Here is a 111403-nt window from a genome sequence, read left to right as displayed (position 1 = left end):
GTTGACGATCCCGTCCGAACCTTGCCGCCTGCGCGACTGCGGTGAGCTGCCTTTATTTTGCAATGCGGCAGAGTCAACCTGCGCGGGGCAGGCTCATCCACCGTTCAGGATGAGTCGTTCGCCTTCAGCGACGATCAGTTCGACTATCCACACATCGCTGTCCTGCCGCTTGCGACGGTCCAGATAGTCCTGAAATTCGCCTTTATTATCAGGATCTTGGACCTTTATTTGGGTCCATTTGCGCCGCCCGTCCAGTTGCGGCATGCGTTCATAAAGAACGCCAAGTCCTTGTTTGTCCTCGATAACTACAAGGATGGTTCCCGCGTCCGGCTCGCCCTTGTGAAGCACCGTGCCGAAGCCGCCGTGGGATTCGGTTGCGCGAATCATGCCGCTGACTTCCAGGCGCGCCGGAAGGCGGGTTTCGTCCATGCCGGCTATGGCCGGGGCGCGCCGGCGGCGTAGCCGGGAAGCGAGGAGAGCGGGATTCGCGACCGCTGGAACGTGCCTGTGCCCCGGCCCACTTCCTCGCCCTCTTCGTCGAGCAGCCGCGCTTCGGCGACCAGCACGCGGCGGCGGCCCGAAAGCCAGCGCCCTTCCGCGATCACCTTGCCGCCGTGGATCGGGCGGGTGAAGTGCAGGTTGAACGAGGTGGTCAGCAGGAAACGGTCGGTGACCAGCGTGTTCGCCGCATAGAACGCCGCATCGTCGAGCATCTTGAAATAGATCGTGCCGTGCGCGGCCCCGGCGGCGTGGAACACTTGCGGGGTGACGTCGAAAATGATGCGCGCGTGGCCTTCGGCCAGCACTTCGAGCCTGCTTTCGAACAGCTGGTTGACCGCCGCCGAGGCATAGAGTCCTTCGAGCGCGCGCCAGTGGAAGCTGGCACCATCGGCGCTTGCCGGCGTCGTTCCCGCCACCGGCCCCGTCACCGTGGAGTCAGGCTGCATCGCGATCGATGACGTTGACGAGCAGCGCATAGAGCGCATCGGCATCGGGGGCCGCGCTCAGCCGTTCGTGCATCCGTTCATCGCGCATCAGCCGCGAAATCGCCGCCAGCGCCTGGAGATGCGTGGCGCCGGCCTGTTCGGGCGAAAGCAGGCCGAACACGATGTCGACCGGCATGCCGTCGGCCGCCTCGAACGCCACTGGCTCTTCCAGACGGAAGAACGCCGCGACCGGGCGGACCAGCCCTTCGATGCGGGCATGGGGAATGGCGACCCCGCGACCGAAGCCGGTGCTGCCCAGCTTCTCGCGCTCCTCGATCCGTTCGAGCACATGATCGGAATCAAGCGCATAGACCCCGCCGAAACACTCGGCGAGCGCCCCCAGGATCTGAGGCTTGGACTCGGCGCGGATGATGCGCACTGCGAGGGGGTCGATCGAGAAAAGTGCCGTCATGGAGAACGAAATGCCGAATGGGGCGCATGCGCAGGTCCGCTGCCGCCCAGGTTGCGCGCGCCATGCTCTCGATTCCCCGGCGGCGCAAGGACCTAATCGCCTCCCGGTCTGCATGGGGACAGGCCGGGAGGCGGTCGGTTCAGCGAATCCGCGGATCAGCTGCGGGCAGGTTCGACCCAGCCGATCGATCCGTCGCCACGGCGATAGACCATGTTGTGCACGCCGGTGCCGGCGTTCTTGAACAGGAGCGCGTTGGTGTTGCGCAGATCGAGCATCATCACCGCGTCGGACACGGTCGCTTCGGGCACGTCGACGCGGGTTTCGGCGATCACCAGCGGCGCATCGGCGGGTTCGTCCTCGTGCTCGTCAACCTGGAACACGGTGTACGCTGCATCCTGCGAGAACGCCGCGTCCTCGGCCTTGCGGGCGTGATCGGCACCATCGGCGCGCGCCTTGATCCGACGCTTGTAGCGGCGCAGCTGCTTGTCGATCTTTTCGGCCGACTGGTCGAGCGCGATGTGCGCTTCCTGCGCCACGGCGCTGCCCTTCAGGATCAGGCCGTGGGTGACGTGGGTGACGATATCGCACCGGAAACCGCCGTGCGGCGCCTTGCCGAGAGTGACCTGGCTGGACAGGGCCCGGGAGAAATACTTGTCGACGATTCCCGAAAGGCGATCGGTGGCATGGGCCTCGAACGCGGCGCCGGTATCGACCTGGTGACCCGAAACGCGAATGTCCATCTTGTCTTCTCCTTCGACTGGGCGAGAACCGGCCGCGCTCAGCGCGACCAGATCGCCTCGCTGAAGCCCGCCATGAATTCGGCATGACGGGCCAGTTCCGCCGCGCTGGCCGCATGCGGCCGGGGCGAACGGAATGGCTTGGTGGAAACGGACAGGCTGGCCGCCACCGCGACGGTCTGCCCGTCGCGTTCGACCACCAGCGCTTCGGCCGCGAGTTCGAGGCCGATCTGCCGTCCCCCCATGAGTTCGACGTAGAGTTGCGCGAGAAGTTCGGCATCGAGCAGCGCGCCGTGCTTGGTGCGGTGGCTGCGATCGATGCCATAGCGCGTGCACAGCGCATCGAGGCTGAGCTTCGCGCCGGGATGCTTGCGCCGCGCGATCGCCACGGTATCGACCATCCGCGCGCGATCGACCGGCTCCATCCCCAGCTTGGCCAGCTCTGCATTGAGGAAGCCGAAATCGAACCCCGCGTTGTGCGCCACCAGCGGCGCATCGCCGAGGAAGGCGATCAGTTCGCCCGCCTTTTCGCCGAACAGCGGCTTGTCCGCCAGGAACGCCGCCGACAGCCCGTGCACCGCTTCGGCTTCGGCCGGCATGTCGCGTTCGGGGTTGAAATAGCAGTGATAGACCGCGCCCGTCGGCACCCGGTTGACCATCTCGACACAGCCAATTTCAACCAGCCGGTCGCCGCCCTGAGGGTCGAGCCCGGTCGTCTCTGTATCGAAAACGATCTCACGCATTGGAAGCAATCTGGACCCGCGCCCAAGGGCTGGCAAGGGGAGTCAGCGCCGCCCGTCCCGGTTTTTTTGCCGTATGGTCGCGACGAGTTTCTTAACCTCGGCCTCGGTCTCGGCCAGCGTGACGCCGGTGTCGATGACATGGTCGGCGCGCGCCCGCTTTTCGGCATCGGGCACTTGCAGGTTCAGGATCTGGGCGAACTTTTCGGGCGTCATGCCCGGCCTTGCCAGCACGCGCTGGCGCTGCATCTCGGCAGGGGCGGAAACCACCGCGACCGCGTCCAGCCCTTCCCCGTGGCCCTTTTCATAAAGCAGCGGGATGTCGAACACGACCAGCGGTTCGCCTGCATGTTCCAGCATGAACGCCTCGCGCAGGCGCGCCACCGCCGGATGGACGATGCCCTCCAGCGTCCTCAACGCTTCCGGATTGCCGAAGACGCGGGCGCCGAGTTCAGCCCGCTTGACCCCTTCCGGCCCCGTGGTGCCGGGAAAGGCGGCCTCGATCGCCGGCAAGAGCGGGCCGTTCGGACCCTGCAGCTGGTGCACGGCGGCATCGGCATCGAACACCGGTACGCCCTGTTCGCGCAGCATCAGCGCCACCGCCGACTTGCCCATGCCGATCGAGCCGGTCAGACCCAGAATGAACGGGCGCATAAAGGGGCGGCTCATTTGGTCAGTCTCTCCCGCAGTTCGATATCCGCCTCACCGCGCGGCGGCTGCGCACCGAAGAACCGGCGGAAGGCGTGGTCCGCCTGCCCGATCAGCATCGACAGGCCATCGACGGTGCGGAATCCGCCTGCGCGCGCGGCTTTCAGGAAATCGGTGTCGAGCGGGCTGGTCACGATGTCATAGAACACCGAGCCTGGCGGCGCATGGCTGATGTCGAACTTGAGCGGCGGCCGCCCTGTCATGCCCAGCGCCGAGGCATTGACCACCAGGTCTAGGCACCCCTCGCGATCGTCGAAGGCGAAGTCGGTCGCATCGGCGAAATGATCGAGCGGGGCGACGTGATGTTCGCCCGTGGGGTCAAGCTCGTCGAGCAAGGCGCGGGCCTTTTCCGGATTGCGCCCGGCCAGCACCAGCACCAGCTTTTCGGCGGCAAGGCCGACCACGATCGCGCGCGCCGCGCCGCCCGTGCCCAGCACGCGCGCCATGCGGAAATAGTGCGTTTCCGCGAGCAGCGGCTGCAGCGGTTCGAGGAAGCCCGGAACATCGGTGTTGTAGCCGACGAGCTGGCCGTGTTCGGGCACGATGGTGTTCACCGCGCCGACCCTGGCCGCCAGCGGATCGAGCCGGTCGATCAGCGCAATCACCGCCTGCTTGTGCGGCATGGTCACGTTGCACCCGCGCCAGTCTGGATCGTTGCGGCGACTTGCGATGAAATCAGCGAGGCCATCCCCGGTCACGTGGGTGGCGCGATACTCGGCATCGATCCCCAGCCGTTCGAGCCAGAAACCGTGGATCGCGGGCGACTTCGACTGCGCGATCGGATCGCCGATCACTTCGGCATAGGCCTGCCCTGAGCTCTGTCGAAGGGGTTCCGTCACGCGGCGAGCTCACCCTGTTCGCGCAAGCCCCCCAGCACGGCGAGCAGCGGCATGCCGAGGATGGTGAAGTGGTTGCCTTCCACGCTTTCGAACAGCTGCACCCCCAGCGCCTCCATCCGGAACACGCCGACGCAGCCCGAAACGGCGGGCCACTCCCTGTCGAGATAGCTGTCGATAAACTGGGGAGAAAGCGTGCGGACCCGCAGTTTTGCAAGCTCGCAGGTTTTCCACACGGTGGCCCCGTCGCGCATCAGCACGGCGGCCGAATGCAGGTGCATGTCCTTGCCGGAAAAGAATTCGAGATGTTCGACCGCCTGTTCGCGGGTCTTGGGCTTGTCGAACTGGCGGCCGCAGCATTCGACCAGCGAATCCCCGCCCAGCACCAGCCGTCCCGGCGCGCCGACCGAGACGCTGAGCGCCTTGGCCTCGGCCAGGATTCCGGCAATTTCGCACCCGCCCACGCCGATCAGCTCGCGCTTGATCTCGGCTTCGTCGACATCGCCGCTGATCGCTTCGAACGGAACGCCGGCCGCTTCGAGCATCGCCTTGCGCGATGCGCTCTGGCTGGCGAGGATCACGGTCATATCGGCTTGGCTCCCGGCGTGGTGTCGCCGCCCGCGGCGCGGCGTTCGTTGTAGAGGTTGATCACGGCGGCGGCGGTTTCCTCGATCGAACGGCGCGACACGTCGATCACCGGCCAGCCGTTGTCGGCGAACATGCGCCGGGCATACTGCACTTCGCGCGTCACGTGCTCGGTATCGACATAGGCAGTCTCCGGCGCCTGGTTCAAGGACAGCAGCCGGTTGCGGCGGACCTGGATCAGCCGTTCCGGGCTGGTGGTAAGCCCGACGACCAGCGGCCGGCGCAGCGAGAACAGCATCGCCGGGGGCGGGCTTTCCACCACGATCGGGATGTTCGCCACCTTGTACCCGCGATTGGCGAGGTAGATCGAGGTGGGCGTCTTGGAACTGCGCGACACCCCGGCGAGGACGATGTCGGCTTCCTCCCAGTTTTCCCAGCCGACGCCGTCGTCGTGGGCGATGGTGAACTGGATGGCATCGACCCGGCGGAAATAGGCCTCGTCCATGATGTGCTGGCGACCGGGGCGGCCCTTGGCTTCCTGCCCCAGCTGCTGTTCCAGCGCATCGGTCACGGTATCGAGCGCGGCGACGCTCGGCAGGCCGAGCGCGGCGCAGCGCTGTTCCAGCCGGTCGCGCGTGTCGGTGTTGACCAGTGTATAGAGGACGAGGCCCGGATTGTTGGCGATTTCGCCCATGATCCGGTCGAGATGCTGCATCGAGCGGACCATCGGCCAGAAATGGCGCACCACATCGGCATCATCGAACTGCGCGAGCGCCGCCTTGGCGATCATTTCGAGCGTTTCGCCGGTGGAATCCGACAGAAGATGCAGGTGCAGCCGCTTCACGCGTCCCCCGATGGACCGGCCCCGGGACAGGGCTGTGGATAGAGCGCCGATAAACCACGGGACTGCGGCGGGGACAAGTTGCGAGCCCGATTCCACCCGCATCACGAGTCATTTTGCGGGTCGGTTGTGGACATGTCGAAAGCGTTACCCACAGCCTGTGGGAATCCCTGAGAACTTTTTCTTGCGCCTGATTCCGCGCAGAGTCGCACACCCGAAGTTTTTGTGGAGAGCACGGCACAAATCGGGCAGAGCCGCGCCGTCCCCGCTATCCACAGCCCAACAGACTCCATCAACCAGATTCAAAAGAATCTATTATTGAAGATTGGACGAACGCATGCCCGGTCCCCTGCTCGAAACGCTGAAGGGTGCAAACCTTGCCCGGCGCCCGATCTGGCTGATGCGGCAAGCGGGACGCTATCTTCCCGAATATCGCGCGCTTCGGGCCGAAAAGGGCGGATTCCTGGCGCTCGTCTATGATTCCGAAGCCGCAGCGGAGATCACCGTGCAGCCGCTGCGCCGATTCCAGTTCGACGGCGCGATCCTGTTTTCCGACATCCTGATCGTGCCCTACGCGATGGGGCAGGACCTGCAGTTCCTGGCCGGCGAAGGCCCGCACTTGTCGCCCCGCCTGCTCGACAAGGGGCTGGAGAGCCTTGTCGCCGTCCCTGAGCGCCTGTCCGCGATCTATGCGACGGTGGCTCGGGTGAAGACCCTGATCAGCCCTGAAACGACGCTGCTGGGCTTTGCCGGTAGCCCGTGGACGGTGGCGACCTACATGGTGGCGGGCGAGGGCAGCCGCGACCATCACGATACCCGTGCGCTCGCCTATCGCGATTCCTCGGCGTTCCAGGCAATCATCGATGCGATCACCGATGTCACGATCGAATATCTTTCAGGGCAGGTCGAAGCCGGCGCCGAAGGGTTGCAGCTGTTCGATTCCTGGTCGGGCAGCCTGGCCCCTGCCGAATTCGAACGCTGGGTCATCGCCCCCAACGCGAAGATCGCCGCCGAGATGCAGCGCCGCTATCCCCACGTGCCGGTGATCGGCTTCCCCAAGGGCGCGGGCGAGAAGCTTGCCGCCTATGCCCGCGAAACCGGAGTCAACGCGGTGGGCGTCGATGAAACGATCGATCCGCTGTGGGCCGCGCGCGAACTTCCCGCAGGACTGCCGGTGCAGGGCAATCTCGATCCGCTGCTGCTGCTGGCGGGCGGGGCGGAGCTGGAGAAGCAGACGATCCGCGTACTGGAAGCCTTCGCCGACCGGCCGCACGTGTTCAACCTGGGCCACGGCATCGGCCAGCACACCCCGATCGAACATGTCGAGGCGCTGCTCGCCATCGTGCGCGGCTGGTCGCGGGGCTGAAGGCTCAGCGTTCCCCGAACAGGTCGCGCTGCGCCTTGTCCAGCTCTTCGGCATAGCGCCGGCGGACATAGCTTTCCGTCACCAGTCCGAGCACGTCGCCGGCATCGTCGATGACCGCGAGTTCGTCGCTGCCGATCTCGTCGAAGCGGGCGAGGACCTGCGCGATGTCTTGATCCGGGGACAGCGTGGCATCGCTGGCGCGGCAGATCGTGGCAACGCTTGCCGCTTCGTCGGCTCCTTCGGCAAAAGCCAGCGCCAGCGTTGCGATCCCGGCGTAGTGGCCGGCGGGATCGAGCACCACCACGCGGCTGGTCGAACCCAGCGGGAAGCGGCGACGCAGTTCGGCAATGGTGGCATCGCCGGCAATCGTGGCGGTGCCCTTGCGCATCATCCGCCCGGCGGTCAGCGTGCGCATCCAGCCAACGTCGCGCGCGCTGGTGATCGTTTCGCCGCGCAAGTGCAGGCGCCAGGTGGAGAAGGAATAGCCGAACAGTTCGCGCACCAGCGTCGATGACACCAGCGAGGCGGCAAGGACCGCGCCGGTGAGGCTGAAATTGCCCGTGGCTTCGAGCACCAGCATGGTCATCGTGAACGGTCCGCCGACCACCGCCACGGCCATCGCCGCCATGCCGACGAGCGAGGCGTTGCCCATGTTCAGCACCGGATGGCCGAAGCCGAGACCGAGCAAGCCCGCATAGATGTGGCCGATCAGCGTGCCCAGAAACAGCGAGGCGAAGAACAGGCCGCCGCGGAATCCGAACCCCAGCGAGACGATCGAGCCCGCGCTCTTGGCCAGCAGGATCAGCGCGATGAGCGCGAGCGGCACCGCTTCGGTCATGTCGATGTGCAGCGCGCTGTGCCCGGCCGAAAGCACTTGCGGGGTGAACAGCGCGAGCGGGATCATCAGCGCGCCCCCGACGATCGGCCGCACCGATCCCGCAAGCCAGCGGCGCGATGCGGTTTCGACCAGTGCGACGCTGCGCATCAGCACGATGCCGAGCATGGCGCAGATCGCCCCGAGCGTGCCGTAGGCCAGGTATCCGGTGGTGTGGATCGCGGGCCCCGGTTGCGCGCTGACGACATAGGGCACCACGCCAAGACGCTGGGCCACTTGCGCGCCGGCCAGTGCGGCGGCCACGACCGGGGCGATGGCGGCGGGGGTATAGGCGCCGATCACGATCTCGAAGGCATAGAAGGCGCCGGCCAGCGGGGCGCCGAACGCGGCGGCAATCGCGCTGCCTGCACCCGCGCCGACCAGCGTGCGGGCATCGGCGCGCCGCAGGTTGAGCAGCCGCGCGCCCCACGATCCGAACAATCCGCCGAACTGCGCATAGGCCGCTTCAAGCCCGACCGAAGCGCCAAAGCCGTTCGAGATCACCGTCTGCCCGACGACGACCGCGCTGTCGGGACCGGACATGCGCCCGCCGTGCAGCGCATTGGCCTCAACCGCGTCGACCAGCGCACGCTTGCGGGCGCGCACCGCCCAGTTGAACGCGACCAGGACGGCGCCGCCGACGGGAAGAGCGAACAGGATGGGCAGCGAAAGCCGCTCGGCGCCGCTCAGCCGCAATTCGGGGGGCAGGGCGAACAGGGTGTGCTGCAGCAGGCGCGCGGTCGCGCCGATCAGCACGGTGGCAAGGCCCCCGACCATCCCGACGACGATGGCAAGGGCCAGGAACAGCAGTTCGCTGGCGCGAACCTGGCGGCGCAGCCAGCGCAGCAGGGCAGGGAGCCGTTTCAACACGTCTGCTGTCCTAGAACGGCGCTGCGCGGGTGGGAATGTGGTTATCCCGCGCGCAGCGGCGTTTCGGGGACCGGGGTGACCGGCTGGCCCGTGGCGAACCAGCTTTGCAGGTTTTCGACCATCAGCGCGCCCATTGCCCGGCGCGTCACTTCGGACGCCGAGCCGAGGTGCGGCAGCAGCACGACGTTATCCATCGCGCGCAAGGCGTCGGGCACGTGGGGTTCGTTGTCGAACACGTCGAGTCCGGCGGCGAGGATCGTGCCCGTCTGCAAGGCGGCGACGAGTGCTTGCTGATCGACCACGCTGCCGCGCGCCACGTTGATCAGCACGCCCTGCGGCCCCAGCGCTTCGAGCACGGCGGCATCGACGATGTGCCGGGTGGCAGGCCCGCCGGGAAGGATCGCGATCAGCACGTCGCAGGCTTCGGCGAGCGCCTTGGGCGTGGGATACCAGGGATAGAGAACGTCAGCCTGTCGGTGGCGGCCGTGATAGGCGATGGGAACGGCAAAGCCTTCGAGCCGGCGTGCGATTGCCTTGCCGATGGCGCCGAGGCCGAGAATGCCGACGGTGCGGCCGCGCAGCGATGGCGAAAGCGGGAAGGGCCCTTGCGGCCAGCGCCCGGCGCGAACGAAGGCATCGGCCTGCGGCAAGCGGCGCAGCGTGGACAGCAGCAGGCCGAGCGCGAGGTCCGCCACTTCCTCGTCCAGCACGCCCGGGGTGTTGGTCACCACGATGCCGCGCGCGGCGGCGACGGCAACGTCGATGTTGTCATAGCCGACGCCGAAGTTGGCGACGATTTCCAGCGCGGGCAGCCTTTCGAACAGCGCCGCGCCGACCGGTCCGGCCAGCGTGCTGGCCGCCATGCCGCGCACGCGGGCAAGCGCTTCGGCCGGCGGATCGTGCCACAGGCGATGCACGATGAAGGCCTGGTCGAGCGCTGCCATCGCCGAGGCGAGCACCGGGGCGGGCAGGAGGATTTCGGGACGATCCACGCCGGGCGCTTTTCCCGGCGCGATCACGGATACTTCAGCGTGATCCGGGTCGACAGGTTGGTCTTGCCGATGTGCAGGCGGACCGACCGGAAGGCGGGCAGGCTGGCGATGGTCGGCGGATCATTGGAAAAGCCGAAGCCTTCGGTCGGGATGCCGAGCATGCCGCTGCGGTTGATCGTCTGCGAGGAATCCTCGTCGTGATAGACCGCGATCGCATAGACGCCGGGCTTTGGCACGAACAGGCACATCCGCGTTTCCGGCGCCGTCGCCGGCACGCGGCCGACGTACATCGAACCGTGCTTCACCAGGAAGCGCCGGGAATCGTCGGCATAGAGCGTGACCGCCATCAGCCCGTTGCCGTTGCGCACGTTGGTGACGGTGATGTTGATCCAGGTATCGCTGGCGGGACCGGCGCAATTGGGCGCAGCCTGCGCCGGCGCAGCGGCACACAGGGCGGAGGCGGCGGCAAGTCCGATGAAATGACCCCCGGTCAGGGCACGAATGGTCTTCGACATGGCCATCAATATTGCAGTCCGGAATATCTCTGTCGACCCGTGCGTTGCGGTAATGACGTCACAGCCGAAATTGCTGACAGACAAGGAAAAAACACGTTTCCGATGCCGACCGTCTCCCTGGCGCAAGGCCGTTGAACCCCTGCTGAACCTGTCGCGGCCGCGGAAGATCCCGCCAGCGGGGCGGATTTCGGCGATCGGGCGCGGCGCGGACCGGCCGCTCCGTGTGGAAAACCATCGCATTCGCGCTTGTCCCCCGGAGAGCGCACCGGTAACGCCGAAGCGGCTGCCGCCCTTCGCGGCAACCACAGGCCATGCCCGAAAAGCGCCAACGTTCCGACTGGACTTGCCGACGATGACTGCCCCGCTGATCTCGCCTTCGATCCTTTCCGCCGACTTCGCCCGCCTGGGCGAGGAAGTGCGCGCGATTGACGCTGCCGGTGCGGACTGGATCCACGTCGACGTGATGGACGGTCATTTCGTGCCCAACATCACCATCGGCCCGGCCGTGGTGAAGGCGCTGCGCCCGCACACGGCAAAGCCGTTCGACGTGCACCTGATGATCTCGCCGGTGGACACCTACCTCGAAGCGTTCGCGGCGGCGGGGGCGGACATCATCACCGTCCATCCCGAAGCGGGCCCGCACGTCCACCGCACGGTGCAGGCGATCAAGGGGCTGGGCAAGAAGGCGGGCATCTCGCTCAATCCGGCAACGCCCGCCAAGATGCTCGACTACCTGATCGACGAGATCGACCTGGTCCTGATCATGAGCGTGAATCCCGGTTTCGGCGGACAGAGCTTCATTTCCAGCCAGCTTCGCAAGATCGAAGCGGTGCGCAAGATGATCGACAAGACCGGCCGGCCGATCCACCTCGAAGTCGATGGCGGGGTCGACGTGACGACCGCCAGGCTGTGCACCGATGCCGGCGCCGACGTGCTGGTGGCCGGCACCGCCAGCTTCAAGGGCGGGCCCGATTGCTACGCTGCGAACATCGCGGCGCTGAAGGGCCACGGCTGACGCGATGGACCGGGCGGACCTCTCCGGAGATGGTGGTTCGCCTGCCGCCTTCGACGAGGGGGCGCAGGACCCGTCGCGCCGGGCCATTCCGCTCGACCGCCAGCGCGAAGCGAGCCCGACGCTGGTGAGCGACGACGAGGTCGAGACCCGGTTCGAGCCCGCCGTGATCGAACCCGGCCGCGCGCTGGCGCTTGCCGACTTCAGCCCGCCGGCGGTGGGCACGGGCGAACGTCTGGTCCGCTTTGCCTATCGCATGGGGTTGCCACCGGGCGCGCTCAATCCCTTTCGCAAGCGCGGGCGCATTCGGCTGACCGCCACGGTCGACAACCCGCTTCCCGGCGATCCCGCCATCGGCAAGGCATTGCGGGCAGGGCACTTCCTGCTGTTCGGCGTGCGCACCGCGATTGCCGACACCGAGTTTACCGGCGCGCATCTTTCGCCCCCGATGGAGCGGCTGATCCACGGCTTCACCTGGCTCTCCGATCTCGAGGCGGCGGGCCCGCGCGCGCAATCGACCGCCGTGGCCGAGCGCATCCTTTCGGCCTGGCTCACCGCCAATCCCAGGCCCGCCAGCGGCCCTGCGTGGAATGTCGGGCATGTCGGCCACCGGCTGCTGGCATGGATGGTTCACGCCCCGCTGATCCTTTCGGGCACCGACCGCAAGTTCCGCGCCCGCGCACTGGCCGCCATGGCGGAAACCGCGCGCTGGCTCGATCGCCACGCGACCAAGGCCGACGACAAGCTGGACGAGGTCTGCGCCTGGACCGCGATCACCGCCGCCGGCCTGCTGTTCGAGGATGGCCATGCCCGCCGCCTGTTCGGCGAAGCGGGGCTGATCCGCGCGCTGGGCGATCTGGTGGGCGATGACGGCGGCCTGCTGTCGCGCAGCCCGCTGGGCCAGATCGAGGCGATCGAGCGGATCGTGCTGCTCAAGGCGTGCTACGCCGCGGTCCGCGCCGATCCGCCCGCGCAGCTCGACACCATCCTGACGCTGCTCGTGCCGCCGCTGCTCGCCATGCTGCACGGCGATGGGGCGCTGGGATCGTGGCAGGGCGCCGGCGCGATCCCGGCGCCGCGCATCGAAACGCTGATCCGCGCGAGTGGCGTGCGCACCCGCCCGCTGCGCGATGCGCGCCAGTGGGGATACCAGCGCGTTTCGGCGATGAAGTCGATCCTGCAGTTCGACGCCGCGCCCCCGCCGCTGGCCCGCCACGCGCGCACCGGCTGCGCATCGACGCTGGCCTTCGAATTCAGCCATGCGGGCGAGCGGTTGATCGTCAACTGCGGCGGCGGTGCGATGGCGGGCGGGCTGATCCCGCTGCGCCTGGCCCAGGGCCTGCGCGCGAGCGCGGCGCATTCCACGCTCGTGCTGGACGACACCAATTCGACCGCGGTGCTGATCAACGGCACGCTGGGCGCGGGGGTCGGCACGGTCGAGGTCGACCGCCGCACGATGACCGCCGACAACGGGGCAGGGGCAACGCGGCTCGAAGCGAGCCACGATGGCTATGTCGCGCGCTATGGCCTGACGCACCGGCGCATCCTGATCCTGCGCGACGATGGCACCGAACTGCGCGGCGAGGACCTGCTGATCGCCTCGGGCCGCAAGGGCAAGCGCGGCACGGTGGGCGTTGCCTTGCGCTTTCACCTCGGCCCGCATATCGAGCTCGCCCAAGGCGCGGATGGCCTTGGCGTGACGCTGTCGCTGCCCGATGGCAGCCTGTGGCAGTTCCGTTCCGGGCGCGATCCGGTGACGATCGAGGAAAGCCTGTGGGCCGATGGGCAGGGCAGACCGGTCGGCACCCGGCAACTGGTCGTCCAGGCCAAGATTCCCCGCAGCGGGGAGACGTTCTCCTGGCTGCTCAAGAAGATGCGATAGGATTCATCGACGTGACTGACGTTACCATCAAGCGGGCGCTGCTTTCGGTGTCCGACAAGACCGGATTGGTCGATCTGGGCAAGGCGCTTGCCGCGCGCGGAGTCGAGCTGGTCTCGACCGGCGGCACCGCCAAGGCGCTGCGCGAAGCGGGGCTGGAGGTGAAGGACGTGTCCGACCTCACCGGCTTTCCCGAAATGATGGACGGCCGCGTCAAGACGCTGCACCCCAAGGTCCACGGCGGCCTGCTGGCCGTGCGCGACAATGCCGAACACGCCGCCGCGATGGCGGAACACGAAATCGGCGCGATCGACCTCGTGGTCGTCAATCTCTATCCGTTCGAGGCGACCGTCGCCAAGGGCGCCGAGCGCGACGAGGTGATCGAGAACATCGACATCGGCGGCCCGTCGATGGTGCGTTCGGCGGCCAAGAACCACCAGTACGTGACCATCCTGACCGATGCGGCGGACTATGACGCCTTCCTTGCCGAGCTGGAGCAGACCGGCGGCAAGAGCACGCTCACCTTCCGCCGCGCCATGGCGGCCAAGGCCTATGCCGCGACGGCCGCCTATGATGCGGCGATCTCGCAGTGGTTCGCCCGCGTGGACCAGCAGCACCACTTCCCGCCGGTGCTTGCCTCGGCCCACCGCCTCGTCACCACGCTGCGCTATGGCGAGAACCCGCACCAGTCGGCCGCGCTCTACGTCGCGCGCAATCCGGACACGCCGGGCCTGCCGCAGGCCGTGCAGGTGCAGGGCAAGGAGCTGTCCTACAACAACTATAACGATGCCAATGCGGCGCTCGAACTCGTGGCCGAATTCGCGACCGATAGCGCGAAGCCCACGGTGGTGATCGTCAAGCACGCCAATCCCTGCGGCGTCGCCAGCGCGGACACGCTGCTCGATGCGTGGAACGCGGCGCTCGCCTGCGATTCGGTGTCGGCCTTCGGCGGCATCGTTGCCACCAACGTGCCGCTCGACGGGCCGACCGCCAATGCGATCTGCGAGATCTTCACCGAAGTCGTCGTCGCGCCTTGCGCGGACGATGCGGCCAAGCAGGCCTTCGCGCGCAAGAAGAACCTGCGCCTGCTGCTGGTCGATGCGCTGCCCGATGCGAACCGCGCGGGGCTGAACACTTTGCCGATCGCCGGCGGCCTGCTGGTGCAGGATCGCGATACCGGCAAGATCGGCCTGGACGATCTCAAGGTCGTGACCAAGCGCGCGCCGACGGAGCAGGAACTGGCCGACGCGCTGTTCGCCTGGACCGTGGCCAAGCACGTCAAATCCAACGCCATCGTCTATGCCAAGGATGGCGTCACCGCCGGCATCGGCGCAGGCCAGATGAACCGCCGCGATTCCTCGCGCATCGCCGCGGCCAAGGCCAGGGAAGCCGCCGAGACGCACGGCTGGTCCGAGCCCCGCACCAACGGGTCGGCAGTCGCTTCGGACGCGTTCTTCCCCTTCGCCGACGGCCTGATGGCGGCAGTCGAAGCGGGCGCGACCTGCGTGATCCAGCCCGGCGGCTCGATCCGCGATGAAGACGTGATCAAGGCGGCGGACGAAGCGGGCCTCGCCATGGTCTTCACCGGCATGCGCCACTTCCGCCACTGACAAGCGCGCCGCCCCGTCCCACCCGGGATGGGGCGCGCCTCGCGTTCACAGAGGGATATCCGGCGGCGAGCCCGGACGATAACGCCGTTTGGAAAGCGGTACGGACCTGCGCGACCGGCGCGGGCGCCATGCGTGGCGCTTGCGCGTGGAGGGCAAGAGGAACGCTGTGGCGAGTGGCCGGCGGGGCGTTGGCTATCCCGGATCGGCTCAGCCTTTATTCGGACGGGGGCTCGAAACCCGGGCGGCGGCTCGCAAGGCGGCCCGGTCCGTAGCGATAAGTCCCACGAGGATAAGTTCCGGGATTAGTCGCGGCCGCATGAAGGGGCCGGACCGGACTGGAACCGGACTCGCAAGGGAGCGCTGCCACGCGGTTGAACCACCGCACCACATCCGCCCGTCCGTTGCAGTGGCGTTGGGTGTGCCCTGAGGGACTTGGGGCTTAACGCCCTCGCTGACCGCTTCCGAGGAAGCGGCCTCCCGCAGCGCCGACCCGCGCCGGTCGCGTCGGGCCTTTCCCAGCGTGGAGATTGGCCCGAAGGAGCGAAGAGCAAGCCGGCCATGCCGCTCCCGGTCCGTGGTGGGGCGTATAACCTATATGGTACGTTTTGTCAAGGTTGAGTTAGAACAAGGATGGATGCGAGGGGGGCACCCCCTCGCGTTCCCGGGACGTCTTCCGGCGCGAGGGTGGCGCTGTGGGGAGGTGTTGCGTTCGATCGCCCTGTTGCGCTTGGGAGAACAAGGGCAGCCCTTCGACAGGCTCAGGGCAGGCGGTTTGGGGGTAGAGGGTTCCTTTTTCCCTCATTCGTCATGCCAGCGTAGGCTGGCATCGCTCTCGGTTTGCGGAACGGTTGGCGCGCTTGGCGGCGAGCGATCCCAGCCTTCGCTGGGATGACGTTAAATGGTGAGGGCATGTGCTGCCTTCCCAACCCCCGTCTGTCCTGAGCTTGTCGAAGGACTGCCTTTTTCTTATTGGCCCGCGCCGCGCTCGCAACCCTTCACTACCCTGCGGATGCTCGATGGGCTGGGACCCTCCCCCGCCTTATTCCCCGCCCATTCCGGCGAAGCTTTGCGACAGGTGCCAGGGGGCGAGTTCCTCGGCGAGGGCGTGGGCGCGGGGGTCGTCGACGTCCATCCACCAGGCGTCGTCGATGTCCATGGTCGCGGCGCGGCCCTTGTCGGCGAGGATCTGCATGCCGTCGGACAGCGAGCCGGACTTGCCCGCGGCGATAGCTTCGCGGATCGCTTGGGCGAGTTCGGGCGTGGCGAGGAAGGCGCCGCAATCGACCGCATCGTAGGGGGCGATGGTCTTGCCGATGGCAAGGATGCGGCCCGCATCGTCCATGCGCACCCAGGTGGCGTCGTCGGGATCGACCAGCGGGTTGTCGACGCGGCGGTCGATGGCCAGGGTGACCCCGCGATCGGGCGCGCCTTCGGCGAGCAGGCGGGCGAGGATGTCGGCTTCGAACATGTGGTCGGCCATCATCAGCAGATAATCGCCATCGCAGCGGGTGGCGCCGGCCATGACCGAGTGGCCGTTGGGCGTGGACCAGTCGGCAAGGCGCACCGGCACGACTTCGATGCCGAGTCTGAGCGAAATGTCGGCGAGGGCGGCTTCGACCATGTCGGCGCGGTGGCCGGTGACGACGACGACGCGGGTGACGCCGGCGATCATCGCCTGGCGGATGCCGATTTCGATCAGCGGCACGCCGCAGACCGGGGTGAGCGGCTTGGAGGGGGAGATTTCGGCCAGGCGGCTGCCATAGCCGGCGGCGATGATCAGGGCGTCCATCGGGCTTCCTTCAACGCGAAGCGGCGCCGGTCGGGTGACCGGCGCCGCTTCTGATACCAGACGACTGGGCCGGTGTTACTCGGCGGCCAGCGCGGTGTCCGAGATGAATTCCTCGACCATCTGCGCGGCGGTGTCGTCGTTGAACTGCTGCGGCGGGTGCTTGCAGAAATAGGCCGACGGGCCGATCAGAGCACCGCCTTCGCCGCGATCGAGCGCGACCTTGCAGCAACGGATCGCATCCATCACGCAAGCGGCCGAGTTCGGGCTGTCTTCCACCGAGAGGCGGAGTTCGAGGTTCATCGGCACGTTGCCCCACTGCGAACCTTCGAGGCGAAGGAAGCACAGCTTGTTGTCCTTCTGCCAGGGAACGTAGTCCGACGGGCCGACGTGGATGTTCTCGTCCTCGAGACGCTGGGCGAGCATGGCCTGCACCGCCTCGGTCTTCGATTCCTTCTTGCTGCCCAGACGCTGGCGATCGAGCATGTTCATGAAGTCGGTGTTGCCGCCGGTGTTGAGCTGGTAGGTCTTTTCGACCTGCACGCCACGGGCGCCGAACAGGCTCGACAGCACGCGGTGGACGATCGTGGCGCCGACCTGCGCCTTGATGTCGTCACCCACGATCGGGATGCGCTTGGCGCGGAACTTCGATTCCCATTCCGGCGTGGAGGCGATGAACACCGGCATGCAGTTGACCACCGCGACGCCCGCTTCGAGCGCGCATTCCATGTAGAATTCGGTGGCGGTCTGCGAACCGACGGGCAGGAAGTTGAGGAGCACTTCGGCGCCCGATTCCTTGAGCGCGGCGACGATGCTTTCGTGGGTCGCTTCGGGCTGGTCGGCGACGATGAAGCCGCGCTCGCCCATGCCGGTCATGTGATCGGCGACGCCATCGAGAATCTTGCCCATGATGACCTTGCCGCCGGTGGCGGGAACATCGGCATGGAAAACGGCGGTGCAGTTCGGGGCAGCGAAGATCGCTTCCGAAATGTCCTTGCCGACCTTGCGTGCATCGACATCGACGCCCAGCACGAACTCGACGTCACCGGCGCCATAGCCGCCGATGCGGTCGTGGATCAGGCCGTTGGTCGAGTTGTTGTTGCGGTAGAAGTAGACGCCTTGGACGAGCGAGCTGGCGCAGTTGCCGACCCCGATCACCGCGACCTTTATTGGCTTCATGTACTCATGTCCCTTCACACAGGCGCTGCTTGCCCGGTTGAGCCCCGCGCGCTGTCACTAAATTGCCTCAATCCGGAAATTGGCCGGCTATTGCAAGAAAATTTCCCGTCTGTCACGCTTCCACGATTCACCCCCGCGTCTCGTCTCTCGCCAGGCAGCGCGCTGCAACTGCGAGAGCAAAGGGGGACCGGATCGCGATCCATCCATGGATAACGCGCGCATTAGCGCAAATCCTTTGCCACCGCCATGCCCCCGCGATTGCGCGTGTGCAGCATTCCCCGGGGCGCGTCCTTGTGAATTTTTGCACGCGGGACATCGCCCGGTTCGTCACGGCATGCGCAGATGCGGGGGCAGCAGCCGGCCGGTCCGATCGGTTGCGATAAGTGGCGCGCACCAGCAGATCGCCGCGATCCACACGGCAAGGCCCCCGACGATCACCGGTGGCAGCAGCGGGGCAAGACCGGCGAGGCAGGCAAGGCACCCGACCAGCACGTAGACATCGCGCTTGAACAGCCGTTCCACGCCGAGCACCAGCTTCTGCAGCCGCCGGTGGCGGTGCAGCCGCTCGGTCAGCGCGGCGCGCAACACGTCGAAGCTGCCCTTGCGCGGCCCCAGGCGGAGCAGCGAGAGCATCAGCACGATGCCCGAGGCCAGCAGCATGACGATGGCGACGGCAAAGCTGATGTGTTCGGGCCCTTCGCTGCGGATCAGCCCCGTCATCAGGCCGATGGCAAAGCCGAAATTGGCGATCATGTCGCATGCGGTGTCGAGCATTGCGCCGCGTGCGGAGAAGCGAAAGCTGGCCCGCGCGATTTCCCCATCGACGCCATCGATCACCGAGACCGCCTGGTACAGCAGCCCGCCGAGCGCGAAGGCGGTCCAGCCACCCTGCACGAGGATTGCGACCATCAGCGCCGATAGACCAAGGGTGAACCAGGTGACCGGCATCGGCCCAACGCCGAACCGCAGCAGGACCATCGAGATGCGGTTCGAGATCGGGCGGTTGAGCCGGCGGCAGACCCAGCCGTCGGTGGGCTTGACCGTATCGGCAAGGATCGCGCGGGTGAGCGCGGCGGGATCGCGGCCGACGTGGAAGTGGCGCCCGGCGACCAGCGAACGCGCGCCTTCGTCGCGCAGCCAGGCGATGCCTTCGGGCGTGAGCAGCACGTCCCCCGGCACGCGCACTTCGCGCGCCCCGGAAGCGCCGTCATCGTGTTGGCGCACGATCTCGATCCGGGGCAGTGGGCGTCCACGATCGGCAAAGCTGGTCTGCCAGTCGCGTTCGACCGGCGCATCGGCCACGATCACGATGCGGTCGGCACCGGCGAGATCGGCGAGGATCAGGGTGCGGGCAAGGCCGCTGAGGCCCGCGACCCGCTGGCGCAGGAAGGCTGTCGCCTCGATCACGAAGGAAAGCGTGGACATCGCCTCTCCCAGAGCACGCCAATTGCCGCCGTCCCTTGCGGTGCGGCGCGTTCGGGCTATTCGAAGGAAACTATAGGAACGGATCGGCCAGCGACAAGGCGGTTGGTCGAACACTCGTCAAGATGGACAGGGATTGCGAATGAACGGCGCGAGCAAGGCTGGAGACGGGCACGCTGCCGGGCCCAGGCCGGTGCCGCAGCGCCCGCGCCGTCCGCGCGAACTGCAGGACGCGCTCAACCACTATGTCTATCACCCGCTGGCCTGGCAGCTTGCGCGGCGGCTGGCGTCCACCCCGATCACCCCCAACATGGTCAGCGTGATCGGCGGGCTGTGCGTGGTGGCGGCAGGGTTCTGCTACTGGGGACTGGCCTGGCCGGCGGGCGCGTTCATCGGCATGGCGCTGCACATGACGTGGCACGTGGTCGATGGTGCCGACGGCGACCTTGCCCGGATCACCGGCAAGACCAGCCCACTGGGCGAGCTGGTCGACGGCATCTGCGACTACGCCAGCCACATCGTGCTCTACGTCCTGCTCGCCTTCGTGCTGACGCGCGCGATCGGCCCGGGCTGGGCGTGGTTCTGGACGCTGGCCGCCGGGGCCAGCCACGTGGTGCAGTCGAACTTCGTCGAGGTGCAGCGCCGGTTCTACCAGTACTGGACCTATGGCGTGCCGTGGCTGAACAATTCGGCCAAGGATGACGGCGCGTTGTTCAAGGACAAGCGCGGCGTTTCGTGGATCCTGCGGGGCTTCGTGCGCGGCTACCTGCGCCTTGCTTCGGGCATGAGCCCTTGGGCGCTGCAGGTCGATGCGGCGGTGACCGCGGCGATGAAGGATGATCCGGCGCGCTTGGCGCAGATCCGCGCCGAAGTGCAGAAGGAACAGCGCCCACTGCTGCTGCTGCTCAAGTTCCTGGGCCCCAACCCGCGCGCCATCGTGCTCGGGATCGGTATGATCGCGGGCAGCCCGCTGTACTACTTCATCTACCAGACGATCGTGCTCAACCTGCTGCTGGTCGTCGCGGTGCGGCTGCACAATGCCGCCGCGCGGCGCGTCGCCATGCGCATTGCCGCCGCCTGAGCGAAAGCTCAGCGCCGCCGTTCGGTTTCGGGGCTGTCCGGCTTGATCATGCCAAGGCCGATCACCAGCACGCCCACCGCCAGCGCTTCGACCAGCGCCCAGGCGAGCCAGGCGGAGTGGTTGTAGAGGAACACCCCGATCGCCGGCGTGACGATGTAGGCCGATCCGTTGACGGCGGCGACGATCCCGGCCGATTGCCCCTGTTCCGCCCGCGTGACGGCAAGGCTGGCGCCCGAGGTGAAGCCGGGGCGGAACAGGCCGAAGCCCAGCGAGCAGATGGCAAAGCCGGTGGCGATAGTGTGCAGATCGCGACCCAGCGCCATCGGGATCACGCCCGCGCAGCACAGCCCCATGCCCCACAGCGTGGACGTGCGCGGGCCGAGACCGAGCGTGGGAATCAGGCCCCATTGCGCGAGCAGAGTGGCGACCGCGCCGCACATCAGCACCAGCCCGATCGAGCCGGCGGCAACGTCGGGCTGGTGGCGCAGGCCGAGCCGGTCGAGCAGGAGGAAACCGATCAAGCCGAGCAGGATCGACTGCGCCTGCCCGCCGAGCGTGCCGATCAGCAGCCACGCGCGAATCCGGCGATCGCCCCAGCGCAGCCGGCTGGCATCGGTGTGCCGGGGTTCGGCCTCGGGCAGCGAATCCGGCGATCCGTCGGGATCATCATCGACCATGCGCGGGTTCGACGATGGGCTGAACGGCTCCTCCATGATCTCGCCCCGCCCGGCATAGCTCGGAGCATCGTCGGGCAGGCGCAGCCGCAGGGTGACCAGCACGCCGACCGCGAACAGCGCGAACAGCGCGAAAGGGCCGACCAGCCCCAGCCCCGGCAGGATCAGGAGCGGCGCAAGCGCCGGGCCGAGCACCGTGCCGAGGCCGAAGCTGGAGGAGACGAGGCTCAACGCCTTGGTCCGCTCTTCGCGGCTGGTGCGGCTGGCGACATAGGCCTGCACGGCCGGGGGTGCTGCCGAGCCGAAACCGCCGTAGAGCGAGCGGGCGAGCGCGAAGAGGAGGATCGTCGAAAGCCCGGTGAACATGCCACGCAGGCCGAAGAACAGCACCGTGCCGCACAGAGCGAACGACAGCGCGAAGGCGCCCATGCCAAGGCTCATCATCGCCTTGCGGCCGCGGCGGTCGGACCGGCGCGCCCAGAACGGGGCGAGCAGCATCCAAAGCAGCGCCGACCACGAATAGGCGAGGCTCACCCACACGTCGGCGATGCCAAGGTGCGTGCCGATCGAGGGCATGACCGATTGCATCGCGGTATTGCCCGCCGCCGTGGTCAGCATCACCGCGAAGAGCAGCGCCATGCGGCCGCGTGGTAGATGCTGGCTGGCGAGCGCGGCAGGGACGCCCGCTTCGGCGGCAGGGCCGCCCGCTTCGGCGGCAGGGCCGTGGATACCGGTCTGATTCACGCGGTTTGCTCTCCCTTCGAACGTGACGGACTTCGAGATCCTGTCACATCCGGTTCATTCCTTCCTCGGTAGGATCGTCGCAGCGCGCTTGCAATGCGAAGACAAATTTGCGACGCGCTCGTGTCACGTTGATTTGAAGGGTGTTCCGCCACGATGACTTCCACGCAAGCTGCGCGTCGTCCCATTCTGCACCGGGCGAAGCGCAAGGCGGAACAGATGCTCGGGCCCGCCGGCATCTTCTTCAAGGGCTTCGTCAAGCACCCGGTGATGGTGGGGGCGATCGTCCCTTCGTCGCGCCGCACGATCGAACGCGTGCTGTCGCGCGTCGATTGGGACCAGTGCCGCCTGTTCGTCGAATATGGCCCGGGCGTGGGCACCTTCTGCCGTCCCGTGCTGGAAAAGCTGCGCCGCGATGGCCGGCTGATCGTGATCGACACCAACCCCGATTTCATCGCCTACCTGTCGCGCACGATCGGTGACAGCCGCTTCATCGCGGTCAACGGTTCGGCGGCCGATGTCGAGGAAATCGTGCGTGCGCACGGTTTCGATCATGCCGACTACGTCCTGTCGGGCCTGCCGTTCTCGACCCTGCCCGAAGGCGTGGGGCCGGCGATCATGGCGGCAACGCACCGCGTGCTGCGGCCGGGTGGGGCCTTCCTCGTCTATCAGTACACTGCCCGTGCGCGGACGCTGATGGGCAAGTATTTCCGCCACATCGACAAGGGGTTCGAGCCGGTGAACGTGCCGCCCTGCGTGATCAGCTGGGGCTGGAAGGAATAGGCCTTCGCAAGGCTGGCCGAAAAGGTCAGCCGAAGGTCGAGGCGGGCGTCGTGTCCCGGCCGGCCAGCTGTTCGTGGATCGCGGCGAGGATCGCCACGAAGTAGGTATAGGCCGCGGCAATCAGCACGCCCGAGATCGCCTCGGCCAGCACGCGCTGCGGCTCTCCCCCGCTGACCAGCACCAGCACCACGCCCACGACCATCATCACCAGGCCATAGACGACCAGGAACAGGAACCCGGCGAGCCCGATGAAGGCGAGCATCCGGCCGCTGTTGCCCCGCGTCAGGCGCATGCTTTCGCGGATCGCGGCGATGGGCGAGCGTTCCCGCCCGCTCGCCAGGATCGGGCCGATCAGCATCGTGCGCATCACCGGCCACAGCAGCACGGCCATGGCGATCGCCACCGCCAGCGCCGCGGGCAGGACCGCGCCGAGCAGGCCGACGATCAGCAGCACCGCCGGCGTCAGCGCCAGCGCGACGAGCAGCTGCCCGGCGAAGTACGCGGGAAGGGCGCGGAAGCTGCGGCGGATGGCTTCGCCAATGGTCGGCCGGCTGGCATCGATCATCGCCACCAGCATCGTCAGCATCCCCGCCATGGGAATCAGCGACAGCAGGATCAGCAGCGGCAGCGAACCGGCGTAATAGGACTGCATCGCATCGATCATCTGCGCTTCGTTCATGCCGCTCTGCACCGCCGGGGCGGGCACGAAGATCGCGCCGATCAGGCCCGGCAGGAAGAAGAACACACCCGCGATCGGCGCGAGCACGTCGCGGTTGGCCGCGACCATGCGCGTGGCGCTGGACCAGGCGGTGCTGCTGTCGAGTGTGGTCACGGGGGCGTCATATCCTTGGAAGCAGCCCGGTTCTAGCAGGCTCGCAGGGGGAGCGCACCCCCTTGCACTTTTACGGACGAAGCACCATCGCAGGCGGCATGGATCTTCCTTCCGATCTCGAAGTGCGGCGCGAGGCGCAACCGGTGCCCTATCGCGTCGCGCTCGATGCCATGGCGACGCGCAATGCCGAAATCGCCGAAGGCCGCGCGGGCGAGCTGATCTGGCTGCTTGAACATCCGCCGGTCTACACCGCCGGCACCAGCGCGGCGGCGGACGAGCTGCTCGATCCGCGATTCGAGGTGGTCGAGGCCGGGCGCGGCGGGCGCTATACCTATCACGGACCCGGGCAGCGCGTGGGCTATGTCCTGATCGACCTGCGCAAGCGCGCGCGCGACGTGCGCGGCTTCGTCCATGCGCTGGAAGGCTGGGTGATCGATACGCTGGGCGATTTCGGCGTCGAAAGCTGGCGAGCCGAAGGGCGCGTGGGCATCTGGACCAACGGGCGCGACGGCCGCGAAGCCAAGATCGGCGCGATCGGTGTGCGCATCCGCCGCTGGGTCACCATGCACGGGTTTTCGGTCAACCTGTCGCCCGATCTTGCCCACTTCGGCGGGATCGTGCCGTGCGGGATCGAGGAATTCGGGGTTACCAGCCTTGCCGATCTTGGCCTGACGGTTGCGCCGGAGGCCTTCGATGCGGCATTGCTGGCCCGAGCCGGGGCGTTCCTGGCCAAGCTAGACGTCGCCTGCCCTCCGGCATCATGACAGGATTTCGCCCGATGCACCTGCCCGCCCGCCTTTTCCTATTCGCGCCGCTGGCGGTGCTGGCACTTTCGGCCTGTGGCAAGAAGGACGACGGCAATGCCGCGCAGGCGGCCGGTGGCGAAGTCCTGCCCGGCACGGTCAGCGATTCGATGATCAATCTCGACACTTCGACATCCGAGCCGCCGCTCCAGCCGGTGCAGCCGAGCGCCGGAGCAAAAACGGCCAAGGCGCCGGCAGACGATGCCAGCAGTGCCGCCGATGAACCCGAAGCGGAAGCGCCAGCGCCCGCCGCCGCTCCTGCTGCAGCATCGCCGCCGCCGCCCGCCAACTGAAGCCGCGCGTCAGTCGATCCCGAGCAGCGCCTTCGCCTGGCGCAGGTGCGGCTGGTCGATCATCCGCCCGTTGAGCTGCAGGGTTCCCGCGCCCGGATTGCCGGCAAAGGCTTCGACGATGGCGTGCGCTTCGTCCAGCTCCGCCTCGCTCGGCGCGAAGGCCGCGTTGATAATCGGCACTTGCGCGGGGTGGATCGCCAGCATGCCGGCAAACCCGTCGCCCTTGGCGGCCAGCGCGGCCTGGCGCAGGCCTTCCTCGTCGCGGAAATCGGCGTGCAGCGTGTCGATCGCCCAGACCCCGGCAGCGTGGGCCACCAACAGCGTCTGCGCCCGGACATAGCGGAAGGCATCGGTCCACAGGCCGGCGGCATCCCGCTTGCGCGAAGCACCCAGTTCCGCGCCGAGATCCTCTGCCCCCCAGGTCAGGCCAGCCAGGCGCGGCATCGGGCTGGTGGCATAATCGGCGATGGTGATCGCCGCGCGCGGCGTTTCGCTGACCAGCGGCAGCACCTTGGTCTGGCCGTTGGGAATGCCGTTGCGCTGTTCCAGCTCGTAGATTTCGGCCGCGATCATGCGCACCTGTTCGGGCCCGTCGGCCTTGGGCACCATGATTCCGGCGGGCGCACCGGGCATCACGGCGCCAAGGTCGTCGCGCCAGAGCCCGGTGTCGACCGCGTTGATCCGCACCCAGTGGACCTGCTTGCGCATGGTCACCTGCCGCTTGTGTGCTTCGAGCCAGTTGCGCGTGACGCGCCGCGCCTCGGCCTTGGCCGAAGGCGCGACGGCATCTTCAAGATCGACGATCAGCGCGTGCGCACCTGTTTCCGGGCCCTTGGCCAACTTCTTCTCGCTATCGCCGGGGACGAACAGCCAGGACCGTGGAATGCGCACGCGTGATCTCTCCCTCTCGCTCCGTCAGGCAGCAGCCCCCGCGGCTTCCTGTTCGAGCGTCGGGTAGTCCGTATACCCTTCCTCGCTGGGATAGTACCACGTTTTGGGCGCGCCCTTGTTGGGGTTGAGCGGCGCTCCCTTGCGGATGCGCGTGGCAAGGTCGGGGTTCGACAGGTAGAGCCGGCCCCAGCTCACCGCGTCGCAGCGGCCCGAGGCGACATCCTGCGCGGCAGCATCGGCGGTGTAGTCGCTGTTGAGCACAAGCGGGCCCTTGTAGATCGAACGGATCACCGCGTCCTGCTGCGGCACGGTGGTCGAACCATAAGTGCCGTCCGGCCCCGGCTGGCGCAGTTCGAGGAACGCGGCGCCCGCATCCTGCACGACCTGCGCCGCGTGCGCGAACAGCGTTGCCGGATCCGGATCGTCCGCGCCCTGGCTGTCGCCGTTGGGTGAAAGGCGGACCGAAACGTGCGGCGCATCCCACGCCGAAACGATGCCCTGCAGCACTTCGCGCAGCAGGCGCACGCGGTTTTCGGCCGGGCCGCCGTAATCGTCATCGCGCAGGTTGGTGCTCGAACGCAGGAACTGGTCGATCAGGTAGCCATTCGCGGCATGAAGCTGCACGCCATCGAAGCCGGCTTCGCGGGCGTTGCGCGTGGCAAGGGCATAGTCCTCGACGATCCGCGGCATTTCGTCGATGCGCAGCGGGCGCGCTGTTTCGTAGGGGAAGCGCCCCGCCGGGGTGTGCGCCATGCCTTCCTCCAGCCGGGTGGCCGAGGCCGAGACGGGCGGCTCGCCGCCAAGGAACCAGGGGTGGACGATGCGGCCCATGTGCCACAGCTGGCACACGATGCGGCCGCCCGCCTTGTGCACCGCTTCGGTGATCGGCTTCCACGCTTCGACCTGCGCCTGGTTCCAGATCCCCGGCGCACGGGCCGCGCCGAGCCCTTCGCGGCTGATGCCGGTCGCTTCGGTGATGATCAGCCCGGCATCGGCGCGCTGGGCGTAGTACGTCGCCATGATCTCGGTCGGCACGAAGTTGTCGTCGGCGCGCATGCGGGTGCAGGGCGCCATCAGGATGCGGTTTGGTGCGGCAATCGCGCCGAGCTGGATCGGCTGGAACAGGGAATCGTGCATGGACAAGACCTTCGCGGGATGAAATGACAAGGACGAGGACACGAGATTTCCCGTTTCCTTTTGCAACCTGTTTAGCGGGAAACCCGTCCCCCATGTCAACCCTCGGCAAGGGCCCTGGCGCCACTGCGATGTCTTCCGGTCAGCCGACCGCGCGCCATTTCCTGGCGCTGCTCGGTGGCAACGTGGCGCTGGCACTCGGCCCGTGGTCGGTGCGGCTGGCCGATACCGGGCCGGTTGCCTCGGGTTTCTGGCGTCTGGCGCTGGCCCTTCCCCTGCTCGCGCTTTTGGCCAACCGCAGCCGCCAGCCGCTGACCGGCATGGGCCGCGCGGCATGGATTGCGGTGGCGGCCGCCGGCGTGCTCTTCGCGCTCGACCTTGCAAGCTGGCACATCGGCATTGCTCGCACGCGCCTTGGCAACGCCTCGCTGTTCGGCAATTCGGGCAGCCTGATCCTGATGGCCTGGGGGGTGATCGCCGCGCGCCGGTCGCCCCGCCGCATGGAAGTGATCGCGATCGTTGCCGCGCTGGCCGGGTCGGCCATCCTGCTCGGCCGCTCGCTGGAGATCGACCATGCGACGCTGGTGGGCGACCTGTTCTGTATCCTGGCCGGGTTCTTCTACACCTTCTACATCCTGCTGCTGCAGCGCGGCCGCGAACGCTTCGGCAGCTGGGCGCTGCTGTTCCATTCTAGCCTTGCCGGGGCCCCCGTCCTGCTTGCCATCGCGCTGTCGCTGGGCGAGCGGGTCATGCCGCACAACTGGTGGCCGCTGATCGCGCTCACCCTTGGCAGCCAGATCGTGGGGCAGGGGCTGCTGGTCTATGCCCTGCGCCACTTCCCGCCGCTGGTCATCGGCCTGGCCCTGCTGACGCAACCTGCCGTTTCGGTGCTTGCCGGCTGGTTCGCGTTCGGCGAGACGCTGGGAGCGCTCGATGCGTTCGGCATGATGCTCGTGGCCGCGGCGCTGGTGCTGGCGCGGTTGGGCGACAGCCCCAAGAAAGCGGGCTAGCGGCAAGGGAGCCCGGCTGGTAGCAGGTGCAACCAGTTTGACTGCCGGAGAGTCCTGCCGATGAAGTTCGTCGTTCCTGCTGCTGCGCTGCTTGCCCTTGCTACGCCCGCGCTGGCGCAGACTCACCCGACGCACGCGGCCATGGCCCAGAGCAGCGAGGACACCGCGTTCCGCGCGATCGCCGACCGCTATGTCGAAACGCTCGTCCGGCTCGAACCCGTGACCGCCACTGCGCTGGGCGATCATCGCTACGATGGGCTGCTGTCCGACATCAGCGCCAAGGGCCGCGCCGCCGCCACCGCCGAATGGCGCGCCCTGCGGGAAGCGGCGCAGGCCACCGATCCGGCGCAGCTGTCGCGCGACAACCAGGTCGACCGGCTGCTGCTGATCAACGATCTCGACTATCGCCTGTGGCGGATCGAAAGCCTGCAAAGCTGGGCGTGGAACGCGCAGAACTACAACGAGGAGGCCGCCAACGCGCTCTACACGCTGGCTGCGCGCGACTTCGCGCCGTGGCCGCAGCGCCTCGCCTCGGCCACCGCGCGGATGGAGGCGCTGCCCGCCTATCTTGCCGAAAGCCGTCGCCAGCTGGTCGCAGGCCGCGTACCCGCGATTTATGCCGAGACCGTGTCGAAGCAGAACGCGGGCATCGTCGAGGTGGCCGAAACGATGCTTGCGCCCCATGCGGGCGAACTCGACCCCGCCGCCAAGGCCCGCTTCGACAAGGCGCTGGCAGCGCTCAAGACCGCGGTTGCCGAGCAGCAGACCTGGCTCGATACGGTGCTGGTACCGAAGGCCAAGGGCGACTTCCGCCTGGGGCCGGCGCTCTATGACCGCCAGATGGCGTTCGAGCTGCAGTCGAGCATGACGCGCCCCGAGCTGAAGGCCAAGGCGGAGAAGGCCAAGGCCGATATCCGCAACGAGATGTATGCCCTGGCGCGCCAGGTGCTGAAGGACCGCGCCCTGCCGGAAAAGCCGACGGCCGATCAGCAGCAGGCCGCGATCGAGGCGGCCCTGCAGCTGAGCTATGCCCAGCGTCCGCCGCGCAACGGGCTGGAGCAGGCGAGCCGCGATGCGCTGGCGCAGGCAACCGACTTCGTGCGCGAGAAGAGCTTCGTCGGCATGCCCGACGGCCCGGTGAAGGTGGTGACCATGCCCAAGTTCCGGCAGGGCAATTCGGTCGCCTATGACGATGCCCCCGGCCCGCTGGAGCGCGATGGCGCCAACTTCTTCGCGGTTTCGCCGATCCCCGACGACTGGACCGAGGCGCAGGCGACCTCGTTCCTGTCCGAATACAACCGCTACATGATCCACGACCTCGCCATTCACGAGGCGATGCCCGGCCACTACCTGCAGCTCGACCACGCGATCAAGGATCCGTCGGTGCTGCGCGCGGTGCTGGGATCGGGTCCGTTCGTCGAAGGCTGGGCGGTTTATGCCGAAGGGCTGATGAAGGAGCAGGGCTATCTGAGCGGTGATCCGCTGTTCCAGCTGACTGTGCTCAAGATGCGGCTGCGCTCGGTCACCAACACGCTGCTCGACATCGGCATCCATACCGAGGGGATGACCCGCGACCAGGCGATGGACCTGATGATGAAGGGCGCCTTCCAGCAGGAGCGCGAGGCCGCGGGCAAGTGGGTGCGCGCCAGCCTATCGTCGGTCCAGCTGCTGAGCTACTTCACCGGCTACGAGGAACATCGCGCCCTGCGCGAGGAGGCGAAGCAGCGGTTCGCGGAGAAGTTCGATCTGCGAACCTATAACGACAACGTGCTCGGGCACGGCATGCCGCCGGTAAAGTTCGTGCGCGAACTGATGTTCGGACTGCCGATCAAGTGACCGCCCTTTTGCAAGTCGCTAATATGAAATTGTTATAGGCATCCGGGAGGACCCGGTTATACCTCGTCGCTGGTTTCAGTTGAAATGAGTCTCCGGTCGCTGCGGGGAGTTTCGACCTTCGCACCGACTGGCGGCCAAGATGCTGGCCTGCCGCATGCCGCGTTGGCGTGCGGAATAACGAGTCCGGGGACCAAGATGCCAACCAACACCACCAGGGCGAGCAGCGTGCTGTCCGCCAACCGCGAAGCCGACGCTTTCGAGCTGCTCGGCACACCTGTCGAGCTGGGGCTCGCATCGCTGACCGTGGCGACTCCGAGCGGGTTCAATCTCGACGACTATGCCGGCTACACCTGGGCCGGGAAGCCCATCATCGGGCTCGACGGGGTCAAGGCGCACATCGATTCAGGCACCACGCTGAAGGCGCCCAGCGGGGTCATCACCTATTCCTTCACCGACCTGTCGCACCTGACCGGGCTGTACAACAACCCGACCGCCGGTTTCACCTCGGGCTATGGCTTCTCGCCGTTCAGCGCGCAGCAGCGCACCGAAGCGCGCGCCTCGATCCAGCTGTGGGATGACCTGATCCCGCAGAAGTTCGTCGAAAAGAACGGCATCGGCGCCGACATCCAGTTCGCCAATTCCTACGACCCGGCACAGGCCTATGCCTACTATCCCGGCACAAAGGGCTACAAGTTCCAGTCCGACGTGTTCGTGGCCGATCCCGCGATCAACTGGACCAACGGCTGGTTCGGCTTCGGCGGCTATGGCAAGACGACGCTGGTGCACGAACTTGGCCACACGCTGGGCCTGTCGCACCCGGGCAACTACAACTACGACCCGAGCCTGCCGCTGAGCTACGGCAACTACGCCGAATATGCGCAGGATAGCACGCAGTACACGATCATGTCGTACTGGGATTCGAGCGAGACCGGGGCGAACATCATCGACTGGTCGACGGTGTTCTATGGCAATGCGCAGACCCCGCTGCTGCACGACATCCTGACCATCCAGTCGAAGTACGGCGCCGACACCACGACCCGTTCCGGCAACACCACCTACGGCTTCAACAGCAACGCCGGGAACGTGGTCTACGATTTCTCGAAGAACGCCTATCCCTACCTGTCGATCTACGATGCGGGCGGGGTGGATACGCTTGACCTGTCTGGCTTCAACGCCTCGCAGCAGATCGACCTGCACGCCGGATCGTTCAGCTCGGTAGGGCAGGCCGTGGCCGATGTCGCCACGGTCAACGCCAACCGCGCGGCGCTCAACGCGCTGGCGGGCGAGACGGTCGCGGGCAACGCCACGCAGAACGGCATCAACAACGTCGCCAACACCTTCATGACCGCCAATGCCAGTAACATCTTCTACGATACCGGCGTGTCGGGCGTGCGCGCGACCGAATACATGAACCTGTCGATCGCCTATGGCACAACGATCGAGAACGCGACCGGCGGCTCGGCGCGCGACGTGATCTGGGGCAACGAGGTGGCCAACGTGCTGAAGGGCATGGGCGGCGACGACGTGCTGAACGGCTTCGAGGGCAAGGACACGCTCTATGGCGGGGCCGGTGCGGACGTGTTCCAGTTCCACATCGTGGAAAAGGGCGACACCATTGCCGACTTCGTTTCCGGCACGGACAAGATCGACCTGACGCACCTTGGCAGCACGGTCGATGGCACGGGCGCGGACCTGACGTGGATCGGCTCGGCCGCGTTCAGCGGCGTTGCCGGCCAGCTGCGCTTCGCCGGCGGCCACCTGATGGCCGACCTCAACGGCGACAAGGTTGCGGACTTCGACGTCACCGTCAGCAGCACCGTGCTGCAGAGCGACGTCCTGTTCATCTGACAGTCGCTAGCTAAACGAAAGGGGCGACCTCTCGCGAGGCCGCCCCTTTTTTGCGCGCTTCAGATTTGCGTCACCCCCCGAACGGCTTCGCGCCCAGATCGCCGAGGCCGACCGTGCCGCTTGCCATGTCGAGCATGCGGTCGAGGCTCTTCTTGGCGGCGAGGCGCAGGTCCTCGTCCATCTCGATGCGGGGCTGCAGGTCGCGCAGCGCGAGGTAGAGCTTCTCCATCGTGTTGAGCGCCATGTAGGGGCAGATGTTGCAGTTGCAGTTGCCGTCGGCTCCCGGCGCGCCGATGAACGTCTTCTCCGGCATCGCCAGCTCCATCTGGTGGATGATGTGCGGCTCGGTCGCGACGATCAGCGTGTCGCCGGGCATGGTCTTGGCATATTGCAGGATGCCGCTGGTCGATCCCACGTAATCGGCGTGATCGACGATGTGCGGCGGACATTCGGGGTGCGCGGCGATCGGCGCATCGGGGTGCTGCGCTTTGAGCTTGAGCAGCTCGGTTTCCGAAAACGCTTCGTGCACGATGCACACGCCCGGCCACAGCAGCATGTCGCGCCCGAACTTACGGTTGAGATAGCCGCCAAGGTGCCGGTCAGGGCCGAAGATGATCTTCTGGCTCTCAGGGATCTGGGCAAGGATCGTCTCGGCGCTCGACGACGTCACGATCACGTCGGACAGCGCCTTCACCTCGGTCGAGCAGTTGATGTAGGTGAGGGCGATGTGATCGGGATGCGCTTCGCGGAACGCCTTGAACTTGTCCGGCGGACACGAATCCTCAAGGCTGCACCCGGCGTCGAGATCGGGCAGCACCACGATCTTGTCGGGGCTGAGGATCTTGGCGGTATCGGCCATGAACTTCACGCCGCAGAACGCGATGACATCCGCGTCGGTCGCCGCCGCCTTGCGCGACAGCTCGAGCGAATCGCCGACGAAATCGGCCAGGTCCTGGATTTCCGGGCGCTGGTAATAATGGGCGAGGATGACCGCATTGCGTTCCTTGCGGAGGCGGTCGATCTCTGCCCGAAGGTCGAGCCCGGAAAGATTGGTCGGCTGCGCGGTCATCGAAGGTTCCCAGCCGGGACGGGCAAGACGGACAACGTACAAGCGTACACAACGTACAAGCGTACAAGGGGCCGCCCCGGACAGGGAGGGACTTAGGGGGCCTATCCGCCTGCGGCAATAGCTTCGACGTACGCGGTGAACGGGGCATAGGCGGCCAGCGCGAAGATCGCGGCCAGTTCTGCCACGATCACCGCCGGGCCGACCAGCGTTGCGGGGTGAACCCGGCCGATCGTGCGCAGGTCATGGCGCAGCGGGAAGGCAAACAGCGCGATCTGGCAGGCACGCTCGACCCAGGGGCCTGCCGCACCCAGCAGCGGCATCGGCACCAGTCGTCCGAAACCGGGCTCGAGCACCAGGATCACGGCGGCGAGCATGAGCCGCCGGTGCCAGGGTGCATTCTTGCGCATCAGCACGGCCGCGGCGAACACGCCCACGAACCCCGCGATGTCCACCCAGGTCAGCGCCACGAAATACGAATTGGTGAAGAACGGGGGCACGCGGCCCAGCTCCACCGCGCGATTTGCGGCGTTGATGGCGGCGAGTACGATCGCTGCGACGACGAGGCACGACAGCCATCCCAGCGTACGGTGCAAGGCCATCGAGCGGGCGCGTCCGAGCCGGGTCTGCACGATGAACAGGCCCATCCAGCCCAGCATCAGCAATCCGTGGGCATGGACCCACCACGGGGCGCCGATCGGATGGCTCAGCCCGCGCAGCGCGAACTGGCCGAAGGCGAAGACGGTAAAGATCGCAAGGCCGATCGCCATGCGCACGTGGAAGTCGCGCTCGCGAAGCGCGAAGGAAGACGGAATATCGGGCGGTAAAGGTGCGGCCGTGGCCATTGGTCATTCTCCCCAGCAGTCCCGCGGCGCGATTACGCTCGTCAGGCACCGGTTCCAATGACGCCCGTCACATCGGAGTCGGCTCTCCGTCGAATGCTACCACAACCTTGACCTCGCCAAAGCCCGCAACTTGCAGCGGGATGGCAAGATTCTGGCGGATCGCATCCTTGGCGGCCCCGCGCGCCAGGTTCATCAGCACGGGATTGGCCGCCTGCTCCACCGCGAGTCGCTCGGCGAGGCGCGTGTTGTCGCGGGTCAGCTTGTCCTGCGCATCGCGGCTGATCCACACGCCTTCACGCAGGTATTGCGCCCGCGCCTCGTCCAGGTTGGGACGGCCGACGACCAGCGCAGGCAGACGGACGGCCAGGGTCTTGGCCTGCGCGTTCCAGCGCATCCGGTCGCGGCCGATGCCGGAAAGATCGAGCGTGTAATCCACCCGCGCCGGGATCACTGCCACCTGCTTGGACTTGACCAGCCCGAACAGCCGCGCGTCGTCGCTCGACACCACCGGCGCCAGCTGGGCGCTGAACACCGTCAGCGTGTTCTGCTTTTCGAACGCGACGAGGCTGGTGGCGAGCGGATCACCGATGTCTGCCGGCCGCCACAGCTTCCACGCCAGGAACGCCGCAATCGCCAGCGCGGCGACAAACAACAGCCAGGGAAGGGCAGAGGCGCGCGCCGGTGATCGCGAGGCGGCGGTAGGCTGAACGGGGTGGGGCGGGGTCAGGTCAGGCTCCATGTCTCCCCCGTAACCGCAACGCGGCCCTGTCGTTCCAGATCGACCAGATGGGCCAGGACCGATCGGCCTGCGGCGCCGGTCAGCCGGGGGTCGAGCCCCTTGTACATCGCCGCGACCATCGCCGGGATCTGGTTCGGCGCTTCTTCCAGCAGGCGCACGATCTGCCGCTCGCGCTGGCGGCGGTGCCCGATCATCCCGCGCACCAGCTGGCGCGGATTGTCGATCTGTGGCCCGTGTGCGGGGTAATAGACCTTGTCCTCGCGCTCCTGCAGCTTGAGCAGGGACGCCATGTAGGCGCTCATGTCGCCATCGGGCGGGGAAACCACGCTGGTCGACCAGCCCATCACGTGGTCGCCGGTGAACAGTGCGCCTGATTCCACCACGCCATAGCACAAGTGGTTGCTGGTATGGCCGGGCGTCGCCACGGCTTCGATCGTCCAGCCCTGACCTTCGAGCCGCTCGCCGTCTGCCAGCACGCGGTCGGGCTGGTACGTCGGATCGAACGCAGCATCGGCGCGCGGGCCATCGTCGGCCAGCACCAGCGGCGCGCAGCCGATGATCGGCGCGCCCGTGGCGGCCTTGAGCGGCAGCGCGGCCGGGCTGTGGTCGCGGTGGGTGTGGGTGCACAGGATCGCCACGATCCGGGCATCGCCCACCGCCTTGAGGATCGCCGCGACATGCCCTTCGCCGTTGGTGTCGGCATGACCCGCCACCCCGGTGCCATCGGGGCCCGGATCGATCACCGCCACTTCCCCGCCGTTGCCGACGAGGTAGGTCTGCGTGCCGGTGTAGGTGTAGGGGGAGGGATTGGGCGCAAGCACGCGCCGCACCAGCGGTTCGAGCTCGACCGCCAACCCGGTGTTCCACGTGGAACTATCGTCCAGGGAGAAATCGCTAGCCATCCATAAGGGTATGGGGACGCAATCCCCCGGAAGCAATATTGCATGGTCGGCGATTGCAGCGCAGGATGCCCGCCATGGAGCCGCCCTTCCTCTATGACCTTGCCGTGATCGGGGGCGGGGTGAACGGTGCGGCGATCGCCCGCGATGCCGCCGGGCGTGGCCTGTCGGTGCTTTTGCTCGAACGTGGCGATCTAGCGCAGGGAACGTCCTCGGCCTCGACCAAGCTGATCCATGGCGGCCTGCGATATCTGGAGCATCGCGAATTCAGCCTGGTGCGAGAGGCGCTGCGCGAACGCGAGGTGCTGTGGCGCATTGCGCCCCACATCGTCTGGCCGATGCGCTTCGTGCTGCCGCTGGTGAACGACGGGCGCCCGGCGTGGATGCTGCGCGCCGGGCTCTGGCTCTACGACCATATCGGCGGGCGCGAGGCTCTGCCCCCCGCGACGCGCGTGGACCTGACCGGCGAGATGGGGCTGCGCGAAAGGATCCGCTCCGGGTTCGAATACTCCGATTGCTGGGTGGACGATGCGCGCCTTGTCGTCCTGCTGGCGCGCGATGCCGCCGATCGCGGCGCCGAAGTCGTCACGCGGTGCGAAGTGACCCGGCTGGCGCGCGAAGGCAGCGGCTGGCGGATCGAGACGGGCGGTCCGAATGGTGGCGAGCCGTTTCGCGCGGCCATGGTCGTCAATGCGGCCGGCCCGCAGGTCGGCGGCGTGCTCGACCGTGCGCACGAAGCGAAGCCGCGCCTGCTGCGCCGGGTGCGTGGTTCGCATATCGTGGTGCCGCGCCTGCATGACGATCCGCGCGCTCTGTTCCTGCAGCTGCCCGATGGCCGGATCTGCTTCGCCATCCCTTACGAACACCGCTTCACGCTTATCGGCACCACCGATTCCGAAGAGGGTGCAGATGCCGATCCCCCGCGCGCAAGCGATGCTGAAATCGCCTACCTGTGTGATGCCGCTGCGCGCTATTTCCGCTATGCGCCGACGCCGGCGGATGTCGTCTGGTCCTATGCCGGCGTACGCCTTCTGGCCGACGATGGCAGCGGCAAGCCCGAGGCGGCGACCCGCGGCTACCAGTTCGATCTCGATCGTGGCCCCGATGCGCATTCGGCGCCGCTGCTCACTGTGCTGGGCGGCAAGATCACCACGCACCGCACGCTGGCCGAAGCCGCGCTCGAACGGCTGGGGATCGAGGCGAATGCCGGCTGGACGGCGACCGCGCCGCTTCCGGGCGGCGATTTCAAGCCGGATGGCCTTGATGAAGCGGACAATGTCCTGCCGATCGAACAGGAAATCGCCGCCATCGTGCGCAACCTGCCCCCCGGGACCGCGCACCGGCTGGCGCGGGCCTATGGCACGGAGGCGCTGCGCTTTGCCCGGGCCGACATGGGCCGCGATCTGGGCCATGGGTTGTCCGAGGCGGAGCTCGACCACCTCGTGACGCGCGAATGGGCGATGACGGCGCAGGACGTGCTGTGGCGACGCTCGAAGCTCGGCCTGCGCTTCGATCGCCTCCAGGCCGACGAGCTGGCAGAGCGGCTGGGCGCGCTCGCCTGAATGCCTTCCCGAAAGTCGGGTCTTGCCAACCCTTCATCCAGCCCCGAAAGCCCCCATGTAACAGGGGCCAGCGGAACACCAACCGGACGGGTCCATATGCAGGTGCTGTCGATGCTCTATCTCTGGCTCAAGGCCGGCCATGTCATCTTCGTGATCTTCTGGATGGCGGGGCTGTTCATGCTGCCGCGATATTTCGTCTACCATCAGGAAGACGGTCTTGCCGGGGCGATGCACGCCACGTGGTCCGATCGCGAACGCAAGCTGCTCAAGATCATCCTCTGGCCCGCGCTGGTCGTGGTCTGGGTGTTGGGGCTCGCGCTCGCCATGACCATCGGTGCGTTTCAGCAACCGTGGTTCCACGCCAAGCTGGCGCTGGTCCTGCTGCTTACGGCCTACCACTTCTGGCTTGCGGGCTATGCCCGGGCGCTGTGGCAGGGCCAGGCCAAGCTCACCGGACGTCGCCTGCGCATGCTGAATGAGGTGCCGGGCGTGACCGCGGCCCTTATCGTGATCCTGGTGATCCTCAAGCCGTTCGGCTGACGGCGCGGGAGCGGGTCTCAGCCGCGCAAGCGGCGCAAGCCGTTCCGCATCGCGTCGCGCAGCAGGACGCGCGGGGAACGATGCAGGTACTTCCACTGCGATCCCCAGGCATGGGCGGGGGCGGGGCGCGCCTCAGGGCGAGGAAAGGCGGTCTTGCGCGGGGGCAGGTGAACGCTCATCGGGTATCTCTCTCTTGCTGCCGTGACGTGCTGGCGCGCCGCTCGACGCGCATTTCGTACCTGATGGCAACGCCGTGGCCGCAGGCGGCGTTCCGCGCGATCGCTGCGGATTGACCTCTCGCCGGGCCCGGCTTATGGCAAACGCGCTTTCCGGCAATGGCGCTCTTCCGTTTGCGCCCACGTACAGGTCCGCTTTCCCCAAGCCCCAAGACCTTGCCGGTTCGGCCCATCCTTTTTCGGAAACGACGAAAATGCACCTGAAAGAACTCAAGAAGAAGACTCCCGCCGAACTGGTCGAGATGGCCGAAGAACTCGGCGTCGAAGGCGCCAGCACGCTGCGCCGCCAGGACCTGATGTTCGCCATCCTCAAGGAAGTGGCCGAAGACGGGGAGGAAATCCTCGGCATCGGCACGATCGAGGTTCTGCCCGATGGCTTCGGCTTCCTGCGAAGCCCCGAGGCGAACTATCTCGCCGGCCCTGACGACATCTACGTCTCGCCCAACCAGGTCCGCAAATGGGGCCTGCGCACCGGCGATACCGTCGAAGGGGAAGTGCGCGCGCCCAAGGACGGCGAACGCTATTTCGCCATCACCCGCCTGATCAAGGTGAACTTCGATGAGCCGGAGGCCGTGCGCCACCGCGTCAACTTCGACAACCTCACCCCGCTCTATCCGAACGAGCGCCTGAAGCTCGATACGCTGGACCCCACGGTCAAAGACAAGTCGGCCCGCGTGATCGACCTCGTCTCGCCCCAGGGCAAGGGCCAGCGCGCGCTGATCGTCGCCCCGCCGCGCACCGGCAAGACCGTGCTGCTGCAGAACATGGCCAAGGCCATCACCGACAACCACCCCGAAGTGTTCCTGATCGTCCTGCTGGTCGACGAACGCCCGGAAGAAGTCACCGACATGCAGCGCAGCGTGAAGGGCGAGGTCATCTCCTCGACCTTCGACGAACCCGCCACGCGCCACGTGCAGGTGGCCGAAATGGTCATCGAGAAGGCCAAGCGCCTCGTCGAGCACAAGCGTGACGTGGTCATCCTGCTCGATTCGATCACGCGCCTTGGTCGCGCCTACAACACCGTCGTGCCAAGCTCGGGCAAGGTGCTGACCGGCGGTGTCGATGCCAACGCCCTGCAGCGCCCCAAGCGCTTCTTCGGCGCGGCCCGCAACATCGAGGAAGGCGGCTCGCTCTCGATCATCGCCACCGCGCTGATCGATACCGGCAGCCGCATGGACGAGGTGATCTTCGAAGAGTTCAAGGGCACCGGCAACAGCGAAATCGTGCTCGACCGCAAGGTGGCCGACAAGCGCATCTTCCCCGCGCTCGACGTGGGCAAGAGCGGCACCCGCAAGGAAGAGCTGCTGGTCGAGAAGAACAACCTCACCAAGATGTGGGTCCTGCGCCGTATTCTCATGCAGATGGGCACGGTCGATGCGATGGAATTCCTTCTCGACAAGATGAAGGATTCGAAGACCAACGAAGATTTCTTCGCCACGATGAACCAGTAAAGGAAAAGGGGGCCGATCGGCCCCCTTTTTTGTTGGTAGCGATCGCTTCACATCTTCTGAAGCTGCGCGCCCATCTGTTCCCATACCTTGTTGATCGCCTTCAGCGGGCGGACCATGACCTTGAAATCGATGATCCGGCCTTCCAGGTCGAAGCGGATCATGTCGATGCCGTTGATCTTGATCCCGTCGAGCTCGTTGACGAATTCGAGCACCACGTTCTCGCCATCGACGATCTCGCGCACATAGGCGAAGCTCTCGTTGCCGAGCACTTCACCGGCGGCGAGCAGATATTTCATCACGATCTCGCGCCCGGCCTGCGGCGTGTGCACCACCGGCGAATGGAACACCGCGTCGGGGTGGATCAGCTCTTCCAGCAGCGCCGGATCGCCGCTCTGCATGTAGCGGTGCCATGCACCCAGGCCCAGTTGCATCGTCTTTCTCCCTCTCCCTTGCATAAGCGACTGCGGTGACGCGTGCGCCCCCGCAGCCGTCCGTGTCGTCGTTACCTGAGATGCGCCGCCAGGAACGCCTCAGTGCGGCTGTCCGCCAGTTGCGCACCGGCTTCATCGCGGCGGTTGCCCAGCTCTGCGGCAAAGCCGTGGTCGAGTCCCTCGTAGTCGTGCAGCGTCACCTTCGGGTGCGCGTCCAACCCGTCGTGGATCGCCTTCTGCGCTTCCGGGCCGACGAAGTGGTCGGCGGTCGGGATGTGCAACAGGAGCGGGTTGGCGATCGCATGTGCTTCCCCCAGCATCTGGTCGATCATTACGCCATAGTAGCCGACCGAGGCGTCGATGTCGGTGCGCGCAGCCGCCATGTAGGCGAGCCGGCCGCCAAGGCAGAAGCCGACGAGGCCGACCTTGTCGACCGCTTGTTCATGGCGCAGCCAGCGGATCGCCGCCTCGATGTCCTTCACGCCATCGTCGGCGTCGTACTGCTGGAAATAACCGAACGCTTCCTGCATCTGCTCGGGCACATCCGGGCTCAGCTCCACGCCGGGGGCAAAGCGCCAGAAAATGTCCGGAGCGAGCGCGACATAGCCCTTCTTGGCCCAGTTTTCGCACTTCTGCCGGATACCTTCGTTCACCCCGAAGATTTCGGGCACCACGATGATCGCGGCTTCGCTCTGGCCCTCGGGCCGTGCGACGTAGACGGGAATCTCGCCCTCGCCGTGGAATTCGGGAATGGTCGTCTTCTCACCCATGGTCTTCATCCTGATTGCGTCATGCGTTGGTCGAACGCGAGCTTGGCCGCGCCGATGGACTTTGCCAAGCGCAAGTGACAGTCTTGCAAGGTCTTGAAACCCACTAGGGTTCCGAGGCGGTGATGGAGAGAAGCGCGCGATGAAAGTGAATGTCGAAATCGACTGCACCCCCGAAGAGGCGCGCCGCTTCCTCGGCCTGCCCGACGTGTCCAAGGCCAACGACGTCTATGTCGATGCCATCGCCAACGCGATGAAGGGGGTCACCTCGATGGACCAGCTTTCGGGCATGGCCAAGCAGCTGGCACCGATGGGCGAAATCGGGATGAACCTGTTCAGGCAGTTCATGGAGCAAGGCGCGGGCGCGGCGATGGCCGGGTTCAAGGCGGCCAACCCGAAGAAGGATTGAGCCCGGGCGCCCCCGCTCGTAGGACGGCGGGCGACATGGCCATCGACACGATCTTCGCGCTGTCCTCGGGCGCACCGCCGGCTGCCATCGCCGTCGTCCGCATTAGCGGGCCCGCCGCCGGTGACGCGCTCTTCGCGCTGGCCGGGCGCCTTCCACACCCACGCCGTGCCAGCCTTGCCGTGCTGACCGACCCACAAAGCGGCGAGCTGCTGGATAGCACGCTGGTGCTGTGGCTGCCTGGCCCCGCCACGGCGACCGGTGAGGACAGTGTCGAGCTTCACCTGCATGGCGGCCGCGCTGTGGTGGCGGCGGTGGAGGCCGCACTAGCCCGTATACCTGACTTGCGGCGCGCCGAGCCGGGCGAATTTACCCGCCGCGCCTTCGCCAACGGCCGCATTGATCTGGCCGAGGCGGAGGGCCTTGCCGACTTGCTCTCGGCCGAGACCGAACTGCAGCGTCGTGCGGCCCAGGCCATGGCGTCAGGCGTGCTGTCGCGTGCAGTAAACGATTGGCGAACAAGTCTTCTCTCGCTCTCGGCGCAGCTCGAGGCAGCGCTGGACTTCAGCGACGAGGACGATGTCGGCGATGGCATCGGGGCCCTGCCGGAAGGTTTTGCTGCAGGTTGCACCGCGCTGGCCAGCGAGATCGGCGCATGGCTTTCGCGCCCGCGCGCCGAACCCTTGCGCGAAGGCTTCCGCGTCGTACTCGCCGGGCCGCCCAATGCGGGCAAGTCCACCTTGTTCAACGCGCTCGTGGAAGCCGAGGCGGCGATCACCGCGCCCCAAGCGGGCACCACGCGCGATGTTCTGACCCGCAGCGTTGCACTCGATGGCGTCCCTTTCACTTTCGCCGACACCGCCGGCCTGCGCGACGATGGCGCAGGCGAGATCGAGCGGATCGGCATCGCGCGTGCGCTGGCCGAGGCGGCAAGCGCCGACCTGGTCTTGTGGCTGGGGCCCGAAGGCGAGGGGCCACAAGGTGCGGCGCTGTGGGAGATCGAGGCACAGGCCGACCGGGATGACACTTCGGCCAAGTCGGCGCCGGTGTGCCGCGTTTCGGCTTTGACCGGACAGGGCCTTGCCGCGTTGCGGAATGCTCTGGTTGCCCATGCGCGTTCCGCGCTGCCCAAGCCCGGCGAAGCGGCGCTCAATACGCGCCAGCATCGGCTGCTGTCCGATGTCGCCGCTTCGGTTTTGCTGGCGCCCGACGAGCGCGACCCGCTGCTTGCCGCCGAGCAGCTACGGCTCGGACGGCGGGCGCTCGACGCGCTTGTCGGCCGCACCGGCACCGAAGACATGCTCGACGCGCTGTTCGGGCGCTTCTGCATCGGCAAATGAAAGCGCCCCCCCGACAAGTCGGGAGGGCGCATCAGGATCGCAAACGATGTTCCACGTGGAACATCGCGACGATCTGGATCAGGGCTTCGGCTTCACTAGATCCGAATCGGCGTTCGGACTTGCCATGTACTTCACGCCCGCCTTGCCTTCAGGCGGCATCGTGCCCGATGGGATCGCGGCGATGGCCGCAGCGGGCTTGGCGCCCGGCGAGCTCACGCGCCAGATCACCCCGCCGGTATCGTCGCTGACCAGCAGCGCCCCGTCTTGGGCAAAGGCGACCCAGGTCGGTCGTCCCTTCGCCTTGCCGTCGGCCGTCAGGAAACCGGTCAGCACCGGTATCGGCTGGTTGGGCAGGACATTGCCGCGATCGTCGAAGCCCACGAAGATGACGTCATAACCCGACAGCGGCTTGCGGTTCCACGAGCCATGCCGTGCAATGAAGGCGCCGCTGGCGAACTGCGCTCCCATCACGTTGCCGCCGCGCGAGAACGCCAAGCCAAGCGGGGCAGTGTGGGCGCCCAGCGCGTAGTCGGGCTTGCGCACGTACTCCAACATGTAGTCGGGCATCGGCTCCTTCACGCGCCAATCGATGTTCTTCTTCCAATAGGCCCAGGGCCAACCGAACGTCGCGCCGAGCGGCACGCTGGCGAGATAATCGGGCACGAGGTCCGATCCGAGCATGTCGCGTTCGTTGACCACGGTCCACAGCTCGCCCGTGCGGGGATTGAAGTCGAGCCCGTTAGGGTTGCGCAAGCCAGAGGCGTATTCGCGCTCGCTCTTCTTGGCGAAGTCGTACTCGTGAATCGCGGCGCGGCCGCGCTCCTGGTCGACGCCATTCTCGGCAATGTTCGAAGACGATCCCACCGTAACGTAAAGCTTCTGGCCATCGGGCGTCAGCGCCATGTTGCGCACCCAGTGCATCCCGCCTGCGGGCAGGTCCATCAGCTTTTCAGGCTTGCCCTGCAGCGATGTCTGCCCGGCTACGAATGGCCAGGAAACTACCGCGTCGTTGTTGGCGACATAGAGGCGCCCTTCGCGAATGACCATGCCGAACGGCGAGTTGAGCGCCGGGTTCTCCATCACAATTTTCTGCTCAGCCTTGCCGTCGTGATTGGCATCGCGAAGGATCACGATCTTGTTGGGGGAGGGATCTCCCGCGCCGACCGTCTTGAACAGATAGTTCATCACCAGACCGGTCAGGCCGCCCGGACCGCGCGATGGCGGCGCATTGGTCTCGGCGACGAGCACGTCGCCGTTGGCCAGCACCACGACGCTGCGCGGATGGTCGAGCCCATCGGCAAAGCGCGTCACGACTAGCCCCTTGCCGGCCACCGGTGTTTCGTTGGCGCCCCAGCCGATCGGCTTGGCAAGGCCCAGCGTCGGGAAGGTCTGCGGGTCCGGCTCGGCAAGCTTGGGCTTGGGCCCGGTGGTGTCGGCCAGGGAATACTCTGCGGGACTGCCCCGAAGGACCCAGGCGACGAAAAGGCCCAGCGCCACGAGGATGACGAGAAGGCCGAGGATGATCTTGCGGAAACGTGTCATGGCATCGAACCTAGGAGCAGACGGGCAGCAATTCCACTGCGATCTCTGCTCCCGGTCCATTGCCCTTCTCGGGCAGCCAATGTTCCACGTGGAACATATCGCCGCTTTGACCTGCCGAGCGACTTCGCGTATTCGGCCGCCATGCACCAGTTCGACATCATTGTTGTCGGCGGCGGGCACGCCGGCGTCGAGGCTGCGGCTGTCGCCGCACGGATGGGCGCGCGCACCGCGCTGGTGAGCTTTGACCCGGACACAATTGGGGCCATGAGCTGCAATCCTGCAATTGGCGGTCTGGGCAAGGGCCACCTTGTGCGCGAGGTCGATGCCTTCGACGGTTTGATCGCGCGTGCGGCCGATGCCGCCGCGATCCATTACCGCATGCTCAACCGTAGCAAGGGCAGTGCAGTGCAGGGGCCGCGCGTCCAGGCGGACCGCAAGTTGTTCAAGGCTGCGATCCAGACGATGATCGCAGCGCAGGGCGGTCTGACCGTGGTCGCGGGCGAAGTGGCTGCATTGCGGCTAGAAGGCGGCCGTGTGGTCGGTGCCGATCTCGCCGATGGCACGGCGCTCGCGGCCCGCGCGGTGGTGCTGTGTACCGGAACGTTTCTTGGCGGGCGGCTGTTTCGTGGGCAAGAGCGCATGGAGGGAGGGCGCATCGGCGAAAGCGCGGCGCATAGCCTTGCCGTTCAGCTGCGCGGGGCAGACCTGCCGATGGCGCGCCTCAAGACGGGAACGCCGCCGCGACTCGATGGTCGCACCGTTGATTGGGCGCGCCTGCCCGAACAGGAGAGCGACGTCGATCCGTGGACGATGTCGCCGCTGACCCGGTCGCGAGCCGTGCCCCAGGTGTTCTGCGCGATTGCCCGCACCAACCACCGCACACACGACATCATTCGCGCTGGGCTCGATCGCTCGCCGCTGTTCACCGGCGCAATCGGCGCACAGGGGCCGCGCTACTGCCCGTCGATCGAGGACAAGATACATCGCTTCGGCGATCGCGACGGCCACCAGGTGTTTCTCGAGCCCGAAGGTCTGGATGACGCGACGATCTATCCAAACGGTGTTTCCACGTCGCTGCCCACCGATGTGCAATGGGCGATGATGCGCAGCATCGAAGGGCTTAAACGGGTCGAGATCACCGTGCCGGGCTACGCGGTCGAATACGATCACATTGACCCGCGAGCGCTCGATCGCGGGCTTCAGGTCAAGGCGATCCCGGGTCTCTATTGCGCCGGGCAGATCAACGGGACCACCGGCTATGAAGAGGCGGCGGCACAAGGGCTCGTCGCCGGGATGCATGCTGCGGCTGCCGCGCTGGGGCGCGAAGGGCCTGCGCTTGATCGCGCCAATTCCTACATGGCGGTGATGATCGATGATCTCACTCTGCATGGCGTCAGCGAACCGTACCGCATGCTGACGGCGCGTGCCGAATATCGCTTGCGGCTGCGGGCGAACAATGCCGCCACCCGGCTGACGCCGCTGGCGCTCAATCTCGGGTGCGTGGGGGCGGAGCGTCGGCAGTGGTGGCAGGCGCGCCAGCAGTCGCGCGACGAACTCGAAGTGCTGCTGGAGCAGGTGGTCAGTCCCAGCGAGATGGCGCGCGCAGGCATTTCGGTGCGCGCCGACGGTGCGCGCCGATCGCTGATGGAATGGCTGCGCTTTCCCGAGGTCTCGCTCGATGGCTTGCAGCCATGGTTGGGAGAGGGCGAGTTCGATTCGCTCCTCGTCGAAGAGGTGGAAGAGGACGCGGCCTATGCGCCTTATCTCGCGCGGCAGGATGCGGAACTGCGTGACTTACGCGCCAGCGATGCGGTGCCGCTTGGCACGGGCTTCCCCTATGGCGAAGTGCCCGGCCTATCGCGCGAGATGGTCGAACGGCTGGAGCGCGCGCAGCCGGACACGCTGGCGTCGGCCGGCAGGCTTGCCGGTATCACGCCGGCCGCGCTCGCCAGTCTTCTGGTTCACGCTCGGCGGCGGCAGGCGGCATGACGGTGATCGCGAACGAGGGCGAGGCGCAGGCGTGGTTGCGTGATGTGCTAGGCGTCGATGCTGCTGCGATGGAGCGGCTGGCGCGATTGGCAACCTTGCTGATCGAGGAAAACCAGCGCCAAAACTTGGTCGCCAAGGGAACACTGTCGCACGTCTGGCAACGGCATGTCGTTGATAGCGCGCAGCTGCTAGGCATTGTTCCACGTGGAACAATGCCGCAAGGGGCGTGGCTCGATCTGGGGACGGGTGCAGGTTTTCCAGGTCTGGCCATTGCGGCGCTGGAGCCGGCGCGCGCGGTGACGCTGGTGGATTCGCGCCGCTTACGCACGGAATGGCTTGCGCGTGCTGCATCCCAGCTCGGATTGCAGAATGTCACCGTCGTGCTGTCGCGCGTGGAGGATCTGCCCACGCAACTTTATTCAGTCATCTCGGCGCGCGCGTTCGCTCCGCTCGACAAGCTCCTGCACCTTTCCGCCCGCTTTTCCACACCGCAGACGCTTTGGCTGTTGCCGAAGGGGGCAAAGGCCGCGCATGAAGTTGAAGAGCTTCCCGCATCCTGGAATCACATGTTCCACGTGGAACAATCGCTCACTGACCCGCAAGCCGGCGTGATTGTCGGAACGCTCGTCGGACAGGATCGGGCCAAGACCAAATCTTCCATGCGTCACACGCGTGACCTTGGAGAAGTTCGAGGCGCCAAGCGATGATCACGATTGCCGTCGCCAACCAGAAAGGCGGAGTGGGCAAGACCACGACCGCGATCAACATCGCCACCGCGCTTGCCGCCACCGGGTGGAAGGTGCTGATGATCGACCTCGACCCGCAGGGCAATGCCTCGACCGGGATCGGCGTCGGCGCTGCGGAGCGCGAGTATTCGTCCTACGACTTGCTCATCGACCAGGCCAGCATCGCTTCCTGCGCGGTTCCCACGCGCATTCCGGGGCTCGACGTCGTTCCGGCAACGGTCGATCTGTCTGGCGCCGAAGTCGAGTTGGTCAGCGTGGACAACCGCACCGGGCGCCTGCGTTCGGCGATCGCTGCGGATGCAGGACATGACATTTGCCTGATCGATTGTCCGCCCTCGCTCGGTCTGCTGACGCTCAATGCTCTGACAGCGGCCGATGCGCTGCTGGTGCCGCTTCAGTGCGAGTTCTTCGCACTGGAAGGGCTCAGCCAGCTGCTTCAGACCGTCGAGCGCGTGCAAGAACGGTTCAATCCGGATCTTGGCATCTTGGGCATCGTGCTGACGATGTACGACCGTCGCAACCGCCTGACCGATCAGGTGGCCGAAGACGTCCGTTCGTGCCTTCATGATCTGGTGTTCGAATCGGTTATTCCTCGCAACGTCCGCCTTTCCGAAGCGCCGAGCCATGGCATGCCGGCGCTGATCTACGACCATGCCTGCGCCGGATCGCAGGCCTACATGAAGCTGGCGCGAGAGCTGATCGGTCGCCTGCCCGAACGGAGAAAGGCTGCATGAGCGGCGATGAAAGCACGGTGAAGGCCGCCGTCCCCAAGCGTGCGGCGCTGGGGCGCGGGCTTGGTGCCCTGCTTGGCGAGACTCGGCGCGAGGAGTCGCTGGTCCGCAGCGCGACCTCCGGACCTGTAATCGGAAGTGAAGGGGTAACCAACGGCATCGCTTTGCTGCCCATCGCCCAGATCGAGCCACATCCCGATCAGCCGCGTCGCCATTTCGATGAAGAGGCGCTCGAGGACCTGGCGCGCTCGATCGCCGCGCGGGGCGTGATCCAGCCTGTGATCGTGCGGCCACTCGGCGGCAACCGCTACCAACTGGTGGCGGGCGAGCGTCGTTGGCGGGCGTCGCAGCGGGCCCGGGTGCACGAAATCCCGGCCATTGTCCGCCAGCTGGACGAACGCGACGTGACCGCGCTGGCACTGATCGAAAACCTGCAGCGCGAGGACCTCAATCCGGTGGAGGAGGCGCGTGCATACCAGCGCCTGTCTGACAACGAGGGGCTGACGCAACAGGAGATCGCTACCTTCGTCGACAAGTCGCGCAGCCATGTCGCCAACCTGATGCGTCTGCTCGCTCTTCCTGACGAGGTGCTTGCGCTGGTGGAGCGAGACCAGCTGTCGATGGGACACGCCAAGGCACTTGCCGCGCTGCCCGATCCCCTGCCGATCGCGCGCGAAGTCGTTGCCAAGGGGCTGTCGGTGCGCGAGGCCGAGAAGCTGGCGAAGCGCGCTGGGCGCCCGGATTCGGCTCCGCGCAAGGCGCGCGCGACGCGGGATTCGTCTTTTTCTGCAGACATCGCCGCCGTCGAGCAGCACCTGCAGGAGATCCTGGGGCTTAAGGTCAGCATCCAGGCCGATGCCGATCCGAGTTCGGGTTTGGTCACGATCCGCTACAAGACGCTCGACCAGCTGGACCTCGTCTGCCAGCGGTTGTCGGGTGGGGTCATCTAATCGCATTCCCCAAGAGGCACTTAATCGAGTGATTAAATTGCGTTGACCCCGCGTTTTGCGGCGCGTATCCGACTATCAGAAGAGATAACCGGAGAGCCTGCGCCATGTCGCTCGATCTGATTCCGCGTACTGCCTACAACGAAGACCACGAAGCGTTCCGCCAGACCGTCCGGCGCTTCATGGAAACCGAGATCGCGCCCAATGCCAGCAAGTGGGCGGACGAAGGCCTTGTCCCAAAGTCCGTCTGGCCGAAGGCGGGCGAGCTTGGCCTGCTGTGCCCGACCGTGCCCGAGGCTTACGGCGGGCTGGGTCTCGATTTCGGCTACAACGCGATCATCGACGAAGAAGGCGCCTATTACGGCGGCGCATCGACCGGCTTTTCGCTGCAGTCGGATATCGTTGCCAACTATCTGATCTCCTACGGGTCCGAAGAGCAGAAGCAGAAGTGGCTGCCGAAGATGGTTTCGGGTGAGGTGGTCACTGCCATCGCCATGACCGAACCCGGCACCGGTTCTGACCTTCAGGGCATGCGCACGACCGCGAAGAAGGACGGTAACCATTACGTGATCAACGGGTCGAAGACCTACATCACCAATGGCCAGAATGCCGACCTGATCCTCGTTTGCTGCAAGACCGACACCGAGATCGAGCCCAAGTGGAAAGGCGTTTCGATCGTTCTGGTCGAATCCGATCGCGAAGGTTTCCAGCGTGGTCGCAACCTCGACAAGATCGGCCAGGACGAGGCCGATACCTCGGAGCTGTTCTTCAACGATGTGCGCGTTCCGATCACCAACTGCCTTGGTGAAGAGGGCAAGGGCTTCATCTATCTGATGAGCGAACTGCCGCAGGAGCGCCTGTCGATCGCCGTCAGCGCGCAGGCTGCCGCACAGAAGGCGTTCGACGATACCGTCGCCTTCACGCGTGATCGCAAGGCGTTCGGCAAGCCGATCCTCGACTTCCAGAACACCCGCTTCACTCTGGCTGACATCAAGGCGAAGCTGCAGGTGGGCTGGGCGCACCTCGACTGGGCGCTCGCCCGCCACCTCAAGAAGGAACTGACCCCAGAAGAGGGCGCTGCGGCCAAGCTGTGGCACACCGAACTGCAGTGGGAAGTCATGGACAAGTGCCTGCAGCTGCACGGCGGCGCCGGCTACATGAACGAATATGCCATCGCGCGCAGTTGGCGCGCCGCGCGTGTCACCCGCATCTTCGGCGGCACGAACGAAATCATGAAGGAACTCATCGGCCGCAAGCTGTAAGGCTTGCCCGATTGCAGATGGCAAAAAGGCCCCGCGGGTTATGCCTGCGGGGCCTTTTTCGTAGGTTGCCAGCTCATCTTGCAGTTCAGATGCGATCGGCGAGGATGGCTGCCAGCGCTTCGATCCCGGCCGCGTCGGCATCATCGAAGCGCGACGGCGAGGGGCTGTCGAGATCGATCACGGCAACCACAGCACCGTTGCGCAAGACCGGCACGACCAGTTCCGACCGGCTTGCGGCATCACAGGCGATATGGCCCGGGAAGGCGTGCACATCGGGCACCAGCTGTGTTTGGCCACTGGCCGCCGCCGCGCCGCAGACACCCTTGCCGACCGCGATGCGGATGCAGGCCGGCTTGCCGATGAAGGGGCCGAGCACCAGTTCGCCGCCGACCATGCGGTAGAAGCCGGCCCAGTTCAGATCGGGCAGGAATTCCGCCAGCAGAGCGGCGACGTTGGCCATGTTGGCAACCCCGTCGCCTTCACCTTCGGTGAGCGCCCGCGCGGCTGCGACAAGATCGTTGTAGAGATCGGCCTTCGGCTGACCGTCCACCGGTTTGAAATCGTACATGCCTGGTCCTGTAACGGGAATTGAAGTTGCGTGGCGCAACTTGGGAAATCAGATGGCGCGTCCGGCGCGTCCGGCGAGTTCGTTGACATATTGCCACGCAACACGGCCCGACCGCCCGCCGCGACGCTTGCACCATTCGAGGGCATCGCCTTCATTCCAGGCGAGATCGAGATGCGCGGCATACCCGGCGATGATCGCGAGATAATCGTCCTGAGAACAGGCGTGAAAGCCGAGACTGAGCCCGAACCGGTCAGCCAGCGCCAGCTTGTCGTCGACCACATCACGCGGATTGATCGGGTCGTCCTGTTCGGCGGCGTGGCGTTCGACGATCGCGCGGCGGTTCGACGTCACCGCGAGGCGAACATTGGCGGGGCGTGCTTCTACACCGCCTTCCAGCCACGAACGAAGCTTGCGCGACCCCTCGGTATCGCCGGAATCGAACCCAAGATCGTCGATGAAGACAAGGAACTGGCGGCCAACGCCGCGCAATTCGGCGAACAGGTGCGTCAGGCCGGCATCGGGTGCGGCCTGGACCAGCGCCACCGAACCGGGAGCGGCTTCCTGCGCCGCACGCACCGCAGCGCGCAGCAAGGCCGACTTGCCCATGCCCCGTGAACCCCACAGCAGCATGTCATGCGCGGCGTGGCCTTGGGCCAAGCGGCGGACGTTTTCGACCACCGCTGCCTTCTGCTTGTCGATGCCGCGCATGACATCGAGCGGCGGGGCCTCCAGAACCGCGACCGGACGCGCCTTTGCACCATCCCAGACGTAGGCCGGGTGGGCACACCAGTCGATCGGCGGTGGCGGGGAGGGGGCCATACGATCCAGCGCATCGGCAATGCGCTCGAGAAGTCGTTCCACAGCCATCAGCCGACGAGCGCTGCGCTATCGAGTTCGTAGAGCAGCTCCTCGCCCGCCATGGCCGCCGCGCCGAGGCCGCGTGCTTCGGGGGCAATGGTCCGGTTGAAGAACTTGGTCACTGCGGTCTTCGCGGGATTGTTGCTTTGGCGGGTCTGTCGCGCCAGTTGCCAGCCAGCGACGGCAACGGCGCACATGGTCAGGAAGGGGACCGATCCGCCAAGCTTGTCGTCGAGCGAAGCGGTGGTGGTCATCCACTGTCCGATTGCGGCAGCGTCCTTCGCCAGCGCGGCGACTTCAGGAACGTCCTCCATCTCGGCCGCGATGTCGCCGAGCAGTGCCTGAAGCACGCCGCCGTTCTCGAATCCGAGCTTGCGCGTCACCAGGTCGGCCGCCTGGATGCCGTTGGTGCCTTCGTAGATCGGCGCGATGCGCGCGTCGCGATAATGTTGCGCGGCGCCGGTTTCTTCCACGAAGCCCATGCCGCCGTGGACCTGCACGCCAAGGCTGGCGACTTCGCAGCCGACATCGGTGCCCCATGCCTTGAGCAGCGGCACGAGCAACTCCGCGCGCCTCGCCGCGGCTTCATCGCCCAGCGCGCCGCGATCGACCTGACCCGCCGTGTAGTAGAGCAGGGCGCGCGCGCCTTCGGTCAGCGCGCGCATGCGCAGGATCATGCGGCGCACGTCGGGATGCTCGATGATCGCCACCGGAGTCTTGTCGGTGCTGCTGGCCCGGGCAGACTGGATGCGATCGCGCGCGTACGCTGCTGCCTGCTGCAGCGCGCGCTCCGCGATCTGTACGCCCTGACTGCCGACATTGATGCGCGCCGAGTTCATCATCGTGAACATTGCCGCGAGTCCGCCGTTTTCGCGGCCGACCATCTCGCCGATGCATTCGCCGTTGTCGCCATAGGACATGACGCAAGTGGGCGAGACATTGATGCCGAGCTTGTGCTCAATCGATACGCAGCGCACGTCATTGGCTTCGCCGAGCGAGCCATCTTCGTTCACATGGATCTTCGGCACGATGAACAACGAAATGCCGCGCGAACCCGCAGGAGCGCCGGGGGTGCGCGCCAGCACCAGGTGGATGATGTTCTCGGCTGCATCATGCTCGCCGAACGTGATGTAGATCTTGGTGCCGGCGATGCGATACTTTCCGGCGTGCGGGCCATCGGTGATCGGCGTGGCGGTGGTGCGCAGCGCGCCGACATCGGAGCCGGCCTGCGGTTCAGTCAGGTTCATCGTACCCGACCATTCGCCCGAAACGAGCTTGGGCAGATACAGCGCCTTCTGCGCGTCGCTGCCGTGATGGTGGAGCGCCTCGATGGCGCCGACCGTCAACATAGGCAGGAGCGTGAAACCCATGTTGGCAGCGCCCAGCGTTTCAAGGACGCAGGTTGCAAGAGTGAAGGGCAACCCCTGGCCACCGAATTCTTCGGGGCCGGCGATCGAATTCCAGCCCTGTTCGACAAATGCCTGATAGGCCGCGCGATAGCCATCCGGGAGGGTGACGACGCCGTCCGCCCATTTCGCGCCGGCGGTATCCCCGATTCGATTGAGCGGTGCCCATTCGCCCGCGGCAAACGCGCCGATGCCCTCGACGATGGCCTCGACCGTGTCGGATGTAGCGGCGCCGTAGCGTTCGTGAGCGGCAAGCTCCTCGATCCCGGCACTTACCTTGATGGCCAGAAGCTGATCGGCGGTGGGCGGCGTGAAATCCATGCTTGTTTTCCTTGGCAGCGCTGCAGGGGCGCTATAGCGCCAAGCCATGGTTGCGACAAAGCCTCCCGTTCGGGTTCGGGCCGACGAATCCGGCATCGCCGCTGCGGCCGAGGTGATCGCGCGTGGCGGCACCGTCGCCGTTCCGACGGAAACGGTCTACGGACTTGCCGCGCGTGCCGACAGCGCCGACGCGGTGGCCGGCATCTACCGGGCCAAGGGGCGGCCAGACTTCAATCCCCTGATCGTCCACGTGCCCGACGTGGCGGCGGCCGAGCAACTGGCGACGTTCGATGCGCGGGCGCGCCTGCTTGCCGAAGCATTCTGGCCCGGCGCCCTGACGATGGTGCTGCCCCGCCGGGGCGATGCCGTGCTGGCTGCGGCGGTCAGTGCCGGCCTGCCGACGGTCGCACTGCGCTGCCCGGCGCATGGCGCGATGCAGGCCTTGCTTCGTGTCACCGGCCTTGCTCTGGCGGCGCCGTCCGCCAATCGCAGCGGTGGCGTCAGTCCGACGACCGCCGATCATGTCGCGGCCTCGCTCGGCGGGCGCGTCGATCTGATCATCGACGGCGGAGCGACCGAGCAGGGGCTCGAATCGACCATCGTCGGCCTGCGGGATGACGGGACCTGGGCGGTTCTGCGCCCCGGCCCGATCACCGCCGATGCCATCGCCAGGGTTCTGGGCGACGCTGTTGAGGCAATGACGTCAGACGCGCGCGGGATCGAGGCGCCGGGGCAACTCGCCAGCCACTATGCGCCGGGAAAGCCCGTGCGGCTCGGTGCGCAAGTGGCGGAGCCGGGTGAATTTCACATCGGGTTCGGAGCTGTGGCCGGCGACATTTCGCTATCAACTAGTGGTGATCTCGCCGAAGCGGCGGCGCGGCTCTATGCCTGTTTGCATGCTGCGGCCGATGCGGAAGACGCGCGGATTGCCGTGGCGCCGATCCCCGAGCAGGGCATCGGCATCGCGATCAACGACCGCCTGCGCCGCGCCGCGGCCTGAGGCTAACGACCTTCGTAGGGGATGGAAGCGCGCATGGCGTCCATCCGGCCATAGATCGACCGCGCAGCCTTGCAGGCATCCTCATTGCCGCGTTCGCAATCATGGCGGGCACGATCGTAATCGCGTGAAAGCCTGCCGTACTGCTCTTCCCGACGGCGAATCTCGCGGCCGCGCTTCTCGTCACGCTCGGATTGGCTGACGGTGAGCTTGTCGTAGACGTCAGCTGTCGTGTCGACCGCGCGCGCGCCAGCGCGGACCGGCATCGTGGCCAGATCGAAGGCGCTCTTGGCCACGCAACCGGACAACATTGCGGCGCTTGAAACGAGGATGGGGCCGAAGAAGTGTTTGATCGACATGGGTTGTCTCCCTGGCATCAGGGTCCCATGGCCGCCCGGCCATTGCAAGGATGACCGGGCTCGAAACGGCGCGGATATGACGGTTCAGGGTTCGCAGACGAGCCGGCCCGAGCCCATGGACGATACTTTGCAGGTGGCTCGGCCTTTCACGCGGACTTCGCCCGATCCCATGATGTTGGCCTTGACCTCACCATCCGAGGCGAAGCGGGTGCTGCCCGAGCCTGCTACGTCGATCTTGGCCGATTGCACGACCAGACCATCGAGTTCGGCATTACCGCTGCCGGCGATGGTCATCTCGAGCTTCCCGGTGTTGCCCGCGCCGCGAAGCTTGCCTGAGCCCACCACATCCACCTTGAGTTCCTTTGCGGTGATGCCCGCAGCGGCGATCGTGCCCGATCCCGCGATCGTCAGCTTCGCCGTTTCGCCTTCCAGCCCATCTATGTCGATCTGGCCGGAGCCCGCGAGGACCAGTTCCCGGGCGGCGGGGACGGTGACGTTGACGGTGGCGATGCCTTCGTCGCTGTCGCTGCTCTTCCACGAATCGCGCGCGATGCCGAGCTTGCCGTCCTTGAGGGTGAAGCGCAGCTTGTCCTTGATCGGCTGTTCCCCGTCGACAGTGATGGCGAGGCGATCGCCACGCGTGACGTGGACCTTGTCGGGGCCAAGCAGGGTGATTTCATCGGGAGCCTTGCCCGAAAGATCGAGCTGGGCAAGGGGCACACCCTTCGCACCATCGATGGTGACGCTGGCTGCGTCGCAACCCGAAAGCGCGGCGGCGAGCCCGACGAAGGCGACGCCCGCAAGCGTCTTGGCGAAGTCCTTGAGCATGACGATACTCTCCCACTTGGTGTGTTGCTGATCTAACGCACCTTGGCAGGACATGCCATGTCGTTCGCCGTTGCAGTTCAGCCGTCGGTGGAACGAGAAAGGCCGCCGGTTCGCACCGGCGGCCTTTGCTTTCGCACCTGGCGGAAACAGTCAGACTGCTTCGTAGTACTTCGGTGCGTGCTCGTTGAGGATCGCGAGGATCTTCTTGAGCGCGGCCGGCTCGTCGGTCTTTTCCATCGCCGCGAGTTCGCGGGCGAGGCGCGACGAAGCCGCTTCGAAGATCTGGCGTTCCGAGTAGGACTGTTCCGGCTGATCGTCGGCGCGGAACAGGTCACGTGTGACTTCGGCAATCGACACGAGATCGCCCGAGTTGATCTTCGCTTCATATTCCTGGGCGCGGCGCGACCACATGGTGCGCTTGACCTTCGGCTTGCCCTTGAGCGTGTCGAGCGCTTCGCGCAGCGTCTTGTCCGACGACAGCTTTCGCATGCCGATCGCTTCGACCTTGTTCACGGGCACGCGGAGCGTCATGCGCTCCTTTTCGAACCGGAGCACATAGAGCTCCAGCTTCATTCCAGCGATTTCTTCTTGCTGCAGTTCGACCACCCGGCCGACACCATGCTTCGGATAGACGACGTAATCCCCAACATCGAAGGCAAGAGCCTTGGCTGCCATTGCTTATCCTTTCGACGCAGGCAGAAGACAAGGCGACGTCGGATGGATCACCCATCCTCCAGCACAAGGTCCGGGCCCTTTGGGGAAGAGGTCCGGCAAACGACCGTCAACTTTTTCGGTCGGCGATCCCTTTGCGATACGTTTGCCGCCTGTCCTGCCTTTTCGTGGTGAAAAGGCGCTGGAACGAGCATTGCCCCGCCCAGCGCGTGCACCGTATATAGCACCGCTGTAATAAAATTGCCAGACCCAGACGCGTTAAATCGCCGTCATCCTGCGGGAAAGGCCGCGGGATCCCGCCAATACGACTGGCAGACGCGCGATGCGAGCATCACGATGCCGTTGAACCGCCGACACAAGCGATCAGCGAATCACCGATCGCGTGCGGTTCAATGGCGCAGGCGGTCAGTCGCCTTCGCCGGGTTCGGCCGAGAAGTACTTGTCGAACTTGCCTTCTTCGCCCTTGTGGTCGTCGGCGTCCGCCGGCGCGTCCTTCTTGGCGGTGATGTTGGGCCATTCGGCCGAGTACTTGGCGTTCAGCTCAAGCCACTGCTCCAGGCCGGATTCGGTATCGGGCAGGATGGCTTCGGCCGGGCATTCAGGTTCGCACACGCCGCAGTCGATACATTCGCTGGGATTGATCACCAGCATGTTCTCGCCCTCGTAGAAGCAATCGACGGGGCAAACTTCGACGCAATCCATGAACTTGCAGCGGATGCAGGCGTCGGTGACGACATAGGTCATGGCGGTGATTTTCCCTCAGGCGTTGATCGTTTGCCGTCGTGCTAGAGGCGTTTGGCGGCGGGCGTCAAGCGTCCGTTGGGACTGTCGCGGGTATGGCCGGTTCGATTTGGCGATAACATGCTTGTGCTTCGGGCGCGGGGCCGCGCCGGGTAGGCAGGGCCACGACCTCGATCACCCGCACGCCGGTGACCGTGGGAAGCACCAGAACGTCGCCGGGGCGGACGGCCGCACTCGGCCGCTCGATCCGCCGACCGTTCAGACGAATGTGCCCTTCGAGAGCCCAGTCGTGGGCGTGGGTGCGCGTCGATGCAAGCCGCAGGAACCAGAGCAGCTTGTCGATCCGCATCAGCGGATCAGCTCGGCAAGCGCGGCAAATGCGCCATTGCCGGCCACTACGGACGGTCTGGCTGTCTCTGCTGGCCGTGGACGCGGGGGCCGCCAGTCCCACAAAGGGGGCGAGGGGGGGCCGAAAGCACCTTCCCCCAAGGGCCGCCCAATGGCTACACGGAAACCCGCTTGACGCAGCAGCAAGGCGTAACTCGCTGTCGAGAGGCCCATGGAGCGTGCGAGCGCCGGATCGAGATAGTAGCGCTTTGCGCGCGCGCCCATGCGCGATCCGTGCGCCGCCTGGAGGAGCTTTTCCACCAGATCGACGCGTAGGGCCTGAACCCCGAAGCGGCGATATCCAAGCGGCGCACGCTTCCCGGCGATTACTGGCGGCATGTCGGAAGGCACAGGCGGATGCGGCAGGCCGCGAACGTCTGCGGCCATCGCCCAGAGCGCTAGCGCGCGTGGTTTCAGGAAGGCAGGAACGAACAGGTCGAAGGTGCCAACGCGAATGCCGAGCTTTCGCAGGCTCTCACGCTGCGCGGCATCGAGCCGCTCCAGCTTTGCTTCATCGCGTGGCAGGACTCCGCCTGCCTCGATCAGATGGAGCAGCAATGCCCTTAGGGCGGGCCCCGATTCGCTGGCTGATCCTACCGCTTCCAGCTTGCGCAGCGGAGCGAGCGGGCTCGCGAGTTTACGGACGAGCCAATCGGAAAGAGCCCTCTCCACTTTGTCACGTGCGAGCGGAGGGAGCGCCGCGAGCGCAGGCTCCAGCGACAGCCTGGGGGTGAGCAGCGTCTTGCCGCGATCGAGCCGTGCCACCGTCTCCTCGTGCCAGCGGATGCGCCCGGCATCGAGATGGAGGGCTTTCGCCTGTTCCGCAGCGTCCAACCTTGCATCGCCAGCCAGAGCTTCGGCGCGCCGATCGAGGAGGGCCGGCAGGTGTCGTTCCGCCGCAGCGAGCAACAGCTTGCGATCGCTGGCGCGCGCAAGCGGATCGACGATAAACCGGAAGCCTTCGAGATGGCCGATCGGCTCGTCATCGACGAGCACGGTGCCTGCATCGGACAGTCGCACGGGCAGCAATCCCGCATCGCCGCCCACCTTGCGCATCAGCACCGTGGTTCGGCGATTGACAAAGCGTTCGGTCAAGCGACCATGCAGCGCGTCCGACAGGCGGGTTTCGACGGCGCGGGCCCGTGCGGCCATTTCGTCTCGCGCCAGCACCCAGTCCGGACGCTGCGCGATGTATGACCACGAGCGGATCGCCGCGATGCGGCCCTGCAAGGTGTCGATATCGCCCGAAGGATTGTCGAGATGCGCGATCGCCTGAGCGACATAATCCGCCCCGAGGTGCCCGCGCCGCAGATCCTGCCATAACTTGGCGACAAAGCGGGCATGCGTTTCCACGCCCTGCTGGCGAAAGTCCGGAAGCGAACACGCTTGCCAGAAGCGCTGGACCGATCCGCGCCCGCGGACTGTGTCGGCGATGTCCGGATCTTCGGCGAGGCGCTTCACGACGGCGAGGTCAATGGCCTTGGGCGGGGTTGCGAGCTCGGGGCGAAAGGGCGGGCTTTCAAGATCCTCGATCAGGATATTGAGAGAATCGAAGCGCGGCTCGGCCTCGCGCCAGAACAGCCGGGTCAGCGGGGGAAAGCGATGTTCCTCGATCGCGTATACTTCTTCGGGCGCGAATTCGGGATCGTGGCCGCCCATCCCGGCGAGCGCGCCGAATGTGCCGTCCTTGTGATGGCGCCCAGCACGTCCGGCGATCTGCGCCATTTCCGCCGTGGTGAGCCGGCGACGGCGGTGCCCGTCGTATTTAGAAAGTCCGGCGAAGGCGACATGATTGACGTCGAGGTTGAGGCCCATGCCGATGGCGTCGGTGGCGACGAGGTAATCGACTTCGCCCGACTGATACATTGCCACCTGCGCGTTGCGCGTCTGCGGGGACAGCGCGCCCATGACCACGGCCGCGCCGCCGCGAAAACGGCGCAGCATTTCCGCCATGGCATAGACCTGCTCGGCACTGAAGGCGACGATCGCGCTGCGTGGCGGGATGCGCGACAGCTTCTTGGGCTCGGTATGGGTGAGCGTGGAAAAGCGCGGCCTGGTGACGATCTCGGCCTCGGGGACCAGGGCCTTGACCATCGGTTCGAGCGTGGCCGAGCCGAGCAGCATCGTCTCCTCGCGTCCGCGCGTGTTCAGCAGGCGATTGGTAAAGACATGGCCGCGTTCCGGGTCTGCGGCGAGCTGCGCTTCATCGAGAGCGACGAAGGCAAGGTCGGGCCGGCTGGGCATGGCTTCCACCGTGCACAGATGCCAGCGGGCATTCTTTGGCTCGATCCGCTCCTCGCCCGTGATCAGGGCGACGTTCTGCGCGCCCTTGATCGCGCAGACCCGGTCATAGACTTCGCGGGCCAGAAGTCGCAGCGGGAAGCCGATCGCGCCCGAGGAATGCGCGCAGAGCCGTTCGATGGCGAGGTGGGTCTTGCCGGTGTTGGTAGGGCCGAGCACCGCCTTGACCGTCTTGCGGTCGCCTCGCGCATGCGGGTGCAGGGGGCCGGCCATGAAGAGAATGTGGCGAGCGTGGCGGGCACACGCAAGAAGGCGCCGGGATTTTATCCACGACGCCTTTTGCTGAAATTACAATGTTACGTCTTGCCGGAATCAGCCGTCGTAGTCGGCGCCCAGCGAAGTGTTGCGCACCGGCGCCGCTGCCGTGATGCGCAGCGCCTCGGCCGATTGCGACAGCGAGCCGATTTCGTCGATCTCGTCGTCGTCTTCCGGCAGCACGCGCTGCAGCGACTGGATCAGGTTTTCCTTGAGCACGGTCGGGCGCACGGTCTCATCCGCGATCTCGCGCAGTGCGACCACGGGGTTCTTGTCGCGGTCCCGGTCGACGGTAAGTTCCGCACCGCCCGAAATCGCGCGTGCGCGCTCGGCGGCGAGCAGGACCAGATCGAAACGGTTGGGGACCTTGTCGACGCAATCTTCGACGGTAACGCGCGCCATAAGGGCACTCCGATTAAAATCAGGATGGAAGGAAAGAGCGCCAGCTAGGCTGAGGGTGTGGAAAAGTCAAGAAAACGCTGGCCGCCTTGCTATTCGTCGTTGCCGTAGGCGGCGCGCAGGTCATCCGATGCAAGATCGCTGAACCGGGTAATCCGCGATTCAAAGCGGAGGCGGACCTTGCCGGTGGAACCGTGGCGCTGCTTGGCGACGATCAGTTCGGCAAGGCCATAGACCCGCTCCATTTCCGCCTGCCACGCCGCGTGCGCTTCCTGCACCTTGGGATCGTCGTTGCCCTGCGGAACCTTGGGCTCCTTGGCGGCGACGTAATAGTCTTCGCGGAACACGAACCAGACCATGTCGGCGTCCTGTTCGATCGAGCCCGATTCGCGCAGGTCCGAGAGCATCGGGCGCTTGTCGTCGCGCTGTTCGACCGCGCGGCTCAGCTGCGAGAGCGCGATCACCGGCACCGACAGCTCCTTGGCGAGGGTCTTGAGACCGCGCGAAATTTCCGAGATTTCGTTCACGCGGTTGTCGCTGCGCCCCGAGCCCTGCAGCAGCTGCAGGTAGTCGACAATGATCAGGCCGATATCGTGGCGGCGCTTGAGCCGGCGGGCGCGGGCGCGCAGTGACCCGATGGTGAGCGCCGGCGTATCGTCGATGTAAAGCGGCAGTTCGGCAAGACGCTGGCTGGCAAAGGACAGCTGCTGGAATTCATCCCGGCTGATCCGGCCCATGCGCAATGCTTCCGAGCTGATCCCCGATTGTTCGGCCAGAATACGCGTGGCGAGCTGGTCGGCGCTCATTTCGAGGCTGAAGAAGGCGACGGCCGCGCCGACCGAATCCTTGAGCGCAATTCCGTCTGCTTGATCGCGGCGCAGGCGATCTGCGGCGTTGAAGGCGATATTGGTGACGAGTGACGTCTTGCCCATGCCCGGACGCCCGGCGAGGATGATCAGGTCCGAATCGTGCAGGCCGCCGATCTTTTCGTTGACCGAAGTGAGGCCCGTGGTCTTGCCCGAGATGTGGCCGCCCGAAAGCAGCGCCTTTTCGATCATCTCCAGCGAAGTACGGGTCGCCTGGCCGAAGCTCTGCGCCTCGCTGCCAGTCTGCGCACCTTCGGCGACTTTGTAGAGCGAGGCTTCGGCAAGTTCGATCTGCTGCAGCGGCGCGACCGATTCGCTGGTGTCCATGGCCCCTTCGACAAGGCCACGCCCGACCGTGATCAATTCGCGAAGAAGCGCGAGATCATAGATCTGTTCGGCAAGCTCGCGCGGGTTGAGCAGGCCCTGACCATCGGCAGTGAGCCGCGCCAGGTAGGCCGTGCCGCCCAGTTCCTTGAGCCCTTCGTCACTTTCGAAATAGGGCTTGAGCGTCACCGGGGTGACCACCGCCTTGCGGTCGATGAGAGCCTGAATCCGCTCGAACACGCGGCCATGCACCGCGGCATAGAAGTGCTCTGCCTTCAAGGGGCAGGTCAGTTCCTCGAGGATCCGATTGTCGATCAGAACCGCGCCGAGGAAGGCGGCCTCGGCTTCGACGTTGGAGGGGACGGTGCGCGTCTCTTCGGGTTCGCGCATGAGGATCACTTCGCTGGCTGCCATCGCGCCTTTGTGCCCGAGCGGGACGGCCCTCACAAGGCGACACCCCTGTGGATAGCGGGGAGGGCTTGCGGGCGCCCTTCGCGTCTGCGAAATACGCTGCCCCATGGCGGACGCGCGCATTTCGCATATCGAGCTTGATGAGGCGACGATCATCTGGCGCAATGCCGATATCGAGCAGGAGCGTCGCATTGCGATCTTCGACCTGATCGAAGAGAACACCTTCAAGCCTCTCCGCGCGTTCGAAGCAGGCCATGAGGGCCCTTACCGCCTGCGGCTGTCTGTCGAGGACGGACGATTGGCGCTGGCCATTTCCGACGACGGCGGATCGCTGCTCGAGACGATCATCCTTGGGCTCGGCCGCTTCCGACGGCCGATCAAGGACTACTTCGCGATCTGCGATTCCTACTACCAGGCGATCCGTCGGGCGACCGCGCAGGAGATCGAGACGATCGACATGGCGCGACGGGGGGTCCACAACGGCGCCGCCGAGCTTCTGCTGGAACGCTTCGAAGGCAAGATCGACACCGACTTCGCCACGGCACGTCGGCTCTTTACCCTGATCTGCGTGCTGCATATCAGGGGCTGAAACTGACCGGATTCGGGGCGCACCTTTCTGCCATGACGAAAAAGCGAACCAAGGCGCGTCGGCGTCTGCTCGCGGCATTGCTGGTGCTGCTTCTGGCGGCTGGTGGCGCATTGTGGTGGCAGGCGCGCGCATGGCGGCCCGAGCGCGCGCGCTTTCCGGTACAGGGCGTATGGGTGGACCAGCATGACGGTGCCATCGACTGGCGGATGATCAAAGCGGATGGCGCTGACTTCGTCTACTTGACCGCCAGCGAAGGTCCGGATCGCCGTGATCCATCGTTCGGCGAGGGGATCGATGCGGTTCGCGCGGCGGGCATGCAGGCAGGTGCCGTTCACGTCTACGACCTTTGCGCGCCGGCCGATGCGCAAGCGGCCAACTTCGTCACGACAGTGCCGCGGGAAAAGGACCTGCTTCCCCCCGCCATCATGCTCGACATCGATTCACGCTCCTGTCCAGATGCACCTGGCGAAGCCGCGCTGCAGAGCGAACTGACCACCTTCCTCAACCAGGTGGAAAAGCATGTGGGCAAGGCGGCGATCCTGATGCCGACGCGAAGTATCGAGACACGCTATCATCTGGCCGCTGTTCTCGACCGCAATATCTGGCTGGTTCAGGACTATCTCGCCCCCGGCTACGCCGGGCGGCCGTTCGTGATGTGGACAGCCTCGCGACGGGCGCGGGTCAGGGGAATCGAAGGACCTGCACGATGGGTGGTGGTGGAACCATGACAAACCTGAACGAGAGCAGGGAAGCGCTGATTGCCGCAGCCCGCACTGCGGTGAACAGCGCTTATGCCCCCTATTCGAACTTTCATGTGGGGGCCGCGCTGTTGTTCGAGGACGGCGCGATCGTGACCGGTGCCAATGTCGAGAACGCGAGCTACGGCCTTTCGCTGTGTGCCGAAACCGTTGCCTGCGCCATAGCATCGCACGCTGGGCGTCGGGGCGCCTTGGTGGCGGTTGCCGTTTTGGGCGGCCCCGGGGGGCGCATCGATGCGCCGATCACGCCGTGCGGCCGGTGCCGGCAGGTGCTGAACGAGCTGGCCGCGCTTGGCAGCACCGATCCGGTCGTTCTCTGCATCGGTGCCAAGGAAGTGTTGGAAACGCGCCTTTCGGTGCTATTGCCCAACGCATTCGGTCCGGCTCAACTGGGCTGACGTCAACAGTTCCGGGGGCAGGCGTGGCCATTCTTTCCGACAAGTGGATTCGCGAAAAGGCGCTGAGCGAAGGCATGATCGAGCCTTTCGTCGAACGTCAGCAGCGTGACGGCTGCATCAGCTACGGCTTGTCGTCCTATGGTTACGACGCGCGCGTCGCGGACGATTTCAAGATCTTCACCAATGTCGATTCGGCAGTGGTGGATCCGAAGGACTTCGATTCCAACTCCTTCGTCGACCGGAAGACCGATGTCTGCGTGATTCCGCCCAACTCCTTCGCGCTGGCGCGCACGGTCGAATACTTTCGCGTGCCGCGCGATGTTCTGGTAATCTGCCTTGGCAAGAGCACGTACGCGCGCTGTGGCATCATCGTGAACGTGACACCGCTGGAGCCCGGCTGGGAGGGGCACGTGACGCTGGAGTTTTCGAACACGACGCCGCTTCCGGCTAAGATCTATGCCAACGAAGGCGCTTGCCAATTCCTGTTCCTGCAAGGAAACGAACCGTGCGAGGTCAGCTATGCCGACCGTGCGGGCAAGTACATGGGCCAACGCGGCGTGACGTTGCCGCGGCTCTAGGCGCGTTCATCCGGCTTGCCGGTCCCGCTCTTCGGTCAGGATCTGCCAGCCGCACATGAACAGTGCCGCCACGATCGGCCCGGCGACGACACCGGAAATCCCCATCAGGGCTATCCCGCCCAGGGTGGAGAGCAGCACAAGCCAATCGGGAATGCCGGTATCCCGGCCTACCAACAGCGGGCGCAGCAGGTTGTCGATCATCCCGACGACGGCAACGCCAGAGAAGATAACCACCATCGCCTGCCAGATCTGGCCCGTCGCGAGCTGGTAGACCGCGACCGGGATCCACACGATTGCGGGCCCTATCGCGGGCAGAAGCGCGGCGAAGGCCATGATCAGGCCCCACAGCATCGCCGCGGGCACGCCAACAAGCGCGAAGGTTGCCGCGCCCAGCGCTCCCTGCGCCATGGCGACGAGCACCGAGCCATTGACCGTGGCACGGGTGACGGTGACGAAGCGATCGCCGAGGCGCTGGGCGACGTCACGCTCGAACGGAGCGGTGCGGACAATCGCGCTGCCGATCTCTGCCCCATCGCGCAGGAGGAAGTAGGTCACATACAGACCAACGCCGAAGACCAGCAGGAACTGTGCTGCATTGCGGCCCAGCGAAAGCGCCTGGTTGGCGAGCACGCTGACACTTCCGCCAAGAGCCGCAGCAACCTGACGGCGCATTCGCTCGAAGCTGCCCAGTCCCTGCCGATCGGCGAGTTCCTGAAGGCGAAGCGGCAGGGCATCGTGAATGCGGTCGAAGTAGCGCGCGAAGTCGATCTGGCCATCGCGCACCGCCGCGTAGACACCGGCAGCCTGATCCAGGATCATGCTGCCGATCAGCAGCAGCGGGATGATGACCGCGATGGTGATGACCAAGAGCGTGATCGCAGCTCCAACGCTGCGGCGCCCGCCAAGGTTCGCCGTAATCCGGCGGAACAGCGGCTGAAACATGATTCCGGCAACGCCCGCCCAGAACAGTGCACCGAGAAAATCCCACACCACGGCAATAAACGCCACCGATGCAAGCGCGACGAAACCGATCAGGCCGCCTGCTTCAAATCTCTTGCGATCGATCATGCGCGAGCGTCCCCCTCTTTGGCGCGAATGCCTCTTACAGCCGCGGCGCTCAACCAGCGAGGGACGATTTTGCTCCCGGGTGCCGCGATCAAGGCCAGATATCGTTTAATCGCTTGATTGACTAAAACTCTTCGCGTCGCGATACCTTCCCGAACGGACGGGGCAGAACCCGCCAGACCGAGGATTGCCGATGGCCCATCTGTTCGACGAGTGGCGCACCCGCTCGCCGCATTACGACGAGACGCACGAAGCAGTCTGCGACAGCGTTCGCGCCTTCGTCACGCGCGAAGTCAGCCCCCACGTCGACGAATGGGAGCGCGCCGGCCAGCTGCCACGTGAACTTCATGTCAAGGCGGCCCATGCTGGCATTCTGGGCTTCGGCTATCCCGAGGAATACGGCGGCACGTCGGATGGCTACACCATCTTCCATTCGTTCGTGCAGAGTGAGGAACTTTGCCGCCCCGGCGCTGGTGGTATCGTTGCCTCGCTGATGACCCATGGCATCGGCCTGCCTCCCATCCTTGCCGCAGGCAGCGAGGCGATGAAGAAGAAGATCGCGCCTGCGGTGCTGGCAGGCGAGAAGATCATTTCGCTTGGCATCACCGAGCCTTCAGGCGGGTCCGATGTCGCGAACCTGCGCACGAAGGCGGAGCGCAAGGGCGCGAGCTACATCGTCAACGGGCAGAAGACCTTCATCACCTCTGCCATGCGCGCCGACTACATCACGCTGGCGGTCCGCACCGGCGGGCCAGGAATCGGCGGCGTGTCTCTGCTGCTGGTCGACATGAACAGCCCTGGCCTTTCGCGCACGCCGCTGGAGAAGATGGGCTGGCACGCCTCGGACACGGCGACGATCCACTTTGACGACGTCGAGGTGCCTGCCGAGAACCTGATCGGACCGGAAAACGCCGGGTTCGGCGCGATCATGCGTAACTTCAACGGCGAGCGCATCGGCATGGCACAGCAGGCAGCGGCCAACGCGCGGCTGTGCTTCGAGGATGCTCTGGAATGGGCGCGCGAGCGGCAGACGTTCGGGAAGCCGCTCGTTGCCAACCAGGTGATCCGCCACAAGCTTGCCGATATGCTCCGTCGGATCCAGGCCACGCAGGCGTGGATCGATCACTGCGCGTGGACGCTGGTGAACGGCAAGGCCGCACCGGGCGAGTTCGCGCTGCTCAAGGTGCAGGCCACGCAGACGATGGAATTCTGCGCGCGCGAGGCGTGCCAGATCCTCGGCGGCGCCAGCTTCATCCGGGGTAGCCGGGTCGAGCGGATCTACCGCGAGGTCCGGGTGATGGCGATCGGTGGCGGGTCCGAGGAGATCATGTTCGACCTTGCCAGCCGCCAGTACGGTTTCTGATCCTTCGGGAAGGGAGTGACTTCCATGCCAACCGACCGGGCCTCGCGCCCTTATGACATCGTGATCTACGGGGCGACGGGCTATACGGGCCGCTTGGTCGCCGAATATCTCAACAATCATTACGGCCGCAACGGCCCGAAATGGGCGATGGCGGGCCGTAGTGCCGCCAAGCTGGCCGAAATCCGCGACCTGATCGGCGCGCCCGCCGATACGCCGCTGATCGTTGCCGACATCGCCGATCCGGCGAGCGTCAAGGCAATGGCGGAATCGACGCGTTCGATCGTCACGACCGTCGGTCCCTACCAGCTTTATGGCGAGCCTGTGGTTGCCGCCTGTGTCGAAGCTGGCACCGACTATGCCGATCTGTGCGGCGAGCCGGTGTGGATGCGCCAGATGATCGAAAAGTACGATGTCGCCGCGAAGGAGAGCGGAGCGCGCATCTGCTTTTCCTGCGGCTTCGATTCGATTCCGTTCGATCTCGGCGTGTTGATGCTGCAAAAGGAGGCGGTCGCCCGCTTCGGCAAACCTGCGCCGCGCGTGAAGGGCCGCGTTCGCGATACCAAGGGCGGCGTTTCTGGCGGCACTGCGGCGAGCCTGAAGGCAACGCTGGCCGCGATCGCCAAGGAGCCGGCGCTCGGCGCGATCATGGCCAGCCCGTTCGGACTGACGCCAGGGTTCGAAGGCCCGCCTCAGCCGCCCGCTGACAAGCCGCTTTATGATGAAGCGCTTGGATCGTGGGGCGCGCCTTTCATCATGGCGGTCATCAACGTGAAGAACGTCCACCGCACCAACCAGCTACTGGGCTTCCCGTTCGGCAAGGACTTCGTCTACGACGAGATGATCCTGACCGGACCCGGCGAGCAGGGCGAGGCCGTGGCGAATTACGTCGCATCAACGCCGATGATCGGCACGCCCAACGATCCGCTGCCGGGCGAAGGACCCACCAAGGAGGTGCGGGAAAACGGCAGCTACGACCTTCTCTTCGTTGGCGAGCTGCCGGATGGCCAAGCTATCCACTACGCTGTGAAGGGCCGGTACGATCCGGGCTATGGCTCGACCAGCCGCATGTTGACCGAGACGGGCCTTGGGCTGGTGGAATCGGATGTGTCCGGCGGTGTCGGAACGCCGGGGGCGTTCCTTGGTGAGGCACTGGTCAAGCGGCTGCGCGAGCATGCCGAAATCAACTTCGAAGCCGAAAACTGATCGCTGCGTTCAGGCGGCGGGCGGGTGGAGGCGGAATTCCTCCACCGGCACGCCGCCGATGATGTGCTCCTGAAGGATGCGTTCAAGCACTTCCGGTGTGCAGGAGTGATACCAAACCTCGTCCGGATAGACGACGGCAACAGGGCCGGCGAGGCAGACGCGCAGACAGCCTACCTTGTTGCGCATGATGCCCTGCGCTCCACCGAGCTTCAGCTCGCCCAGGCGCTTCTTGAGGTATTTCCAGCTTTCTTCACCCTTTTTGCGGGGCGCGCACTTGTCCTTTTCAGGGTCCGCGCAAAGCAGGATGTGCCGCTTCATGGCGAATCCGCCAAGCTTGGCGAGTGCCTCTTCGGCGGCAGCGATCTCCTTGCCCGAGCTCACTTGAGCAACCACGGTTGAAGAAGACTGCGAAACTCACCGGGGATGGGCATGGCGCTTTCTCCGTTGGTGCAGACCACGACCGTCCGGCAGGTCGCCACCGCGCGGCGATCCTGCATGAGCAACTGTTGCATCTGCCAACTCGACCGACCGATTTCGCAAGCAGCGACATGGCATGTCATGCTCTGCGGAAAGTGCGCCTGTGCGAGATATTCGATCCCGACGCTGGCGACCATCGGGCGAAATGTCTCGGTACGCTTCAGGCCGACCTGCACATTGAAGCGGACGCGCCCATCCTCAAGCACTGCCGCTATCGCAACGTTGTTGATATGGTCGTTCGGATCGAGGTCAGCGAAACGCGTCGTGACCTCGTGTGCAAAAGTGTAGCGCGCCGGATCGAGCAGCGCGGGGTCGGGCTTGGCCATGGTTACTCCCTGTGTTGACGCAGGGGTTAGCCTTCCTTGCCGTCCTTCCTCAACCACCGATCGAGCCAGTGGAATACCGTCTGGTGCCACTGCAGCGAATTCCTTGCCTTGAGGACCCAGTGATTTTCGTCGGGGAAGACAAGCAGCTCGCTCGGCACCTTCATCGTCTGCAGCGCGGTGAACGCGGCGAGGCCCTGTGTGTAGGGGATGCGGAAGTCCTTCTCGCTCGTGATCACGAGCATCGGCGTCTTCCATTGGCCGACGTGGTTGACCGGGTTCCATTTCTCGAAGGCGGCAGGGTCTTGCACGTAATTCTTCTGGCCGTGTTCCCATTCGTCGAACCACAGCTCATCGGTCTCGTAGGCCATTGCGCGTGCGTCGAACACGCCGTCGTGCTGCACGATGCACCGGAACTTGTCGGCCCAGTTCCCCTCGATCCAGTTCATCATGTATCCGCCATAGGAGGCACCCATGGCGCAGGCGTTGGCGTCATCGACTTGCGGATCGAGCGCCGCGGCGGCCGCAAAACCCTTCTGCAGGTCTTCGAGCGGCTTCCCACCCCAGTCGTTGCTGATCGCATCGGTGAAAGCTTGCCCGTATCCGGTCGACCCGTGGAAATCGATCGAAACAACAGCATAACCCTGGCTTGCCACGACGCGCGGGTTCCACCTGCTTGACCAGGAATCGTTGAACGATCCCTGCGGTCCACCGTGCACGTAGAGGATGCCGGGGAGCTTGTCGGTCGAATTGGCCGGCTTGGTGATCTGGCCCCACACTGTGTCACCGTTCGCACCCTTGAAGCTGAAGCGGCGCGTGGTGACCGGCGCGCGCGACGCCAACGCCGATGTCGCAAGGTCGGTCAGCGCCGACGCCTTGCCGCCCGGCTTGCCGATGTAGATCTCGGCCGGAGCTTCGATCGAATCGCGGGTGAAGACAAAGCGCCCGTCCTTGAGCGCGGTAAGGTTGCCGATGTGGCCTTCGCGGCCCTTCACTGGCGATAGCGCAAGACGGGTGACCCTCCCGGTCGCGACGTCGATGCGGAAAGCCGGGGTATCGAGTACGTCTTCGGCAGATGCGAGCAATGCCTTGCCATCGGCGGTCCACTGCAGCGATCCGGCCGAACGATCCCAGCCTTCGGTCAAGGCCCGCGACTGCCCAGATTTGAGGTCAAGGAGGTGGACGACGAGGCGGTCGGCTTCATAGGTCGGACGGGCCATGGCGACATAAGCCAGCCAGCGACCGTCGGGTGACACGGCGGGCCCAGCGTCGGTAGCCTTGTTGGCGGCGGTCAGGTTCCTGGGGGTTGAACCATCGATGGGTGCCCACCACAGGTCGAGGTTGGTGGAGCGTGGTTCGTCGCGGTCGGCCTGGCGCGCGGCATAGATCACGGCCTTGCTGTCAGCGCTCCAGGCCACGTCGCCTCCATCGCCAAAGGGCTTGTTCGGTGCATCGCCCACCAGCCCGCCATTGACGGCGTCACCATCGAGAGCGTGGCCCGTATCCGTGTTGACCCGTCCGTCTGCACCCAGCGCATAGGCGAAGATGCGGCTGTAGTTTCCGGGCGTCTCCCATGCGTCCCAATGACGTACGAAGCCGGTTCCATCCTTGTAGAGGCGACCCGTGCCTGGGCCGGGCAGGCTGGCGTTTCCGTCAGATTCGCAGCCGCCGAAGGTTGGGCAGGTTCGGGCGATGTCGCCCCAGACGGCGATGTGAGTGCCATCGGGAGAAAGCTTGAAACCATTGACGTCGCTTTTGAAAGACGTGACCGCGACAGCGGAAGCCGGCGCGGTTGTTGGCTGGCTGATCTTCCACACCTGCGTTCCGGCATCCTTGCCGTTCTGCTTGCTGTCGGAAAGGAAGAACAGGCTGCCATCCGGTCCGAACGCCGGATCGCTTACCGAGCCTTCAACCGGCACCTGACGTGCCGGCGCCTTGGCTCCGAGCGGGCGTAGCCACAACTGCGTGCTACGCTTGTAGGTTGCGGCGTCCGTTACGGTGACAGTGTAGGCGACCAGCGTGCCGTCCGGGGAGGCAGCCACGCCGCCAAGTCGGTTCAACGTGACGAGGTCCTGCGCCGAGAACGGTGTCCGGGACGGAGCAGCCGCTGCGGGAAGGGGAGCAGCCACGGCGACAGCGAGCGCAATGTGCGAAAGCAAACTGGTTTTCATCGCAACCGGATAGGCTCTTCCGATCGCGATATCCAGCCCACCATCGCGGCTGGAACCAAACGATCAGGACTTCTTGCCGACGATCCGTGCGATTTCACCTGCAACCATTTTCTCCACCATGGGAGGCAGGTTTCGATCGAGCCAATCAGCCAGCATCGGTCGCAGCATTTCGCGCACCAACCCTTCGAGCGAGGTTTCGCCAGAGCGGACGATCTGCGGCGCGGCGCCTGGTTCGGACAGCATCGCGAGTGCTGCAAGCGAATCGCGCATCGAGGCTGTGGTCGTTTCCGGGAGCAGCGGCGAATCCCCTTGTGCATCGGCCACGGCGGCGTCCTGGTCTTCGGACAGGATCTGCGAAGCGATCTCGGTCAGATCGAGCACCTCGTGAACCCGGGGCGGCGGCGCTTCGGCGGGGGAGGTCCTGAGAGTGCGCGACTGCGCAGCCTCGACGCGATTGTCGCGCGCGATCACCTTCTTGATCGATTCAAGGATTTCCTCGACCGAGGGTTCTCCAGCTTGGCGCATCACTCTGATTCCGTGCCCAATGTGCAGCGCCTGCCCGAATCCCCCCTCAGGGAGCAGGTTGCGCCGGAATTGTCGCATCCTGTGCCGGAGAGTCAACGGTGCGGGTTGACTGCGGCTTGGGCGCGGGATCCCTGGCCCAGTCCCAGATCTTGCCCTTGACCCGATCGTAATTGACCTGCGGGTCGTAGAGCGCAGCACTTTCCGGGCCGGCGTCGAGCGAGAGATCCTTGGCCTGCGCCTTGCCCATCGCGGCGAGCAGATTGAAACCCGCGACGTAGGCGTTGCGGCGTGCAGCGACGAGTTGCACCTGCGCGCGTAAGAGTTCCTGCTCGGCATCAAGGATGTTCAGGATCGTACGGTTGCCGACGGTATTTTCGGCGCGGACGCCCTCAAGGCTGAGGGCCGCAGCATCCACCGCGGTCTGGTTCATGGCGATGATGTCGAGCGACGCCTTCCATGAGGTATAGGCCGAACGCACGGTCGCGATCACCTGCCGTTCGATCGCAATCTCGCGTTCGAGCGTGGCGCCTTCCGAAGCCTGTGCCTGGCGTTCGCGCGCGGCCGGCAGGCCACCCTGGAACAGCGGGATCGTCGCCTGAACGCCGGCCTGGCTGCTGCCGAAATGCGTGCCGACCGTGCCAGGCACCGTATCGTTGATCGGAACCGAGTTGAGATAGTCGTTGTAGCTGGTTCCTGTGAACACCGAAATGCGCGGAAGGCGCGCGGAGCCGGCGACTTTTACATCATATGCAGCAGCCTTGCTGTCGAGCCGCGCTGCCGCAAGATCGGGGTTGTTCGCCAGCGCGGTTTCGACTGCATCTTCTGGCGTATCGGGCAAGCCCGCGAGCGGGGGAGGCGGGGCAAGGTCCTTGGGGGCCTGACCAACCACCTGGACATACCGCTCACGGCTGCCAACGAGATTGGCTTCCGCCGTGCGAAGGTCTCCGCGCGCGAGCGCCAGGCGCGAATTGGACTGCGCCACGTCAGTACGGGTGACGTCACCAATCTCGTACCGATCGCTGGTCGCCTTGAGGTTGACCTCCAGCACCTGCACGTTGCTGCGGTTCAGGCCAACGATTGCCTGGTCGCGGATAACGTCCATGTAGGCCGAGACGACTTGCGAGAAGACGCCGCTTTCGACACCGCGAAGATCCGCTTGGCCGGCTTCGACCCTTGTCTTCGCCGCGCGGATCGAATTCTTGATCGAACCGCCTGCGTAGATCGGAAGGCTCAGATTCGCTCCTGCAGAGACCGTTCGATTTGGCTGGAACTGTGGCGTCGTGCTCTTCTCCAGATTCTCGGTATAGCTGGCGCTTCCCGAAAGGCTGGGTAGGGCCGAGGCGCGGGCAATCGGTACGCCCTCGTCCGTCGCGCGCTGGCTTGCCCTTGCCGCCTGCAGATCGGGATTGGTCTGGTAAGCAGCGACCAGGGCACCGCGCAGATCGTCGGCGCGTGCCGGGGCCGTGCAGGCCGCAATCGCGCCGACCAGCAGGCTCGCGCGCAGCGTCAAAATTCTCATGCCGCTCAGAAGCTCCACTTCGCCGGCGCTGCGTATTCGGGAAGCGCAACGAAGTCGGCTTCGGCAAGGCTCGTAAAGACCAGTTCGCCCGCGACTTTCCGCCCCAGGGCAAGGCGCGTAACCCCCCGCTCCAGCAAACCTGTAACGATTCGGCCATCCTGGCTCAGCACATCCACCAGCGCGGGCGGGACCACTTCGGCTGCACCGTCGATCAGGATCAGCGAGAATGTTCCCTTCGCCGACAGATCTTCGGAAGGGGCCGCTGTCGACACCGAGGCCGCCAGCTTTGCCGCGAGCGCCGCGAGATACGCGCCGGGCTTACCAATGACGAGCACCGAATCGGAGGGAACGAGCGCGGCGGCCGTCAACATCTGGCCGTGCGTCAGCGCGGGGGCGAGAACCGCCCCATCGCCGAGCGGAACCGCGCGGTCGACATAGGCGACCGCAGCACGTGCCTGAGGCACGAAGTCTTCGCGAGGGACGGTATCGAAGGCGGCGAGGATCGGCGGATCGTTGACGCCGCTTACGCGAAGCTGGCTGTCGATCATCGCGCGGCGGGCCTGTGCCATCGCGCCCGAAGCGGTGCGTTCATCCACCAAGGTCATGAGCTTTTCCCTCATTGCGCCAGCTGCCTGCAGGCTCGAAGGGGGGCCATGCTCTGCAACCGGTTCAATCCGTATTGTAAAGGCCTCTAGAATAACACGCATCGCGCGCCAAGCGCTTTGCATGTTGCTGGTCGGAGCGTAAGGGGCCTCCATCGACGGACAACGAGGGATACTTCGCGATGGGCGAGATGGTGACGATCCGGGAAGCCGACCTGATCGAGAGCGTGGCTGATGCGCTGCAATATATCAGCTACTTCCACCCGATGGATTACATCCGCGCGCTGGGCGAGGCCTACAAGGCCGAGCAAGGCCCCGCCGCCAAGGATGCCATCGCGCAGATCCTCACCAACAGCCGGATGTGCGCCGAAGGGCATCGCCCGATCTGCCAGGATACCGGCATCGTCAACGTGTTCATCGAATGGGGCCAGGACTGCCGCCTTGAATCCGATTTGAGCTTGCAGGACGTGGTCGACGAGGGCGTGCGCAGGGCTTACAATAATCCCGACAACAAGCTGCGCGCCTCCGTGCTGGCCGATCCCGCCTTCACCCGCCGCAACACGCGCGACAACACGCCCTGCGTGCTCCACGTCGAGATGGTCAAGGGCAACAAGGTGACCGTCGACGTCGCGGCCAAGGGTGGCGGCAGCGAGAACAAGTCCAAGTTCAAGATGATGAACCCGAGCGAGAATATCGTCGACTGGGTGATCGAGATGCTGCCGCAGATGGGCGCGGGCTGGTGCCCGCCAGGCATGCTCGGCATCGGCATCGGCGGCACGGCAGAACACTGCGTGCTGCTCGCCAAGAAGGCGCTGATGGAGCCGATCGACATGGCCCAGCTCAAGCAGCGCGGGCCGCAGACCGACATCGAGCGGATGCGGATCGAGATCTTCGACAAGGTCAACGCGCTCGGCATCGGCGCGCAGGGCCTCGGCGGCCTGTCGACCATCCTCGACGTCAAGATCATGGATGCGCCCTGCCATGCGGCTGGCAAGCCGGTGGCGATGATCCCGAACTGCGCCGCCACTCGCCATGCGCATTTCACACTCGATGGTTCGGGCCCGAGCTACCTTGAGCGGCCGAAGCTCGATGAATGGCCCGAAGTTCACTGGGCACCGGATTCGGCAGCCAAGCGCGTCGATCTCGATACGCTGACGCAGGAGGAGGTGCAGGGCTGGAAGGCAGGCGACCGTCTGCTGCTCAATGGCAAGATGCTCACTGGCCGCGATGCCGCGCACAAGCGGATCAAGGACATGCTGGCCAAGGGCGAGGAGCTGCCGGTCGATTTCAAGGGCCGGGTCATCTATTATGTCGGCCCCGTGGATCCGGTGCGTGACGAAGTGGTCGGGCCCGCCGGCCCCACCACCGCCACGCGCATGGACAGCTTCTCCGACCAGATGCTCGACCTCGGCCTGCTCGCGAGCGTGGGCAAGGCCGAGCGCGGCCCCGCCGCCACGCAGTCGATCGCCAACCACAAGTCGGCCTACCTGATGGCGGTGGGCGGCGCGGCCTACCTCGTCGCGCGCGCGATCAAGGAGGCGAAGGTCGTCGGCTTCAAGGACCTCGGCATGGAGGCGATCTACGAATTCACCGTGGCTGACATGCCGGTAACCGTCGCTGTCGACAGCGATGGCCAGAATGTCCACCAGCTCGCCCCGCTGGTGTGGAAAAAGAAGATCGCCGACGAGCATCTGCTCGACGCCTGACGACGGGGACCCGGTGGCATCGCTCGATGCGCCGGGTCCTACCAACGACCGACGGCCATCGACCAGCTGCGCTGGTGCAGCACCATCGATGCAGTGTACACAAGGTTGGATGGCATCCGTCCCACTGCAAGATTTCGATGATAACGATCCCGTAAGCGCGCGCCCGCACGTGCCGGCGCGCCAGGTGGTGATGTCCGCCATTGCGCTGTGGCTCTGCTACTTCCTGCTGATCACGGTTCGTGGACTGGTCGTGGAGCTTGGCGAGTTCACTGAACTCCTCTGGCGTCGCGGCCTGGTCACGCTAGCCGGCATCGGCGTGACTCTTCTTGTCTGGCCGCTTTTGCGTCGGTTCGATGGCCGCAGCATCGGCTTGCGCGTTGCCGCGTCACTGGTGCTCATGCTGCCCGCGGCGCTCGCTCTGGCGATCGTGAACCAGCAGGCCTTCGCACCGGTGGAGCAGCGCATCACCGAGCGCATGGCCGCGCAGCAGGGCCCTGGCGCGCCTGATGCGGCCGCTTCTCAAGCGCCCGATGCCCCCGAGGCGGCCCCATCGGCGCCAGACCCGGCACCTGAAGCCCAGGCGAGCGCCGGGTTGCGGATCAGGCACGATTTGTCGGGCAACGTCCTGATAGATGTTCCCGACCCGGTCCCCGTTTCTCCGCGCGTGGCGCCACCTGCTCCGCCCGAGCCGCCCGCCCCCCCGGCACCGCCCGCCAACGTGCAGAATTTCCCGCTGACCGTCCGCGATCGGTCCGACGGGAGCTCGGAGATGATTGCGCCAGGCGGTGTGATCATCCGCCATAACGCAGATGGCACTGCGGTCGTGCGCGCGGGTGGCATGGTTGTTCAGGTCGATGGCGAGGACGCTGCGGAAATCGCACGCGAAATCGAAGAGGCCCGCAAGGAGGCAGCCGAGGCGCAGCGCGCTGCGAGCAATGATGCGCGGCGCGAAGCAATCGAAGCTCAACATCAGGCGCTGGAGGGAGCGCGGCGCAATCTGGCCGAAGCGGGCATTGCCTTGGCACCGCTCGAACCACCTCGCGCGGCTTCTTCCTCGTCTGCGCCTAGCGCGCCCGAAGGCAAGAAGGCGAAGGCAGTGCGGCCTGCTGCCAGCCGCAAATCGGTGACGCCGGCAAAGTTGGCAGAGACGCCAAAAGCCGATCGTTCCGATGCCAGTTCAAAGGATCGACGGACATCGGGCTCCGACGCAGCATTGCCGGCAAGTGCAACTCCATCCAGCCCCGCGACCGCTGGGCCAAATCCTTCTGCGCATGTCCAGATCATTCGCAAGGCAGTCGAGGACGAGGGGCTTTGGCGTCAGTTGACCGATGTCGCGCTCGGTCGCTATTTCCTGCTGATTGCCTGGGCGGCTCTCTACCTTGCGCTTGGCAACGGAGAAATGGCCCGCGCGGCGGAGCGTCGGGAAGGCGAATATCGCCGCGCGGCAAAGGCTGCCGAACTCCGCTCGCTGCGTTACCAGGTCAATCCGCACTTCTTGTTCAACACGCTGAATTCACTGTCGGCGCTCGTCATGGTCGGTCGGACCGAGCAGGCCGAAAAAATGATCCAGACGATTTCGAGCTTCTATCGCCACAGCTTGGCAAGCGACCCCACGTCGGACGTTCCGCTGTCGGATGAGATCGCACTGCAGCGCCACTATCTCGAAATCGAGGCCGTTCGTTTCCCGGATCGCCTGCGGACCGAGTTCGATGTCCCCGATGCGCTGCTGAATGCCTGCGTGCCGGGGATGATCTTGCAGCCACTGGTCGAAAATTCGATCAAGTATGCTGTTTCGGCCAGCACGAGGCCGGTCACGGTGCGCATCGCCGCGCGCGAAGCCGAAGGGCTTCTCGTCCTTACCGTGGCCGATGACGGACCGGGCAAGGTGTCCAAGTCAGGCAGCACCGGCATCGGCCTCGATAATGTGTGCCAGCGGTTAGCCGCACGGTTCGGCAGGCGCGCGTCGGTCGAAAGCGGCGCGCTTCCAGCCGGGGGCTACGCTACGGTATTGACGCTGCCGGTAATACGGACTGATTGCTGAAGTTTGCATGGGGGAACAGGGGCTTGCGCACGCTTATCGTCGATGATGAACCACTTGCGGTAGAGCGAATGCAGATACTCGCGTCGCGTATCCCGACACTTCAGGTCGTCGGCACTGCAAGCGACGGCGCGCAGGCCTTGCGGCTGATCGACGCGCTCTCGCCCGATCTGGTTCTGCTCGACATGACGATGCCAGAAGTCGACGGACTATCGGTCGCCCGCGCCCTGGTTGATCGCGCGCGCAGGCCTGCGGTGGTCTTCGTGACTGCCCACGATCACTTCGCCGTAGAGGCATTCGATCTCGATGCAGTCGACTACGTGCTCAAGCCGGTTGCCCAGGACCGCCTCGAGCGTGCCGTCGAACGGGTGCAACAACGCATCGACAAACGTGGTGATGTCGAACCGCGAGCCGCTGAGGTCGCGAGCAAGTGGATCGAGGAATTCTGGGTTCCGCACCGAAGCGAGCTGGTTCGCGTGGCTGCCGTTGATCTCGACAGGATCGACGCGGAACGCGACTACGTGCGCCTGCACGTGGGCGATCGATCATACCTGCTTCTGCATACGATTCAGGGCTTGGAGGATCGGCTGGATCCTGACCGCTTCATTCGTCTGCACCGATCGACCATCGTTCGCCGCGATCGGATTGTTGGCCTGCGTCATGATGGTCTGGGGGTCTGGTCTGCCGAACTGGCCGATGGCACGATGCTGCGGATCGGTCGTACTTATCTTGCTCGCGCCAAGGCAATGGCCGGCCGTTGAGCCGTAGAATTACGTAGCGATGATACACTTTCGAATAACATATCCGAACCGGAGGTAACGGCTCGGCAAGATTCCCTGTTCTACAAGGACTTCGGTCGGGCGTTGCGCGAATCCGGCTCAGGGGCTGTCGCGCCAAGGATCGGTTTGAGCATGAGCGAGAACGAGCCGCCACGGTTTGGCACCGATGCGCAGCACGGTGTCGGGGAGGGCCAAGGCCCGCTCGACCAGCGCCGCGCGCCTCGCTTCACCTTGTTGATCCGTGCGGCCAAGCTCATTGTCGAGGGAAGCGAATTCCTTTGCATCCTGCGCGACGTATCTGCGACGGGTGCCAAGGTTCGCCTGTTTACACCCCTTCCGTCATGCTCGGACCTTGCCATGGAACTGGCGAACGGCGAACGGTTCGATGCCCAACTCGTGTGGCAGTCCGACGACTACGCTGGCCTGCAGTTTCGTTCGGAAGTCGATGTCGAGCGCTTGCTCGATGAACGGCACGGCGGTTTGCCGCGCCGTCAGGTACGGTTGCGCATTGCGCTTGACGCCGTTCTTCATTCCGGTGGCGAAGCCGTTGCGGTGAACTTCATCGACATTTCGCAGCAGGGCGCTGGCATCGAATGCGGCAAATGGTTGTTGATGAACGAACTTGTCCGGCTCGATACTGGTGTCATTCCGCCCATCTACGCCAAAGTCCGCTGGCGGAGCCATCCCCGTTACGGTCTGGTGTTCGAGCAGACATTCAAGCTGGATGAGCTGGCCCGGATCTCGGCGCCCTTGCAACTGGGCCAAGCGCTTTCGGACAGCTTGCGTGGAGCCGGGCCAAGCTGAGCAGGGCTGGCAATCGACGGTCGCTTCGCTAAACGTGGAGGATGATCCAGTCCAGAACCGCTACGCTCGCTGACATCGACCGCGCACTTGATCGCGACGACATCGCGGCGGCCGCCGAGATTGCCGAAGTCCTTTTTGCAGACGGTGGAAAGGACCCTATCCTTTTCAATCTTCTCGCGTGGAAACGTGAGAACGAAGAACGGTTTGCGGAAGCCGAGGAACTCTTGCAGACAGCGCTGCAGCACGCGCCCGGTGATCCCACTATCTACGTCGCGATGGGCATCGTGCGCCGCAAGCAGGGGCACCTGCGCGAATCGGTCGATTGGTTCGAGCGAGCAATCGAGCTGGATCCACAGTATTCGACTGCCTGGTACGAACGAGGCGCCAGCTTCGAGAAGGGCGGGGCAATCGCCGATGCCGCGGCAGACTACCGCCGCGCGCTCGAGTTGGAGCCGCACAACGCGGCGGCGCACGCATCGCTTGCTGCTACGGAGGCGAGGCAAGGGCATCGGGAATCCGCGCGTACGCATGCCAGCCGTGCGCTGGAGCTGGATCCAGCGAGCATACCTGCGAGAGCGGCGCTGGCGCAGATCGCGATGGAAAGCGGCGCACCAGCCGACGTGGTCGAACTGCTGGTTCCGGTCGTATCGCAGTCCGATGCGCCAAAGGAAGCCCTGGTCAATATCCTCACGCTGCTGGGCGACGCCTACCACCGCCTGCGCTGCCACGACGATGCGTTTCAGGCTTATGCGCGGGCACAGGCGCTGTTTCGCGAAGTCCATTCCGCCCGCATGAGCGGGACCGTCGACGATCCGATCCACTTCGTCGAGCAGATCGATGCATCGGTTTCACGGCTGGACGGCCAGGCTTGGCCAACGAATATAGCGCCGCCCCTCCAACCTTGCAGTCAGCATGTGTTCCTGACCGGCTATCCGCGCTCTGGTACCACGTTGGTGGAAAACATCCTGGCCACCCTGCCGGGAGCCTTGGCGATCGAGGAGCGTCCCACACTCGTCGGGATTGACCGTCAGATCCTCGCTCATCCAGATGGTGTCGAGCGCCTTGCTGCCTTGAATGACGAGCAAATTGAAGACCTGCGGCAAGGTTACTGGAGCAAGGCGCGCGAAGCGGCCGGTGAAAACCTGGAAGATCGGTTGTTCGTCGACATGGACCCGTTCAAGGGGGCGCGCCTTCCGGCTATTGCCCGTCTGTTTCCAGCTGCAAAAGTCATCATCATGCGTCGCGACCCAAGGGACGTGGTCTGGAGCTGCTTCCACACCGGGTTTGCCTTCAACGCCGGCACCATCGCCTTCTCGTCACTGGAAAGCACCGCGCGGCATTACGATGCTACATGGCGCGTTATCGAAGCATCGCTTGAACGATTTCCGATAGACCAGTTCAACTTGCGCTATGACAGGCTGGTACAGGATTTTGACGAGACTACGCAGTCCCTTTGCGCGTGGCTTGGCGTGCGCTGGACGGAAGAGCTCCGAACCTTCGACAGAACGGCAAAGGAGCGCGGGGTCTCAACCGCCAGTGCCACGCAAGTCCGACGCGGCCTTTACGATGGCCGTGGCTCGTGGGAGCCGTACGCCGAGTACCTGAAGCAGGTCGAACCGATCCTGCGCCCGTGGATCGATCGTTTCGAATCGCTATAAGAGTGCGTTCACCCCCCGGTGACTGAACGCAGATCCTGGCGCTTTTCGATGTCCAAAGCGCTCCTTGCCGTCATGTCCTTCCATTGGGCCTGCGTCATGCAGGTCTTCTTGCGCTTGGTAAGCGAACCCATTTCCATTTCGGTCCGGCAGATGACGCGATTCGGATCAGAACGTGTGTCACTTGCGCTCGGCGCCGAGGCGGGCGCCTGCGCCTGCGCGGCGCCGGAAATGACCAAAGCTGACACGAAAAGAACGAGAGTCTTTTTCATCACGATTTCCTGAGAAAGAGGACAATTGAGCGCCTTGGCGAATAGACTACAGGTTATTCCCAAGAGCTGTGACAAATCAATACTGTAGATGACATCGCGCTCTCAAAGCGTGCCGACCCCGGCGTGCCCTAGGGCCGCCATGGTGGCAGAAACGACGCGGCGGTCATCGTCGTCGAGTTCAGGTCGCCAAAGATCGCCCAGAAGCACCACGCGCATTTCGTCGCTGTGATTCCAGGCTTCGTGCTCGATGGTGTCGTCGAACACGAAAGGCTGGCCTTCAATCCAAGGCCGTGTCTCGCTGCCCACTCTGAAGGCGCAGGCGGGCGGGACAATCAGCGGAAGGTGGAACACGACGCGGAAATTGGCCACGCCGTTGTGCGGCGGTATTGTCGTGCGGGGCGCCAGTAGCGAGAACATCAGGTTCGGGCCCACGCCGGGAACATTGGCCTGGTGCGATCCGCCCACAGCCTCCAGCGTGCGTGGGCAGGCCGGCGCATTGATCGGGTCTGCCTCACCGTAACGAAGAAGGTGCAGGGCGCGCCAGCGGTCCGATCGGTTCAAGGGAGCCCATTGGCCCTGTGGCTGTCCCGATGCGAAATCCACGTACGGCTTCATCTGGTCCGCATGCGCTTCCTGCAAGGCCAGGAATTCGGCGCGAATGTCATCAGCCGCATCACGCAAGCGCTGCAAGAGTTGCGGGTAGGCATCGTCGAAGAACTCGATGTCTGGAAGACCCGGGTAACGATAGTGCGTCGGCTCCTGGTGGAAGACCGGGCGACGATCGATCACGTTTTCCAGAAAACGCGTTGCCCGCTTGCTGGCCATGGCCGAGCATGATCGCACAACGCTCGCTTCGATCGAAGTGCGGTAATGCGCAAGAAATTGTCGCGCTGCCGCGAGTTGCTGGACAACGGGCTGCGGTAGCGTCTCTTCGACAGGCGCCTGCGCGATGGCCGCGGCATAGACTTCGGCAGCCTTGAAGGCGTCGTTGCATTCCTGGTGCAGCCGCCCCTTGAGCAGAAGAGCAAGAAACATGTTTGGCTGCGCATCGAGGGCAGCATCGACTGCACGGAGAGCATCCGTTGTCCGGCCACTGGCCCGACGCAAGCTCGCAAGCTTCATCCAGCCTTCGTAATCACCTGCATCTTCCGCAACCGCCCGTTCAAGCGCCTGCATCGCCGCCGCGATGTCGCGCACGCGCATGGCCTCGTCCGCCAAGCGGTGGTGTTCCGTCCCCATCTGCCCCCCCAGGCGAATAAGAAAAAGGGCGACGCATCTTTCGATGCGCCGCCCTGATCAGCCGATCCGGCGAGGCCTCTTAGAAGGCCAGCTGGACCGCGGCGTAGATGTAGCGACCCAGCGAGTCATACACCTGCGCATATACGCCAGAACCGTTGGTGGTGTAGTTCGAGTCCAGCACCGGCGGGGTGCGGTCGAACAGGTTCTGCGCACCGATCCGGAACGTGTAGTTCTTGCCGACCCGCGCCGAGAGCGAAAGGTCGAAGTAGCTCACGTCGGGAAGACCGCGAACCGACGGGTTCACGTCTGCCTCGGTTGCGCCACCGTTGAGAAGCGGCTGGCTGCTCAGCAGTTCGTTCTTCGTGTGCAGGAAGAAGCGCCATGCCGCCGAAACCGAAACGCCGCTTGCGGTCGTGTAGGTTACGCGGGCCGTGTGGCGCCACTTCGGCAGCGGAGTGCCGCACGAGTTTGCACCGAAGTAGCCGGCGCAATCGTACTCGCCGACGTCCGACACGCCCTGGCCTGCACGAATCTTGTACGAGTCAAGATAGGTGCCGACCAAGCTCAGAGCCACCGACGAACCGCCACCGATCTCGAAGCGAGCCGATCCGTTGACGTCGATACCGCGGGTCTTGACCGAACCGAGGTTGAGCGTCGGGTTGGCGACATAGCCGGTGCCGGTGAACAGCGAACCACCCGGAGCACGATTGATCTTGCTGCAGAAGTAGTCGAGCCCGGTGGCGATGCACTGGTCGATGATGAAGCGCGCACCGAGCGTGCTGATCTGGTCCTTGATGCGGATGTCGTAGGCATCAACCGAAAGCGAAATGTTCGACTTCGGCGTGAACACGAACCCGAGCGTGTAGGTGTCGCCCTTCTCCGGACGCAGGCCACGGTTGCCCGAGGTCTGCTGGTTGTACTGGTTGGCCGGATTGGAGTCGATCGTACCATAATCCGCAGCGGTCACGCCGGTGAGGGCGCACTGTGCTGCGGTTGCCGACGGAGCCGCGCCAGCGCAGGGATCCTGACCCGACCACAGAACGACGTTTGCTTCGTTGAACAGTTCGAGCGTGTTCGGAGCGCGAACGGCGCGGTTGTAACCGGCACGCAGACGCAGTTCCTTGACCGGAGCCCACTCCAGCTGGGCCTTGTACGCGCTCACCGAGCCGCTCAGGCTGTAGTCGGAGTAACGATAGCCGCCGGTGAAGGCCAGCGTATCGAAGCCCGGCTTGCCGGTAACCAGCGGAATCGCGATTTCGCCGTAGATTTCCTTGACCGAGAACGAACCCTTGGTGTCCTTCACGCCGAACGGCGTTCCCTGGCCGGCAAGGTCACCGGTGAGGAACTCGATATCGTGGGTCAGCTCAAGCTTTTCCTTACGATATTCAGCGCCGAGTGCGAGCTGTACCGAATCGTCTGCCCAAGGAGCCTTCACGCCCCAGGTGCCGAGGTCGATCGAGACGTTGCCGCTTGCTACGTATTCGGTGGTTTCGCCCGTCTGGAAGCCCGGAGTTTGCAGGTAGTCGACCGCAGCCTGGGTTACGCCGCCGGGGCTGAAGATGTTCCACGGCACGCAGTTGGCGTCGATCACCTGGCCCTGCGCATTCGGGATGGCAGCCGCGCAGACTGCGTTACCGGTGGTCGGGTCGGTCACGACGTTCAAAGCGCGGTTGATCTTGGCGCGCGAGAAGTCGTTTTCGTAGCGCTCGGCAAGGATTGCGCGCCAGAACTGACCGTAGACGTCGTAGGTGATGCCTTCGGTGATCTGGCCCTTGGTGCCGGCCACGATGCGGTAGTCGGTGTGACGGAGGTCGTCGACGCGGCCGCCACCTTCAACGTTACGGCGCCCGATGTAGAGCGACTGCAGCGTGTTCGTGCCGGCGTTGCCAGCGCAAAGCGCCGTCTGCTGCGACGCGCTCAGGAGCGGGTTGTTGCAGTTGACGAAGAAGTCCGTGCCGTAGAACGCGCCCGAAGGAGCGATCTGTGCGCGGGTGTGGTCGTCCATGAACATGACTTCAAGGTACGGATCGAACGAGTCGTTGATCTGGTAGTGCGCGAAGGCACCCAAGGTGTAGCGCTCGTCCGGACGCTGGAAGTAGTTGTAGGGGTTGAAGTTGAAGCCGTCACGAGCGCTGCTGAAGGTGCGGAACGTACCCGGGGCGTTCGGATTGACGGTGTAGCTGGTGCCGGTCGGACGGTAGACGGGGGTCGAGCCCAGCGCACTGTTCGTGGTGCGACGGAAACGGCCGTTGGCCGACGTCGACGAGCCACCGCAGGTGTAGTAGTTCGAGCCGCTGCTGTTGCCGGCCGAGTAGCCGCAGTAGCTGTAGTCGCGGTCGCCCTGGGTAACGGCGTTCACGCGGCGCCAGCCAGCATAGGCAGTAACGTGGCCACGACCATCATCGAAGCCTGCACCGACCGTCAGGTTGACGGTCTTGGCCGCGCCATCGGTGGTCATGCCGCGCGGCGGCTGATAATTGCGGGCGGCAAGCGCGTCGAGGTACTCGGACTTGTTGTAGTCGTTGTTGTGATTGTAGAACGAATACTGACCGTCCAGCTGAACGCCTTCGAAGTCCTTGTTCAGAACAAAGTTCACAACGCCGGCAAGTGCGTCCGAACCATAGGTGGCCGAAGCGCCGCCGGTCAGGATGTCCACGCGCTGGATCAGGGCGGCCGGGATGAAGTTAAGGTCGGCAGCGATGACGGTCGGGTCACCAGGGCCCAGGCGACGGCCGTTGACCAGCACGAGCGTGCGAGTGACGCCGAGGTTGCGAAGGTCGACGGTCGCGATACCCGAGGCGCCGTTGGCGTCGCTCGAGCCTTCCGACGCGAATACCTGCGGCAGCGAGTTCAGCAGGTCTTCAACGCGGGTCGTGCCCTGGTTCTTGACTTCGGTCGCGCCGACGACGGTGACCGGGCTGATCGCGGTAAGGTTCGGGTTCGCGATGCGCGAACCGGTAACGATGATCTGCTGCTGCGGTGCTGCGTCGTCCGACGACTGCGGCGTGGTGGCTTCCTGCGCGAACGCAGACTGCGCCACCATGGCAAGGCCGAGTGCTGCGGGCGCAACACTAGCCTTGAGCTTCGAGAAATTCTTCATGATTGTTCCAGCCCCTATGAGGATGGCCGTCGTTGCCGGCGACCATGTCTAGGCCCGGAAGCATGACGTCGTGCCCACGTGCGTGCGCCCCGCGATCCTGCCCCCGGATGGTGGGTTCGTGGCAGAGGGGCGTGCCTTTAGTAAAGATTGGCGAAGGGAAAGGCGCGCTATTCCGTTCCGATTGTAACCATAATGCCACACCGCGCCCTCTGGCATGTCTTGCGCGTTAGTGCGGCATGCTGCAACCTCGCCTTGGTGATGATTGGATGAGGGCTCCGGTATGAGGCGAACCGCGCATTTGGCTGCAGCTGCGGTGGCGGCAATTATCGGGATTGGGCCGCTATCGGCAGCGGCCAAGGATGACAGCCCGCCTCCCAAGGTCTTCGTCGACCTGCTCGCCTGCCGGTCGACGCAGGACACGCAGGCTCGCCTTGCGTGCTATGACCAGGCTGCGGCGGCTCTGGAAGCTGCTGAAAGGAAGCAGGACATCGTCATCGCCGATCGCAAGGACGTGCGCGAATTGCGGCGCGGACTGTTCGGGTATGCGGTGCCCGCGGGGAAGCTGACCGGCCTGGGCAAGGGACAGGACGGCGAAGAGCTGAACCGCGTGGAAACCAAGGTGACGGCCGTGACCAGCAACCGCGCTGGCCGCCTTCGTCTTATTTTCGCCGACGTGGGCACCTGGGACCAGACGGACATCAATGATTTCGCCATTTCGCCCAAGGTCGGCCAGGCAGCATGGCTGGAAAAGGGGGCGCTCGGCAGCTACTTCGTCAGCGTCAACAAGCAGCCGCCGATCAAGATGCGGCGCGTGGAGTAATCTTAAGCGCCAAGCATGCGCTTGGTGGCGATCGCCGCAGTCGCGTAGGCTTCCTGGTGTTCGGCGCTCCAGTAGCGCAGCATGTCGAGCGGGATCTGTGCTCCGCTGACTGCGCATAGGACGTGGTCGCCGGCGGAAAGCTGGCGAAACGTTCCGGGGAGATAGTAGAGACGCGCAAGACGTCCGGCAGGTGGCATCAACATAAGTGATCCTTAGGTCGGGAGCGACCTTAAAGCAATTTGGGTTGCACGTCGGCCGGCTTGGGTTTTGCCTTGAGCGGGCGGGATGCGCCTGGTCCACCGACCGCAACGTCGATCGATCCGTCGGCGAATTTGAGCGTCAATGTCGTGCGCTCGGCCGCCGACGCTCGATCCTTGACCACCGCGCCATTGCTGTCCGTAACCAAGACGTAGCCTCTCTGTAGCGGCGCTTCGGGGTCGAGCGAACGACGCAGCCGATCAAGCGCATCCACGCGCGTGCGCGAATTCCCGATACGCTGCAGGATGGCCTCTGGCCGCAGACGGAGGGCCGAAAGCCGGTCACCCCCCCGCGCGATGCGGGAGGAGAGCAGAGCAGGTCGCAGCGCGCCTGCGGTGCGGCCCAGCGTCCCTCGTGCGATCTCGGTACGATGAAGAAGCCCACGGCGAAGCCGCTCGGCAAGGTCGTCGAGGCGCTGTGCCTGGCCGTCGAGCAAGGCAAGCGGATGCGGAAGTCGCTCGCTTCGCACGGCAAGCCGCTCGCGGGCGAGGTTGAGAAGGCGGATCGTGCCGCGCTGCTTGCGTGAATGAAGGTCGCTCAGCGTAGCCGACAGTTCGACCCGCACGGGTACCGCGATTTCCGCCGCGGCGGTCGGGGTGGGAGCCCGCAGGTCCGCTGCAAAATCGGCCAGGGTAGTATCGGTCTCGTGCCCGACGGCACTTATCAGAGGAATCGTGCAGTCGGCGATCGCGCGCACCACTTCCTCCTCGTTGAAGCCCCAGAGGTCTTCGATCGAACCACCACCGCGTGCCACGATGACCAGATCGGGCCTAGGCACCGGGCCGCCCGGCTGAGCAGCCGAGAAGCCCCGGATTGCGGCTGCTACCTGCTGGGCCGACCCTTGGCCTTGAACCAGCACTGGCCACACGACCACATGGCTGGGAAACCGGTCCCGCAATCGGTGCAGAATGTCGCGGATCACGGCGCCGGTAGGCGAAGTCACGACGCCGATCGTGCGGGGCAGGAAGGGAATCGCGCGCTTGCGCTCGGGCGCAAAGAGGCCCTCTGCCTCAAGGCGGGCCTTTGTCTTGGCCAGAAGTGCAAGGAGCGCACCTTCTCCGGCGATCTCCATCCGATCGATGACGATCTGGTAGTTCGATCTTCCGGGATACGTCGTGAGCTTGCCCGTTGCCACGACTTCCACGCCATCTTCTGCGCGAAACGAGAGGCGCTGTGCGCTCCCACGCCACATCACGCCGTCGAGCCGTGCGTTTTCGTCCTTGAGGCAGAGATAGAGGTGTCCAGAAGCTGCGCGTTTCACGCCGGACAGTTCGCCCCGTACGCGGACGAGGCCGAAGCGATCCTCTACCGTCCGCTTCAGCAGGGCTGAAATCTCGGAGATGGAAAGGGCAGGGGCGTTGTCCCTGTCGCGTTCGGTCGCTAGGAGCCCGCCATCCGGAAGGTCGTCGTCGGGCGAAGAAGGGAATACCATGAATATCCTGCTGATCGGGTCTGGCGGTCGCGAACATGCCCTTGCATGGAAATTGGCCCAATCGCCAATGCTCGACAAGCTTTATGCGGCTCCCGGCAACCCCGGCGTTGCCGAGCACGCTGAAATCGTCGCGCTCGACCTTACCGATCACGCCGCCGTGTCCACCTTCTGCGAGGCACATCGCATCGGATTGGTGGTCATCGGGCCCGAGGCGCCATTGGTCGATGGCCTGTCGGATTCACTGCGGGCAGCCGGATTCTCGGTCTTCGGCCCCAGTCGTCTCGCGGCGCAGCTTGAAGGATCCAAGGGCTTCACCAAGGACCTTTGCATGCGAGCGAACATTCCCACCGCCGGCTATGTCCGCGCGAGCTCTGCCGAAGAGGCCCACGCCGCAGTGTCGCGCTTTGGTGCCCCGGTCGTCGTCAAGGCCGATGGCCTCGCCGCCGGGAAGGGCGTGGTCGTTGCGATGACCCTCGAGGAGGCTCAGGCCGCGGTCGATGACATGTTCGACGGAGCATTCGGCAATGCCGGCGCAGAAGTGGTCGTGGAAGAATTCCTGACTGGCGAGGAGGCCAGTTTCTTCGCGCTCACCGATGGTGCCACGATTGTCCCGCTCGCGTCGGCGCAGGATCACAAGCGGGTCGGTGATGGGGACGTCGGCCCGAATACCGGAGGGATGGGCGCATACAGTCCGGCGCGGGTCCTGACCCCTGAACTGGAGGCGCAGACAATTGCCCGGATTGTCGGCCCCACGGTCAAGGCAATGGCCGACGAAGGCATGCCCTACTCGGGCGTGCTATATGCCGGCCTGATGCTGACCGAGGATGGGCCGAAGCTGATCGAGTACAACGCGCGCTTCGGCGATCCCGAGTGCCAGGTCCTGATGATGCGCCTCGAAAGCGATCTTGTCGAACTGCTGCTGGCCTGCGCTGACAGCAAACTTTCGTCGATCGAGTCACCGCGCTTCTCGGCAGACCCGGCGCTTACGGTGGTGATGGCGGCGCAGGGATATCCTGGCGTTCCCAAGAAGGGCGGGCGAATCGATGGCATTCGCGCAGCGGAAACAAGTGGGGCAAAGGTGTTCCATGCCGGGACAGAACTCGGTATCGACGGGGTGCTGACGGCGGGCGGCGGGCGTGTCTTGAATGTAACCGCCCGCGGGACCACCGTTCGTGCAGCACGCGACGCAGCCTATCGGGCCGTCGATGCGATCGACTTCCCCGAAGGCTTCTGCCGGCGCGACATCGGCTGGCGCGAGGTCGAGCGAGAGGGCTGAGAGCGTCTCGCCGACGCTCGGTCAGACCATGATGTTGACGTTGCCCGATGTGATGTCCGTCGGCTGGCGCGGGACGGTGACGCTCGGGTCGTAGCGGCTCGGCGGATCCTGCGTCGTGATGCAGGTCGCCTTCTGCACGGGAGGGGACACCGGTGTCGAATCGTAGCTCGTCCGGCTCGCGGGGGTGCCGGAAAGGACCGGCGAAATCGGGGAAACACCTGCGCTCATGGTCTGTCTCTTCAACGCGCGCACCTATTGCGCGCGAACGAGAGGACGGCCGCGCCGGGCACAGATTAAGCCCGGCGCAGAAAAAATGATCAGCCGAGAATTTCGGCGGTCAGCTTCGCGAGATCGGCCTCTGGGCGCGCGCCATAGTGCGAGATGACTTCGGCTGCACATACCGCGCCGAGGCGGAGGCAGTCCGCCAGCGGAAGTTCGCGAACGTGGCCGAACAGGAAGCCCGCAGCGAATTGGTCGCCGGCACCCGTCGTATCCACGACGGTGTCGACATGCTCTGCGGGAACGTGCGCATGGACGCCCGCGGAGATGGCGTGTGCTCCATTTTCACTGCGCGTCACGACGAGGGTCGGAACATTTTTGGCAACGGCGGCCATGGCGTCATCGAACGATTCGATACCGGTCAGCGACGCTAGCTCATGCTCGTTGGCAAAAAGTATGTCGATTTGGCCGGCTGCGATCAGGGCGCGGAAATCATCGCCATGGCGTGAAATCACAAAGGAATCGGAGAGCGTGAAGGCCACCTTGCGGCCCGCCGAACGCGCAGCGGCAATCGCCTTGCGCATTGCGCGGCGGGGCTCTTCCGGGTCCCACAGATAGCCTTCGAGATAAAGTATGCTGGCAGAGGCAATCGCACTTTCGTTCAGCGCTTCCGCGGGCAAAAACTGCGATGCGCCGAGGAACGTATTCATCGTGCGCTGGCCATCGGGCGTTACGAAGATCAGACACTGTGCGGTCGGCGGTTCCGCTTCGCGGGCTGGCGTGTCGAACGCGATGCCTCCGGCCCGGATGTCATGGGCGAACACGCGCCCGAACTGATCGTCCGCAACTTGGCCAACGAATGCGCATCGTGCCCCCAGGGCCGCGAGACCGGCAAGCGTATTTGCCGCCGATCCTCCGGAGATTTCGCGGGCAGGTCCCATCGCATCGTAAAGTTCGCGGGCTCTTGCGTCGTCGACGAGCGTCATCCCGCCCTTGGCAAGACCAAGGCGTGCGATCTCGGAGTCTTCAGCGGGGGCCATGACGTCGACGATGGCATTGCCGATAGCGATGACGTCAAGGGTGGCAGCGGTCATGAATACTCCGTTTCAAGGTCTTGTCGCGCTCCGGTAGACGCCGCGCGGTCGCGTCGCAAGGCGGAGCCACTCCAGCCCACACCGAGTTGACAGTGACCGTCCGAGCACTTCATGCCTCCAGCATGTCCTATCGAACGATCAGCATCGCCGCCGCCGTTTTTGCGCTTTCGGCCTGTGGAGGCGCGACCGGGTCATCCACCAGCGGCACGGGCAAGTCTGCCACGATCCGCAGCGCGGGTTTTTCCCCCACGCGGCCTGTGTTGAAGACTCCGCCCCGACCGTCTGCCACGGTGCTTGCGCTGCCCGGTCTTGAAGGGGTCATCGGTGCAGACGCGGAGCAGTTGGCTAGGGACTTTGGGCCACCCCGGCTGGACGTCCGGGAAGAGGATGCTCGCAAGCTGCAATGGTCAGGCAGTGCCTGCATTCTGGACGCCTATCTTTACCCTGCCGTCCCTGGCGGCCGGGCGACCGCGACGTACGTGGATGCGCGACGCGGCGATGGCCGCGATGTCGACCGGGCGGCCTGCATCGCGGCGCTGCGGAAACGCTGAGGTTAGCCGACCGACCACCATTTGCGGCGCGGCCGGTCGACAACACCATCACCATCGATGTCGGTTGCGGTGACATAAGTGGTGTCGGTGACCGGCACCGTCTGGCCGTTGGCGAGAGCTGACGCATGGCCTTCCGCACGGGCCGCGCGCAATTCCGCTTCCCGAGTGCGCTGCTCCGCCTCACGGGTCGCGATCTCGCCCTTTCGTGCCAGCCGCATCGAATCGTAGCTCCAGCGCATCTGGCTGTGTGCGAACAGGCACAGGAAGCCGCCGGCGATCGACAGGTTCTTCAGCGCCATCGTCGCCTGCATCGTGTCCGCCAGATTGCGGTGGAAGAGCAGCGTCGCCAGCAAGCAGAAACCTGCGAAGAGAATCGCGAACAGCCGGGTCATGAAACCCAATGCTATGGCGAGGCCGCCGAGCAGTTCGAACAAGGCGACAGGCAACGCAAGGCCCGAAGGAAGGCCGGCGGCGGTGATCATGGCGTTGGTGCCGGACAGGTCGAAAAGCTTACCAACCCCGGATACGATAAACAGGATGGCCAGCAGGACGCGGCCAGCAAGTGCTGCAACTGTGTTCATGGCGGTCTTCTCCCGCAGGCCTGACGCGGGATCGCGCAAGGCGCTCTGTTGCGGGGTCAATCGCCCGGCGCGGCGCAAGTTCCTTGCAGGTATCCAGCTGGCTGGGTCCATGGCGCAAAAGCGGGCATCCCGAGCTCGGCAGAGTCTGCGAGCGTGTACCGGTCCAGCACGGTCAGAAAAGCTTCGAGGGCCTCTGCCAGCATGCCCGACAGCCGGCAATCATTACGCAACGCACAGCGTGCGCAATCCGCTAGCCTGAGCCCGCGCTCGAGCGTTCTGACCACGGCCCCGATCCTGATCGCGGCCGGGTCCGCCGCCAGAGCGATACCGCCGTTTCGCCCACGCTGACTTGTGACGATGCCTTCGCGCACCAGCGTCTGCGCCACCTTGGCCACGTGATTGTACGACAGACCCTGGGTGTCGGCGAAGCGAGGCAGGGACAGCGATCCGCCCTCCCGTGCGAGCAGGATGAGCATGTGGAGTCCGAAGTCGGTGTGCTGGGTTAGCTGCATCTGTCCTTCCAGCGGAATGCCTGCATGGGTACTGAAGATGAGGCAAGCATGCGCACCGCAAGTCCAGAAGCCATAGCAACGGTCAAGGCCACCGCCCCTGCGGTAGAGAAGCATGGCCTGGCGATCACAACCGCCATGTACAAGCGTCTATTCCAGGACGAGGAAGTTGCCGCGATGTGCGATCGCGCTGCGCAGGAGAGCGGCGAGCAGCCAAAGCGGCTGGCCGCGGCCATCCTCGCCTATGCAAAGAATATCTACAAGCTTGGCAATCTTGGCCCTGCCGTGCAGCGCATGGTGGCTCGCCATGTCGAAACAGCGGGGAAGGCAAGCCACTATCCCTTGGTCGCCAACGCATTGCTCCCTGCAATTCGGGATGTTCTCGGTAGCGAGGTCGCAACCAACGAAGTGCTGGCATCTTGGGGAGAGGCTTACTGGATGCTGGCCGACATCCTCATCGCGGCCGAAAAAGAGGCGTACGCGGACATCGCCGCCTAACGATCAGGTCCACCCCATTCGATCTCGTCGTCGAGCGGATCGTCGATGGATTCGTCGTGCCCCGTTCCGCTCGATAGGAAAACGAGACCCATGAGCGCGGCCATCAGCATCATTGTCAGGCCGATGCCGAGGAACGTCGCTATATAAAGGTGGATCGAAACCAGTCCGAACTGCGACCACAAGTAGGCCCAGACCAGAAATATCGTGACCAGCGTCGCGGCGCCCATGCCCCACATCAGCATGCGATAGCGTCGCCATGCATGCGACGCGTTGTGCGGATTGTCGAGCGGCGAGGGGCGCGGCACGGGCGGTCTGGGCATGGCGTGCGATATGGTTCTTTGCAGATGGCGGGGCAATGCTTTGACACCGGCTGCAAACTTGGCATCATCGCGAATGGCCGGAGACGGGCAAACCGTCCCGACCAAGATAAGATAAGGAGGATGCCATGACGATTGCCAGGCTCATAGCCGGCCGTTCGGGCGAAGTGTGGCGTGCCAACGCCGAAGACAGTGTCGCCGATGCCATTGCCCTGCTCGCCGAAAAGCGTATCGGCGCGGTCCCCGTCGAAGACCAAGGCACGCCCGTTGCCGGGATATTTTCGGAACGCGACGTTCTCTACTGCCTCAGGGCACACGGGCCGACCGCGCTGCAGATGAAGGTGCGGGATGTGATGACCGCGCCCGTCATCAGTGTCGCGCCGAATGACAGCGTCCTCCATGCTCTGGGCTTGATGACACGTCGGCGGATCAGGCATCTGCCTGTCATCGATGGCGATCGAATGGTTGCGTTCATTTCGATCGGCGACCTGGTGAAGCATCGACTAGATTCCATCGAGGCGGAAGCGCACGCGATGCGCAGCTACATCCAGTCGGCCTGAACTGCAGGAAATTTGGGCCACAGGGCGCTTGAGCAAGCGCGTTTGCGCTCCTATCTCGCTGGCATGAGCGAACCAGCCGTGATCCTCGCACCGAGCGCCGCCGCGCGCGTCGCCGCCATTGCCGCAAAGCAGGCTAAGCCTGCGATTCTGCGCCTGTCGGTCGAAGGGGGCGGGTGTTCGGGCTTCCAATACAAGTTCGGCCTTGCCGATGCCCCAGAGGCTGATGACACTATCGCCGAGACAGATGGCGTCAGGCTTCTGGTGGACGCCGTCAGCCTAGACCTCGTCAGCGGCGCCACGGTCGAGTATGTCGAATCGCTCGGCGGTGCGGCCTTCCGGGTGACCAATCCCCAGGCAGCGTCCGGCTGCGGTTGCGGCGCGAGTTTCAGCGTGTGACAATCAAGGTCGCAAGCTTCAACATCAACGGGATCAAGGCGCGCCTGCCGCGCTTGCTCGAATGGCTGGAGGAAACGCGCCCGGCAGTGGCCTGCCTGCAGGAAATCAAGACCCAGGACGAAGGGTTTCCTGCCGCAGAGTTCGAGAAGATCGGTTACCATGCGATCTGGCATGGCCAGAAGGGGTTCAATGGCGTTGCGATCCTTGCCGATGGGGTCCAGCCGATCGAAGCCCACCGCGGTTTGCCGGGTGACCCCGAGGATGAGCACGCGCGCTATCTCGAGGCCGATGTCATGGGTCTTCGCGTGGTGTGCATCTACCTGCCGAACGGGAATCCGCAGCCCGGACCCAAGTTCGATTACAAACTGCGCTGGATGGAGCGTTTGCGCGAACGCATGCGTGAACTGCTAGCTGAGGAACGTCCTGCGCTCGTCATTGGCGATTACAACGTCATTCCCGAAGACAAGGATACCTTTTCGGTTCGTGCCATGGCGACCGACGCGCTGATGCAGCCCGAATCGCGCGACGCCTATCGCCGTCTCCTCAATGATGGCTGGACCGACGCGATCGATCTCCACAATCCGCAGGGTGGGGTCTGGACCTTCTGGGACTATCAGGCCGGAGCCTGGCAGCGCGATCACGGCTTCCGGATCGACCACGCGCTGCTGTCGCCAGCCCTTGCAGATCGACTGCAGGCTGCCGGTGTCGACAAGACCTATCGTGGTCGGGAAAAAGCGAGTGACCACGCGCCGATCTGGGTTGCCCTTCGCGACTGACATTTCAGACAGTCTGGCGAATACGAATATTCGCACCACCTGTGCGTCCGTTCACAGCGGCGTCAGCTTTTCGGCGGCAAAGCGCCTGCCAACAAATTTACACCATGGATCTTGATCATGCGTCTCTTTGCCAAGGACTTCTATCGCTCGCTTCTGCTGGGCTTTGCCATCGGTTCGATCGGCATGGGAGCGACGATCGCCGTCAAGGTCCACGCCAGCGAAGCAGCGGCCCCATCCGCCATGGGTCAGGGGCAGTGAAGAGCGCGCGTTCACGCCTTGGCGTGGCCGTGCTGGCTCTTGTGATCAGCGCATGCCAGCAACCCGCCATGGCGGAGCAGGCGTATCGAGCGCCGGACGCTGCGGTGCGTGCGAACGAGACGCCCGGGCGCCATACCGCGATTTTCGCCGGCGGCTGCTTCTGGGGCATGGAGGCCGTCTTCAGCCACCTGAAGGGCGTTTCCAGTGTCGTATCCGGATACACCGGCGGCAATCGCGTGCAGGCTGATTACGAGACGGTCAGCAGCGGGACAACGGGACATGCCGAATCGGTCAGGGTTACCTACGATCCCTCGGTCATCCGCTATGACCAGTTGCTGCAGGTCTTCTTCGGTGTTGCGAGCGATCCGACCCAGCTGAACAGGCAGGAGCCGGACGTGGGCACCCAGTATCGCAACGCGCTGTTTCCGGCCGACAAGGAGCAGGCGCGCGTGGCTGCTGGCTACATTGCGCAGCTGCGCAGGCTCGATCCCTGGAAGCGGCCGATCGTGACGCGCATCGAAGCGTTCAAGGGCTTCTACCCCGCCGAGGACTATCATCAGGATTTCGCGCTCAAGAATCCGGATCACGGCTACATCCGGCGCTGGGATGCGCCCAAGGTAGCAGCTCTGCAGCGGACCTTCCCGCAGTTCTGGAAGAGTACGTTCACGCCTCGTTGATCACGCAAATTGCGAACCGTCTCGGGTCGTCCTATCTAAGCGAGATGGGCGGCCACCATCATCATCACTTTGCGGGCGAGACTCTGGTCGGCGCGGCGCGCGACGTTCTTGTTGCGGCTGGCGAACAGTGGACCGAAATGCGCGCCGATGTCTTCGAAGCGCTCGCGGTGCATGAGAAGCCGGCGTCGGCCTATGACATCGCCGAGAGCGTCGGAGGGCGGCGGGGCAAGCGCGTTGCAGCCAACAGCGTCTACCGCATCCTGGATTTGTTCGTTCGTACCAATCTCGCCCGTCGGGTGGAAAGCGCCAACGCCTATGTTGCGAACACGCACCCCGGATGCCGCCACGACTGCATCTTCCTGATTTGCGACGCGTGTGGTCAGGTGACGCATCTTGACGACGATCGTCTAACCGGTGCCCTTCGGGAGGCTGCGCAAGGGGCGGGGTTTGCAGATGTACGCCCTGTGGTCGAACTTCGTGGTGTTTGCCGACACTGCGCCTGACGGCGGATCACCGCTCTGGCTGCGGTCAGAGTTGCTTGGACATCCGCTTCAGGGGAACCGGTGCGCCGCCGCGCGAATCTTCGATTTCCTCGATCACGGCGTAGCCCGACACCGTATAGAGCGGCACGCCGGACATCGTCCCCATCAGTTCGCAGGTTGAGAAACCCTCCGCTTTCGCTGCGGCTTCGCAGTGTGCAAGAAGCGCGCGGCCCACACCCCTGCGGGCGTACACAGGTACCGTGTACATGGCCCTTATGCGCGCTGCTTCCGTCGCGGGATCGAGCAAGCGGGGCTCCCGCAAGCCTGTGCTGTGGTCGCCGCCGTAAAGGGTCGCCCTGCGGCTCCAGCCGCCACACCCTGCGATTTCTCCGTCGATCTCCGCCACGAAATAGGTACCGTCATCGACCAGCTGCCGGTCCAGACCCATTACCGCCCGGCTGGACTCCACCTGCTCCGGCGTCAGGAATCCGGCCTGCAATTCGCCGATCGCGGCATCCATCACGCTTCGCAAGGCTTCGAGATCGGCTGGGACGGCTTTGCGGATCGAGATCGCAGACATGGCTGCGACGCTTGCCCTGCTGCCGCCCGGATGTGCAAACGCTTTGTTGTGGTTGGACGTGGCGTAACAAGGGTGTAAGGCGTCTCGATGTCCGCTACTCCGGCCACGCCTCTTCTCGATACCGTCGACACGCCCGACGACCTGCGCAAGCTTCAGCCCTCGCAGCTTCGGCAACTGGCAGACGAACTTCGCCATGAAATGATCAGCGCCGTCGGGCAGACGGGTGGCCACTTGGGTTCCGGCCTGGGCGTTGTGGAACTGACTGTCGCCATTCACTACGTCTTCAACACACCCGACGATCGGCTTGTCTGGGATGTCGGACACCAGGCCTATCCCCACAAGATCCTGACCGGGCGTCGCAGCCGAATTCGCACGCTGCGCCAGGGGGGCGGGCTCTCAGGCTTCACCAAGCGTAGCGAGAGCGAGTACGATCCCTTCGGGACCGCGCATTCGTCCACGTCGATTTCGGCTGCGCTGGGCTTTGCCGTTGCCAACAAGCTGGCGGGCAAGCCGGGGAAAGGCATCGCGGTAATCGGCGATGGCGCGATGAGCGCCGGCATGGCCTATGAGGCGATGAACAACGCCGAGGCCGCGGGCAACCGTCTCATCGTTATCCTCAATGATAACGACATGTCGATCGCACCGCCCGTCGGTGGGCTTTCGGCGTATCTCGCCCGGCTGGTTTCGTCTGGCCCCTTCCTGGGATTGCGGGACACACTGCGCAAGATTTCGCGCCGCCTTCCCGAACCACTGCACAAGGCGGCAAAGAAGACAGACGAGTTTGCCCGTGGCCTTGCCATGGGGGGCACGCTGTTCGAGGAACTCGGCTTCTACTACGTTGGCCCGATCGACGGCCACAACCTGGACCAGCTGATTCCGATCCTTGAGAACGTGCGCGATGCCGCGGAAGGCCCCTGCCTGATCCACGTGGTCACGCAGAAGGGGAAAGGCTACGCCCCAGCAGAAGCCGCCGCGGACAAGTACCACGGGGTTCAGAAGTTCGACGTTATCACGGGCGAACAGGTGAAGAGCGCGGGCGGTCCGCCCAGCTACACCAACGTGTTCGCTCAGGCGCTGGTGGCCGAAGCGGCCCGCGACGACAAGATCTGTGCAATCACTGCGGCCATGCCTTCGGGCACCGGTCTCGACAAGTTTGCCGCGACCTATCCGGAACGCAGCTTCGACGTCGGCATTGCCGAACAGCACGCAGTGACTTTTGCAGCAGGCCTTGCCGCACAAGGGATGCGGCCTTTCTGCGCGATCTATTCGACTTTCCTGCAGCGCGCCTACGACCAAGTGGTCCACGACGTCGCCATCCAGAATCTTCCGGTGCGCTTTGCGATCGATCGCGCGGGGCTTGTGGGGGCTGATGGTGCAACACATGCCGGTTCGTTCGATGTTACCTATCTGGCAACTCTTCCGAACATGGTGGTTATGGCCGCCGCGGATGAAGCCGAACTGGTGCACATGACCCACACCGCCGCACTTCACGATTCAGGCCCGATCGCTTTCCGCTATCCGCGTGGCAACGGCGTGGGCGTGCCACTGCCAGAAGTTCCGCAGAGGCTAGAAATCGGCAAGGGGCGTGTGGTACGTGAAGGCACCAAGGTTGCCCTGCTTTCGCTCGGGACGCGACTTGCCGAAGCGCTCAAGGCGGCCGACCAGCTCGACGCCAAGGGCTTGTCGACGACCGTTGCCGATCTCCGCTTTGCCAAGCCGCTCGATAGCGAACTGATCCGGCGGCTGATGGCCACGCACGAAGTCATCGTGACGATGGAGGAAGGCGCGATCGGAGGACTGGGCGCCCACGTCCTGACGCTGGCAAGCGATGAGGGATTGACCGACGCCGGCTTGAAGATCCGCACGATGCGGCTTCCTGATGTCTTCCAGGACCAGGACAGCCCCGAAAAGCAATACGATGACGCTGGATTGAATGCGGCCCAGATCGTCGAGACCGTGCTGAAGGCGCTGCGCCATAACAGCGCTGGCGTGAACGAGGCTCGCGCCTGATCGAATTCAGGCGCAGGCTTGCGGCTTCTAGAACACGTGTTCCGGCAGAAGGCGCCATATTCCGGCCGGGATGGCGGCAAGCGGGATGTGTACCCAGGTGACCGCGATCCAGGGTAGGATGGCGGCTGCCAGCCACGCGCCGAGTTCACGCGCATGGGCAAGGTTCGGCCAGAACGACGTCCGTTTCACCCACGACCGCCATTCGCTGCCGTAAAGCGCCTTCTTCTTCCCGTCCTGAAGGTGCGACCCGCCCAGTGCGAGGAGGATCACTCCCCCCATCAGCACGAATACGCGGGGCGAAGGCGAGATGATGATGTGCGACACGGCCCACAGCGCGAAGCCCATCATCATGGGGTGGCGGGTGATCTTGAACACCCCGCGTGGAAGCTGGGCGGAAAGGCCGTGTACCTTCGCGCCCGGCAATGCCGGATTACCTGCGAGCGATGCCATGAAGAGTGCAAGCGCTATGAGTGTCAGCACACTGGCGATGGTCCACGGAACGACGGCGTAACCGTCCCACAACACCGGAGATCGCGGGGCATCGCCGAACGCCAGGATAGCCCCTCCGAAGGTAACCAATGCCACCAAAGAATAGAACGCGGGGAAGCCGTTCTTGCCCAGCATCTTGACGAGCGGTGAGCGAAGGGGGTGGGACAGCAGGTAATGGCTGCCAAGAAATGCCGCCATTGCAGCGATCAACCACCCCATCTGGCCAACTCCCCCATTCATCCTCGAACCGCCGGAATGACCGGCGGCTTCAGTATTTTATTGATAGGCCTTGGGCAGCGATCCTTCTTGTGGATTGCGATACCGGTCCCGCAGCCTGGTCTGGTGGTTTACCATGCTCTGTTTGACGCCGTCGATGTAGATATCCACCGGTCCTGATGACAGCTCCAGCGGATCGCCGTCCCAGATGACGACGTCACCGGCAAGGCCCGGCTTAAGGCTGCCGAAGCGCGAGCCCTCTCCGATGATGTCGGCAGGCACGGAGGTAATGGCTGCCAAGGCCTGACCCCACGTCAGCCCACTTGCCCCGGGTAGACGGCCTACCGCGACGAGGTTGCCCGCATACTGAGGGGCATATCGCGGCTGGTCGTTGTCATAGAAGCCTCCCAAGCCGACCTTGACGCCTGCCGCCTGCATGCGGCCCACATTCGACTGAGTGGCGGCCAGCGTTTCGAAGCGTCCAGGAAGATCGGTGATGGCGCTTGCAAGAACAGGAACACCGGCGGCTGCGATGTCGCGCGCGACGCGCCAACCTTCTGCTGCACCGACGATGACCAGCTTGATTGCCGGAAATTCCGACTTGAGACGCAGGACCTGGCGGATGTCGGCTGCCCGTTCCACGTGAACGTAAAGCGGTTGGCGGCCGGAAACCACGGGCACCAGCGCTGCAGCGTCGAACCGAGTCAGCAGCCCGTCGTCGGCGCGTCCCTGCACCGTTTGCGCCATGCGCGGGTCGAGCGGTATGTCATCTCCGGTGCTGGTCGGCGATGCCTTGGCACCACCGATCTTCGATATTCCGGCTCGACGATCGAAATCCGCAGCTTCGCGCAGGGCGTTGCGCAGAACCGTCTGCGCGGCGACTCGGCTGCCACCGGCAAGGTCGGCGCCGCGTTCGCCCAGTTCCACGAACTGGAACGCGCGTGGGCGGTTCACCGGATTGGCATCCGCACCAAGATCTATGATCGCGCCTTGCCCTGCAAATATGGCGTTCGCGGCAACAGGGGCGACGGCCGCGCGAGTGACACCGCCGGCCCGGCTGATCCCGATGGGCGTAGCGTCGGGGTCGATCGCGGCGGATACATCGAGTGCTGCGTTGAAACCCGCCTTGGGTGCATACTCGTCGTTGCTTTCATCGACAGCGCCCACATCGACCAGACCCAGGTCGGTGACTGCGCTGACGAGTCCGGGGGTCACCCATTTGCCGGTACCATCGATCACCTGGATCCCTGCAGGAACGGCCACTCCGGCGCCCGCGGCAACGATCTTGCCGCCCCGCACCACGACTGTGCCGCCCTGGATCGGAGCGCTTCCATCGCCGATCGCGACTGTTGCATTGGTGATTGCGAAATCCTGCGCCTGCTGCGCCAGCACCGGGATCGAGGCGGAAGCGGCGAGCAGGGCAGCCAAGCTGCTGATGAGGGTGCGCGGCTTCACTTCACATCTCCTTCGCCAGGCTGGCCAAGCTCGAAATCGCTGACAGGACGACGCGTGCGGTCCATCGCGTCGAAGAGCATGGCTCCATCGACCCAGACCTTTTCCGGTCGCGAATAGACCGACAGCGGATTGCCGTTCCAGAGAACGACGTCGCCCGCCTTGCCCGGGGCAAGGCTGCCAGTCTTTCCATCAATTCCGAGTGCCTTGGCGGGGTTCAGGGTGAACCACGAGATCACCTGGGCGTCGGGAATGTTGATCCCGATGCGCTTTCCATCGCCCTGGGCCTTGGCTGCTTCCTGGTTGAGGCGCTGGATACCGTATTCGTCGTCCGAGTGGATGATGACGCAGGCCCCGTGGTCCGCGAGCAGGGCGGCGTTTTCGGGAATGCCGTCATAGGCTTCCATCTTGAAGCCCCACCAGTCCGCCCAGATTGCCGAGCAGATGCCGTTTTCCTTCAGAAGATCGGCAATCTTGTACGCCTCGACCGCGTGGTGGAACGCCGAGACCTTGTAGCCGAACTCCTTCGACATATCGATGACCTGCGCCATCTCGTCGGCCCTGTAGCAATGGTTCTGGACAAGGATCTTGCCGGCAAGAACATCGGCAAGCGTTTCCATCGCCAGATCGCGCGAATCGAGCTTTCCGGCGTCGCGCTTCTTCTTGTACTCGGATGCCTTGATCCAGGTCTGCCGATCGACCGCGAAGTTGCCCATGCGGGTAGAGGGCATCTGGCCCTTTTCGCCATATACGCGCTTGGGATTTTCGCCGCAGGCCATCTTCAGGCCATAGGGCGCATCCGGGAACTTCATGCCCTGCACCGTGCGGCTGGGAACGTTCTTGAGCACGACCGATCGACCACCCATCAGGTTGGCCGAGCCTGGCAGGATCTGAAGCGAAGTGACGCCGCCGTTGGCAAGCGCGCGGGTGAAGCCCGGATCCTGTGGCCACACCGAATGTTCGGCCCACACTTCCGGAGTTGTCGGGCTGGTCGCTTCGTTGCCGTCGGAATGCGCCTGCACGCCGGGACTCGGATACACGCCCAGATGGCTGTGAATATCGATCACCCCGGGCGTGACGAACTTGCCGGTGCCGTCAATGCGGCGATGGTCCTGCGGTATGGCCAGGTCGGGTCCGCCGATGGCTTCGACCTTGCTGCCAGAAAGAAGCACCGTCCCATTGTCGATGCGGCCGCCGGCACCATCGTAGACGGTGGCTCCGACAATCGCGACAGCTTCGCCGGGATATGGCTTGTAGGTCGACGGATAGGGATTGTCCTTGAGCTGGAAGCCCGGATCGTCCTGCTTGGGTTTGGCTACGCCGGCGCTGGCCGAAAGGGCGAGGGCGAGCCCCGCCAGTGCATGGCTGGCAAACCTGCCGATGTTTCGTGCTTTCACGTCTGCAACCCCCTTACTTGACGCCGTGCATCAGCTTGCGCAGCGGCGCAGCGAGCAGCAGCAGAACGCCGCCGATGGCGACGGCCGCCCAGCCGATCGTGGTGAACACCGCAGTGTAGGTGTCGAGGCTGACCTTGAGATTGGTCACCTGTCCACCGACGGTCTCGACGCTCGCGACCTGTGCGACAATGCCGGCAACATACTGCGCGACGGAAATCGAGAGGAACCACACCCCCATCATCATCCCCACGATGCGAGCAAGGCTAAGCTTGGTGATCATCGAAAGGCCGACCGGCGAGATGCACAGCTCGGCAACGGAATGGATCAGGTAAAGCCCGGCAAGCCACCAGATCGAAACCTTGAAGTCAGGTCCGGCGAACTTCGCGCCCCACACCAGGAATAGGAAGCCAGCGCCGACGCCCGCCAAGGCAACGCCGAACTTCACCGGGATGGTTGGTTCGATTCCCCGCCTTCCCATCGTCGCCCACAGGATCGACATGAGCGGAGCGAGAATCACTATGAAGATCGCGTTGAAGAACTGGGTCTGCCCGGCAGAGATCGAGAACAGGCCGAAGATTGACAGGTCGGTGTTGCGGTCGGCGAACAAGGTTAGGGACGAACCCGCCTGCTCGAACAGCGTCCAGAACACCGTGTTGAAGACGATGAGCACCATCGCGGCGACCATCATCTGGAACTCGACCTTGTTGCCCTCCTTCCAGGCGTAAAACAGGATTGCCGGCACGCCGATGATGAACGTGCCGAACAGCAGTTTGCCCATCAGCGGAAGCGCCATGATGTACCCTGCAAAACCGGCGCCTTCTGCCGCGGGCGAGGCATTCATCAGGTTCTGGAACAGGAACAGCACGATCGGAACCGCAATCGCCGCGCCGAAGTAGATGAACAGGCTGCGATCCTTGGTCTGACCGGCGGGAGGTTCGCCATAACCGGCAAGGCGGCCGCCATCGAACTGGATCAGGCTCCAGGAAAACACCATGCCGATCGCAGCAAGTCCAAACCCGGCCCACCAGCCCACAGTGTCGGCGAGCAGCGGGCAGAGCAACTGCGAGAACAGCGAGCCGAGATTGATGCCCATGTAGAAAATGGTGAAACCAGCGTCCTTGCGCGTATCACCCTTGGGATAAAGCTCGCCGACCATCGTCGAGATGTTGGGCTTGAAGAAGCCGTTGCCGACGGTAATCAGCGATAGTCCGACAAGAAGGAGCAGGGTGAAGGCGGCCGAGCGCGTCCCTGCGGACTCGAACCCGCCCTTGGCCACCGATCGCGCAACGCTGCCATCGGGCGCGAGAAGCGAGACGGTCCCGTCCTCGTTGCCCTTGATCAGCAGCTTTTGTGCTCCATCGACGACGAAGCGCTTTTCCTGGCCCGTCGCCGTCGGACGATCGATCGTGTTTTCTTCGACGACTTCGTAGCGCTGGCCCTCGATCACCGCGTGCGGCTTTGCCGTTTCGCCGCCGAAGCAGAGGATGAAATATCCGGCGGCCATCATCAGCGCGCCGAATTTCACCGATTTCTTGGAGCCAAGGTAGCGATCCGCGAGCAGGCCGCCCACGAGTGGCGTCAGGTAGACCAGTGCGGTAAACCCGCCATAGAGCCCCGTGGTCGTACTGTCGCTGAACAGGAAGTGTTTGGTCAGGTAGAGAGTCAGCAGCGCGCGCATGCCGTAGTAGCCGAACCGCTCCCACATTTCGGTGGTGAACAGGCGCGCCAACTGTCGGGGATGGCCGAACCAGCCGCTTTCGGCCGCCGATCCCGCCATCGGCTGCTCGCTAGGTGAATTCATGTTCGGAAACGCTCCCCGTCTTTGTTCCGGCAGCACCGCTTCGGTGTGCATGCCAGCCATTCATGCTCGCAAGACTAGCGCGATCGCAGGCTTTGGGAAGAAACTAATTGCAGGTGCAACGGGTTGTTGCCGATCGTATCCGCCAAGGCGTGTAATTGCGCAATCAATCTTCGACAGAGATGAAGCCTGAGCAACAAAATTACGGCGCCTTGCTCTGAAAGCTGTATTGTCGTTATAAGGCACCTGTGAACAACATCGACTTGCCTGTGCACATCCGGTTGCGTGAGATGATCGCCGAAGGAATTGTCGATGGAACCTATCCGGAAGGCGCTCTCCTCCCGTCGGTTCGAAGCCTGGCGGTGCGTGAACAGGCCAATCCGCTGACAGTCGCAAAAGCATATCAGCATTTCCAGGATGAAGGACTGGTCGTGGTGCAGCGAGGGGTCGGGATGTTTGTCGTCGCCGGCGCCGCCCAGCGATTGCGCAATGCGATGCGCGAGCGCTTCCTCGTCGATGAATGGCCCCAAATTCGCAGGCGGCTGGCATTGATGGGCCTCAGCATCGCCGATCTTGCTGTCGTGAATCCTGCAAACTGATACCGACCGTTGTCTTTTGGTGCCAATCCGTGCCGATTTGGCCTGTATCTATGTCCTAAGTTAAGTTGTGCGCGCTCGCGCGATCTGGCAAACTTTTGCCTTGCGTGGCCAGACGGGGGTCGGGGCTCGCAAATGTCTTGGGATCGTGGCGCCGTCGGCGCCGGCGGAGGGAATCTTACGGATGATCAGATCCGAACTGCTGCAGGCACTTGCCAAAGATAGTCCTGGCATGCGTGCCGAGGAAATCGAGCGCGTGGTCGATGTGTTCTTCGACGAGATCGGCAAGCGCCTCGCCGAAGGTGGCCGCGTAGAATTGAGGGGCTTCGGCGCATTTTCCACGCGTGAACGCGACGCGCGCAAGGGCCGCAATCCTCGCACCGGTGAAACGGTCGAAGTGCCGGGCAAGCGGGTGCCTTACTTCAAGCCCGGCAAGGAAATGCGCCAGCGGCTCAACGCCGAGTGACCCCGTTCCTTTCCTGACCGACTCGGCCATTCGCGCCGCGTCGGTTCGACCAGCTTCTTGCCTGCCTAGAAAGGTTGTGCAATCGCCACGGCTGCACGGGGGGCGCCCAACTGTGCGGACGTGGCGGAATGGTAGACGCCGGGGACTTAAAATCCCTTGAGCTTTGCTCGTGCGGGTTCGAGTCCCGCCGTCCGCACCAGCATTTTTGCGATTCGGCGTCATCGCATCATGCGCGCGGGGCAACCCGGCGATAGCTCAGCGCTTCGGCAATGTGCGCGCGGCCGATGGTTTGCGCACCCGCCATGTCGGCAATCGTTCGCGAAACACGCAGGATGCGGGTATAGCCTCTTGCGGAAAGGCGCATCACCTCGGCCGCCTGGATCAGCAGCTTGCGCCCCGCTTCGTCGGGCGTTGCAAATCGCTCAAGCAGTTCGCCATCCAGCTCGGCGTTGTTCCGGCGGCCGGTCCCTTCCAGCCGCTGCGTCTGTACCTGCCTAACAGCGGCAACCCGAGCCGCCACCTCGGCAGACCCTTCCACAGGTGGTGGCAGTGCAAGGTCCGCCGCCGAGACAGGATCGACTTCGACATGCAGGTCTATTCGGTCGAGCAGCGGCCCTGACACCTTCGATTGATAGTCAGCGGCACAGCGCGGTGCGCGGCTGCAGCCCAGGGCTGGATCGCCGAGATGGCCGCAACGGCATGGGTTCATGGCCGCGACCAGTTGCACACGCGCAGGAAACGTGACGTGCGCATTGGCGCGCGCCACGGTTACCTCGCCAGTTTCGAGCGGCTGACGCAAGGAATCGAGCACTGTGCGCTGGAACTCGGGCAATTCGTCGAGAAACAGCACGCCGAGGTGGGCGAGGCTGACTTCACCGGGCCTGACCCGCAACCCCCCTCCCGTAAGGGCCGCCATCGATGCAGAGTGGTGCGGACTGCGAAATGGCCGTGCCCGGCTGATGCGGCCTTCCTCGAGCAGGCCAGCAACCGAGGATACCATCGATGTTTCCAGGGCCTCGGCTGGCGTGAGCTCGGGTAGGATGCCCGGCAGGCATGACGCCAGAAGCGATTTGCCGGCCCCCGGCGGACCAACCATCAAAAGATTGTGACCCCCGGCAGCCGCGATCTCGAGCGCCCGCCGTGCAACCTCCTGACCTTTGACCTGGCGCAGGTCGGCACGCCGCAGCGGAGGTTCTGCTTCACCCGGAACGGGTTTGGCGAGTCGCTGGAAGCCTTTGAGGTGATTCAGCAAACCCAGCATCGTCGGCGCTGCGACAACGTCGATCCCACTGGCCCAGCTCGCCTCCGATCCCTGCTCTGCCGGGCAGATCAGCCCCTTGTTGTTGCTGCTTGCATGAAGTGCTGCGAGAAGGACGCCCGGGCTCGAGATGATGCGGCCATCGAGCGCAAGTTCGCCAACGACGACGTACTCGCTCAAGGTCTCCCGATCGACCGCGCCCATGGCCGCCAATAGTGCCAAGGCGATTGGCAGGTCGTAGTGAGAGCCCTCCTTCGGCAGATCGGCAGGCGACAGGTTGACCGTAATCCGCTTCGGAGGAAGCGATAGGCCCAAGGCAGCCAGTGCGGAATGCACGCGCTCGCGGCTTTCGCCCACCGCCTTGTCAGGCAGTCCGACAAGGCGGAGAGCTGCGAGTCCGGGAGCGATCTGGCATTGGACTTCAACCGGTCGGGCATCGAGGCCCAGATAGGCGACGGTCGAGACCAGCGAGACCATGCGGCATCCTTCGCAATGTCATGCCCGTAGGCTCAGCAAAATTCCCTAGTGTTCTTACGAGGCCAACCCTGTCTGTGAAGTCGATGCCGCCAAAACGGTGGCGTTCTGCAAGGTTAACGTCCTGAGCACGCTAACCCCTAAGTCGAAATAAACGTTGTTCTTTGGTGGTTTGAACATGGCCTGGGGCGACTTTCCTGGACATGTCCCCACTCCTTCGCCTTCTCGCAGTGGTCCTATGCATCCACGCCGGATTTTCATCCGCGTCGGCCCATGAGATCTCGACCCGCAGCTGGATCGATGCGAGCGGGGTGCGTTGGACGGAGACGGTCGAAACCTGGACCGACGACCCGGGCCTGGGCGAGGCGATCGATCCCGATGCCGGCGACCCGTCAGATGCCGCATCAAGCCCATCGAAGACCGAAAGTGGCGATCGGCTTGTCGATCTTGGAACCTCTGCGTGGTCCACCGCGCCGGCGCCTGCGCCAGCCGCCCGCTTTGGCCCGTTTGTTGTGCGTGATGCAGGACACGCCATGCTGGTGCGCGAAACAGACACGAGCGCACCGCGCCAATTTGCTCGAATGCTGGCAGCCTATCCCGGCATTCGCGTGCTGGAATTCCGTGATTGTCCCGGCACGCTGGATGACAATGCCAACCTCGTCCTCGGCCGCATGATCCATCAACGGGGCATCGAAACCGTGGTGCCGGCCGGTGGGTCGGTGCGCTCGGGTGCCGTCGACCTGTTCCTTGCAGGCGTGCGCCGGATTGCTGCGGCAGACGCCGAATTCGCGGTCCATGCGTGGCTCGACGAGGATGGCCTGAGGCCCACCAGCTTCGCGCCGACAGCTCCGATAAACCGCAGGTACGTGGTGTTCTATCACGAAGCGGGGGGCATGCCCCTGCCCACGGCAAAGGCATTCTACGATCTTACCAATTCCGTTCCCAACGAACGCGCGCTCTGGCTGACGCCGCGCGACATTGCCCGGTACGCGGCGATCGAGATCTACTGACCGCCAGCTAGTGTGCCGCGCCCCAGGATGGCCCGGTGCCGATTTCCACGCCAAGGGGAACGGTTAGCGCGATCGCTGGCTCCGCTGCGCGGGCCATCACGTCTTCGATCACCGGTCGTGCCCGCTCGATGTCGCCCTCCGGAAGCTCGAAAACGAGCTCGTCGTGCACCTGCAGTAGCATGCGCACGTGACCAAGGCCCGCCGTCTGCAGCGCTGGCATCATCCGCACCATGGCCCGCTTGATGATATCGGCACAGGTTCCTTGGATAGGGGCGTTGATCGCAGCGCGCTCGCTGCCCTGCCGTTCCGCCTGATTCTTTGAATTGATGCGGGGAAACCACGTCTTGCGGCCGAACAGAGTCTCGGAATAGCCGCGCTCGCGCACCTGCTCCAGCGTGTCGTGGATGTAGCGCTGGATCCCGGGGAAGCGCTCGAAGTAGCGGTCGATCATCGCCTGCGCTTCATCCGCGCTGGTGCCAAGCCGCCCGGCAAGGCCCCAGCGGCTGATGCCGTACAGGATGGCGAAGTTGATCGTCTTGGCGCGGCCGCGCGTGTCACGGTCGACGGCGCCGAACATCTCCATCGCAGTGCGCGCGTGAATGTCCTCGCCGGCTGCAAACGCGTCCTTCAGCGCGGGCACGTCCGCCATGTGCGCCGCCAGGCGTAGCTCGATCTGGCTGTAGTCCGCGGCCAGTAGGACATTGCCTGGCTCTGCAACAAAGGCATCGCGAATCTGCCGGCCGATCTCGGTGCGGATCGGGATGTTCTGCAGGTTGGGCTCGTTCGACGAAAGACGGCCCGTCTGCGCGCCGACAAGGCTGTAGCTGGTATGGACCCGACCCGTAGCAGGATTGATCGCCGCCTGCAGGGCATCGGTATAGGTGGACTTCAGCTTGGACAGCTGGCGCCATTCCAGCACGAGCGTGGCGACCTCGGCCCCTTGGCCCGCCAGAGTTTCAAGCACCGACTGATCGGTCGAATACTGACCGCTCTTGCCCTTCTTTCCGCCCTTGTAGCCAAGCTTGTCGAACAGAACCTCGCCAAGTTGCTTTGGGCTTCCGATCGTGAATGCACCGCCGCACTTGTCGTAGATCACCGCTTCCAGCTCACCGATTTTTCCGGCGAATTCCGACGACAGGGCGGCCAGTCGATCGCGATCGACGCGGATGCCGTGCCGCTCCATCTGGGCAACCACGGGTACGAGCGGCCGATCGACGGTCTGGTAGATTCGCGTCCCACCTTCGTCGGAGAGGCGGGGGCCAAACAGCCGGTGCAGACGCCAGGTCACGTCGGCGTCCTCGGCGGCATAGCGAGTAGCGTCGGCCAAGGGTACTTCGGCGAACGTGATGGCTTTCTTGCCGGTGCCGCACAAATCCTTGAACTTCATAGTGGCGTGGCCGAGGTGCCTTTCGGCCAGTTCGTCCATGCCGTGGCCTGCAAGCCCGGTTTCGCTGCGGCCTGCATCGAGGCAGAAGCTCATCACCATCGTGTCGTCGACAGGCGCGACAGCCAGCCCGCCAACCGCTTCGCCGGCGCGCGCCAGGATGGTGATGTCGTATTTCACGTTCTGCCCGACCTTGAGCACTGCGTCGCTTTCGAGAAGCGGCTTGAGTGCACGCAATGCTACAAGCCGGTCGATCTGCTCTGGCCTTTCGGCAAACATGTCGCTGCCGCCGTGGCCGAGCGGAATGTAGCAGGCATCATTGGGGCCGAGCGCAAGGCTCACCCCGACCAGTTCTGCCCGCATCGAATCAAGTGCGCTCGTTTCCGTGTCGATGGCAACGATCCGGGCATCGAAGGCACGGCCGATCCATCGTTCGAGTTCGTCCATCGACTGGACGCAGGCATAGCTGCCAAGGTCGATTTCGGGCCATGCGGGCAGGGACTGGCGGCTGGCACCTTCGGTCGCACTTGAGGTAGGACTGGCGTGGGAAGCCGTAGCTGTGTCAGCAGGCGCTGGTGCTGGTGCTGGCGCTGCGGTCCCGAGCTTGCGCAGCAGGCTGGTGAACCCGTGCTCGCTGAGGAACGCCGCGAGCGGATCGGGCGGAATTGCCTTCAGTTCGAAGTCTTCGATGGGGATGGGAAGGTCGCAATCTTCCTTGAGCGCGACAAGCACGCGCGAAAGGCGGGCCATGTCTGCCTGCTCGATCAGGCTGTCGCGCAGCTTGCTCGGCTTCATCGCCGGGGCAGCGGCCAGTGCCGCCTCAAGGTCGCCATGCTCCTGGATGAGCTTGGTTGCCGTTTTCGGGCCGATGCCGCGGATGCCGGGCACGTTATCGACTGCATCGCCCATCAGCGCGAGAACGTCGCCTACCTTTTCAGGGGGCACGCCGAACTTCTCGATCACTTCGGGAATGTCGATTCGCTGGTTCTTCATCGTGTCGAGCATGTCGACACAGCCACCGCCCGCCGCGCACTTGCCGACGAGTTGCATCAGATCCTTGTCGGACGAGACGATCGTCACGTCCCAGCCACGTGCAGTCGCCGCTCGCGCGTAGGAGGCGATCAGATCGTCGGCTTCCAAGTCATCCTCTTCGATGCACGCAAGGCTGAACGCGCGCGTAGCATCGCGGATCAAGGGGAACTGCGGAACCAGGTCCTCGGGCGGCGGCGGCCGGTTGGCCTTGTACTGGTCGTAAAGGGCGTTCCGGAAGGTGGTGGAACCCTTGTCGAGGATGACGGCAAGGTGGGTCGGGCCATCGGCCTTGTGCAGATCCTCCGCCAGCTTCCAGAGCATTGTCGTATAACCGTAGACGGCGCCGACCGGCACTCCCTTGGGGTTCGTCAGCGGGGGCAGGCGGTGGTAGGCGCGGAAAATGTACGCGGACCCGTCGACCAAGTACAAGTGTCGGTGCTGGGCATTGGTTGCGGCTTTGGGCGTAAGATCGACGGCTGTGTCCATACGCCGCGATGTAGCCCTTCGCATCGTCCGGTAAAAGCATTTCGGGCTGCCTTCGTCGCCGTATCATTCATGTGTCAGAATGGCGGCTCCAGCGCACGGTCAGGCGCACCTGGAGAGCGTTTCGTCGCAAGCTACAGAGCCGCAATGCGGGGGCAAAAAAGCGTTCCACTTCCGGAAGATGGAATTCCAGCGATGAAGTGCATACGTTGAACGCTTGCAAGCCGATGAATTGCCGATTAATTGGGGCGGGAAGTCTACCGCCAGAGTAGGCTTTGCGGCGGGCTGCTTGCCCGGCGCGGTTCACTTCAATCCAGGGATTGTAACGCATGCGCAAGCTCATCCTCGCCGCTGTCGCCGGCACCGCCTTCGCCCTCGCCGGCTGCTCGGAAAAGGCTCCGGAAGCCACCGAAGCTGCCACTGAAGCTGCTGCTGACGCTTCGGAAGCCGCTGCTGACGCCTCGGGCGCCGCTGCTGACGCCAGCGCCTCGGCTTCGGAAGCCGCTGCTGACGCGAGCGAAGCCGCGAAGATGTAATCCCCGCCCGCAAGGGCAGGTTACGGATAGAGGGGCACGGATGCGCGCGCATCCGTGCCCTTTTCCGTTCGCGCGTGGGATAAGTAATGTTGAACACGAAAAAAGGCGCCCGGATCAGGCGCCTTTCTCACAAGCTCGGAAATTTTTTCCGGCTTGAAATCGCTCAGCGACGGCGGACGATTTCCTGGGTGCCGCTCGTGGACGGCATGCTGTACCCGTCATAGACTGTTCTGGCGATCTGCGAGATCAGCCCGGCATGCGCCGTGTGGCCCTCGGGGCCCGTAACAAAGATGACCAGTGCGAGATGGCGGCCATCGGGCAGGCGAACGATGCCCACGTCATCGGTAACGCCCGAAAGAGTCCCCGTCTTATGGGCGAACAAGGTGCCTTCCGGCAGTCCAGCGCGGATGCGGTTGCGACCGGTGCTGGTCCGGGTCATCGTGTCGAGCAGGACCGCCCGGCTTTGAGGGCTCAGCGCATTGCCCCTGTCGATCGCTGCCAGCAGCGCAAGCATGGCCCGGGGCGTGCTGCTCGTCCTCGTCGTGATCGTGGTGGCAGGGTTCACGCGGCCATCGTCGCGCACGAGGGTCGCCATCGTATGGTCAAGCCGCTGACCGGCAATGCCCTTGCTCGTCAGCCAAGCATTGACCGCCTGGATCCCGCCTACGGCCGTGATCAGGCCATCAGTCGCTTCGTTATTGCTCCGCGTAATCGACAATTCCATCAGGCCTTGCGCGGTCAGCATCTGGCCCGCGCGAAGGGGCGCCTCGAAGCTGCGAGCCGATGCCGGCTGCGGAACGGCTACCATCATCGGAAGCGGCTGGTCCAACCGCATCAGCCCCTGTTCGACCTTGTCGAGCATCGTGCACGCCACTGCGATCTTAGCGGTGCTTGCCATCGGAAACGGCATGTCGCCGTTGACGAGGATCTGGCCGCCACCGTCAAGATCCATTGCCGCCACGCCGATCCGGCCACGACCTTGCGCGACCAGCGCGGCGACACGGTTCTGGATTTCAAGGTCGCGCGCGTCCTGCATCGCCACCGGCGGGCGACTTTGTACGGCCTGCGGCGTCGCGGCGAGAGCCGGAACGGCGAAAAGCGCTGCTGCGATCAGCTTCTGAAAACGACGTGCCATGTTGGCTGTCTCTAACCCCGACCCGAATTACCCGTCATTCTCATTTGTAACTCACGACGAATCTTGAGGAAAGCGGTAGAATTCTCGCCCGGTCGCCGCTTCGGAGCGGATTATCCCGATTGCGGGAACCACAAGCTGCCTTTCCAAATCAACGCTGGACTTTAATTGACTGGTTAAGTTAACCCGCCCCAAAGGCCCGGAGGTTCCTCCGAGGCGGGTGAGGAAGACCGGAGGCTGCATTGGCGCTCGATAACCAAGTCGATTTCGTTGCTGGTCTTAACGCCGTGATGACCAGGGCAGGTGTTGCCGCCCCCGTGACGAATCCGCGCCGCCTTTCCGGGGGTGCCAACCTCGAATCCTGGCTTTTCGACTGTGGCGACGAAGCGTTCGTCCTGCGACGCGCTCCATCCGAGGAATGGCTTGCGAGCCGGCCGATCGACATGGCTGAAGAAGCCGCGATCGTGCGCCATGCTCACGCAGGTGGCGTCCCAGCGCCTGAGGTCGTTGCCGAGCTGCGCCCTGACGACGGAATCGGGCGCGGATTCGTGATGCGCTGCCTGCCGGGGACAGCGGACCCTGAGGTTACCCTATCAAGCCCGCCCTCGCTGGGCGAGGAACTGGCGGTGGCCATGGCGCGGATTCACGCGCTGGATCCGGCAGCTCTCCCGTTTCTCAGGGTTCTCAAGCCTGCAGATGGGGTCGAAGCGCTGCATCAGCAGTTTCTCGATGCGGGTGGCGACCGGCCGATCAT

General features: G+C 64.8%; 112 protein-coding genes and 1 tRNA gene (1 of these 113 only partly in view). 49 read left to right on the top strand and 64 right to left on the bottom strand.

All coding sequences use genetic code 11. The features are described 5' to 3' along the window. Nucleotides 1-93 precede the first annotated feature (93 nt). The 9 genes from HHL27_RS13325 to HHL27_RS13285 all read right to left on the bottom strand — a co-directional run bounded on the left by HHL27_RS13325 (nucleotide 94) and on the right by HHL27_RS13285 (nucleotide 5848). A complete protein-coding gene (locus HHL27_RS13325) occupies nucleotides 94-429 on the bottom strand; it encodes a DUF1491 family protein (RefSeq protein WP_169493912.1) in 336 nt (111 codons plus the stop codon). A 5-nt stretch (nucleotides 430-434) separates the two neighbouring features. Next, entirely contained in the window at nucleotides 435-947 is a 513-nt protein-coding gene (locus tag HHL27_RS13320) for a PaaI family thioesterase (protein WP_169493911.1), read from the bottom strand. Next, on the bottom strand, nucleotides 937-1398 hold the full coding sequence (locus HHL27_RS13315) for a PTS sugar transporter subunit IIA (RefSeq protein WP_169493910.1): 462 nt from the start codon (nucleotides 1396-1398) through the stop codon (nucleotides 937-939). Before HHL27_RS13315 ends, HHL27_RS13320 begins: the two co-directional genes overlap by 11 nt. A gap of 155 nt (nucleotides 1399-1553) precedes the next feature. Then, nucleotides 1554-2138: a ribosome hibernation-promoting factor, HPF/YfiA family gene (hpf, locus tag HHL27_RS13310; RefSeq protein ID WP_169493909.1), complete on the bottom strand. Its 585-nt coding sequence runs from the start codon at nucleotides 2136-2138 to the stop codon at nucleotides 1554-1556. A gap of 38 nt (nucleotides 2139-2176) precedes the next feature. Further along, entirely contained in the window at nucleotides 2177-2878 is a 702-nt protein-coding gene (gene dnaQ, locus HHL27_RS13305) for a DNA polymerase III subunit epsilon (RefSeq protein WP_169493908.1), read from the bottom strand. 42 nt (nucleotides 2879-2920) lie between these two features. Beyond that, nucleotides 2921-3544, bottom strand: coding sequence for a dephospho-CoA kinase (gene coaE, locus HHL27_RS13300; protein WP_240959751.1), 624 nt, complete (start codon nucleotides 3542-3544; stop codon nucleotides 2921-2923). Then, nucleotides 3541-4422: a shikimate dehydrogenase gene (locus HHL27_RS13295; protein WP_169493907.1), complete on the bottom strand. Its 882-nt coding sequence runs from the start codon at nucleotides 4420-4422 to the stop codon at nucleotides 3541-3543. The genes coaE and HHL27_RS13295 overlap by 4 nt, the downstream gene beginning before the upstream one ends. Beyond that, nucleotides 4419-5006 (bottom strand): Maf family protein, encoded by a 588-nt coding sequence (locus HHL27_RS13290; RefSeq protein ID WP_169493906.1) that lies wholly within the window; start codon nucleotides 5004-5006, stop codon nucleotides 4419-4421. Before HHL27_RS13290 ends, HHL27_RS13295 begins: the two co-directional genes overlap by 4 nt. Then, on the bottom strand, nucleotides 5003-5848 hold the full coding sequence (locus tag HHL27_RS13285; RefSeq protein ID WP_169493905.1) for a pyruvate, phosphate dikinase/phosphoenolpyruvate synthase regulator: 846 nt from the start codon (nucleotides 5846-5848) through the stop codon (nucleotides 5003-5005). The genes HHL27_RS13290 and HHL27_RS13285 overlap by 4 nt, the downstream gene beginning before the upstream one ends. A gap of 334 nt (nucleotides 5849-6182) precedes the next feature. Here HHL27_RS13285 and hemE point away from each other — a divergent pair, with 334 nt between their 5' ends. Next, nucleotides 6183-7211 (top strand): uroporphyrinogen decarboxylase, encoded by a 1029-nt coding sequence (hemE, locus tag HHL27_RS13280; protein ID WP_169493904.1) that lies wholly within the window; start codon nucleotides 6183-6185, stop codon nucleotides 7209-7211. A 4-nt stretch (nucleotides 7212-7215) separates the two neighbouring features. On the opposite strand, the gene HHL27_RS13275 is transcribed toward hemE, so the two are convergent. From HHL27_RS13275 to HHL27_RS13265, 3 genes are read right to left on the bottom strand one after another with little or no spacing between them, the layout of a single operon-like run. After that, nucleotides 7216-8955, bottom strand: a complete 1740-nt coding sequence (locus tag HHL27_RS13275; protein ID WP_338114900.1) for a chloride channel protein — start codon at nucleotides 8953-8955, stop codon at nucleotides 7216-7218. Nucleotides 8956-8996: 41 nt separating this feature from the next. After that, nucleotides 8997-9947, bottom strand: a complete 951-nt coding sequence (locus HHL27_RS13270; protein WP_338114899.1) for a 2-hydroxyacid dehydrogenase — start codon at nucleotides 9945-9947, stop codon at nucleotides 8997-8999. Between the two features lie 23 nt (nucleotides 9948-9970). Next, nucleotides 9971-10462 (bottom strand): DUF2141 domain-containing protein, encoded by a 492-nt coding sequence (locus tag HHL27_RS13265; protein ID WP_169493903.1) that lies wholly within the window; start codon nucleotides 10460-10462, stop codon nucleotides 9971-9973. Nucleotides 10463-10814: 352 nt separating this feature from the next. Between HHL27_RS13265 and rpe the strand changes: the two genes are divergently transcribed. Genes rpe through purH form a run of 3 tightly spaced genes read left to right on the top strand, consistent with a single transcriptional unit; the run spans nucleotide 10815 to nucleotide 14963 of the window. Next, a complete protein-coding gene (rpe, locus tag HHL27_RS13260) occupies nucleotides 10815-11477 on the top strand; it encodes a ribulose-phosphate 3-epimerase (RefSeq protein ID WP_169493902.1) in 663 nt (220 codons plus the stop codon). 4 nt (nucleotides 11478-11481) lie between these two features. Next, nucleotides 11482-13356, top strand: a complete 1875-nt coding sequence (locus HHL27_RS13255; RefSeq protein ID WP_169493901.1) for a heparinase II/III family protein — start codon at nucleotides 11482-11484, stop codon at nucleotides 13354-13356. 11 nt (nucleotides 13357-13367) lie between these two features. Beyond that, entirely contained in the window at nucleotides 13368-14963 is a 1596-nt protein-coding gene (gene purH, locus HHL27_RS13250; protein WP_169493900.1) for a bifunctional phosphoribosylaminoimidazolecarboxamide formyltransferase/IMP cyclohydrolase, read from the top strand. Between the two features lie 1039 nt (nucleotides 14964-16002). Here purH and HHL27_RS13245 read toward each other — a convergent pair. The 3 genes from HHL27_RS13245 to HHL27_RS13235 form a co-directional block, all read right to left on the bottom strand. Continuing rightward, a complete protein-coding gene (locus tag HHL27_RS13245; protein ID WP_169493899.1) occupies nucleotides 16003-16752 on the bottom strand; it encodes a phosphocholine cytidylyltransferase family protein in 750 nt (249 codons plus the stop codon). A gap of 75 nt (nucleotides 16753-16827) precedes the next feature. Continuing rightward, nucleotides 16828-17928 (bottom strand): inositol-3-phosphate synthase, encoded by a 1101-nt coding sequence (locus HHL27_RS13240; RefSeq protein ID WP_169493898.1) that lies wholly within the window; start codon nucleotides 17926-17928, stop codon nucleotides 16828-16830. Nucleotides 17929-18255: 327 nt separating this feature from the next. Further along, the gene (locus tag HHL27_RS13235; protein WP_169493897.1) at nucleotides 18256-19353 is read right to left on the bottom strand and encodes a CDP-alcohol phosphatidyltransferase family protein; all 1098 of its coding nucleotides are present in this window, start codon (nucleotides 19351-19353) and stop codon (nucleotides 18256-18258) included. Nucleotides 19354-19492: 139 nt separating this feature from the next. On the opposite strand from HHL27_RS13235, the gene HHL27_RS13230 reads away from it, so the two are divergent. Then, complete coding sequence (locus HHL27_RS13230) at nucleotides 19493-20431, top strand: CDP-alcohol phosphatidyltransferase family protein (protein WP_169493896.1); 939 nt, start codon at nucleotides 19493-19495, stop codon at nucleotides 20429-20431. Between the two features lie 8 nt (nucleotides 20432-20439). Here the strand turns inward: HHL27_RS13230 and HHL27_RS13225 are convergent, their stop codons facing one another. Then, nucleotides 20440-21744, bottom strand: coding sequence for an MFS transporter (locus tag HHL27_RS13225; RefSeq protein WP_169494000.1), 1305 nt, complete (start codon nucleotides 21742-21744; stop codon nucleotides 20440-20442). A 258-nt stretch (nucleotides 21745-22002) separates the two neighbouring features. Here HHL27_RS13225 and HHL27_RS13220 point away from each other — a divergent pair, with 258 nt between their 5' ends. Next, a complete protein-coding gene (locus HHL27_RS13220; RefSeq protein ID WP_169493895.1) occupies nucleotides 22003-22629 on the top strand; it encodes a class I SAM-dependent methyltransferase in 627 nt (208 codons plus the stop codon). A gap of 25 nt (nucleotides 22630-22654) precedes the next feature. Here the strand turns inward: HHL27_RS13220 and HHL27_RS13215 are convergent, their stop codons facing one another. Next, nucleotides 22655-23461, bottom strand: a complete 807-nt coding sequence (locus tag HHL27_RS13215; protein WP_169493894.1) for a hypothetical protein — start codon at nucleotides 23459-23461, stop codon at nucleotides 22655-22657. A 98-nt stretch (nucleotides 23462-23559) separates the two neighbouring features. Between HHL27_RS13215 and lipB the strand changes: the two genes are divergently transcribed. Both lipB and HHL27_RS13205 read left to right on the top strand, forming a co-directional pair. Then, nucleotides 23560-24225: a lipoyl(octanoyl) transferase LipB gene (gene lipB / locus HHL27_RS13210; RefSeq protein ID WP_169493893.1), complete on the top strand. Its 666-nt coding sequence runs from the start codon at nucleotides 23560-23562 to the stop codon at nucleotides 24223-24225. A gap of 14 nt (nucleotides 24226-24239) precedes the next feature. Next, the gene (locus HHL27_RS13205; RefSeq protein ID WP_169493892.1) at nucleotides 24240-24557 is read left to right on the top strand and encodes a hypothetical protein; all 318 of its coding nucleotides are present in this window, start codon (nucleotides 24240-24242) and stop codon (nucleotides 24555-24557) included. 9 nt (nucleotides 24558-24566) lie between these two features. Here the strand turns inward: HHL27_RS13205 and HHL27_RS13200 are convergent, their stop codons facing one another. Both HHL27_RS13200 and HHL27_RS13195 read right to left on the bottom strand, forming a co-directional pair. After that, nucleotides 24567-25448, bottom strand: coding sequence for an aldolase/citrate lyase family protein (locus HHL27_RS13200; protein ID WP_169493891.1), 882 nt, complete (start codon nucleotides 25446-25448; stop codon nucleotides 24567-24569). 24 nt (nucleotides 25449-25472) lie between these two features. Next, a complete protein-coding gene (locus tag HHL27_RS13195; protein WP_169493890.1) occupies nucleotides 25473-26585 on the bottom strand; it encodes an alkene reductase in 1113 nt (370 codons plus the stop codon). A gap of 92 nt (nucleotides 26586-26677) precedes the next feature. Here HHL27_RS13195 and HHL27_RS13190 point away from each other — a divergent pair, with 92 nt between their 5' ends. The 3 genes from HHL27_RS13190 to HHL27_RS13180 all read left to right on the top strand — a co-directional run bounded on the left by HHL27_RS13190 (nucleotide 26678) and on the right by HHL27_RS13180 (nucleotide 31276). Then, complete coding sequence (locus tag HHL27_RS13190; RefSeq protein WP_240959750.1) at nucleotides 26678-27592, top strand: DMT family transporter; 915 nt, start codon at nucleotides 26678-26680, stop codon at nucleotides 27590-27592. A gap of 60 nt (nucleotides 27593-27652) precedes the next feature. Further along, nucleotides 27653-29428 carry a DUF885 domain-containing protein gene (locus HHL27_RS13185; RefSeq protein ID WP_169493889.1) on the top strand — a complete coding sequence of 592 codons (1776 nt, stop codon included), beginning with the start codon at nucleotides 27653-27655 and terminating at the stop codon, nucleotides 29426-29428. A 195-nt stretch (nucleotides 29429-29623) separates the two neighbouring features. After that, a complete protein-coding gene (locus tag HHL27_RS13180) occupies nucleotides 29624-31276 on the top strand; it encodes a M10 family metallopeptidase C-terminal domain-containing protein (RefSeq protein WP_169493888.1) in 1653 nt (550 codons plus the stop codon). A gap of 70 nt (nucleotides 31277-31346) precedes the next feature. On the opposite strand, the gene nadA is transcribed toward HHL27_RS13180, so the two are convergent. The 4 genes from nadA to HHL27_RS13160 form a co-directional block, all read right to left on the bottom strand. After that, nucleotides 31347-32345 carry a quinolinate synthase NadA gene (gene nadA / locus HHL27_RS13175; protein ID WP_169493887.1) on the bottom strand — a complete coding sequence of 333 codons (999 nt, stop codon included), beginning with the start codon at nucleotides 32343-32345 and terminating at the stop codon, nucleotides 31347-31349. Between the two features lie 101 nt (nucleotides 32346-32446). Further along, nucleotides 32447-33187 carry an adenylate cyclase gene (locus HHL27_RS13170; protein WP_169493886.1) on the bottom strand — a complete coding sequence of 247 codons (741 nt, stop codon included), beginning with the start codon at nucleotides 33185-33187 and terminating at the stop codon, nucleotides 32447-32449. A gap of 67 nt (nucleotides 33188-33254) precedes the next feature. Continuing rightward, nucleotides 33255-33926, bottom strand: a complete 672-nt coding sequence (locus HHL27_RS13165) for a DUF4230 domain-containing protein (protein WP_169493885.1) — start codon at nucleotides 33924-33926, stop codon at nucleotides 33255-33257. Further along, complete coding sequence (locus HHL27_RS13160) at nucleotides 33911-34828, bottom strand: MBL fold metallo-hydrolase (protein WP_169493884.1); 918 nt, start codon at nucleotides 34826-34828, stop codon at nucleotides 33911-33913. The genes HHL27_RS13165 and HHL27_RS13160 overlap by 16 nt, the downstream gene beginning before the upstream one ends. Before the next feature lie 74 nt (nucleotides 34829-34902). Here HHL27_RS13160 and HHL27_RS13155 point away from each other — a divergent pair, with 74 nt between their 5' ends. Further along, nucleotides 34903-36387 (top strand): glycerol-3-phosphate dehydrogenase, encoded by a 1485-nt coding sequence (locus tag HHL27_RS13155; protein ID WP_169493883.1) that lies wholly within the window; start codon nucleotides 34903-34905, stop codon nucleotides 36385-36387. Between the two features lie 96 nt (nucleotides 36388-36483). Then, the gene (locus HHL27_RS13150) at nucleotides 36484-36927 is read left to right on the top strand and encodes a CopD family protein (protein WP_169493882.1); all 444 of its coding nucleotides are present in this window, start codon (nucleotides 36484-36486) and stop codon (nucleotides 36925-36927) included. Nucleotides 36928-36944: 17 nt separating this feature from the next. On the opposite strand, the gene HHL27_RS13145 is transcribed toward HHL27_RS13150, so the two are convergent. After that, nucleotides 36945-37106, bottom strand: a complete 162-nt coding sequence (locus tag HHL27_RS13145; protein ID WP_169493881.1) for a hypothetical protein — start codon at nucleotides 37104-37106, stop codon at nucleotides 36945-36947. Between the two features lie 251 nt (nucleotides 37107-37357). Here HHL27_RS13145 and rho point away from each other — a divergent pair, with 251 nt between their 5' ends. Then, the gene (rho, locus tag HHL27_RS13140; RefSeq protein WP_169493880.1) at nucleotides 37358-38614 is read left to right on the top strand and encodes a transcription termination factor Rho; all 1257 of its coding nucleotides are present in this window, start codon (nucleotides 37358-37360) and stop codon (nucleotides 38612-38614) included. A 47-nt stretch (nucleotides 38615-38661) separates the two neighbouring features. On the opposite strand, the gene HHL27_RS13135 is transcribed toward rho, so the two are convergent. Both HHL27_RS13135 and HHL27_RS13130 read right to left on the bottom strand, forming a co-directional pair. Continuing rightward, the gene (locus HHL27_RS13135) at nucleotides 38662-39045 is read right to left on the bottom strand and encodes a nuclear transport factor 2 family protein (RefSeq protein ID WP_169493879.1); all 384 of its coding nucleotides are present in this window, start codon (nucleotides 39043-39045) and stop codon (nucleotides 38662-38664) included. Between the two features lie 71 nt (nucleotides 39046-39116). Beyond that, nucleotides 39117-39815 (bottom strand): dienelactone hydrolase family protein, encoded by a 699-nt coding sequence (locus HHL27_RS13130; protein WP_169493878.1) that lies wholly within the window; start codon nucleotides 39813-39815, stop codon nucleotides 39117-39119. A gap of 139 nt (nucleotides 39816-39954) precedes the next feature. Here HHL27_RS13130 and HHL27_RS13125 point away from each other — a divergent pair, with 139 nt between their 5' ends. Next, nucleotides 39955-40221: a DUF6489 family protein gene (locus tag HHL27_RS13125; protein WP_206069588.1), complete on the top strand. Its 267-nt coding sequence runs from the start codon at nucleotides 39955-39957 to the stop codon at nucleotides 40219-40221. A gap of 35 nt (nucleotides 40222-40256) precedes the next feature. Next, the gene (mnmE, locus tag HHL27_RS13120; RefSeq protein WP_169493877.1) at nucleotides 40257-41558 is read left to right on the top strand and encodes a tRNA uridine-5-carboxymethylaminomethyl(34) synthesis GTPase MnmE; all 1302 of its coding nucleotides are present in this window, start codon (nucleotides 40257-40259) and stop codon (nucleotides 41556-41558) included. A 78-nt stretch (nucleotides 41559-41636) separates the two neighbouring features. Here the strand turns inward: mnmE and HHL27_RS13115 are convergent, their stop codons facing one another. After that, complete coding sequence (locus tag HHL27_RS13115) at nucleotides 41637-43100, bottom strand: PQQ-dependent sugar dehydrogenase (RefSeq protein WP_240959749.1); 1464 nt, start codon at nucleotides 43098-43100, stop codon at nucleotides 41637-41639. 141 nt (nucleotides 43101-43241) lie between these two features. Between HHL27_RS13115 and mnmG the strand changes: the two genes are divergently transcribed. The 5 genes from mnmG to HHL27_RS13090 all read left to right on the top strand — a co-directional run bounded on the left by mnmG (nucleotide 43242) and on the right by HHL27_RS13090 (nucleotide 48775). Beyond that, nucleotides 43242-45089: a tRNA uridine-5-carboxymethylaminomethyl(34) synthesis enzyme MnmG gene (gene mnmG, locus HHL27_RS13110; RefSeq protein ID WP_169493875.1), complete on the top strand. Its 1848-nt coding sequence runs from the start codon at nucleotides 43242-43244 to the stop codon at nucleotides 45087-45089. Next, a complete protein-coding gene (gene rsmG, locus HHL27_RS13105) occupies nucleotides 45086-45796 on the top strand; it encodes a 16S rRNA (guanine(527)-N(7))-methyltransferase RsmG (protein ID WP_169493874.1) in 711 nt (236 codons plus the stop codon). Before mnmG ends, rsmG begins: the two co-directional genes overlap by 4 nt. After that, on the top strand, nucleotides 45793-46569 hold the full coding sequence (locus tag HHL27_RS13100; RefSeq protein ID WP_169493873.1) for a ParA family protein: 777 nt from the start codon (nucleotides 45793-45795) through the stop codon (nucleotides 46567-46569). Before rsmG ends, HHL27_RS13100 begins: the two co-directional genes overlap by 4 nt. After that, a complete protein-coding gene (locus HHL27_RS13095) occupies nucleotides 46566-47516 on the top strand; it encodes a ParB/RepB/Spo0J family partition protein (protein ID WP_169493872.1) in 951 nt (316 codons plus the stop codon). Before HHL27_RS13100 ends, HHL27_RS13095 begins: the two co-directional genes overlap by 4 nt. Nucleotides 47517-47620: 104 nt before the next feature. Then, nucleotides 47621-48775 (top strand): acyl-CoA dehydrogenase family protein, encoded by a 1155-nt coding sequence (locus tag HHL27_RS13090; RefSeq protein WP_169493871.1) that lies wholly within the window; start codon nucleotides 47621-47623, stop codon nucleotides 48773-48775. A gap of 85 nt (nucleotides 48776-48860) precedes the next feature. On the opposite strand, the gene HHL27_RS13085 is transcribed toward HHL27_RS13090, so the two are convergent. Genes HHL27_RS13085 through HHL27_RS13075 form a run of 3 tightly spaced genes read right to left on the bottom strand, consistent with a single transcriptional unit; the run spans nucleotide 48861 to nucleotide 51928 of the window. Beyond that, on the bottom strand, nucleotides 48861-49343 hold the full coding sequence (locus tag HHL27_RS13085) for a GAF domain-containing protein (RefSeq protein WP_169493870.1): 483 nt from the start codon (nucleotides 49341-49343) through the stop codon (nucleotides 48861-48863). Nucleotides 49344-49391: 48 nt separating this feature from the next. Further along, the gene (locus tag HHL27_RS13080) at nucleotides 49392-50210 is read right to left on the bottom strand and encodes an ATP-binding protein (RefSeq protein WP_169493869.1); all 819 of its coding nucleotides are present in this window, start codon (nucleotides 50208-50210) and stop codon (nucleotides 49392-49394) included. Beyond that, nucleotides 50210-51928, bottom strand: coding sequence for an acyl-CoA dehydrogenase family protein (locus tag HHL27_RS13075; protein ID WP_169493868.1), 1719 nt, complete (start codon nucleotides 51926-51928; stop codon nucleotides 50210-50212). Before HHL27_RS13075 ends, HHL27_RS13080 begins: the two co-directional genes overlap by 1 nt. Nucleotides 51929-51974: 46 nt before the next feature. Between HHL27_RS13075 and HHL27_RS13070 the strand changes: the two genes are divergently transcribed. Further along, nucleotides 51975-52928: an L-threonylcarbamoyladenylate synthase gene (locus HHL27_RS13070; RefSeq protein ID WP_169493867.1), complete on the top strand. Its 954-nt coding sequence runs from the start codon at nucleotides 51975-51977 to the stop codon at nucleotides 52926-52928. Nucleotides 52929-52930: 2 nt separating this feature from the next. On the opposite strand, the gene HHL27_RS13065 is transcribed toward HHL27_RS13070, so the two are convergent. The 8 genes from HHL27_RS13065 to HHL27_RS13030 all read right to left on the bottom strand — a co-directional run bounded on the left by HHL27_RS13065 (nucleotide 52931) and on the right by HHL27_RS13030 (nucleotide 60471). Further along, nucleotides 52931-53284, bottom strand: a complete 354-nt coding sequence (locus HHL27_RS13065; protein WP_169493866.1) for a hypothetical protein — start codon at nucleotides 53282-53284, stop codon at nucleotides 52931-52933. 84 nt (nucleotides 53285-53368) lie between these two features. Next, entirely contained in the window at nucleotides 53369-54112 is a 744-nt protein-coding gene (locus HHL27_RS13060; RefSeq protein ID WP_169493865.1) for a head GIN domain-containing protein, read from the bottom strand. 150 nt (nucleotides 54113-54262) lie between these two features. Beyond that, nucleotides 54263-54787: a CarD family transcriptional regulator gene (locus HHL27_RS13055; RefSeq protein ID WP_169493864.1), complete on the bottom strand. Its 525-nt coding sequence runs from the start codon at nucleotides 54785-54787 to the stop codon at nucleotides 54263-54265. A 402-nt stretch (nucleotides 54788-55189) separates the two neighbouring features. Continuing rightward, nucleotides 55190-55528, bottom strand: coding sequence for a ferredoxin FdxA (gene fdxA / locus HHL27_RS13050; protein WP_169493863.1), 339 nt, complete (start codon nucleotides 55526-55528; stop codon nucleotides 55190-55192). Between the two features lie 64 nt (nucleotides 55529-55592). Continuing rightward, nucleotides 55593-55874: an RNA-binding S4 domain-containing protein gene (locus tag HHL27_RS13045; protein WP_169493862.1), complete on the bottom strand. Its 282-nt coding sequence runs from the start codon at nucleotides 55872-55874 to the stop codon at nucleotides 55593-55595. Next, nucleotides 55874-58426 (bottom strand): helicase-related protein, encoded by a 2553-nt coding sequence (locus HHL27_RS13040; protein ID WP_169493861.1) that lies wholly within the window; start codon nucleotides 58424-58426, stop codon nucleotides 55874-55876. Before HHL27_RS13040 ends, HHL27_RS13045 begins: the two co-directional genes overlap by 1 nt. A gap of 99 nt (nucleotides 58427-58525) precedes the next feature. Next, nucleotides 58526-58870 (bottom strand): DNA-directed RNA polymerase subunit omega, encoded by a 345-nt coding sequence (gene rpoZ, locus HHL27_RS13035; protein WP_169493860.1) that lies wholly within the window; start codon nucleotides 58868-58870, stop codon nucleotides 58526-58528. 89 nt (nucleotides 58871-58959) lie between these two features. Then, complete coding sequence (locus tag HHL27_RS13030) at nucleotides 58960-60471, bottom strand: replicative DNA helicase (RefSeq protein ID WP_169493859.1); 1512 nt, start codon at nucleotides 60469-60471, stop codon at nucleotides 58960-58962. Between the two features lie 103 nt (nucleotides 60472-60574). Between HHL27_RS13030 and HHL27_RS13025 the strand changes: the two genes are divergently transcribed. From HHL27_RS13025 to dcd, 4 genes are read left to right on the top strand one after another with little or no spacing between them, the layout of a single operon-like run. Next, nucleotides 60575-61057 (top strand): UPF0262 family protein, encoded by a 483-nt coding sequence (locus tag HHL27_RS13025; RefSeq protein WP_169493858.1) that lies wholly within the window; start codon nucleotides 60575-60577, stop codon nucleotides 61055-61057. Nucleotides 61058-61089: 32 nt separating this feature from the next. Beyond that, on the top strand, nucleotides 61090-61785 hold the full coding sequence (locus tag HHL27_RS13020; protein WP_169493857.1) for a glycoside hydrolase family 25 protein: 696 nt from the start codon (nucleotides 61090-61092) through the stop codon (nucleotides 61783-61785). Then, on the top strand, nucleotides 61782-62213 hold the full coding sequence (locus HHL27_RS13015) for a cytidine deaminase (protein WP_169493856.1): 432 nt from the start codon (nucleotides 61782-61784) through the stop codon (nucleotides 62211-62213). Before HHL27_RS13020 ends, HHL27_RS13015 begins: the two co-directional genes overlap by 4 nt. Before the next feature lie 23 nt (nucleotides 62214-62236). After that, on the top strand, nucleotides 62237-62791 hold the full coding sequence (gene dcd / locus HHL27_RS13010) for a dCTP deaminase (RefSeq protein WP_169493855.1): 555 nt from the start codon (nucleotides 62237-62239) through the stop codon (nucleotides 62789-62791). A gap of 6 nt (nucleotides 62792-62797) precedes the next feature. Here dcd and HHL27_RS13005 read toward each other — a convergent pair whose 3' ends face one another. Further along, a complete protein-coding gene (locus HHL27_RS13005) occupies nucleotides 62798-63859 on the bottom strand; it encodes an AI-2E family transporter (RefSeq protein WP_169493854.1) in 1062 nt (353 codons plus the stop codon). Between the two features lie 190 nt (nucleotides 63860-64049). Here HHL27_RS13005 and HHL27_RS13000 point away from each other — a divergent pair, with 190 nt between their 5' ends. Continuing rightward, a complete protein-coding gene (locus tag HHL27_RS13000) occupies nucleotides 64050-65219 on the top strand; it encodes an acyl-CoA dehydrogenase family protein (protein ID WP_169493853.1) in 1170 nt (389 codons plus the stop codon). A gap of 24 nt (nucleotides 65220-65243) precedes the next feature. Continuing rightward, entirely contained in the window at nucleotides 65244-66422 is a 1179-nt protein-coding gene (locus tag HHL27_RS12995; RefSeq protein ID WP_169493852.1) for a saccharopine dehydrogenase family protein, read from the top strand. A 9-nt stretch (nucleotides 66423-66431) separates the two neighbouring features. On the opposite strand, the gene HHL27_RS12990 is transcribed toward HHL27_RS12995, so the two are convergent. From HHL27_RS12990 to HHL27_RS12965, 6 genes are all read right to left on the bottom strand, one after another. After that, nucleotides 66432-66803, bottom strand: a complete 372-nt coding sequence (locus tag HHL27_RS12990; protein ID WP_169493851.1) for a (2Fe-2S) ferredoxin domain-containing protein — start codon at nucleotides 66801-66803, stop codon at nucleotides 66432-66434. Further along, on the bottom strand, nucleotides 66800-67225 hold the full coding sequence (locus tag HHL27_RS12985) for an acyl-CoA thioesterase (RefSeq protein WP_169493850.1): 426 nt from the start codon (nucleotides 67223-67225) through the stop codon (nucleotides 66800-66802). Before HHL27_RS12985 ends, HHL27_RS12990 begins: the two co-directional genes overlap by 4 nt. A gap of 26 nt (nucleotides 67226-67251) precedes the next feature. Next, nucleotides 67252-69393, bottom strand: a complete 2142-nt coding sequence (locus HHL27_RS12980; RefSeq protein WP_169493849.1) for a S9 family peptidase — start codon at nucleotides 69391-69393, stop codon at nucleotides 67252-67254. 63 nt (nucleotides 69394-69456) lie between these two features. Then, a complete protein-coding gene (locus HHL27_RS12975) occupies nucleotides 69457-69918 on the bottom strand; it encodes a DUF2497 domain-containing protein (protein ID WP_169493848.1) in 462 nt (153 codons plus the stop codon). 46 nt (nucleotides 69919-69964) lie between these two features. Further along, nucleotides 69965-71437 (bottom strand): TolC family outer membrane protein, encoded by a 1473-nt coding sequence (locus HHL27_RS12970; protein ID WP_169493847.1) that lies wholly within the window; start codon nucleotides 71435-71437, stop codon nucleotides 69965-69967. A gap of 5 nt (nucleotides 71438-71442) precedes the next feature. Continuing rightward, on the bottom strand, nucleotides 71443-72042 hold the full coding sequence (locus HHL27_RS12965) for a protein-L-isoaspartate O-methyltransferase family protein (protein WP_169493846.1): 600 nt from the start codon (nucleotides 72040-72042) through the stop codon (nucleotides 71443-71445). Nucleotides 72043-72221: 179 nt separating this feature from the next. On the opposite strand from HHL27_RS12965, the gene HHL27_RS12960 reads away from it, so the two are divergent. The 5 genes from HHL27_RS12960 to HHL27_RS12940 all read left to right on the top strand — a co-directional run bounded on the left by HHL27_RS12960 (nucleotide 72222) and on the right by HHL27_RS12940 (nucleotide 79024). Beyond that, a complete protein-coding gene (locus HHL27_RS12960; protein WP_169493845.1) occupies nucleotides 72222-73745 on the top strand; it encodes a fumarate hydratase in 1524 nt (507 codons plus the stop codon). Between the two features lie 109 nt (nucleotides 73746-73854). Then, on the top strand, nucleotides 73855-75786 hold the full coding sequence (locus tag HHL27_RS22925) for a sensor histidine kinase (RefSeq protein ID WP_420874061.1): 1932 nt from the start codon (nucleotides 73855-73857) through the stop codon (nucleotides 75784-75786). Nucleotides 75787-75854: 68 nt separating this feature from the next. Beyond that, nucleotides 75855-76544 carry a LytR/AlgR family response regulator transcription factor gene (locus HHL27_RS12950; protein ID WP_240959800.1) on the top strand — a complete coding sequence of 230 codons (690 nt, stop codon included), beginning with the start codon at nucleotides 75855-75857 and terminating at the stop codon, nucleotides 76542-76544. 102 nt (nucleotides 76545-76646) lie between these two features. Further along, nucleotides 76647-77366 carry a PilZ domain-containing protein gene (locus HHL27_RS12945; RefSeq protein ID WP_240959747.1) on the top strand — a complete coding sequence of 240 codons (720 nt, stop codon included), beginning with the start codon at nucleotides 76647-76649 and terminating at the stop codon, nucleotides 77364-77366. A gap of 41 nt (nucleotides 77367-77407) precedes the next feature. After that, nucleotides 77408-79024, top strand: a complete 1617-nt coding sequence (locus HHL27_RS12940; protein ID WP_169493843.1) for a tetratricopeptide repeat-containing sulfotransferase family protein — start codon at nucleotides 77408-77410, stop codon at nucleotides 79022-79024. An 8-nt stretch (nucleotides 79025-79032) separates the two neighbouring features. Here HHL27_RS12940 and HHL27_RS12935 read toward each other — a convergent pair whose 3' ends face one another. From HHL27_RS12935 to HHL27_RS12925, 3 genes are all read right to left on the bottom strand, one after another. After that, nucleotides 79033-79293 carry a hypothetical protein gene (locus HHL27_RS12935; protein ID WP_169493842.1) on the bottom strand — a complete coding sequence of 87 codons (261 nt, stop codon included), beginning with the start codon at nucleotides 79291-79293 and terminating at the stop codon, nucleotides 79033-79035. Between the two features lie 102 nt (nucleotides 79294-79395). Then, nucleotides 79396-80511, bottom strand: coding sequence for an aspartyl/asparaginyl beta-hydroxylase domain-containing protein (locus HHL27_RS12930; protein WP_169493841.1), 1116 nt, complete (start codon nucleotides 80509-80511; stop codon nucleotides 79396-79398). Nucleotides 80512-80611: 100 nt separating this feature from the next. Continuing rightward, nucleotides 80612-83632: a TonB-dependent receptor domain-containing protein gene (locus HHL27_RS12925; protein ID WP_169493840.1), complete on the bottom strand. Its 3021-nt coding sequence runs from the start codon at nucleotides 83630-83632 to the stop codon at nucleotides 80612-80614. A 298-nt stretch (nucleotides 83633-83930) separates the two neighbouring features. Here HHL27_RS12925 and HHL27_RS12920 point away from each other — a divergent pair, with 298 nt between their 5' ends. Beyond that, entirely contained in the window at nucleotides 83931-84452 is a 522-nt protein-coding gene (locus HHL27_RS12920) for a hypothetical protein (RefSeq protein ID WP_169493839.1), read from the top strand. Nucleotides 84453-84454: 2 nt separating this feature from the next. Here HHL27_RS12920 and HHL27_RS12915 read toward each other — a convergent pair whose 3' ends face one another. Together HHL27_RS12915 and xseA are read right to left on the bottom strand one after the other, a co-directional pair. After that, nucleotides 84455-84655: a DUF2093 domain-containing protein gene (locus HHL27_RS12915; RefSeq protein ID WP_169493838.1), complete on the bottom strand. Its 201-nt coding sequence runs from the start codon at nucleotides 84653-84655 to the stop codon at nucleotides 84455-84457. Nucleotides 84656-84681: 26 nt separating this feature from the next. After that, nucleotides 84682-86142 (bottom strand): exodeoxyribonuclease VII large subunit, encoded by a 1461-nt coding sequence (gene xseA / locus HHL27_RS12910; protein ID WP_169493837.1) that lies wholly within the window; start codon nucleotides 86140-86142, stop codon nucleotides 84682-84684. Between xseA and purD the strand changes: the two genes are divergently transcribed. After that, nucleotides 86141-87418, top strand: coding sequence for a phosphoribosylamine--glycine ligase (gene purD, locus HHL27_RS12905; protein ID WP_169493836.1), 1278 nt, complete (start codon nucleotides 86141-86143; stop codon nucleotides 87416-87418). The genes xseA and purD overlap by 2 nt on opposite strands. Nucleotides 87419-87439: 21 nt before the next feature. Here the strand turns inward: purD and HHL27_RS12900 are convergent, their stop codons facing one another. The 4 genes from HHL27_RS12900 to HHL27_RS12880 all read right to left on the bottom strand — a co-directional run bounded on the left by HHL27_RS12900 (nucleotide 87440) and on the right by HHL27_RS12880 (nucleotide 90375). After that, nucleotides 87440-87646 (bottom strand): hypothetical protein, encoded by a 207-nt coding sequence (locus HHL27_RS12900; protein WP_169493835.1) that lies wholly within the window; start codon nucleotides 87644-87646, stop codon nucleotides 87440-87442. A gap of 89 nt (nucleotides 87647-87735) precedes the next feature. After that, the gene (locus HHL27_RS12895; protein WP_169493834.1) at nucleotides 87736-88731 is read right to left on the bottom strand and encodes an adenosine kinase; all 996 of its coding nucleotides are present in this window, start codon (nucleotides 88729-88731) and stop codon (nucleotides 87736-87738) included. A gap of 553 nt (nucleotides 88732-89284) precedes the next feature. Next, the gene (locus HHL27_RS12885) at nucleotides 89285-89902 is read right to left on the bottom strand and encodes a DoxX family protein (RefSeq protein WP_240959746.1); all 618 of its coding nucleotides are present in this window, start codon (nucleotides 89900-89902) and stop codon (nucleotides 89285-89287) included. Between the two features lie 17 nt (nucleotides 89903-89919). Continuing rightward, nucleotides 89920-90375 carry an RrF2 family transcriptional regulator gene (locus HHL27_RS12880; protein WP_169493833.1) on the bottom strand — a complete coding sequence of 152 codons (456 nt, stop codon included), beginning with the start codon at nucleotides 90373-90375 and terminating at the stop codon, nucleotides 89920-89922. A gap of 48 nt (nucleotides 90376-90423) precedes the next feature. Here HHL27_RS12880 and HHL27_RS12875 point away from each other — a divergent pair, with 48 nt between their 5' ends. Further along, on the top strand, nucleotides 90424-90870 hold the full coding sequence (locus HHL27_RS12875; protein WP_169493993.1) for a globin domain-containing protein: 447 nt from the start codon (nucleotides 90424-90426) through the stop codon (nucleotides 90868-90870). Here the strand turns inward: HHL27_RS12875 and HHL27_RS12870 are convergent. Beyond that, nucleotides 90867-91190, bottom strand: a complete 324-nt coding sequence (locus HHL27_RS12870; RefSeq protein ID WP_169493832.1) for a hypothetical protein — start codon at nucleotides 91188-91190, stop codon at nucleotides 90867-90869. The two genes, HHL27_RS12875 and HHL27_RS12870, sit on opposite strands and share 4 nt — an antisense overlap. A 125-nt stretch (nucleotides 91191-91315) precedes the next feature. On the opposite strand from HHL27_RS12870, the gene HHL27_RS12865 reads away from it, so the two are divergent. The 6 genes from HHL27_RS12865 (at nucleotide 91316) to HHL27_RS12845 (ending at nucleotide 94357) form a co-directional block, all read left to right on the top strand. Continuing rightward, on the top strand, nucleotides 91316-91747 hold the full coding sequence (locus HHL27_RS12865; protein ID WP_169493831.1) for a CBS domain-containing protein: 432 nt from the start codon (nucleotides 91316-91318) through the stop codon (nucleotides 91745-91747). 63 nt (nucleotides 91748-91810) lie between these two features. Then, the gene (locus HHL27_RS12860; RefSeq protein ID WP_169493830.1) at nucleotides 91811-92143 is read left to right on the top strand and encodes a HesB/IscA family protein; all 333 of its coding nucleotides are present in this window, start codon (nucleotides 91811-91813) and stop codon (nucleotides 92141-92143) included. 2 nt (nucleotides 92144-92145) lie between these two features. Beyond that, nucleotides 92146-92919 (top strand): exodeoxyribonuclease III, encoded by a 774-nt coding sequence (gene xth, locus HHL27_RS12855; protein ID WP_338114905.1) that lies wholly within the window; start codon nucleotides 92146-92148, stop codon nucleotides 92917-92919. A gap of 117 nt (nucleotides 92920-93036) precedes the next feature. Next, nucleotides 93037-93177 (top strand): hypothetical protein, encoded by a 141-nt coding sequence (locus tag HHL27_RS22220; RefSeq protein WP_206069586.1) that lies wholly within the window; start codon nucleotides 93037-93039, stop codon nucleotides 93175-93177. Continuing rightward, on the top strand, nucleotides 93174-93854 hold the full coding sequence (gene msrA, locus HHL27_RS12850; RefSeq protein WP_338114897.1) for a peptide-methionine (S)-S-oxide reductase MsrA: 681 nt from the start codon (nucleotides 93174-93176) through the stop codon (nucleotides 93852-93854). Before HHL27_RS22220 ends, msrA begins: the two co-directional genes overlap by 4 nt. 44 nt (nucleotides 93855-93898) lie before the next feature. Then, entirely contained in the window at nucleotides 93899-94357 is a 459-nt protein-coding gene (locus HHL27_RS12845) for a Fur family transcriptional regulator (protein ID WP_169493992.1), read from the top strand. 25 nt (nucleotides 94358-94382) lie between these two features. Here the strand turns inward: HHL27_RS12845 and HHL27_RS12840 are convergent, their stop codons facing one another. After that, nucleotides 94383-94916: a GNAT family N-acetyltransferase gene (locus tag HHL27_RS12840; protein WP_169493827.1), complete on the bottom strand. Its 534-nt coding sequence runs from the start codon at nucleotides 94914-94916 to the stop codon at nucleotides 94383-94385. 87 nt (nucleotides 94917-95003) lie between these two features. On the opposite strand from HHL27_RS12840, the gene dxs reads away from it, so the two are divergent. Then, nucleotides 95004-96926, top strand: a complete 1923-nt coding sequence (gene dxs, locus HHL27_RS12835) for a 1-deoxy-D-xylulose-5-phosphate synthase (protein ID WP_169493826.1) — start codon at nucleotides 95004-95006, stop codon at nucleotides 96924-96926. Nucleotides 96927-96953: 27 nt separating this feature from the next. Here dxs and HHL27_RS12830 read toward each other — a convergent pair whose 3' ends face one another. Genes HHL27_RS12830 through HHL27_RS12815 form a run of 4 tightly spaced genes read right to left on the bottom strand, consistent with a single transcriptional unit; the run spans nucleotide 96954 to nucleotide 102281 of the window. After that, nucleotides 96954-97634 (bottom strand): NnrU family protein, encoded by a 681-nt coding sequence (locus tag HHL27_RS12830; RefSeq protein WP_169493825.1) that lies wholly within the window; start codon nucleotides 97632-97634, stop codon nucleotides 96954-96956. Nucleotides 97635-97691: 57 nt separating this feature from the next. Then, on the bottom strand, nucleotides 97692-99086 hold the full coding sequence (locus tag HHL27_RS12825; protein ID WP_169493824.1) for an amidohydrolase family protein: 1395 nt from the start codon (nucleotides 99084-99086) through the stop codon (nucleotides 97692-97694). Then, entirely contained in the window at nucleotides 99083-100480 is a 1398-nt protein-coding gene (locus tag HHL27_RS12820) for an amidohydrolase family protein (protein WP_169493823.1), read from the bottom strand. Before HHL27_RS12820 ends, HHL27_RS12825 begins: the two co-directional genes overlap by 4 nt. Nucleotides 100481-100493: 13 nt before the next feature. Beyond that, complete coding sequence (locus HHL27_RS12815) at nucleotides 100494-102281, bottom strand: peptide MFS transporter (RefSeq protein ID WP_169493822.1); 1788 nt, start codon at nucleotides 102279-102281, stop codon at nucleotides 100494-100496. 245 nt (nucleotides 102282-102526) lie between these two features. Between HHL27_RS12815 and HHL27_RS12810 the strand changes: the two genes are divergently transcribed. From HHL27_RS12810 to HHL27_RS12800, 3 genes are all read left to right on the top strand, one after another. Further along, the gene (locus HHL27_RS12810) at nucleotides 102527-102877 is read left to right on the top strand and encodes a GntR family transcriptional regulator (RefSeq protein ID WP_420874060.1); all 351 of its coding nucleotides are present in this window, start codon (nucleotides 102527-102529) and stop codon (nucleotides 102875-102877) included. Between the two features lie 181 nt (nucleotides 102878-103058). Then, entirely contained in the window at nucleotides 103059-103340 is a 282-nt protein-coding gene (locus tag HHL27_RS12805; protein ID WP_169493821.1) for an integration host factor subunit beta, read from the top strand. 114 nt (nucleotides 103341-103454) lie between these two features. Continuing rightward, nucleotides 103455-103539, top strand: a tRNA-Leu gene (locus HHL27_RS12800). Between the two features lie 27 nt (nucleotides 103540-103566). On the opposite strand, the gene HHL27_RS12795 is transcribed toward HHL27_RS12800, so the two are convergent. Beyond that, the gene (locus HHL27_RS12795; protein ID WP_169493820.1) at nucleotides 103567-105075 is read right to left on the bottom strand and encodes a YifB family Mg chelatase-like AAA ATPase; all 1509 of its coding nucleotides are present in this window, start codon (nucleotides 105073-105075) and stop codon (nucleotides 103567-103569) included. Between the two features lie 200 nt (nucleotides 105076-105275). On the opposite strand from HHL27_RS12795, the gene HHL27_RS12790 reads away from it, so the two are divergent. Beyond that, a complete protein-coding gene (locus HHL27_RS12790; RefSeq protein ID WP_206069585.1) occupies nucleotides 105276-106082 on the top strand; it encodes a hypothetical protein in 807 nt (268 codons plus the stop codon). Nucleotides 106083-106089: 7 nt separating this feature from the next. On the opposite strand, the gene polA is transcribed toward HHL27_RS12790, so the two are convergent. Next, complete coding sequence (gene polA, locus HHL27_RS12785) at nucleotides 106090-108984, bottom strand: DNA polymerase I (protein ID WP_169493818.1); 2895 nt, start codon at nucleotides 108982-108984, stop codon at nucleotides 106090-106092. Nucleotides 108985-109051: 67 nt separating this feature from the next. Then, nucleotides 109052-109312: a hypothetical protein gene (locus tag HHL27_RS12780; protein WP_169493817.1), complete on the bottom strand. Its 261-nt coding sequence runs from the start codon at nucleotides 109310-109312 to the stop codon at nucleotides 109052-109054. Here HHL27_RS12780 and HHL27_RS12775 point away from each other — a divergent pair. Further along, on the top strand, nucleotides 109311-109517 hold the full coding sequence (locus HHL27_RS12775; protein ID WP_169493816.1) for a hypothetical protein: 207 nt from the start codon (nucleotides 109311-109313) through the stop codon (nucleotides 109515-109517). The two genes, HHL27_RS12780 and HHL27_RS12775, sit on opposite strands and share 2 nt — an antisense overlap. Nucleotides 109518-109680: 163 nt before the next feature. Here HHL27_RS12775 and HHL27_RS12770 read toward each other — a convergent pair whose 3' ends face one another. Beyond that, entirely contained in the window at nucleotides 109681-110652 is a 972-nt protein-coding gene (locus tag HHL27_RS12770) for a serine hydrolase (RefSeq protein WP_169493815.1), read from the bottom strand. Nucleotides 110653-110966: 314 nt separating this feature from the next. On the opposite strand from HHL27_RS12770, the gene HHL27_RS12765 reads away from it, so the two are divergent. Next, nucleotides 110967-111403: the start of a phosphotransferase gene (locus HHL27_RS12765; protein ID WP_338114896.1), read on the top strand. 826 nt of this gene lie beyond the right edge of the window; 437 of the gene's 1263 nt are visible here — the first part of the coding sequence; its start codon is at nucleotides 110967-110969; its stop codon lies off the right edge, out of view.

Source organism: Novosphingobium olei, assembly GCF_012927405.1.
In the GTDB taxonomy this organism is placed as follows: domain Bacteria; phylum Pseudomonadota; class Alphaproteobacteria; order Sphingomonadales; family Sphingomonadaceae; genus Novosphingobium; species Novosphingobium olei.
This window is presented reverse-complemented; position numbering and strand designations above follow the sequence as displayed.

Bases quoted from the DNA above. Each gene is read 5' to 3' on its own strand.
- HHL27_RS13055 (WP_169493864.1), bottom strand. From the start codon at position 54,787: ATGGCAGCCAAGGCTCTTGCCTTCGATGTTGGGGATTACGTCGTCTAT.
- HHL27_RS12940 (WP_169493843.1), top strand. From the start codon at position 77,408: ATGATCCAGTCCAGAACCGCTACGCTCGCTGACATCGACCGCGCACTT.
- HHL27_RS13115 (WP_240959749.1), bottom strand. From the start codon at position 43,100: ATGACACGTTTCCGCAAGATCATCCTCGGCCTTCTCGTCATCCTCGTG.
- rsmG (WP_169493874.1), top strand. From the start codon at position 45,086: ATGACGGTGATCGCGAACGAGGGCGAGGCGCAGGCGTGGTTGCGTGAT.
- HHL27_RS13045 (WP_169493862.1), bottom strand. From the start codon at position 55,874: ATGCGGATCGACAAGCTGCTCTGGTTCCTGCGGCTTGCATCGACGCGC.
- HHL27_RS13040 (WP_169493861.1), bottom strand. From the start codon at position 58,426: ATGGCCGGCCCCCTGCACCCGCATGCGCGAGGCGACCGCAAGACGGTC.
- HHL27_RS13315 (WP_169493910.1), bottom strand. From the start codon at position 1,398: ATGACGGCACTTTTCTCGATCGACCCCCTCGCAGTGCGCATCATCCGC.
- HHL27_RS12975 (WP_169493848.1), bottom strand. From the start codon at position 69,918: ATGCGCCAAGCTGGAGAACCCTCGGTCGAGGAAATCCTTGAATCGATC.
- HHL27_RS13255 (WP_169493901.1), top strand. From the start codon at position 11,482: ATGGACCGGGCGGACCTCTCCGGAGATGGTGGTTCGCCTGCCGCCTTC.
- rho (WP_169493880.1), top strand. From the start codon at position 37,358: ATGCACCTGAAAGAACTCAAGAAGAAGACTCCCGCCGAACTGGTCGAG.
- HHL27_RS13020 (WP_169493857.1), top strand. From the start codon at position 61,090: ATGACGAAAAAGCGAACCAAGGCGCGTCGGCGTCTGCTCGCGGCATTG.
- HHL27_RS12805 (WP_169493821.1), top strand. From the start codon at position 103,059: ATGATCAGATCCGAACTGCTGCAGGCACTTGCCAAAGATAGTCCTGGC.
- HHL27_RS12950 (WP_240959800.1), top strand. From the start codon at position 75,855: ATGCAGATACTCGCGTCGCGTATCCCGACACTTCAGGTCGTCGGCACT.
- HHL27_RS13265 (WP_169493903.1), bottom strand. From the start codon at position 10,462: ATGTCGAAGACCATTCGTGCCCTGACCGGGGGTCATTTCATCGGACTT.
- HHL27_RS13075 (WP_169493868.1), bottom strand. From the start codon at position 51,928: ATGGATTTCACGCCGCCCACCGCCGATCAGCTTCTGGCCATCAAGGTA.
- HHL27_RS12795 (WP_169493820.1), bottom strand. From the start codon at position 105,075: ATGGTCTCGCTGGTCTCGACCGTCGCCTATCTGGGCCTCGATGCCCGA.
- purD (WP_169493836.1), top strand. From the start codon at position 86,141: ATGAATATCCTGCTGATCGGGTCTGGCGGTCGCGAACATGCCCTTGCA.
- HHL27_RS12770 (WP_169493815.1), bottom strand. From the start codon at position 110,652: ATGGCACGTCGTTTTCAGAAGCTGATCGCAGCAGCGCTTTTCGCCGTT.
- hemE (WP_169493904.1), top strand. From the start codon at position 6,183: ATGCCCGGTCCCCTGCTCGAAACGCTGAAGGGTGCAAACCTTGCCCGG.
- HHL27_RS13185 (WP_169493889.1), top strand. From the start codon at position 27,653: ATGAAGTTCGTCGTTCCTGCTGCTGCGCTGCTTGCCCTTGCTACGCCC.
- HHL27_RS13180 (WP_169493888.1), top strand. From the start codon at position 29,624: ATGCCAACCAACACCACCAGGGCGAGCAGCGTGCTGTCCGCCAACCGC.
- HHL27_RS13155 (WP_169493883.1), top strand. From the start codon at position 34,903: ATGGAGCCGCCCTTCCTCTATGACCTTGCCGTGATCGGGGGCGGGGTG.
- HHL27_RS12915 (WP_169493838.1), bottom strand. From the start codon at position 84,655: ATGTTGATGCCACCTGCCGGACGTCTTGCGCGTCTCTACTATCTCCCC.
- rpoZ (WP_169493860.1), bottom strand. From the start codon at position 58,870: ATGGCGCGCGTTACCGTCGAAGATTGCGTCGACAAGGTCCCCAACCGT.
- HHL27_RS12875 (WP_169493993.1), top strand. From the start codon at position 90,424: ATGCGCACCGCAAGTCCAGAAGCCATAGCAACGGTCAAGGCCACCGCC.
- HHL27_RS13245 (WP_169493899.1), bottom strand. From the start codon at position 16,752: ATGGACGCCCTGATCATCGCCGCCGGCTATGGCAGCCGCCTGGCCGAA.
- HHL27_RS13165 (WP_169493885.1), bottom strand. From the start codon at position 33,926: ATGGAGCCTGACCTGACCCCGCCCCACCCCGTTCAGCCTACCGCCGCC.
- HHL27_RS12830 (WP_169493825.1), bottom strand. From the start codon at position 97,634: ATGGGGTGGTTGATCGCTGCAATGGCGGCATTTCTTGGCAGCCATTAC.
- HHL27_RS13025 (WP_169493858.1), top strand. From the start codon at position 60,575: ATGGCGGACGCGCGCATTTCGCATATCGAGCTTGATGAGGCGACGATC.
- HHL27_RS12900 (WP_169493835.1), bottom strand. From the start codon at position 87,646: ATGAGCGCAGGTGTTTCCCCGATTTCGCCGGTCCTTTCCGGCACCCCC.
- HHL27_RS13125 (WP_206069588.1), top strand. From the start codon at position 39,955: ATGAAAGTGAATGTCGAAATCGACTGCACCCCCGAAGAGGCGCGCCGC.
- HHL27_RS12985 (WP_169493850.1), bottom strand. From the start codon at position 67,225: ATGGCCAAGCCCGACCCCGCGCTGCTCGATCCGGCGCGCTACACTTTT.
- rpe (WP_169493902.1), top strand. From the start codon at position 10,815: ATGACTGCCCCGCTGATCTCGCCTTCGATCCTTTCCGCCGACTTCGCC.
- HHL27_RS22925 (WP_420874061.1), top strand. From the start codon at position 73,855: ATGGCATCCGTCCCACTGCAAGATTTCGATGATAACGATCCCGTAAGC.
- fdxA (WP_169493863.1), bottom strand. From the start codon at position 55,528: ATGACCTATGTCGTCACCGACGCCTGCATCCGCTGCAAGTTCATGGAT.
- HHL27_RS13170 (WP_169493886.1), bottom strand. From the start codon at position 33,187: ATGGCCACGGCCGCACCTTTACCGCCCGATATTCCGTCTTCCTTCGCG.
- HHL27_RS13220 (WP_169493895.1), top strand. From the start codon at position 22,003: ATGACTTCCACGCAAGCTGCGCGTCGTCCCATTCTGCACCGGGCGAAG.
- HHL27_RS13135 (WP_169493879.1), bottom strand. From the start codon at position 39,045: ATGCAACTGGGCCTGGGTGCATGGCACCGCTACATGCAGAGCGGCGAT.
- HHL27_RS12995 (WP_169493852.1), top strand. From the start codon at position 65,244: ATGCCAACCGACCGGGCCTCGCGCCCTTATGACATCGTGATCTACGGG.
- HHL27_RS13205 (WP_169493892.1), top strand. From the start codon at position 24,240: ATGCACCTGCCCGCCCGCCTTTTCCTATTCGCGCCGCTGGCGGTGCTG.
- HHL27_RS12895 (WP_169493834.1), bottom strand. From the start codon at position 88,731: ATGACCGCTGCCACCCTTGACGTCATCGCTATCGGCAATGCCATCGTC.
- HHL27_RS13240 (WP_169493898.1), bottom strand. From the start codon at position 17,928: ATGAAGCCAATAAAGGTCGCGGTGATCGGGGTCGGCAACTGCGCCAGC.
- HHL27_RS13030 (WP_169493859.1), bottom strand. From the start codon at position 60,471: ATGGCAGCCAGCGAAGTGATCCTCATGCGCGAACCCGAAGAGACGCGC.
- dnaQ (WP_169493908.1), bottom strand. From the start codon at position 2,878: ATGCGTGAGATCGTTTTCGATACAGAGACGACCGGGCTCGACCCTCAG.
- HHL27_RS13195 (WP_169493890.1), bottom strand. From the start codon at position 26,585: ATGCACGATTCCCTGTTCCAGCCGATCCAGCTCGGCGCGATTGCCGCA.
- lipB (WP_169493893.1), top strand. From the start codon at position 23,560: ATGGATCTTCCTTCCGATCTCGAAGTGCGGCGCGAGGCGCAACCGGTG.
- HHL27_RS22220 (WP_206069586.1), top strand. From the start codon at position 93,037: ATGCGTCTCTTTGCCAAGGACTTCTATCGCTCGCTTCTGCTGGGCTTT.
- xseA (WP_169493837.1), bottom strand. From the start codon at position 86,142: ATGGTATTCCCTTCTTCGCCCGACGACGACCTTCCGGATGGCGGGCTC.
- dxs (WP_169493826.1), top strand. From the start codon at position 95,004: ATGTCCGCTACTCCGGCCACGCCTCTTCTCGATACCGTCGACACGCCC.
- HHL27_RS12870 (WP_169493832.1), bottom strand. From the start codon at position 91,190: ATGCCCAGACCGCCCGTGCCGCGCCCCTCGCCGCTCGACAATCCGCAC.
- HHL27_RS13090 (WP_169493871.1), top strand. From the start codon at position 47,621: ATGTCGCTCGATCTGATTCCGCGTACTGCCTACAACGAAGACCACGAA.
- HHL27_RS13290 (WP_169493906.1), bottom strand. From the start codon at position 5,006: ATGACCGTGATCCTCGCCAGCCAGAGCGCATCGCGCAAGGCGATGCTC.
- HHL27_RS13070 (WP_169493867.1), top strand. From the start codon at position 51,975: ATGGTTGCGACAAAGCCTCCCGTTCGGGTTCGGGCCGACGAATCCGGC.
- HHL27_RS13320 (WP_169493911.1), bottom strand. From the start codon at position 947: ATGCAGCCTGACTCCACGGTGACGGGGCCGGTGGCGGGAACGACGCCG.
- HHL27_RS13130 (WP_169493878.1), bottom strand. From the start codon at position 39,815: ATGGGTGAGAAGACGACCATTCCCGAATTCCACGGCGAGGGCGAGATT.
- HHL27_RS12815 (WP_169493822.1), bottom strand. From the start codon at position 102,281: ATGAATTCACCTAGCGAGCAGCCGATGGCGGGATCGGCGGCCGAAAGC.
- HHL27_RS12845 (WP_169493992.1), top strand. From the start codon at position 93,899: ATGGGCGGCCACCATCATCATCACTTTGCGGGCGAGACTCTGGTCGGC.
- HHL27_RS12960 (WP_169493845.1), top strand. From the start codon at position 72,222: ATGGGCGAGATGGTGACGATCCGGGAAGCCGACCTGATCGAGAGCGTG.
- HHL27_RS12840 (WP_169493827.1), bottom strand. From the start codon at position 94,916: ATGTCTGCGATCTCGATCCGCAAAGCCGTCCCAGCCGATCTCGAAGCC.
- HHL27_RS13325 (WP_169493912.1), bottom strand. From the start codon at position 429: ATGGACGAAACCCGCCTTCCGGCGCGCCTGGAAGTCAGCGGCATGATT.
- HHL27_RS12780 (WP_169493817.1), bottom strand. From the start codon at position 109,312: ATGCGTTACAATCCCTGGATTGAAGTGAACCGCGCCGGGCAAGCAGCC.
- mnmG (WP_169493875.1), top strand. From the start codon at position 43,242: ATGCACCAGTTCGACATCATTGTTGTCGGCGGCGGGCACGCCGGCGTC.
- HHL27_RS13225 (WP_169494000.1), bottom strand. From the start codon at position 21,744: ATGGCGCTGCTCTTCGCGGTGATGCTGACCACGGCGGCGGGCAATACC.
- HHL27_RS12880 (WP_169493833.1), bottom strand. From the start codon at position 90,375: ATGCAGCTAACCCAGCACACCGACTTCGGACTCCACATGCTCATCCTG.
- HHL27_RS13080 (WP_169493869.1), bottom strand. From the start codon at position 50,210: ATGGCTGTGGAACGACTTCTCGAGCGCATTGCCGATGCGCTGGATCGT.
- nadA (WP_169493887.1), bottom strand. From the start codon at position 32,345: ATGACCGCGCAGCCGACCAATCTTTCCGGGCTCGACCTTCGGGCAGAG.
- HHL27_RS13230 (WP_169493896.1), top strand. From the start codon at position 19,493: ATGAACGGCGCGAGCAAGGCTGGAGACGGGCACGCTGCCGGGCCCAGG.
- HHL27_RS13145 (WP_169493881.1), bottom strand. From the start codon at position 37,106: ATGAGCGTTCACCTGCCCCCGCGCAAGACCGCCTTTCCTCGCCCTGAG.
- HHL27_RS13190 (WP_240959750.1), top strand. From the start codon at position 26,678: ATGTCAACCCTCGGCAAGGGCCCTGGCGCCACTGCGATGTCTTCCGGT.
- HHL27_RS12935 (WP_169493842.1), bottom strand. From the start codon at position 79,293: ATGAAAAAGACTCTCGTTCTTTTCGTGTCAGCTTTGGTCATTTCCGGC.
- HHL27_RS12775 (WP_169493816.1), top strand. From the start codon at position 109,311: ATGCGCAAGCTCATCCTCGCCGCTGTCGCCGGCACCGCCTTCGCCCTC.
- HHL27_RS13015 (WP_169493856.1), top strand. From the start codon at position 61,782: ATGACAAACCTGAACGAGAGCAGGGAAGCGCTGATTGCCGCAGCCCGC.
- HHL27_RS13100 (WP_169493873.1), top strand. From the start codon at position 45,793: ATGATCACGATTGCCGTCGCCAACCAGAAAGGCGGAGTGGGCAAGACC.
- HHL27_RS12970 (WP_169493847.1), bottom strand. From the start codon at position 71,437: ATGAGAATTTTGACGCTGCGCGCGAGCCTGCTGGTCGGCGCGATTGCG.
- HHL27_RS13005 (WP_169493854.1), bottom strand. From the start codon at position 63,859: ATGATCGATCGCAAGAGATTTGAAGCAGGCGGCCTGATCGGTTTCGTC.
- hpf (WP_169493909.1), bottom strand. From the start codon at position 2,138: ATGGACATTCGCGTTTCGGGTCACCAGGTCGATACCGGCGCCGCGTTC.
- HHL27_RS13060 (WP_169493865.1), bottom strand. From the start codon at position 54,112: ATGCTCAAGGACTTCGCCAAGACGCTTGCGGGCGTCGCCTTCGTCGGG.
- HHL27_RS13150 (WP_169493882.1), top strand. From the start codon at position 36,484: ATGCAGGTGCTGTCGATGCTCTATCTCTGGCTCAAGGCCGGCCATGTC.
- HHL27_RS13235 (WP_169493897.1), bottom strand. From the start codon at position 19,353: ATGTCCACGCTTTCCTTCGTGATCGAGGCGACAGCCTTCCTGCGCCAG.
- HHL27_RS12965 (WP_169493846.1), bottom strand. From the start codon at position 72,042: ATGACCTTGGTGGATGAACGCACCGCTTCGGGCGCGATGGCACAGGCC.
- HHL27_RS13160 (WP_169493884.1), bottom strand. From the start codon at position 34,828: ATGGCTAGCGATTTCTCCCTGGACGATAGTTCCACGTGGAACACCGGG.
- HHL27_RS13000 (WP_169493853.1), top strand. From the start codon at position 64,050: ATGGCCCATCTGTTCGACGAGTGGCGCACCCGCTCGCCGCATTACGAC.
- coaE (WP_240959751.1), bottom strand. From the start codon at position 3,544: ATGAGCCGCCCCTTTATGCGCCCGTTCATTCTGGGTCTGACCGGCTCG.
- HHL27_RS12925 (WP_169493840.1), bottom strand. From the start codon at position 83,632: ATGAAGAATTTCTCGAAGCTCAAGGCTAGTGTTGCGCCCGCAGCACTC.
- HHL27_RS13065 (WP_169493866.1), bottom strand. From the start codon at position 53,284: ATGTCGATCAAACACTTCTTCGGCCCCATCCTCGTTTCAAGCGCCGCA.
- HHL27_RS13085 (WP_169493870.1), bottom strand. From the start codon at position 49,343: ATGTACGATTTCAAACCGGTGGACGGTCAGCCGAAGGCCGATCTCTAC.
- HHL27_RS12980 (WP_169493849.1), bottom strand. From the start codon at position 69,393: ATGAAAACCAGTTTGCTTTCGCACATTGCGCTCGCTGTCGCCGTGGCT.
- HHL27_RS13095 (WP_169493872.1), top strand. From the start codon at position 46,566: ATGAGCGGCGATGAAAGCACGGTGAAGGCCGCCGTCCCCAAGCGTGCG.
- mnmE (WP_169493877.1), top strand. From the start codon at position 40,257: ATGGCCATCGACACGATCTTCGCGCTGTCCTCGGGCGCACCGCCGGCT.
- HHL27_RS12865 (WP_169493831.1), top strand. From the start codon at position 91,316: ATGACGATTGCCAGGCTCATAGCCGGCCGTTCGGGCGAAGTGTGGCGT.
- polA (WP_169493818.1), bottom strand. From the start codon at position 108,984: ATGGACACAGCCGTCGATCTTACGCCCAAAGCCGCAACCAATGCCCAG.
- HHL27_RS12790 (WP_206069585.1), top strand. From the start codon at position 105,276: ATGTCCCCACTCCTTCGCCTTCTCGCAGTGGTCCTATGCATCCACGCC.
- HHL27_RS12860 (WP_169493830.1), top strand. From the start codon at position 91,811: ATGAGCGAACCAGCCGTGATCCTCGCACCGAGCGCCGCCGCGCGCGTC.